This window comes from Enterobacter chinensis (assembly GCF_034008295.1).
Taxonomy (GTDB): domain Bacteria; phylum Pseudomonadota; class Gammaproteobacteria; order Enterobacterales; family Enterobacteriaceae; genus Enterobacter; species Enterobacter chinensis.
The window spans coordinates 228,788-344,130 of the sequence record NZ_JARDVI010000004.1 but is presented as its reverse complement, the minus strand read 5'-3'; the positions used below and the strand labels follow the sequence as shown (position 1 = coordinate 344,130).

At 55.8% G+C, this 115,343-nt stretch carries 102 protein-coding genes and 1 tRNA gene (2 of these 103 running past the window's edge); 33 read left to right on the top strand and 70 right to left on the bottom strand.

The features are described from left to right. The 4 genes in view from PYW49_RS14320 to yejF are tightly spaced (at most 9 nt apart) and all read left to right on the top strand, a layout consistent with a single transcriptional unit that may run on beyond the window. Positions 1-874 carry the end of an extracellular solute-binding protein gene (locus tag PYW49_RS14320; protein WP_320386777.1) on the top strand. The gene continues 935 nt to the left of window position 1, outside the view, so 874 of the gene's 1,809 nt are visible here — the last part of the coding sequence; its start codon lies beyond the left edge, outside the window; it ends in the stop codon at positions 872-874. Between the two features lie 9 nt (positions 875-883). Then, on the top strand, positions 884-1,978 hold the full coding sequence (locus PYW49_RS14315; protein WP_134347839.1) for a microcin C ABC transporter permease YejB: 1,095 nt from the start codon (positions 884-886) through the stop codon (positions 1,976-1,978). Then, positions 1,978-3,003: an ABC transporter permease gene (locus tag PYW49_RS14310; protein ID WP_320386776.1), complete on the top strand. Its 1,026-nt coding sequence runs from the start codon at positions 1,978-1,980 to the stop codon at positions 3,001-3,003. The genes PYW49_RS14315 and PYW49_RS14310 overlap by 1 nt, the downstream gene beginning before the upstream one ends. A 1-nt stretch (position 3,004) precedes the next feature. Further along, complete coding sequence (gene yejF, locus PYW49_RS14305) at positions 3,005-4,594, top strand: microcin C ABC transporter ATP-binding protein YejF (protein WP_134347837.1); 1,590 nt, start codon at positions 3,005-3,007, stop codon at positions 4,592-4,594. A gap of 3 nt (positions 4,595-4,597) precedes the next feature. Here yejF and PYW49_RS14300 read toward each other — a convergent pair whose 3' ends face one another. From PYW49_RS14300 to rsuA, 3 genes are all read right to left on the bottom strand, one after another. Then, the gene (locus tag PYW49_RS14300; protein WP_320386775.1) at positions 4,598-4,942 is read right to left on the bottom strand and encodes a YejG family protein; all 345 of its coding nucleotides are present in this window, start codon (positions 4,940-4,942) and stop codon (positions 4,598-4,600) included. A 278-nt stretch (positions 4,943-5,220) separates the two neighbouring features. Further along, a complete protein-coding gene (locus PYW49_RS14295) occupies positions 5,221-6,417 on the bottom strand; it encodes a Bcr/CflA family multidrug efflux MFS transporter (protein ID WP_320386774.1) in 1,197 nt (398 codons plus the stop codon). Between the two features lie 15 nt (positions 6,418-6,432). Continuing rightward, positions 6,433-7,140 (bottom strand): 16S rRNA pseudouridine(516) synthase RsuA, encoded by a 708-nt coding sequence (rsuA, locus tag PYW49_RS14290; protein WP_320386773.1) that lies wholly within the window; start codon positions 7,138-7,140, stop codon positions 6,433-6,435. 280 nt (positions 7,141-7,420) lie between these two features. On the opposite strand from rsuA, the gene PYW49_RS14285 reads away from it, so the two are divergent. Both PYW49_RS14285 and rplY read left to right on the top strand, forming a co-directional pair. Next, on the top strand, positions 7,421-9,181 hold the full coding sequence (locus PYW49_RS14285) for a DEAD/DEAH box helicase (RefSeq protein ID WP_320386772.1): 1,761 nt from the start codon (positions 7,421-7,423) through the stop codon (positions 9,179-9,181). A gap of 125 nt (positions 9,182-9,306) precedes the next feature. Continuing rightward, a complete protein-coding gene (gene rplY / locus PYW49_RS14280) occupies positions 9,307-9,591 on the top strand; it encodes a 50S ribosomal protein L25 (protein ID WP_134347832.1) in 285 nt (94 codons plus the stop codon). Between the two features lie 52 nt (positions 9,592-9,643). On the opposite strand, the gene yejK is transcribed toward rplY, so the two are convergent. Further along, positions 9,644-10,651, bottom strand: a complete 1,008-nt coding sequence (yejK, locus tag PYW49_RS14275) for a nucleoid-associated protein YejK (protein WP_047346586.1) — start codon at positions 10,649-10,651, stop codon at positions 9,644-9,646. Between the two features lie 134 nt (positions 10,652-10,785). Here yejK and PYW49_RS14270 point away from each other — a divergent pair, with 134 nt between their 5' ends. From PYW49_RS14270 to PYW49_RS14260, 3 genes are all read left to right on the top strand, one after another. Next, positions 10,786-11,013: a YejL family protein gene (locus tag PYW49_RS14270; RefSeq protein ID WP_014884596.1), complete on the top strand. Its 228-nt coding sequence runs from the start codon at positions 10,786-10,788 to the stop codon at positions 11,011-11,013. Positions 11,014-11,032: 19 nt separating this feature from the next. Beyond that, positions 11,033-12,793 (top strand): LPS biosynthesis-modulating metalloenzyme YejM, encoded by a 1,761-nt coding sequence (yejM, locus tag PYW49_RS14265; protein ID WP_320386771.1) that lies wholly within the window; start codon positions 11,033-11,035, stop codon positions 12,791-12,793. A gap of 72 nt (positions 12,794-12,865) precedes the next feature. Then, positions 12,866-12,942: transfer RNA gene (locus tag PYW49_RS14260), tRNA-Pro, on the top strand. A 38-nt stretch (positions 12,943-12,980) separates the two neighbouring features. Here the strand turns inward: PYW49_RS14260 and PYW49_RS14255 are convergent. Together PYW49_RS14255 and PYW49_RS14250 are read right to left on the bottom strand one after the other, a co-directional pair. Further along, entirely contained in the window at positions 12,981-14,168 is a 1,188-nt protein-coding gene (locus PYW49_RS14255; protein WP_320386770.1) for an MFS transporter, read from the bottom strand. Positions 14,169-14,293: 125 nt separating this feature from the next. Further along, positions 14,294-14,554, bottom strand: a complete 261-nt coding sequence (locus tag PYW49_RS14250) for a DUF2534 family protein (RefSeq protein WP_008500962.1) — start codon at positions 14,552-14,554, stop codon at positions 14,294-14,296. A 209-nt stretch (positions 14,555-14,763) separates the two neighbouring features. Between PYW49_RS14250 and eco the strand changes: the two genes are divergently transcribed. Beyond that, positions 14,764-15,267 (top strand): serine protease inhibitor ecotin, encoded by a 504-nt coding sequence (gene eco, locus PYW49_RS14245; RefSeq protein WP_320386769.1) that lies wholly within the window; start codon positions 14,764-14,766, stop codon positions 15,265-15,267. A 93-nt stretch (positions 15,268-15,360) separates the two neighbouring features. Here the strand turns inward: eco and mqo are convergent, their stop codons facing one another. After that, entirely contained in the window at positions 15,361-17,010 is a 1,650-nt protein-coding gene (gene mqo, locus PYW49_RS14240) for a malate dehydrogenase (quinone) (RefSeq protein WP_063957870.1), read from the bottom strand. Positions 17,011-17,197: 187 nt separating this feature from the next. On the opposite strand from mqo, the gene PYW49_RS14235 reads away from it, so the two are divergent. Further along, complete coding sequence (locus PYW49_RS14235; RefSeq protein WP_320386868.1) at positions 17,198-18,487, top strand: SulP family inorganic anion transporter; 1,290 nt, start codon at positions 17,198-17,200, stop codon at positions 18,485-18,487. Here the strand turns inward: PYW49_RS14235 and mgtE are convergent. The 6 genes from mgtE to PYW49_RS14205 all read right to left on the bottom strand — a co-directional run bounded on the left by mgtE (position 18,450) and on the right by PYW49_RS14205 (position 25,866). Beyond that, on the bottom strand, positions 18,450-19,886 hold the full coding sequence (gene mgtE, locus PYW49_RS14230) for a magnesium transporter (protein ID WP_320386766.1): 1,437 nt from the start codon (positions 19,884-19,886) through the stop codon (positions 18,450-18,452). The two genes, PYW49_RS14235 and mgtE, sit on opposite strands and share 38 nt — an antisense overlap. A 193-nt stretch (positions 19,887-20,079) precedes the next feature. After that, on the bottom strand, positions 20,080-21,723 hold the full coding sequence (locus tag PYW49_RS14225) for a multidrug ABC transporter permease/ATP-binding protein (protein WP_320386764.1): 1,644 nt from the start codon (positions 21,721-21,723) through the stop codon (positions 20,080-20,082). Between the two features lie 69 nt (positions 21,724-21,792). Beyond that, positions 21,793-22,449: a DNA oxidative demethylase AlkB gene (alkB, locus tag PYW49_RS14220; RefSeq protein WP_320386763.1), complete on the bottom strand. Its 657-nt coding sequence runs from the start codon at positions 22,447-22,449 to the stop codon at positions 21,793-21,795. Next, entirely contained in the window at positions 22,449-23,507 is a 1,059-nt protein-coding gene (gene ada, locus PYW49_RS14215) for a bifunctional DNA-binding transcriptional regulator/O6-methylguanine-DNA methyltransferase Ada (RefSeq protein ID WP_320386761.1), read from the bottom strand. Before ada ends, alkB begins: the two co-directional genes overlap by 1 nt. Before the next feature lie 72 nt (positions 23,508-23,579). Then, positions 23,580-24,635 (bottom strand): FAD:protein FMN transferase ApbE, encoded by a 1,056-nt coding sequence (apbE, locus tag PYW49_RS14210; protein WP_320386760.1) that lies wholly within the window; start codon positions 24,633-24,635, stop codon positions 23,580-23,582. A 115-nt stretch (positions 24,636-24,750) separates the two neighbouring features. Further along, the gene (locus tag PYW49_RS14205; protein ID WP_047346595.1) at positions 24,751-25,866 is read right to left on the bottom strand and encodes a porin OmpC; all 1,116 of its coding nucleotides are present in this window, start codon (positions 25,864-25,866) and stop codon (positions 24,751-24,753) included. 743 nt (positions 25,867-26,609) lie between these two features. Between PYW49_RS14205 and rcsD the strand changes: the two genes are divergently transcribed. Beyond that, entirely contained in the window at positions 26,610-29,282 is a 2,673-nt protein-coding gene (gene rcsD / locus PYW49_RS14200; RefSeq protein WP_134347801.1) for a phosphotransferase RcsD, read from the top strand. Positions 29,283-29,298: 16 nt separating this feature from the next. Next, positions 29,299-29,949, top strand: a complete 651-nt coding sequence (gene rcsB, locus PYW49_RS14195; RefSeq protein ID WP_003859405.1) for a response regulator transcription factor RcsB — start codon at positions 29,299-29,301, stop codon at positions 29,947-29,949. A 112-nt stretch (positions 29,950-30,061) separates the two neighbouring features. Here the strand turns inward: rcsB and rcsC are convergent, their stop codons facing one another. Then, a complete protein-coding gene (gene rcsC / locus PYW49_RS14190) occupies positions 30,062-32,908 on the bottom strand; it encodes a two-component system sensor histidine kinase RcsC (protein ID WP_320386758.1) in 2,847 nt (948 codons plus the stop codon). Between the two features lie 135 nt (positions 32,909-33,043). Beyond that, the gene (gyrA, locus tag PYW49_RS14185) at positions 33,044-35,680 is read right to left on the bottom strand and encodes a DNA topoisomerase (ATP-hydrolyzing) subunit A (RefSeq protein WP_134347799.1); all 2,637 of its coding nucleotides are present in this window, start codon (positions 35,678-35,680) and stop codon (positions 33,044-33,046) included. A 146-nt stretch (positions 35,681-35,826) separates the two neighbouring features. Between gyrA and ubiG the strand changes: the two genes are divergently transcribed. From ubiG to yfaE, 4 genes are all read left to right on the top strand, one after another. Continuing rightward, a complete protein-coding gene (gene ubiG, locus PYW49_RS14180) occupies positions 35,827-36,555 on the top strand; it encodes a bifunctional 2-polyprenyl-6-hydroxyphenol methylase/3-demethylubiquinol 3-O-methyltransferase UbiG (protein WP_320386756.1) in 729 nt (242 codons plus the stop codon). Between the two features lie 348 nt (positions 36,556-36,903). Next, positions 36,904-39,189, top strand: a complete 2,286-nt coding sequence (gene nrdA, locus PYW49_RS14175) for a class 1a ribonucleoside-diphosphate reductase subunit alpha (RefSeq protein ID WP_063143748.1) — start codon at positions 36,904-36,906, stop codon at positions 39,187-39,189. Between the two features lie 100 nt (positions 39,190-39,289). Beyond that, positions 39,290-40,420, top strand: a complete 1,131-nt coding sequence (gene nrdB / locus PYW49_RS14170; protein WP_320386755.1) for a class Ia ribonucleoside-diphosphate reductase subunit beta — start codon at positions 39,290-39,292, stop codon at positions 40,418-40,420. Continuing rightward, positions 40,420-40,674 (top strand): class I ribonucleotide reductase maintenance protein YfaE, encoded by a 255-nt coding sequence (yfaE, locus tag PYW49_RS14165; protein WP_025757202.1) that lies wholly within the window; start codon positions 40,420-40,422, stop codon positions 40,672-40,674. Before nrdB ends, yfaE begins: the two co-directional genes overlap by 1 nt. 83 nt (positions 40,675-40,757) lie before the next feature. Here yfaE and glpQ read toward each other — a convergent pair whose 3' ends face one another. Beyond that, entirely contained in the window at positions 40,758-41,819 is a 1,062-nt protein-coding gene (gene glpQ, locus PYW49_RS14160) for a glycerophosphodiester phosphodiesterase (RefSeq protein WP_320386754.1), read from the bottom strand. An 11-nt stretch (positions 41,820-41,830) separates the two neighbouring features. Continuing rightward, entirely contained in the window at positions 41,831-43,183 is a 1,353-nt protein-coding gene (gene glpT, locus PYW49_RS14155) for a glycerol-3-phosphate transporter (protein ID WP_320386753.1), read from the bottom strand. Between the two features lie 251 nt (positions 43,184-43,434). Between glpT and glpA the strand changes: the two genes are divergently transcribed. Genes glpA through glpC form a run of 3 tightly spaced genes read left to right on the top strand, consistent with a single transcriptional unit; the run spans position 43,435 to position 47,457 of the window. Continuing rightward, the gene (glpA, locus tag PYW49_RS14150) at positions 43,435-45,063 is read left to right on the top strand and encodes an anaerobic glycerol-3-phosphate dehydrogenase subunit A (RefSeq protein ID WP_320386751.1); all 1,629 of its coding nucleotides are present in this window, start codon (positions 43,435-43,437) and stop codon (positions 45,061-45,063) included. Then, the gene (gene glpB / locus PYW49_RS14145; protein WP_320386750.1) at positions 45,053-46,270 is read left to right on the top strand and encodes a glycerol-3-phosphate dehydrogenase subunit GlpB; all 1,218 of its coding nucleotides are present in this window, start codon (positions 45,053-45,055) and stop codon (positions 46,268-46,270) included. Before glpA ends, glpB begins: the two co-directional genes overlap by 11 nt. Further along, positions 46,267-47,457 (top strand): anaerobic glycerol-3-phosphate dehydrogenase subunit GlpC, encoded by a 1,191-nt coding sequence (gene glpC, locus PYW49_RS14140; protein ID WP_320386749.1) that lies wholly within the window; start codon positions 46,267-46,269, stop codon positions 47,455-47,457. The genes glpB and glpC overlap by 4 nt, the downstream gene beginning before the upstream one ends. A 33-nt stretch (positions 47,458-47,490) precedes the next feature. Here glpC and PYW49_RS14135 read toward each other — a convergent pair whose 3' ends face one another. The 10 genes from PYW49_RS14135 to PYW49_RS14090 form a co-directional block, all read right to left on the bottom strand. After that, complete coding sequence (locus tag PYW49_RS14135; RefSeq protein WP_134347791.1) at positions 47,491-48,690, bottom strand: nicotinamide mononucleotide deamidase-related protein YfaY; 1,200 nt, start codon at positions 48,688-48,690, stop codon at positions 47,491-47,493. Positions 48,691-48,783: 93 nt separating this feature from the next. Beyond that, positions 48,784-49,323, bottom strand: a complete 540-nt coding sequence (locus tag PYW49_RS14130; RefSeq protein ID WP_134347790.1) for a YfaZ family outer membrane protein — start codon at positions 49,321-49,323, stop codon at positions 48,784-48,786. Between the two features lie 121 nt (positions 49,324-49,444). Further along, a complete protein-coding gene (gene menE, locus PYW49_RS14125) occupies positions 49,445-50,806 on the bottom strand; it encodes an o-succinylbenzoate--CoA ligase (RefSeq protein ID WP_134347789.1) in 1,362 nt (453 codons plus the stop codon). Beyond that, the gene (gene menC / locus PYW49_RS14120; RefSeq protein WP_320386747.1) at positions 50,803-51,768 is read right to left on the bottom strand and encodes an o-succinylbenzoate synthase; all 966 of its coding nucleotides are present in this window, start codon (positions 51,766-51,768) and stop codon (positions 50,803-50,805) included. Before menC ends, menE begins: the two co-directional genes overlap by 4 nt. Continuing rightward, positions 51,768-52,625 (bottom strand): 1,4-dihydroxy-2-naphthoyl-CoA synthase, encoded by an 858-nt coding sequence (menB, locus tag PYW49_RS14115; RefSeq protein ID WP_023312524.1) that lies wholly within the window; start codon positions 52,623-52,625, stop codon positions 51,768-51,770. Before menB ends, menC begins: the two co-directional genes overlap by 1 nt. Continuing rightward, positions 52,622-53,398 (bottom strand): 2-succinyl-6-hydroxy-2,4-cyclohexadiene-1-carboxylate synthase, encoded by a 777-nt coding sequence (menH, locus tag PYW49_RS14110; protein ID WP_134347787.1) that lies wholly within the window; start codon positions 53,396-53,398, stop codon positions 52,622-52,624. Before menH ends, menB begins: the two co-directional genes overlap by 4 nt. After that, a complete protein-coding gene (gene menD, locus PYW49_RS14105) occupies positions 53,395-55,065 on the bottom strand; it encodes a 2-succinyl-5-enolpyruvyl-6-hydroxy-3-cyclohexene-1-carboxylic-acid synthase (RefSeq protein ID WP_134347786.1) in 1,671 nt (556 codons plus the stop codon). Before menD ends, menH begins: the two co-directional genes overlap by 4 nt. An 88-nt stretch (positions 55,066-55,153) precedes the next feature. Further along, positions 55,154-56,449 (bottom strand): isochorismate synthase MenF, encoded by a 1,296-nt coding sequence (gene menF / locus PYW49_RS14100; protein WP_320386745.1) that lies wholly within the window; start codon positions 56,447-56,449, stop codon positions 55,154-55,156. 95 nt (positions 56,450-56,544) lie between these two features. Further along, positions 56,545-56,850, bottom strand: a complete 306-nt coding sequence (gene elaB / locus PYW49_RS14095) for a stress response protein ElaB (RefSeq protein ID WP_008500219.1) — start codon at positions 56,848-56,850, stop codon at positions 56,545-56,547. A 53-nt stretch (positions 56,851-56,903) separates the two neighbouring features. Beyond that, positions 56,904-57,365, bottom strand: coding sequence for a GNAT family N-acetyltransferase (locus PYW49_RS14090; protein WP_134347784.1), 462 nt, complete (start codon positions 57,363-57,365; stop codon positions 56,904-56,906). A 71-nt stretch (positions 57,366-57,436) separates the two neighbouring features. Between PYW49_RS14090 and rbn the strand changes: the two genes are divergently transcribed. Both rbn and PYW49_RS14080 read left to right on the top strand, forming a co-directional pair. After that, complete coding sequence (rbn, locus tag PYW49_RS14085) at positions 57,437-58,354, top strand: ribonuclease BN (RefSeq protein WP_320386744.1); 918 nt, start codon at positions 57,437-57,439, stop codon at positions 58,352-58,354. 64 nt (positions 58,355-58,418) lie between these two features. Continuing rightward, positions 58,419-59,423 carry a chemotaxis protein gene (locus PYW49_RS14080; protein ID WP_032643418.1) on the top strand — a complete coding sequence of 335 codons (1,005 nt, stop codon included), beginning with the start codon at positions 58,419-58,421 and terminating at the stop codon, positions 59,421-59,423. A gap of 100 nt (positions 59,424-59,523) precedes the next feature. On the opposite strand, the gene nuoN is transcribed toward PYW49_RS14080, so the two are convergent. The 14 genes from nuoN to lrhA all read right to left on the bottom strand — a co-directional run bounded on the left by nuoN (position 59,524) and on the right by lrhA (position 76,033). Beyond that, positions 59,524-60,981, bottom strand: coding sequence for an NADH-quinone oxidoreductase subunit NuoN (gene nuoN / locus PYW49_RS14075; protein WP_029740937.1), 1,458 nt, complete (start codon positions 60,979-60,981; stop codon positions 59,524-59,526). Positions 60,982-60,987: 6 nt separating this feature from the next. Continuing rightward, positions 60,988-62,517, bottom strand: a complete 1,530-nt coding sequence (nuoM, locus tag PYW49_RS14070; RefSeq protein WP_134347782.1) for an NADH-quinone oxidoreductase subunit M — start codon at positions 62,515-62,517, stop codon at positions 60,988-60,990. A 76-nt stretch (positions 62,518-62,593) separates the two neighbouring features. Continuing rightward, on the bottom strand, positions 62,594-64,435 hold the full coding sequence (gene nuoL, locus PYW49_RS14065) for an NADH-quinone oxidoreductase subunit L (RefSeq protein WP_063143734.1): 1,842 nt from the start codon (positions 64,433-64,435) through the stop codon (positions 62,594-62,596). Beyond that, positions 64,432-64,734, bottom strand: coding sequence for an NADH-quinone oxidoreductase subunit NuoK (gene nuoK, locus PYW49_RS14060; protein ID WP_003861496.1), 303 nt, complete (start codon positions 64,732-64,734; stop codon positions 64,432-64,434). The genes nuoL and nuoK overlap by 4 nt, the downstream gene beginning before the upstream one ends. Beyond that, positions 64,731-65,285, bottom strand: a complete 555-nt coding sequence (nuoJ, locus tag PYW49_RS14055) for an NADH-quinone oxidoreductase subunit J (protein WP_047346614.1) — start codon at positions 65,283-65,285, stop codon at positions 64,731-64,733. The genes nuoK and nuoJ overlap by 4 nt, the downstream gene beginning before the upstream one ends. Before the next feature lie 10 nt (positions 65,286-65,295). Continuing rightward, positions 65,296-65,838: an NADH-quinone oxidoreductase subunit NuoI gene (gene nuoI, locus PYW49_RS14050; RefSeq protein ID WP_003861491.1), complete on the bottom strand. Its 543-nt coding sequence runs from the start codon at positions 65,836-65,838 to the stop codon at positions 65,296-65,298. Between the two features lie 13 nt (positions 65,839-65,851). Further along, positions 65,852-66,829 (bottom strand): NADH-quinone oxidoreductase subunit NuoH, encoded by a 978-nt coding sequence (gene nuoH / locus PYW49_RS14045; protein ID WP_047346615.1) that lies wholly within the window; start codon positions 66,827-66,829, stop codon positions 65,852-65,854. After that, entirely contained in the window at positions 66,826-69,549 is a 2,724-nt protein-coding gene (nuoG, locus tag PYW49_RS14040) for an NADH-quinone oxidoreductase subunit NuoG (protein ID WP_320386742.1), read from the bottom strand. Before nuoG ends, nuoH begins: the two co-directional genes overlap by 4 nt. A gap of 55 nt (positions 69,550-69,604) precedes the next feature. Beyond that, a complete protein-coding gene (gene nuoF, locus PYW49_RS14035) occupies positions 69,605-70,942 on the bottom strand; it encodes an NADH-quinone oxidoreductase subunit NuoF (RefSeq protein WP_134347779.1) in 1,338 nt (445 codons plus the stop codon). Continuing rightward, the gene (nuoE, locus tag PYW49_RS14030) at positions 70,939-71,439 is read right to left on the bottom strand and encodes an NADH-quinone oxidoreductase subunit NuoE (RefSeq protein ID WP_006176513.1); all 501 of its coding nucleotides are present in this window, start codon (positions 71,437-71,439) and stop codon (positions 70,939-70,941) included. The genes nuoF and nuoE overlap by 4 nt, the downstream gene beginning before the upstream one ends. 2 nt (positions 71,440-71,441) lie before the next feature. Then, positions 71,442-73,244, bottom strand: a complete 1,803-nt coding sequence (nuoC, locus tag PYW49_RS14025; protein WP_134347778.1) for an NADH-quinone oxidoreductase subunit C/D — start codon at positions 73,242-73,244, stop codon at positions 71,442-71,444. 89 nt (positions 73,245-73,333) lie between these two features. Continuing rightward, positions 73,334-74,008, bottom strand: a complete 675-nt coding sequence (gene nuoB, locus PYW49_RS14020) for an NADH-quinone oxidoreductase subunit NuoB (protein WP_003861482.1) — start codon at positions 74,006-74,008, stop codon at positions 73,334-73,336. 15 nt (positions 74,009-74,023) lie between these two features. After that, on the bottom strand, positions 74,024-74,464 hold the full coding sequence (gene nuoA, locus PYW49_RS14015; protein ID WP_006176516.1) for an NADH-quinone oxidoreductase subunit NuoA: 441 nt from the start codon (positions 74,462-74,464) through the stop codon (positions 74,024-74,026). 630 nt (positions 74,465-75,094) lie between these two features. After that, positions 75,095-76,033 carry a transcriptional regulator LrhA gene (lrhA, locus tag PYW49_RS14010; protein WP_134347777.1) on the bottom strand — a complete coding sequence of 313 codons (939 nt, stop codon included), beginning with the start codon at positions 76,031-76,033 and terminating at the stop codon, positions 75,095-75,097. 938 nt (positions 76,034-76,971) lie between these two features. Here lrhA and alaA point away from each other — a divergent pair. Both alaA and yfbR read left to right on the top strand, forming a co-directional pair. Then, positions 76,972-78,186: an alanine transaminase AlaA gene (gene alaA, locus PYW49_RS14005; protein WP_008500204.1), complete on the top strand. Its 1,215-nt coding sequence runs from the start codon at positions 76,972-76,974 to the stop codon at positions 78,184-78,186. A gap of 118 nt (positions 78,187-78,304) precedes the next feature. Next, the gene (yfbR, locus tag PYW49_RS14000; protein ID WP_320386741.1) at positions 78,305-78,904 is read left to right on the top strand and encodes a 5'-deoxynucleotidase; all 600 of its coding nucleotides are present in this window, start codon (positions 78,305-78,307) and stop codon (positions 78,902-78,904) included. A gap of 53 nt (positions 78,905-78,957) precedes the next feature. On the opposite strand, the gene PYW49_RS13995 is transcribed toward yfbR, so the two are convergent. From PYW49_RS13995 to yfbV, 4 genes are all read right to left on the bottom strand, one after another. Further along, entirely contained in the window at positions 78,958-80,790 is a 1,833-nt protein-coding gene (locus PYW49_RS13995) for an SLC13 family permease (RefSeq protein WP_320386740.1), read from the bottom strand. A 75-nt stretch (positions 80,791-80,865) separates the two neighbouring features. Then, positions 80,866-81,525 carry a sugar phosphatase gene (locus PYW49_RS13990; protein ID WP_320386739.1) on the bottom strand — a complete coding sequence of 220 codons (660 nt, stop codon included), beginning with the start codon at positions 81,523-81,525 and terminating at the stop codon, positions 80,866-80,868. Positions 81,526-81,536: 11 nt separating this feature from the next. Further along, positions 81,537-82,031, bottom strand: coding sequence for a YfbU family protein (locus PYW49_RS13985; protein ID WP_008502874.1), 495 nt, complete (start codon positions 82,029-82,031; stop codon positions 81,537-81,539). A 91-nt stretch (positions 82,032-82,122) separates the two neighbouring features. Then, entirely contained in the window at positions 82,123-82,578 is a 456-nt protein-coding gene (yfbV, locus tag PYW49_RS13980; protein ID WP_032641969.1) for a terminus macrodomain insulation protein YfbV, read from the bottom strand. Positions 82,579-82,915: 337 nt separating this feature from the next. Here yfbV and ackA point away from each other — a divergent pair, with 337 nt between their 5' ends. Continuing rightward, on the top strand, positions 82,916-84,118 hold the full coding sequence (gene ackA, locus PYW49_RS13975) for an acetate kinase (RefSeq protein WP_134347773.1): 1,203 nt from the start codon (positions 82,916-82,918) through the stop codon (positions 84,116-84,118). A gap of 76 nt (positions 84,119-84,194) precedes the next feature. Continuing rightward, positions 84,195-86,339 carry a phosphate acetyltransferase gene (gene pta / locus PYW49_RS13970; RefSeq protein WP_134347772.1) on the top strand — a complete coding sequence of 715 codons (2,145 nt, stop codon included), beginning with the start codon at positions 84,195-84,197 and terminating at the stop codon, positions 86,337-86,339. Between the two features lie 106 nt (positions 86,340-86,445). Here pta and PYW49_RS13965 read toward each other — a convergent pair whose 3' ends face one another. The 5 genes from PYW49_RS13965 to PYW49_RS13945 form a co-directional block, all read right to left on the bottom strand. Continuing rightward, the gene (locus PYW49_RS13965; RefSeq protein ID WP_320386738.1) at positions 86,446-87,399 is read right to left on the bottom strand and encodes a transketolase family protein; all 954 of its coding nucleotides are present in this window, start codon (positions 87,397-87,399) and stop codon (positions 86,446-86,448) included. Next, positions 87,392-88,222: a transketolase gene (locus PYW49_RS13960; RefSeq protein WP_045354309.1), complete on the bottom strand. Its 831-nt coding sequence runs from the start codon at positions 88,220-88,222 to the stop codon at positions 87,392-87,394. The genes PYW49_RS13965 and PYW49_RS13960 overlap by 8 nt, the downstream gene beginning before the upstream one ends. Next, the gene (locus PYW49_RS13955) at positions 88,219-89,610 is read right to left on the bottom strand and encodes a PTS ascorbate transporter subunit IIC (RefSeq protein ID WP_063429128.1); all 1,392 of its coding nucleotides are present in this window, start codon (positions 89,608-89,610) and stop codon (positions 88,219-88,221) included. Before PYW49_RS13955 ends, PYW49_RS13960 begins: the two co-directional genes overlap by 4 nt. A gap of 21 nt (positions 89,611-89,631) precedes the next feature. Then, a complete protein-coding gene (locus tag PYW49_RS13950) occupies positions 89,632-89,904 on the bottom strand; it encodes a PTS sugar transporter subunit IIB (RefSeq protein ID WP_134347769.1) in 273 nt (90 codons plus the stop codon). An 80-nt stretch (positions 89,905-89,984) separates the two neighbouring features. After that, on the bottom strand, positions 89,985-90,428 hold the full coding sequence (locus PYW49_RS13945; protein ID WP_320386737.1) for a PTS sugar transporter subunit IIA: 444 nt from the start codon (positions 90,426-90,428) through the stop codon (positions 89,985-89,987). 234 nt (positions 90,429-90,662) lie between these two features. Between PYW49_RS13945 and PYW49_RS13940 the strand changes: the two genes are divergently transcribed. Further along, a complete protein-coding gene (locus PYW49_RS13940) occupies positions 90,663-91,682 on the top strand; it encodes a LacI family DNA-binding transcriptional regulator (RefSeq protein ID WP_134347767.1) in 1,020 nt (339 codons plus the stop codon). Positions 91,683-91,685: 3 nt separating this feature from the next. Here the strand turns inward: PYW49_RS13940 and yfcD are convergent, their stop codons facing one another. The 3 genes from yfcD to yfcF are packed head-to-tail and all read right to left on the bottom strand — an operon-like array spanning position 91,686 to position 93,560. Next, positions 91,686-92,252: an NUDIX hydrolase YfcD gene (yfcD, locus tag PYW49_RS13935; protein WP_134347766.1), complete on the bottom strand. Its 567-nt coding sequence runs from the start codon at positions 92,250-92,252 to the stop codon at positions 91,686-91,688. Positions 92,253-92,307: 55 nt separating this feature from the next. Further along, complete coding sequence (gene yfcE, locus PYW49_RS13930) at positions 92,308-92,859, bottom strand: phosphodiesterase (protein WP_320386735.1); 552 nt, start codon at positions 92,857-92,859, stop codon at positions 92,308-92,310. Between the two features lie 56 nt (positions 92,860-92,915). Continuing rightward, the gene (gene yfcF / locus PYW49_RS13925; RefSeq protein WP_134347764.1) at positions 92,916-93,560 is read right to left on the bottom strand and encodes a glutathione transferase; all 645 of its coding nucleotides are present in this window, start codon (positions 93,558-93,560) and stop codon (positions 92,916-92,918) included. 140 nt (positions 93,561-93,700) lie between these two features. On the opposite strand from yfcF, the gene yfcG reads away from it, so the two are divergent. From yfcG to PYW49_RS13905, 4 genes are all read left to right on the top strand, one after another. Further along, a complete protein-coding gene (gene yfcG, locus PYW49_RS13920; protein ID WP_320386734.1) occupies positions 93,701-94,330 on the top strand; it encodes a GSH-dependent disulfide bond oxidoreductase in 630 nt (209 codons plus the stop codon). Between the two features lie 75 nt (positions 94,331-94,405). Then, entirely contained in the window at positions 94,406-94,774 is a 369-nt protein-coding gene (gene folX / locus PYW49_RS13915; protein ID WP_134347762.1) for a dihydroneopterin triphosphate 2'-epimerase, read from the top strand. A 13-nt stretch (positions 94,775-94,787) separates the two neighbouring features. Next, positions 94,788-95,681, top strand: coding sequence for a TIGR01777 family oxidoreductase (locus PYW49_RS13910; protein WP_320386733.1), 894 nt, complete (start codon positions 94,788-94,790; stop codon positions 95,679-95,681). Positions 95,682-95,725: 44 nt separating this feature from the next. Continuing rightward, positions 95,726-96,244, top strand: a complete 519-nt coding sequence (locus tag PYW49_RS13905; RefSeq protein ID WP_320386732.1) for a GNAT family N-acetyltransferase — start codon at positions 95,726-95,728, stop codon at positions 96,242-96,244. Positions 96,245-96,344: 100 nt separating this feature from the next. Here PYW49_RS13905 and hisP read toward each other — a convergent pair whose 3' ends face one another. The 15 genes from hisP to pdxB all read right to left on the bottom strand — a co-directional run bounded on the left by hisP (position 96,345) and on the right by pdxB (position 110,366). Then, on the bottom strand, positions 96,345-97,118 hold the full coding sequence (gene hisP / locus PYW49_RS13900; RefSeq protein WP_134348071.1) for a histidine ABC transporter ATP-binding protein HisP: 774 nt from the start codon (positions 97,116-97,118) through the stop codon (positions 96,345-96,347). An 8-nt stretch (positions 97,119-97,126) separates the two neighbouring features. After that, on the bottom strand, positions 97,127-97,843 hold the full coding sequence (locus PYW49_RS13895; RefSeq protein WP_320386731.1) for an ABC transporter permease: 717 nt from the start codon (positions 97,841-97,843) through the stop codon (positions 97,127-97,129). Continuing rightward, positions 97,840-98,526: a histidine ABC transporter permease HisQ gene (locus PYW49_RS13890; RefSeq protein ID WP_023336422.1), complete on the bottom strand. Its 687-nt coding sequence runs from the start codon at positions 98,524-98,526 to the stop codon at positions 97,840-97,842. Before PYW49_RS13890 ends, PYW49_RS13895 begins: the two co-directional genes overlap by 4 nt. A gap of 88 nt (positions 98,527-98,614) precedes the next feature. After that, positions 98,615-99,397 (bottom strand): histidine ABC transporter substrate-binding protein HisJ, encoded by a 783-nt coding sequence (gene hisJ / locus PYW49_RS13885; protein WP_023336423.1) that lies wholly within the window; start codon positions 99,395-99,397, stop codon positions 98,615-98,617. A 226-nt stretch (positions 99,398-99,623) separates the two neighbouring features. Beyond that, positions 99,624-100,406, bottom strand: coding sequence for a lysine/arginine/ornithine ABC transporter substrate-binding protein ArgT (argT, locus tag PYW49_RS13880; RefSeq protein ID WP_134347758.1), 783 nt, complete (start codon positions 100,404-100,406; stop codon positions 99,624-99,626). A gap of 291 nt (positions 100,407-100,697) precedes the next feature. Beyond that, positions 100,698-101,267 (bottom strand): UbiX family flavin prenyltransferase, encoded by a 570-nt coding sequence (locus PYW49_RS13875; protein ID WP_134347757.1) that lies wholly within the window; start codon positions 101,265-101,267, stop codon positions 100,698-100,700. Between the two features lie 89 nt (positions 101,268-101,356). Further along, positions 101,357-102,874 carry an amidophosphoribosyltransferase gene (purF, locus tag PYW49_RS13870; protein WP_047346639.1) on the bottom strand — a complete coding sequence of 506 codons (1,518 nt, stop codon included), beginning with the start codon at positions 102,872-102,874 and terminating at the stop codon, positions 101,357-101,359. Between the two features lie 33 nt (positions 102,875-102,907). Beyond that, the gene (gene cvpA / locus PYW49_RS13865) at positions 102,908-103,396 is read right to left on the bottom strand and encodes a colicin V production protein (RefSeq protein WP_000262116.1); all 489 of its coding nucleotides are present in this window, start codon (positions 103,394-103,396) and stop codon (positions 102,908-102,910) included. Positions 103,397-103,561: 165 nt separating this feature from the next. Further along, positions 103,562-104,260, bottom strand: a complete 699-nt coding sequence (gene dedD, locus PYW49_RS13860) for a cell division protein DedD (protein ID WP_320386729.1) — start codon at positions 104,258-104,260, stop codon at positions 103,562-103,564. Continuing rightward, positions 104,250-105,518 (bottom strand): bifunctional tetrahydrofolate synthase/dihydrofolate synthase, encoded by a 1,269-nt coding sequence (gene folC, locus PYW49_RS13855; RefSeq protein WP_320386728.1) that lies wholly within the window; start codon positions 105,516-105,518, stop codon positions 104,250-104,252. Before folC ends, dedD begins: the two co-directional genes overlap by 11 nt. Positions 105,519-105,588: 70 nt before the next feature. Further along, positions 105,589-106,494 (bottom strand): acetyl-CoA carboxylase, carboxyltransferase subunit beta, encoded by a 906-nt coding sequence (gene accD / locus PYW49_RS13850; RefSeq protein ID WP_063145400.1) that lies wholly within the window; start codon positions 106,492-106,494, stop codon positions 105,589-105,591. Positions 106,495-106,648: 154 nt separating this feature from the next. After that, complete coding sequence (locus tag PYW49_RS13845; protein ID WP_134347754.1) at positions 106,649-107,308, bottom strand: DedA family protein; 660 nt, start codon at positions 107,306-107,308, stop codon at positions 106,649-106,651. A 28-nt stretch (positions 107,309-107,336) separates the two neighbouring features. Then, positions 107,337-108,149, bottom strand: coding sequence for a tRNA pseudouridine(38-40) synthase TruA (gene truA, locus PYW49_RS13840; protein WP_047346643.1), 813 nt, complete (start codon positions 108,147-108,149; stop codon positions 107,337-107,339). Beyond that, on the bottom strand, positions 108,149-109,162 hold the full coding sequence (locus tag PYW49_RS13835) for an aspartate-semialdehyde dehydrogenase (protein WP_320386727.1): 1,014 nt from the start codon (positions 109,160-109,162) through the stop codon (positions 108,149-108,151). The genes truA and PYW49_RS13835 overlap by 1 nt, the downstream gene beginning before the upstream one ends. A gap of 67 nt (positions 109,163-109,229) precedes the next feature. Beyond that, a complete protein-coding gene (gene pdxB, locus PYW49_RS13830) occupies positions 109,230-110,366 on the bottom strand; it encodes a 4-phosphoerythronate dehydrogenase PdxB (RefSeq protein WP_320386726.1) in 1,137 nt (378 codons plus the stop codon). Positions 110,367-110,479: 113 nt separating this feature from the next. On the opposite strand from pdxB, the gene flk reads away from it, so the two are divergent. Next, on the top strand, positions 110,480-111,484 hold the full coding sequence (gene flk / locus PYW49_RS13825; RefSeq protein WP_320386725.1) for a flagella biosynthesis regulator Flk: 1,005 nt from the start codon (positions 110,480-110,482) through the stop codon (positions 111,482-111,484). An 85-nt stretch (positions 111,485-111,569) separates the two neighbouring features. On the opposite strand, the gene PYW49_RS13820 is transcribed toward flk, so the two are convergent. Further along, entirely contained in the window at positions 111,570-112,748 is a 1,179-nt protein-coding gene (locus PYW49_RS13820; protein ID WP_320386724.1) for an MFS transporter, read from the bottom strand. A 208-nt stretch (positions 112,749-112,956) separates the two neighbouring features. Next, positions 112,957-114,174: a beta-ketoacyl-ACP synthase I gene (gene fabB, locus PYW49_RS13815; RefSeq protein WP_134347748.1), complete on the bottom strand. Its 1,218-nt coding sequence runs from the start codon at positions 114,172-114,174 to the stop codon at positions 112,957-112,959. A 158-nt stretch (positions 114,175-114,332) separates the two neighbouring features. Here fabB and mnmC point away from each other — a divergent pair, with 158 nt between their 5' ends. Continuing rightward, positions 114,333-115,343: the 5' portion of a bifunctional tRNA (5-methylaminomethyl-2-thiouridine)(34)-methyltransferase MnmD/FAD-dependent 5-carboxymethylaminomethyl-2-thiouridine(34) oxidoreductase MnmC gene (gene mnmC, locus PYW49_RS13810; RefSeq protein WP_320386723.1), read on the top strand. Its footprint extends 987 nt past the window's final position; the window shows 1,011 of its 1,998 coding nt (coding positions 1-1,011); its start codon is at positions 114,333-114,335; its stop codon lies beyond the right edge, outside the window.

Below are 115,343 nucleotides of genomic sequence, written 5' to 3'. Positions count from 1 at the left end.
TAATATTCAGCGTCCGGTATTTAATGACCGCCGGGTACGGGAAGCCATTTCCCTGGCCTTTGATTTTGAATGGATGAACAAAGCCCTGTTTTACGGCGCGTACAGCCGCGCCAACAGCTATTTTCAAAATACCGAGTACGCCGCCCGTGATTATCCGAAAGCCGACGAGCTGGTTCTGCTGGCGCCGCTGAAAGCGGAAATTCCGCCGCAGGTTTTCACCAGCGTGTTTCAGCCACCCGCATCGAACGGTGACGGTTACGATCGCGGCAACCTGCTCAAAGCCAGCAAGCTGCTGGATGACGCGGGCTGGCCCCTGAAGAATCAAAAGCGTGTTGATGCCAAAACGGGTAAGCCTCTCAGCTTTGAGCTGCTGCTCTCGTCCGGGGGCAACGATCAGTGGGTACTGCCGTTTAAGCACAATCTTGAGCGGCTGGGCGTGACCATGAACATTCGCCAGGTCGATAACGCGCAGATCACCAGCCGCATGCGCAGCCGTGATTACGATATGATGCAGCGCCTGTGGCCCGCGCAGCCGTGGCCCAGCTCAGACCTGCAAATATCCTGGGCCTCCAGCTACATTGACTCCTCATACAATGCACCAGGGGTCAAAAGCCCGGCGATTGATGCGCTGATTGCGAAAATTGTGGCGGCCCAGGGGGGGGATAAAGAAAAGCTCGTGCCGCTTGGGCGCGCCCTCGACAGAGTCTTAACCTGGAACTACTACATGCTGCCGATGTGGTATATGGGAGAAGATCGCCTTGCGCGCTGGGACAAGTTCTCCGTGCCTGCCGTGCGCCCTGTCTATTCCCTGGGATTTGATACCTGGTGGTATGACGTTAACAAAGCCGCCAGACTTCCCGCTGAGCGGCGATAAGGAATTATCATGGGTGCGTATCTTATCCGCCGTCTTCTGCTGGTCATCCCCACCCTGTGGGCGATCATCACAATTAACTTTTTTATCGTGCAAATCGCCCCCGGGGGCCCGGTCGATCAGGCGATTGCCGCCATTGAATTTGGCAACAGCGGCGGGATGCCCGGCGGAGGCGGTGAAGGCATGGGCGCGAGCCATGCGCGAACCGGCGTAGGGAATATCAGCGAAAGCCATTATCGCGGCGGACGCGGGCTGGATCCGGAGGTGATCGCTGAGATCACCCACCGCTACGGCTTTGACAAACCGATTCACGAGCGCTATTTCAAAATGCTCTGGGATTACATCCGCTTTGATTTTGGCGATAGCCTGTTTCGCAGCGCATCAGTATTAACGTTGATTAAGCAAAGCCTGCCGGTTTCGATAACGCTGGGGCTGTGGGGAACGCTGATCATCTATCTGGTCTCTATTCCGCTCGGGATCCGCAAAGCGGTTTACAACGGCAGCCGCTTTGACATCTGGAGCAGCACGTTCATCATCATTGGCTATGCCATCCCGGCGTTTCTGTTTGCCGTCCTGCTGATTGTCTTTTTTGCCGGGGGAAGTTATTTCGATCTCTTCCCGCTGCGAGGGTTAGTCTCCGCCGATTTCAGCACCTTACCGTGGTACCAGAAAATCACCGACTATCTCTGGCATATCACGCTGCCGGTTCTGGCCACGGTCATTGGCGGGTTTGCAGCCCTGACCATGCTGACCAAAAATGCCTTTCTCGATGAAATTCGTAAACAGTACGTCGTGACTGCCCGCGCCAAGGGCGTGAGCGAGAAGCAGATCATGTGGAAGCACGTGTTTCGCAACGCCATGCTGCTGGTGATTGCCGGATTTCCTGCCACGTTCATCAGTATGTTTTTTACCGGCTCGCTGCTGATAGAGGTGATGTTCTCGCTCAACGGTCTGGGCCTGCTGGGCTATGAGGCCACCGTGTCGCGTGATTATCCGGTGATGTTTGGCACGCTCTATATTTTCACCCTGATTGGCCTGCTGCTGAATATCATCAGTGATATCAGCTATACGCTGGTCGATCCCCGAATCGATTTTGAGGGCCGCTGATGCCGCGTTTAAGCCCCGTCAACCAGGCCCGCTGGGCCCGTTTTCGCCACAATCGTCGCGGCTACTGGTCGCTGTGGATTTTTGCCGTACTGTTTGTCCTGAGCATGTTTTCGGAGCTGATTGCCAACGACAAGCCGTTGCTGGTGCATTTTAATGACCGCTGGTACGTGCCGGTTATCGCCAACTACAGCGAAAGCAACTTTGGCGGCCCGTTTGCAACGCCGGCAGAGTATCAGGATCCGTGGCTTCGTCGGCAGATCGAGCAGCACGGCTGGGCGCTCTGGGCGCCGGTGCGTTTTGGCGCAAACAGCATTAACTTCTCCACCACGACCCCCTTCCCTTCACCGCCCTCCGCGCAAAACTGGCTGGGAACGGATGCCAACGGTGGCGACGTGCTGGCGCGCATCCTGTATGGCACCCGAATTTCAATCCTCTTTGGGCTGATGCTGACGATCTTCTCCAGCGTGATGGGCGTCGTGGCAGGCGCCGTTCAGGGTTACTACGGCGGGAAAATTGACCTGTGGGGTCAGCGGGTTATTGAAGTCTGGTCAGGCATGCCAACGCTGTTTCTGATTATCCTGCTTTCCAGCGTGGTGCAGCCGGGCTTCTGGTGGCTGTTAGGCATCACCGTCCTGTTCGGCTGGATGGCGCTGGTGGGTGTGGTGCGGGCAGAGTTCCTGCGCACCCGCAATTTTGACTATATTCGCGCCGCGCAGGCGCTTGGCGTGAGCGACCGCGGGATCATCTTCCGCCATATGCTGCCAAACGCCGTGGTGGCAACGCTCACCTTCCTGCCGTTTATTCTGTGTAGCTCCATCACCACTCTCACATCACTGGATTTTCTTGGCTTTGGGTTACCGCTGGGCTCCCCGTCGCTCGGCGAACTGCTGCTGCAGGGCAAGAACAACCTTCAGGCGCCGTGGTTAGGTATCGCCGCCTTTCTCTCTGTGGCCGTGCTGCTTTCGCTGCTGATTTTTATTGGCGAAGCCGTGCGCGATGCCTTCGATCCGAACAAGGCGGTATAAGATGACCCAGCCCCTTCTCAGCATTGATAACCTGTCGATTGCTTTTTCAACGCAGGGCGAGACGCGCACCGTGGTCACCGACTTGTCGCTGCAGATCCAGCGCGGTGAAACGCTGGCCCTGGTGGGAGAGTCGGGCTCAGGCAAGAGCGTTTCGGCACTTTCTATCCTGCGCCTGCTGCCGTCTCCGCCAGTGAGCTACCCGCAAGGGGATATTCTGTTTCACGGCAGTTCGCTGCTGCATGCCGACGAGCATACCCTGCGCGGCATTCGCGGCAACAAGATCGCCATGATCTTCCAGGAGCCGATGGTTTCCCTCAACCCTCTGCACAGCCTGGAAAAACAGCTCTATGAAGTACTCTCCCTGCATCGGGGGATGCGCAAAGAGGCGGCGCGGGGAGAAATTCTGGATTGTCTTGAACGGACAGGCATACGCAATGCGGCCAAACGGCTGAATGATTTTCCGCACCAGCTCTCCGGCGGCGAACGCCAGCGCGTGATGATTGCCATGGCCCTGCTCACGCGCCCCGAACTGTTGATTGCCGACGAACCCACAACGGCGCTGGACGTGACGGTACAGGCGCAAATATTGACGTTGCTGCGGGAGCTGCGCGACGAACTGAATATGAGCCTGCTGTTTATCACGCACAACCTGAGCATTGTGAGAAAGCTGGCCGACAGCGTCGCGGTGATGCAAAACGGGCGATGTGTTGAACAGAATAATGCGTCCACGCTGCTGAACGCGCCGCAACATCCGTATACGCAACGCCTGCTCGACAGCGAACCCTCCGGCGATCCGGTTCCTCTCGATGCGAACAGCGCGCCGCTGCTGCGCGTTGAGGATCTGTCCGTCTCGTTCCCGATCCGCAAAGGTATTCTGCGGCGTATTGTCGATCGGAACCCGGTGCTGAAAAACATCCGCTTCTCGCTGCGCCCTGGCGAATCCCTGGGGCTGGTGGGCGAATCCGGTTCGGGCAAAAGCACCACCGGTCTGGCGCTGCTGCGCTTAATTGCCTCACAGGGTGAAATCCTCTTTGACGGCATGCCGCTGCACCGCTGGAACCGGCGTCAGATGCTGCCCGTGCGTCCCCGCATGCAGGTGGTCTTTCAGGATCCCAACTCCTCGCTTAACCCGCGGCTCAGCGTGTTACAGATTGTCGAAGAGGGCCTGCGAGTGCATCAGCCCGCCCTGAGCGCTCAGCAACGCGAGCAGGAGGTCATACGGGTAATGGCCGAAGTGGGCTTAGATCCCGAGACGCGTCACCGCTATCCGGCTGAATTCTCCGGCGGGCAGCGCCAGCGTATCGCGATTGCCCGCGCGCTGATCCTGAAACCGGAGCTGATTATTCTGGATGAACCGACGTCGTCTCTGGACAGAACCGTTCAGGCGCAGATCCTGGCGCTGCTCAAAGGGTTACAGGAAAAACATCGGCTGGCCTATATCTTTATCAGCCATGATTTACAGGTGGTGCGGGCGCTATGCCATCAGGTGATTGTATTGAGACAGGGAGAGGTGGTCGAGCAGGGTGAGTGCCAGCGCGTATTTAGCGCACCAACGCAGCGCTACACGCGCCAGCTGTTATCGGCAGACTAGCGCTCAGAACGGGTACTGGCCAGAGAAAGGCTCAGCGATAGCAACGCCAAAATTCTTCAGGCGACAGGTAGCAGCAAACTCGTCCTGGCTTTTCACAAACAGGCACGGCTCACCTTCACACTCCAGCACGGAGCTGTCTACTTCAATATCCGTCAGGGCCTGGCTGAGACGCTCCATCACCGGCCATGCTTCTCCTTCGCTCGGGCTCAGCAGCTTGAGCGCAACCAGACAATTCTCGCACTCTGCAGCGCTTTGCGGAATCGGTTCAACTTTCGAACCTGCAAAACCCGCCGACCAGCGATAGCTCTGGGGCAAGCGATGGACAATCGAGAGCTGTAATGTATTCACGTTCGTTCCCCGGAAGCAAAATTTACTTCACAATTTATTTACATTTATAGTAACACATCATCGCCAGCCTGCACTATTCAGCGCTTTTTATTCGTGTCCAGGCTCGCGTTGGCGCTATATGTACCCGTTTCTGCGATCTAACTCAACCTTTTTGAATACAATGATGTGACTTTTTACACAAATAGATTTTACATAAAATAAACAAACACGGCATAAACGAACGGGGGTTTGGTTGATATGTATCAACAAAAAAGGCCCTCTCGGGCCTTCTCTGTATTTTAGTGAGCCGCTTTTCGCGGTCGACTGGCGTAAAGATAGAAGAGTATGGAACTGGTTGCGCAAAAAGCCATCGCCCACAGCATTGGCCATGCCGTTGTAAAGGTGGCCATAGACAGCAGCGCTCCGACAATAGCGCCTATACCGAAGCGGAACGTCCCCGCCAGCGACGATGCGGTACCCGCCATATGCGGAAACTCATCCAGGATCACCGCCATCCCGTTGGATGACACCATCGACACGCAGCCGACAAAGGCCGCCACACCAACGACCAGCGCCCAGAAGCCCACGCTAAGAAACGCGCTCACCACCAGCCAGATAGCCATCACAAACTGGATCCACAGCCCGGCGCGGAACATATTCAGCGCCCCCACCCGCCGGACAAAACGGCTGTTGATGATGGTCATGATAAACAGGAAGACGATGTTGAGCGCAAAGTAATAGCCGAAATGCTGAGGCGAAACGTGGTTCAGTTCGATGTAGACAAACGGCCCGGCGCTCAGGAAGGAGAACATCCCGGCGAAGCTGAACCCGCTCGCCAGCATATAGCTCAGCACGCGTTTGTGGCGGAACAGCGAGGCAAAGTTGCCGATTGTGGTACGGATGTGGAATTTCTGGCGGCGCTCGACGGGAAGCGTTTCATCAATAAAGAAGAAAATCATCGCCGAGGCCAGCAGCGCGGCCAGTGCCAGGATCCAGAAAATTACATGCCAGCTAAACCACACCAGCACCGCACCACCCGCCATCGGAGCCACCAGCGGCGCAATCGTCGTCACCAGCATCACAAACGACATCATGCGCGAGAACTCTTCTTTCGGGTAGATATCGCGCATCAGGGCGTTAATCACCACGCTTGCCGCAGCTGCCGCCAGACCATGCAAGAAGCGCATGATAATCAGCTGATCGATGGTCTGCGACAGCGCACAGGCAACCGCAGCGGCCGCGAAGACCAGCGTCCCGCCCAGAATGACGGGCTTGCGTCCAAGGCTGTCCGCCATCGGGCCATAAAACAGCTGGCCGAGGGCAAAGCCGAGAATATAGGTGCTGAGCGTCATTTGCGCGCTGCCCGCCGGAACGCCAAACTGCGCAGAAATGACCGGCAGCGCGGGCAAGTACATATCAATAGACAGCGGCATCAGCATGGCCAGCAGGCCAAGAATGAAGACGATTTTGAACGACGAGTGTGGCCTGGTGGTCACAGAGCTCTCCTGAAATTAGTGCGAAGGCAGACCGACGCTGGCGATCTCTTCTTCCGTTAACGGGCGATATTCGCCAGGCGCCAGGTCGGGATCGAGTTCAATCGCACCAATCCGCTCACGATGCAGGCCCACAACGTGGTTTCCCACTGCAGCAAACATACGTTTCACCTGATGATAACGCCCTTCACTGATGGTCAGACGGACTTCGGTCGGAGCGATCACCTCAAGCACAGCGGGTTTGGTGAGATCTTTTTCATTATGCAACTGAACGCCTTTCGCGAATTGCTCTGCCGTGTCATCCGCAACCGGAGATTCCAGCGTGACCAGATACGTTTTCTCGCAGTGGTGGCGCGGAGAGGTGATGCGGTGAGACCACTGCCCGTCGTCGGTCATCAGCACCAGACCGGTGGTGTCGATATCGAGTCGGCCTGCGGCATGCAGCTTGTGTGCAACCGGTTCGTCGAGGAAATAGAGCACCGTCGGGTGATCCGGATCGTCCGTTGAGCAGACATAGCCTTCCGGCTTATTGAGCATGAAATAGCGCGGACCATGCTGCTGGGTCAGCGGATTGCCATCATATTCAACCTGATGATCGGGCTGGAGTTTGAAAGCGGTGTCTCTCACAATGTCGCCATCCACGGTAACGCGGCTGGCGCGAATTTCGCGCCCGGCAATAGCGCGGCTTACGCCGAGTTGCTGAGCGATAAACTTATCAAGTCGCATGAAATCTTTTTAGCCTTAATGGTGCTGGAAGTCGGACAACAGGTCCGAAAAAGAAGCAGTCTGGAACGGTTCAGTATAATGGTCTGGTTGCGCCACTCAAGGGAAAAAGTTTCGTGGCATACTATCTATACCCTAAATAATTCGAGTTGCATGAAGGCGGCAAAGGAGTGAATCCCCGGGAGCTTACATAAGTAAGTGACCGGGGTGAACGAGTGCAGCCAACGCACAGGCAACTTGAAGTATGACGGGTATATGTGCGGAATAACGAAACCGAGACCCTATGACTTTTACACTTCGTCCCTACCAGCAGGAAGCCGTTGACGCTACCCTCGCCTGGTTCCGTAAACATCGCGAACCGGCGGCGATTGTGCTCCCGACTGGTGCAGGCAAAAGCCTGGTCATCGCCGAACTGGCGCGCCTGGCCCGTGGTCGCGTGCTGGTGCTGGCGCACGTCAAAGAACTCGTCGCGCAAAACCACGCCAAGTATTGTGCCCTTGGACTGGAAGCCGACATTTTCGCCGCCGGGCTCAAGCGCAAAGAGAGCCACGGCAAAGTGGTCTTTGGCAGCGTGCAGTCGGTGGCCCGCAATCTGGACCTGTTTCGCAGCGAATTTTCGCTGCTGATTGTCGACGAGTGTCACCGTATCAGCGATGACGACGACAGCCAGTATCAGCAAATCCTGACGCACCTGAAAGAGGTAAACCCTCACTTACGCCTGTTGGGCCTGACGGCAACCCCGTTTCGTCTGGGTAAAGGCTGGATCTATCGCTACCATTATCACGGCATGGTGCGCGGCGATGACAAAGCCCTGTTTAGCGACTGCATTTATGAACTTCCGCTGCGCTACATGATTAAGCATGGCTATCTGACACCGCCTGAACGGCTGGATATGCCGGTGGTGCAGTACGATTTCAGCCGTTTGCAGGCGCAGAGTAACGGTTTATTCAGCGAAGCGGATCTTAACCAGGAGCTGAAAAAACAAAAGCGTATTACGCCGCATATCATCAGCCAGATTGAGGAGTTCGCCGCGACGCGCAAAGGGGTGATGATCTTTGCCGCCACCGTTGAGCACGCGCGAGAAATCACCGGGTTACTGCCCTCTAGCGACGCGGCGTTAATCACCGGCGAGACGCCCGGCCCGGCGCGCGACAGCCTGATTGACGCCTTTAAAGCCCAGCAGTTCCGCTATCTGGTTAACGTGTCGGTATTGACCACCGGCTTTGACGCGCCGCACGTCGACCTGATCGCCATTTTACGCCCAACCGAATCGGTCAGTCTGTATCAGCAAATTGTTGGCCGCGGCCTGCGTCTGGCTCCGGGAAAAACCGACTGCCTGATTCTGGATTATGCCGGTAACCCGCACGATCTCTATACGCCTGAAGTCGGCGCGCCAAAAGGAAAAAGCGACAACGTGCCCGTGCAGGTCTTTTGCCCGGCCTGCGGGTTTGCCAACACCTTCTGGGGAAAAACCACCGCTGACGGCACGCTGATCGAACACTTTGGCCGCCGCTGTCAGGGCTGGTTTGAAGATGACGAGGGGCATCGCGAGCAGTGCGATTTCCGTTTCCGTTTTAAAAACTGCCCGCAGTGCAACGCCGAAAACGACATTGCCGCCCGCCGCTGCCGGGAATGCGACACGGTGCTGGTTGACCCGGACGATATGCTGAAAGCGGCGCTGAAGCTGAAAGATGCGCTGGTGCTGCGCTGTTCCGGCATGGCGCTGCAGCCTGGTGCGGACGACAAAGGTGAGTGGCTGAAGATCACCTATTACGATGAAGACGGAGCCGACGTTAGCGAGCGGTTTCGCCTGCAGACTCCAGCCCAGCGCACGGCCTTCGAACAGCTCTTCATCCGCCCTCATACGCGTACGCCCGGGGTGCCTCTGCGCTGGATAACCGTTGCCGACATCGTCCATCAACAGGTGTTGCTGCGTCATCCTGATTTTGTGGTTGCCCGTAAAAAAGGCCAGTTCTGGCAGGTGCGTGAGAAGGTCTTTGACTATGAAGGCCGCTTCCGCCGGGCGAACGAAATGCGCGGTTAACGGCACTTTTCATTGAAGTGAGGGGCATATGAGTATAAAATGCCGCCCGCTCCACATCCGTGGGGCAGAACACTCGCCTGCTGCTGGGTCGCCTGTAGCAGGGTTATAAATACAGAGAGAAATCAATGTTTACTATCGAAGTAGAAGTACGTAGCGTTCAGGGTAAGGGTGCGAGCCGCCGCCTGCGTAACGCCAACAAGTTCCCAGCTATCATTTATGGTGGCGAAGCTGCTCCAGTTGCAATCGAACTGGACCACGACAAACTGTGGAACCTGCAGACCAAAGAAGGTTTTTACAGCGAAGTTCTGACTCTCGTTGTTGGCGGGAAAGAAGAAAAAGTGAAGGTTCAGGCTGTTCAGCGTCACCCGTTCAAGCCAAAACTGTCTCACATCGACTTCGTTCGCGCGTAATCGCAAACACGTCGAAAAAAAACCCCGCTTCTGCGGGGTTTTTTTATGGCTGTTATTTCCCGCCCGAGGTGCGGCGCTGAAGCTGATCGCGCAGGTTCGGCGGCGTACCTTTGATGGTTAGCGTATCGGTGGCCGGATCCCAGAAAATGCGTTCACCCAGCAACATCGCGTCAAAATTGATGGTTAACCCACCACCGCTGCCGGCAAACTTGGTTAACTGACGCAGCGTACTGCGATCCGCCGGGAAGCTCTCTTCAAGCTCATAGCCTTTATCCGCGGTGAATTCCTGGAAGCTGACTTCGCTCACGCCCGCCAGCTCTTTTGACAGCGACTCCAGCTCAATCTCTTCCCCTGCCTGCAGCTGTTCGTTGCAGTAGCTGTAAACCTGCTGGCGTACGTTCTGACGCTCAGATTTATCGAGCTGAGCTTCAGCCGTGAAGTCGTCAACCGCCTGCAGCAGACCTTTGTTCTGCGCTTTGGCGTTAAGACCTTCGCTGGCACCGAGGAAGTCCATGAAGAAATCCGCCACTTTTCGGCCCACGCGTCCCTTCAGGAAAGTCAGGTAGCGGGTCGACTCCGGGTTGGTTTCCCACTCGGTCAAATCAATACGCGCCACAATATCCGCATGATTGATATCCAGGTAGTGCGTCGAGCTGATATCCAGCTGCTCGTTCACGCGCATGCTGCTTAAGTTATTCAGCACGGTCACCAACAGATACTCCACCGCCAGATAGCGGTAATGGCAGAACAGCACGATCCCGCCGTCGGCGAAGGGATATTTCGCCAGCTCGTCGCGCAGACGCCCGGTAGCGGCGCGGCTAAACGCCAGGAAATCCTCTTCGCCCTGACGCTGCAGGCGCAGGCTATCTGCCAGTTCACTCTCTTCGCTGAACAGACCATAGGCTTTATTTTTGGCGCTGTAGACGCGATGCAGCTCTGCCATCATCTCCACAACGGTCGCCGTGGGTTCCAGTAACGAATCGCGCAGCACCACTTCAAGGGTTTGCTCATCGCGCTTGATAAGCTGGTGCAAGGCAATCTGGTTGATTTCCAGACTCATGATAAACTCTCCTTTTAGACCGGGCGGTATTCAACCACCACCAGGACATGTGTGCAACAACAGATAAAAAAGGGGAAAAAAAGCTGTTGCTACGGTAATATGTTGCCCTTTCATCAACAAACTGATTTTGATTTATGCCACAACATTCCCGCTACAGTGATGAACACGTTGAACAACTGCTCAGTGAGCTGGTCAACGTACTGGAAAAACATAAAACGCCGACCGATCTCTCCCTGATGGTTTTGGGAAATATGGTCACCAACCTTATTAACACCAGCGTTGCTCCGGCTCAGCGTCAGGCGATCGCAAAATCTTTCGCCCAGGCTTTACAGTCATCCGTCAGCAACGACCAGGCCCATTAAGGGATACGAACAACAGTTTATGGTGACGAATCGTCAGCGCTACCGTGAAAAAGTCTCCCAGATGGTCAGCTGGGGGCACTGGTTTGCCCTGTTCAACATTCTGTTGGCGACGGTCATTGGCTGTCGTTATCTGTTTGTCGCAGACTGGCCAACAACGCTAACCGGGCGTATCTACTCCTGGATGAGCGTTGTGGGTCACTTTAGCTTTTTGGTTTTCGCCACCTATCTGCTGATCCTGTTCCCTTTGACGTTTATCGTCATGTCGCAGCGTCTGATGCGGTTCTTGTCCGCCATCCTTGCGACGGTGGGGATGACGCTGCTGCTTATCGACAGCGAAGTGTTCACCCGCTTCCACCTGCATCTCAACCCCATCGTCTGGGAACTGGTGATTAACCCCGACCAAAATGAAACGGCCCGTGACTGGCAGTTGATGTTTATCAGCGTCCCGGTGATCCTGTTGATTGAGATGCTGTTTGCCACCTGGAGCTGGCAAAAACTTCGCAGCCTGACCCGGCGACGCCATTACGCGAAGCCTGTCGCCACGCTCTTTTTTGTCTCCTTTATCAGTTCGCACATCATGTATATCTGGGCGGATGCGAACTTCTATCGCCCTATTACCATGCAGCGCGCTAACCTGCCGCTCTCGTATCCTATGACAGCCCGTCGCTTCCTCGAGAAACACGGCCTGCTTGATGCGCAGGAGTACCAGCGCCGCCTGGTCGAACAGGGTAATCCGGAAGCCGTCAGCGTTCAGTATCCCCTAAGCGACTTGCGCTATCGCGATATGGGGCGCGGGCAAAACGTCCTGCTGATCACCGTCGACGGCCTGAACTATTCCCGTTACGAGAAGCAGATGCCTGCGCTGGCCGATTTCGCGAGTAAAAACGTCACGTTTACTCAGCATATGAGCTCAGGGAACTCAACCGATGCAGGCATCTTTGGCCTCTTCTATGGCATTTCAGCCGGCTACATGGACGGCGTACTCTCTACCCGCACACCTGCGGCGCTGATTACCGGATTGAATCAGCAAGGTTACCAGCTAGGGTTGTTCTCATCAGATGGCTTTAACAGCCCGCTCTACCGTCAGGCGCTGCTGTCAGATTTCTCGCTGCCGCCAGCGCAAAATCAGTCCGATGCGCAGACCGCCAGCCAATGGATAAACTGGCTGCAGCGTTACGCCCAGGAAGATAACCGCTGGTTCTCATGGGTTGCTTTTAACGGCACAACGCTTGCCAACAGTAATAAGAATGACTTTGTGCGACGCTACGGCCGCGCGGCTGGCGATGTCGATGCGCAGATAGGCCGCGTACTCGACGCGCTACGCGAGTCAGGCAAGCTGGACAACACCGTGGTGATCGTTACCGCAGGCCATGGCGTACCGTTGGGCAACGAGACGAAGAGTATGAGCTGGTCACGCCCGAACCTGCAGGTTCCACTGGTGATCCACTGGCCTGGCACCCCTGCCCAGCGCATCAATATGCTTACCGAGCATAAAGATGTCATGACCACCCTGATGCAACGCCTGCTGCACGTCAGCACGCCAGCAAACGAGTATTCGCAGGGACAGGATCTCTTCAGCGCCGCGCGCCGCCATAACTGGGTCACGGCTGCCGGGAGTAACACGCTGGTGGTGACCACGCCGAAGCTGACGCTGGTGCTGAACAGCAACGGGAATTACCAGACATATAATCTGCAGGGTGAACGGTTGAAAGACCAGAAACCGCAGCTAAGCCTGCTGCTGCAGGTCCTGACGGATGAGAAGCGCTTCATCGCTAACTGATTAATTATAAACCAGTTAGCGACAGATTCCCTTGCATTCAAAACGGAATCGAGTAGTATTCTTTCTATGCGTCGGCACGTAGCGCAGCCTGGTAGCGCACCGTCATGGGGTGTCGGGGGTCGGAGGTTCAAATCCTCTCGTGCCGACCAAAAACACTTTGAAAACCAGCCTTTTATGGCTGGTTTTTTTATTGCGCCTCATCAGGCATTTTGTGCAGATAAACCAGCGTAACCAGACAAATCACCGCGCCAGTATAAAACGTATATTCCGCGCCAAACGCTTCCCATATCGCTCCTGCTCCCACGCTGGCTATTAATAATCCTACGCCGCTGACCAGGCTAAAAATACCGAAAGCCGTGCCGCGCAAATCCGCTGGCGCGGTTTTAGCGATCATTGCCGCCAGCAATCCCTGCGTCATCCCCATATGCACGCCCCACAGAGCAACGCCTAAAATAATACCCGCCCAGTGGGTGCTCAGCGCCAGCACAATGTCCGCACCTATCAGCACCACCAGCCCCCACTGCAACAGACGAGTGTGGCTCATAACGTCAGATAACTTGCCAAACGGATAGGCAGAGAGGAAGTAGAGCAGATTCATCGCCACCATCACCAGCGGGATCAACGCCAGCGGTACGCCCGACTGCTGGGCGCGGAGGACAAGAAATGCCTCACTGAAGCGCGCAAGAGTAAAAACGGCCCCCAGGCCAATCACCCACCAGCAGCCTTTACCCAGACGCCTAAGGTTCTCTTTTTTTATGGGATTTGTGCGCTTATGTTCAACAGGGTTTTTCGGCTCATGCAGACCGAAGAAAAGCAATGCAACGGCGAGCACGCCCGGGATGACCGCAATCCAGAAAATAGTACGAAAATCATCGTTCCACAGCAGCATCAGGCCAACGGCCAGTAGCGGGCCGAGAAATGCGCCGACGGTGTCCATAGACTGACGTAGACCGAACGCTGCACCGCGCAACTCGGGGGGCGTAACGTCAGCGACCAGCGCATCGCGCGGTGCACCACGGATCCCCTTCCCTACCCGGTCGATTAAGCGTGCCCCCAGAATCATGCCCGAGGAAGAGGCAATAGCAAACAACGGTTTACTCAACGCGCCAAGACCGTAGCCCAGAACCGCCAGCCCTTTACGTTTGCCCAGATAGTCACTGATTGCGCCGGAAAACACTTTGATAAACAGCGCAGTGGCCTCAGCCAGACCTTCAATCAAACCAATGAAGAGCACGCTGGCTCCGAGCGTCGTCACCATAAATAGTGGCAGCAGGCTGTGAATGATCTCCGAGGAGATATCCATCAACATACTGACGCCACCCACAACCCAGACTCCTTTCGGGATCCGGCTGAGCGTTGCAAACCGGGATAACATTGCGCATCTCCTGCTTTATGTCGAACAATCTTGTTCGAAACAGAATATCCTGGAAATGCGAATAAAAATCATCTGATATAAAAAAAGCCAGCCCGCAGGCTGGCTTCATTTTCGGAGGTGAATGCTTAGTGCTTCTCGCGACCGCCCAGGAAGAAAATGCCCAGCGGGATGGCCAGCAGAACGGTGAACACCAGGCTGTAGACAAAGATCATTGCCGACTGCAGGACATACATGCTGGTTGTCCAGGCAGAGAGGGGAATATTGTACTGTTCGATCACGCCAACAATGGTTGCCCGCCCCACGCACGCGGCAGCAATCATAAACACGACCAGCAGCGCCAGGAGGAATTTGCGGCCTTCAGGTGTTTTCAGTTTTGCACGAACCATCTCTCTTCCCTTTTACAGATGAATAACATTATATACAGTCTAAAATAACACGAACTGGCACCTGACTCCACACCAGCATAAACAACCACTAAACAAGAGATTTAAAAGTGCATAACGCTATACATAGTGAAAATGTAAGTAAATAACACCAATCATTCATGGTTGTTATGTTAACCTGCGCAGGATCGTTTTGACATAAAGGAATGACAATGAAAAACGCACCTAAATTTGCCATCGCCCTCATCGCCGCCGCGTGCGTCAGCACCAGCGCTTTCGCCAGCGAAACCCAAAAAGAGCAGCCGCTGGAAAAAGTTGCCCCGTATCCGAAAGCGGACAAGGGTATGAAGCGTCAGGTGATTCAGCTGCCGGTTCAGCAGGATGAAGCGAACTTCAAAGTGGAACTGTTAATTGGCAAGACGCTGGAAGTGGACTGCAACCAGCATCGTCTGGGCGGTCAACTTGAAAGCAAAACGCTGGAAGGCTGGGGTTACGACTATTACGTCTTTGATAAAGTCACCTCTCCTGTCTCCACCATGATGGCCTGCCCGGACGGCAAGAAAGAGAAGAAATTTGTGACAGCGTATCTGGGCGACAACAGTCTGCTGCGCTACAACAGCAAGTTGCCGATCGTGGTATATACGCCTGAAAACGTGGAAGTGAAGTATCGCGTGTGGAAGGCAGATGAGAATGTCGGACAAGCGGTAATACGTTAAGAATAAGTCGGGTGACGGCTTTGCCTTACCCGACCTACAAAACAACACCGAACGTAGGCCGGGTAAGCGTCAGCGCCACCCGGCTTTTTTACCTTACAGCGCGATATCCGCAACTGGTTTGTTTTCCGGCTGAGGCTTCAGCTCCGCTTTTGGCGCAGCATCCGCAGCCTGCGGCTTAACATATTGCAGCTGCAGTACGCGGCTGGTGTATTCCAGCTCCTGCTCCGTCGCATCCACGTTACCGTTCAGCTTCGTGCCGTAGGATGGAATAATGGTTTTCAGCTTCGCCTGCCATTCCGGGCTGGAGACTTTATCTTTAAACACTTTTTCCATCAGGTGCAGCATGATTGGCGCAGCAGTAGACGCACCCGGTGATGCCCCCAGCAGCGCGGCGATGGTGCCATCCTTATCGCTTACCACTTCGGTACCCAGACGCAGCACGCCGCCTTCTTTCGGATCGCGCTTGATGATCTGTACGCGCTGACCCGCCTGCCACAAACGCCAGTCTTCTTTCTTCGCCTGCGGATAGTACTCTTTCAGCGCCTCGAAACGGTCGTCGTCAGAGAGCATCACCTGGCTAATCAGGTATTTCACCAGGTCGAAGTTATCCAGACCCACGTCCATCATCGGCTTGACGTTAGAGGTGGTCGTGGCGCTCAGCAGATCCCACAAGGAGCCATTTTTCAGGAACTTGGTGGAGAAGGTCGCGAACGGTCCAAACAGCACCACGCGTTTGCCGTCAAGCATACGGGTATCGATATGCGGAACGGACATTGGTGGCGCACCAACAGAAGCCTGACCGTACACTTTTGCCAGATGACGATTAACCACCTCCGGGTTATCGGACACCAGGAACTGACCGCCAACCGGGAAGCCCGCATAGTCGTCAGCTTCCGGAATACCGGACTCCTGCAGCAGCTTCAGCGCCGCGCCACCTGCCCCAATAAACACAAACTTCGCCTTAATGACGTGTTCGGCTTCATTGTTTTTCAGATCGGCAACGGTCACGCTCCAGCTGTTATCCGCGTTGCGCTTGAAACCGCGCACTTCGGTGCTGAGCTGCAGGTTGAAGTTCTCTTTCTTCTTCAGAGACGTTACCAGCTGGCGGGTAATTTCACCGTAGTTGACGTCGGTACCAATTTCGGTGCGGGTCGCCGCGACTTTCTGATTCGGGTCACGACCTTCCATGACCAGCGGAGCCCACTCTTTAATCTGCGCGTGGTCTTCTGAATATTTCATACCGCGGAACAGCGTGCTCTGCTGCAGAGCCGCGTAGCGCGCGCGCAGGAAGTTAACGTTCTGTTCGCCCCACACAAAGCTCATGTGCGGTACGGTATTGATGAAGGAGTGCGGATCGTGCAGCACGCCGCTGTTGACCTGGTGAGACCAGAACTGGCGAGAAATCTGGAAGGCTTCGTTGATCTCTACCGCCTTCTCGATACTAATGGAACCGTCCTTTTTCTGCGGCGTATAGTTCAGTTCCATGAGTGCCGAATGTCCGGTACCGGCGTTATTCCAGCCGTTCGAACTCTCCTGCGCCACGCCATCGAGGCGCTCGACCATGGTCATTGACCAGTCCGGCTGCAGTTCTTGCAGATAGGTTCCCAGCGTGGCGCTCATGATACCGCCACCAATTAAAAGGACGTCCGTTTCCTGCTCTTTTGGTGCGTCAGCTTTCGCCGCCATAGAGACGGTGTTAAGCCCCACGGCCAGAGAAAAGAGCATGGCAGTCATTTTTTTCATAATTTATGCCTTAGTGTAAAAGTGCTTGATGCGTGGAAATTGCAGGTGAAAAAAGCTGCGGGGGCACGGTAACAACTTTTAAATATTGTTTAAAGGTTACGAAATTATTGTAATTGTGAAATTTAATGATGGATTGTTTGTAGGGGATTATGCTGGCGGCTGGCAATAGGGGCATTTTCTGGCTACTATCCTGCACTTTGTGATCGCGCGCACGGAAGCCTGCCCTAACCAGCGAATTGTTATGTCCTTACCCCAACCTGCTTTGCCCAACGAAGGCCGCGTCACCACGGTCCTCAGCTCACCCAAACTTCTGATGCGTGAAACGCTGGCGGGCGTGATTACCGCTCTGGCGCTGATCCCCGAAGTTATTTCATTTTCCGTGGTCGCGGGGGTTGACCCGAAGGTCAGCCTGTTTGCCTCCGTGGTGCTGTGTCTCGCCCTGTCCGTGCTGGGCGGTCGTCCGGCGATGGTCACGGCAGCGGCCGGTTCCGTCGCGCTGGTCATTGGCCCGATGGTGCATCAGCACGGTGTGCAGTACATTCTGCCGGCGGTGCTGATGGCTGGCGTGATTCAGATCCTGTTTGGGGTATCGGGCATGGCGCGTCTGATGCGCTTTATCCCTCAGGCCGTAATGACCGGGTTTGTTAACGCGCTCGGTATATTGATTTTCTTCGCCCAGGTTCCCCACTTCTGGAGCCGAAGCCCGCTGATTGTAGGTCTGTTCGTGCTGACGGTGCTGATTGTGCTCTGGGTACCGCGCTACATCAAAAGTGTCCCCTCGCCGCTGATTGCCATTGTCTTGTTGACGCTGTATACCGTGACCACCGGTCAAATCCTGCCGACCGTGGGTGATGAAGGCGCGATAAGCGGCGGTTTGCCGGGGCTTACTGAACTGTTGGTTCCGCTTAATTTACAGACGCTGAGCATCATCTGGCCGTGCGCGCTGAGTATCGCGTTTGTCGGCCTGCTGGAATCCCTGCTCACGGCAAAGCTGGTGGATGAGCTGACCGCAACGCCGTCGAGCAAGCGGCGTGAGAGCATCGGGCTGGGCGTGGGTAATATTCTGTCTGGTTTTTATGGCGGTATTGCGGGCTGCGCGATGATCGGACAAACCATCGTTAACGTCGAGATGGGGAAAGGACGAAGCCGCATTTCAACCATTGCGGCGGGCATTGTGCTGCTGATCCTGGTGACGGCGCTCAGTGAAGTGATGGCTAAAATACCGATGGCCGTGCTGGCCGGGATCATGGCGATTGTCGCCATTAAAACGTTCAGCTGGCATAGCCTTCAGCCAGCCACGGTAAAAAATGCCCCGATTGCGGAAACGGTGGTGTTGCTGGTCACCGTTGCCGCAACGGTATCAACCGGCAACCTGGCGATTGGCGTGCTGGGCGGGATCATCGTCATGGCGCTGCTTCCCGCCCGCGCTAAGCGTCGGGTTAAAGAAGAAAAATCGTCGCCAGCCCAAGAAAAATAAAGAAGCCGCCGGTATCGGTGATGGCGGTAATCATCACGCTCGACCCCACCGCGGGGTCGCGCCCCAGTTTGGTCATCACTAACGGGATAATAACCCCCATCATTGATGCCACCAGCAAATTCAGCACCATCGCCAGCATCATTACCCCGCCTAATGCCATATCGTCATACAGCCACCAGGTGATGCCGCCCATAATGCCGCCCCACACCAGGCCGTTAATCAACGCCACGCCCATCTCTCTGAAGATCAGAAAGGCGAAGTTGCCGGGCTGAATATTTTCCAGCGCCAGCGCGCGAACGATCATGGTGATGGTCTGGTTTCCGGTGTTACCGCCAATTCCGGCCACAATCGGCATCAGCGAGGCTAAAGCCACCAGCTGCGAAATGGTATGTTCAAAGCCGTCAATCACCCGGGAGGCGATAAACGCGGTACACAAATTAATGGCAAGCCAGGCCCAGCGCGTTTTAACGGCCTTGCCGACGGAGGCATGGACGTCATCTTCGGCGCTGATCCCCCCAAGCGCACGCAGGTCGTTATCGGTTTCTTCATAGACGACATCAACGATCTCATCGATGGTCAGACGCCCCATCAGTTTGCCGACGGAATCCACGACCGCCGCACTTACGAGGTCGTCACGTTCGAAGGTACGCGCCGCTTTTTCCGCATCGTCTTCCGGTGAGAAGACCATCGGCTCGTTTTCCATCACCTCGCTCACCTTCCGCTGGGTGCTGTTCAGCAGGATGGTTTTCAGCTCCAGCTCGCCGAGCAGGGTTTTATCCCGCGAGGTGACAAACAGTTTATCGGTGTTGTCCGGCATCCTGCCCAGGCGACGCAGGTAGCGCTGCACGGTACCGAGCGTGACGTCCGGGCGCACCGTGATAACGCCGAACTCCATAATCGCGCCGACGCTGTTTTTCTCATAGTGCATCACCTGGCGCACGCGCGCGCGTTCATCGGCAGGCAGGGATGCCAGCAGGCGACCGGTCAGGTTTCGCGGCAGGTGTTGAACCAGGTAAATCTGCTCGTCGATATCCAGGGTTTGCAGAGCGTCGAGAATATCCCGGTCGCTCATCTCGTCGATAAGGTCATCCCAGACGTTTTCGGAGGCCTCAAGCAGCACCTGCCCGCGCTCGTGATCCTGCACCAGCCGCCACAGGGCGTGGCGTTCTTCCGAGGGGAGCGCTTCAAGGGTATCCGCCAGGTCAGGTGGCGGTAAGTGAGCAACCAGCGCACCTACCTCAGCAATATCGTCGGCTAAGGTGCCGACATCATATTGCTCAGCCAGGGTGAGTTTGCCTAATAATGAAGAGGTAACCGCTTTATCGGTCGTAAGAAGCCAGATAAGTCGCGCACGTTCCTGGTCACGCTGCCTGGCGCTGTTTTTCTTTAATACCGACATTAATCATAAATCCATGAAATAAGTTGGTATTAAGCATAGCGCGGGGATATGTAAATAAGAATAAACAACGGGGTGGGATGGAGAAAAAAGCGGCATATTGTGCAATATCATTGCGCCCGGCGGCGCTACGCTTGCACGGGCCTACAAATTCGTAGGCCGGGTAAGGCGAAGCCGCCACCCGGCACACTAATTCTCAGGCCGTGCGCGCTACCGCATCGCGAGACGCCGCATCGCGCTCTTCGCCGGTCAGCTCGCTCAGCTTGCCGTCGCGCATCTCCAGCAGACGGTCGGCATGAATAAAGTAATGATCGTCATGGCTGATGGCGAAAATGGTTTTGCCCATCTCCTGCATCAGCGGCAGCAGCACCTGATAAAACTCGCGGCGGAAATGCGGATCCTGATCGGCCGCCCACTCGTCCAGCAGAATGATGTCGCGCTCTTCCGCCAGCGCCAACAGCAGCGCCACGCGTTTTTTCTGCCCTTTGGAGAGCTTCAGGTTGAGGATCTTTCCGTCCTGCAGCTCCAGCTTGTGCGACATCTGCAGCTGCGCCAGCCATTTCTCCACCAGCGCAGGATTAGCCTGTTGCCCTTCCGGCCCCAGCAGCCGATCGAACAGCCAGACGTCGGTGAAGACCGCCGAGAAAAGCTTGCGGTAATCCTCGGGTTTCTCCGCGCTCAGCGCCTTGCCATCCAGCAAAATTTCGCCAGACTGCGGCTGATAAAGCCCAGTGAGCAACATCGCCAGGGTCGATTTTCCACTGCCGTTGCCGCCAATCAGGAACAACAGCTCGCCACGGTGAATCGTCAGATTGATCGGCCCCACGGCGAAAGCGTTGTCCTGATAGCGGAACGTGACGTTACGCAGCTCCAGCGTCTGCCAGTTCGGGAAAGTCTCAGGGCGCGGGAACTCGGCTTTAAACGGCGCGAGATCGAATTTTTTGAGCTTATTAAACGCCACCTGCGCACTCAGCAGGGTGGGCAAAGCTCCGACGGCCGAGAGCAGCGGCGTGCGCAAAAACAGCAGCGTCAGCGAGTAGGTTGCCGCTACGTTCGTATCCGCCCAGCCCAGGCTGTTCGCCATCCAGAATACCAGGCCTATAGCACCCAGCATCATGATATTTGACCAGTTCACCGCGCTCAGGTGGAACGTATCGGCACGGATAATATGGTGCCGGTATTCGCGTGCGTCCGGGATATAGAGATTGTTGAAGATATACTCGGCCCGCTCGCGGTTCAGGGTCAGCTCTTTGCGCCCTTCCAGTACCGTCTGGTAATCGTTATAGAGCTTATCTTCGGTTTCGCGCAGTACCGCCATGTGTTTATAGACGCGGGACACCAGCACAAAACCGCCCCAGATGGTGATGGCAATCCACAGCGCGGTCACCGCCAGCATTTTGCTGGAGAGCCAGGCGAGATAAGCCGCAGAGCCAAAGGTCAGAATGATCCCCTGAACCAGCTCCGGCAGACGAACGAACGCGATGGTAATGGCGCGCACATCGCTGGTCAGCCCCGCCAGCAGGGAAGCACTGCCGAGTTGTTCAACGCGTTCTACCTGGGTGTCCAGAATCCGCTTGATAAACTCACTGCGCAAACGGAAAACGAAATGGTGGCCGAGCGCGGTCAGCGCCAGCTGAGAGCCGAGCGTTACCGCCATCAACAGCAGGAGAAGGCCAAGAAACTCCGGCAATACGGAGAGTGAGGTGTCGACCATTTCAATCAAACGCACGTTAATAAACGCGATCAGGCCAATACCCAGCGCGGCGCTGGCGAGACTTAACGCCATTACGGCGATGAATGGCCAGCGATACTGACGCCAGACAAGGAGAAGTAGTTGCATGCAGGCAATCCGGACAATAAAAATCAGCCAGCAGTGTAAACTGCCCTGCGTGGACATCAAGAATAATTCTTATTTTAGTTTAGTGTACCCCGCCTGACGGAAGGTCAGGTTATAACGGTACTCGCCCGTGAGTGGATGGACCCCGGGTTTCAGCGGCTGAATACCATGATAATAAAGCCGCGACTCCCTGCCCCACACCACCACATCGCCATGTTCCAGCATGATGCGCTTGAGCGGATCGTTGCGACGTAATCCCCCAAACTGGAACACAGCGGGCAGACCTAACGATACCGAGACGATAGGCGCACGTAAATCGGGTTCATCCTTGTCCTGATGCAGCGAGAGCTTCGCGCCAACGGCGTAGCGGTTAATCAGGCAGGCATCCGGACGGAAGTCGGCATAATCCGCTGCAACCGCGGCGTCGTGACAAAGAGCCTGAAAAACTGCAGGCATTGGGGGCCACGGCTGGCTGGTGGTGGGATCGTTCGGCGCATACAGATAGCCCCGTTCGTTTGTCGCCCAACCTAATTCGCCGCAGTTGGCCATGGCCACCGACATGGTGTAGCCGCCCGGCGTCACCATATGGCGAAACGGTGAAACAGCCGTCACCTCTTCAATACCGGCAAGCAGCGCCGCCGCACGAGAGAGTGCAAAGCGGCGCAGGATCACCGCCCCCGGAGCAAGCGGCTCTTGCCAGGGTTCAGCATCCGCAAAAAGATCGAGCATTATCCCTCCTGGCGTTTTGCCTCACGTTTCAGTAATAGCGCTTTCCGCTCCGTCCCCCAGCGATAACCTGACAGCGCCCCGTCATTACGAACAACGCGATGACAGGGGATCACAATCGCCAGCGTGTTTGCGGCACAGGCACCGGCAACGGCGCGCACCGCATTGGGTTGACCAATCGCCTGCGCCACCTGCTGGTAACTTGCCGTTTCGCCGCAGGGAATATTACGCAGGGCCTGCCATACCCGCTGCTGGAATGCGGTTCCGCGAATATCCAGCGGCAGCGCAAGCGGTACAGCGCGGTTATCAATACTGGCAATCACCTGATGGATCCGCTGCGCGAAGGCATCGTCCAGCGGCGCGTGCTCTGCTTTTGGAAATACCGTCGCCAGCTCTTCGGCTAATTCTGCATCGTTGTCACCCAGCAGGATCGCGCAGATCCCCCGCTCGCTCTCTGCAACCAGACAGCGTCCTAACGAACAGTCATCAATAGCATAACGCACAGCCGCGTCCCCTTTACGGTACTGCTTCGCCGTCATGCCCAACGCATCGTTAGCTTTACGATAATAGCTGCTGCTGTCAGGAAACCCGGCCGCCAGAACGGCATCGGTAACTTTGTCTCCCTGCGCAAGCGCGGTGCGCAGTCGCTGACTTCGCGCCGCCTGCTGCCAGGCTTTTGGCGTCATACCGGTTATGGACTTAAACAGACGGTGGAAATGGAAAGGACTCATGGCAACCTGCTGCGCCAGCTTCTCCAGAGTTAACGAGGCATCCTGCTCCAGAAGACGGCAGGCGTGTTCCACTTTTGCCAGTTTTTGTTCCTGCGGATCGCGTTTGTCCGGCATGCAACGCTTGCACGGACGAAACCCTGCCTGAATGGCATGGTGGGCATCAGGATAAAAGCGGACATTTTTACGCAGCGCGTGACGGGCACGGCATGACGGGCGGCAGAAAATTCCCGTCGTCTGCACGGCAAAGACAAACTGAGCGTCAGCGCGCGGATCGCGGGCCAGCACGGCCAGCCAGCGATCTTCATCGGTCATTAAGGTCGGGTTTCTCATTGTCGGCTCCTCTTATAAGCATATATACAGCGTGCCTGAGTGCCACTGATTAAAAACCCGCAACCTTGCTTTTTAATTTTTGTCGCTCACCAGGAAGCTGTTGAACTGCGGCGAATGCCAGGTTTTGAACCCGTCACCCTCTTTAACGATCATATAAACCGCCAACCCTTCCTGACGAACCACCTCTTTGGCTTTCTCCGGACCGAGTACCATTAGCCCGGTATCCCAGGCATCCGCTTCCAGCGCAGTGGGGGCAATCACCGTCACCGACACCAGGTTATGCGTAATTGGACGTCCGGTCTGCGGGTCAATAACGTGCGAAATACGCTTCCCGTCAAGCTCGTAATAGTTACGGTAGCTCCCGGAGGTGCTAATGCCATGTCCGTTGATATCCACCATCGCCTGCACGGCATTTTGCCGATCGGTCGGCTGTTGAATCGCTACGCGCCACGGTTTACCGCTGGCATTCATGCCCCGGCTGACTAACGCGCCGCCCACGGAGACCAGATAGCGAGAAATCCCTTCCTGGGCCATCAGTGCAGCCAGATGATCCGCCGCATAGCCTTCCCCGACCGTCGACAGATCGACAAACAGATCGGGGATGTCTTTTTGCAGGTACTGTTGCCCGTACTGATTGATCACCGTCAGATGCTGTAGCCCTGTCCGGGCGCGGGCGTCATCAATGGCCGCCTGATCGGGCGCGGTTTCAGGCTGCTTGTTGGGGCCAAATCCCCAGAGGTTCACAAGGGGGCCGACGGTCACATCCATCGCCCCGTTGGTTTTGTAGCCCACACGCATTGCCTCGGTCACGATATCGGCCATCGCCTCGCTCACCGGCCACAGGGAGGTACTGCTTGAAAGATTAAAGCGCATCAGCGCTGAGTCATTTTTATATGTCGACAGCAGCTGATCGTCAGCGTCCAGCTGCGACTGAATTTTTCCACGAAGTTCATCTGCGCGTGTCTTATCAAGATTCATCACGCTGACGCGCCAGAAGGTGCCCATCGTTTTGCCTTCAAGCACCGTCGCAGCGGGTGCGTCGGTGGTTGCCACTGGCGTGGAAGAGTCACAAGCGGTCAGGAAAAAAAGGGTTGCCAGAAAGCTGGCGCGTAAAAAAGTCATGTCCATTCGTTATTATCCTCATGCCAGGGCGGCAAGAGTACACCAAAACGGGTGAATTGTGAGATCCTAAAAAAAGCACAAAAAAGGGGCCATCAGGCCCCTGTGTCATACGGTGAAGCGATTAGAACTGGTAAACCAGGCCCAGCGCGACGATATCGTCGGTACCGATACCCGCCTGACGGGTGAATTCATTTTCATCAACCAGGTTGATTTTGTAATCCACGTAGGTAGACATGTTTTTGTTGAAGTAGTAAGTCGCACCCACATCAACATATTTCAGCAGATCCTGGTCGCCGTAACCTTCGATGTCCTTACCTTTAGACTGCAGGTAAGCCACGGATGGACGCAGGCCAAAGTCGAACTGGTACTGAGCAACCACTTCGAAGTTCTGCGCTTTGTTAGCAAAACCGTAAATGTCGCTGCTGCTCTGAGAGTTGCCGAAACGCGTTGCGTTGTAGGTCTGGGAGTATTGCGCCGCCAGGTAAATGTTGTTGGCGTCATATTTCAGGCCACCGGTATACACTTCAGCGTGGTCGCCTTCACCTTTCAGCGCCGGGTTAGCGGTGTTGTTCTGGTCAGCAGTACGCTTAGAAGAAGACATTGCACCACCGATGCTGAAGCCTTCGCCCAGGTTATAGGTCAGGGACGCACCGTAGCCGTCGCCGTTCTGTTTCAGAGTGCTGCGACCGGTCTCGTTTTCACCGCTTACGCTGCCGTTTTTGCCCTGATACTGCAGAGCAAAGTTCAGGCCATCCACCAGACCAAAGAAGTCCTGGTTACGGTAGGTCGCCACGCCGTTAGCACGGGACTGCAGGAAGTTGTCCGCGCCGTAGGTATCGCCGCCAAATTCTGGCAGAACGTCGGTCCAGGAGGTTACGTCGTAGATCACACCGTAGTTACGACCGTAATCGAAGGAGCCCGCTTCAGCGAATTTCAGACCCGCGAACGCCACACGCGTCCAGGCCTGGTTGTCGCTTTCAGAGGTGTTGCCCTGGATCTGGTATTCCCACTGGCCGTAACCGGTCAGCTGATCGTTAACCTGAGTTTCGCCTTTGAAGCCAAGACGCATGTAGGTCTGGTCGCCGTCGGCACTCTTGTCGTCAGAGAAATAGTGCAGACCATCAACTTTACCGTACAGATCTAATTTGTTGCCATCTTTGTTATAAATTTCGGCCGCATTTGCTGCGCCTGCTACCAGGAGTGCTGGTACCAGGAGGGACAGTACTTTAACTTTCATTTTATTAACCCTCTGTTATATGCCTTATAATTGCCACTGCTTACTGGTTAACCCTCATTAACCAGTCGGCAATTTCATTCTCCGCAAAATTACAGAATAATCCAATGCGAATATGATACGAAAACTTTGAAGATGTTTCATTCGTCCATGAACATGTTTCAAAATGTAAATATCAAGGAACTTTTACAAAGCACAAATAGCTTAGAAATTTAGCACTTATAATCAAACAGATAAATCACCACAAAAATATCAATGAGTTACAATAAAATACGTTACAGCACTGAATGACAAAACAAGATCGCCCCTAATCTCTAAAATAACTCTCGCTATCATCATTAACTTTATTTATTACCGTCATTCAGCTTTGAATGTCTGTTTATCCCTAATTCAACCGAATGCATCGCATTCGGTTTTTTTTTACCTTTCTTTACGTAATCTTTCTTTTTTTGTGCTACCGCACCGTAATTGTAACGACTATTAACTAAATTCGAATCGGGTTTCCGCCGAAATCACGAAATTGATGCAAAACTTAATTTCTTGTTAATTCGTGCTATTTATCAGCTGATAACGCGTTATATCTGTACGCACAAGGCAAGTTTGTACACGTTTACCGCACTCCTCGCCGCCGATATTGTCGGTTGAAAAAGTCGCCTGTTCCAGGACCGTGGCGCTGGAAATTCAGTTATTACCCTTTATACTGCCCTATCGCCACAGAGCACGACCATAACGGGTTAAAGATATCAATGAGTCAGACTGAAACTACCGCCCCGAGCAAATTTTCCCTCCTCCCCGGGAGCATTACCCGTTTCTTTCTTCTTTTGATCGTTGTGCTGTTAGTCACAATGGGCGTTATGGTGCAGAGCGCGGTTAACGCCTGGCTGAAGGATAAGAGCTACCAGGTCGTTGATATCACCCACGCCGTGCACAAGCGCATAGATACCTGGCGCTACGCCACCTGGCAGATATACGACAACATCGCGGCAGCCCCGGCATCATCATCCGGGGATGGTCTTCAGGAGACGCGGCTTAAGCAGGATGTCTATTATCTCGAAAAACCGCAACGCAAGACTGAGGCGCTCATCTTTGGCTCTCATGACAGCGCGACGCTTGAGATGACGCAGCGTATTTCGACTTATCTGGATACCCTCTGGGGTGCAGAAACGGTACCGTGGTCGATGTACTATCTGAACGGTCAGGACAACAGCATGATCCTGATCTCTACGTTGCCGTTAAAAGATCTCTCTTCAGGTTTTAAAGAGACGACCGTGGGCAGTATTGTCGATTCCCGCCGGGCAGAGATGCTGCAGCAGGCGAACGCCCTTGATGAGCGTGAGAGCTTCTCATCACTGCGCCGACTGGCCTGGCAAAATGGTCATTATTTTACCCTGCGCACCACCTTTAACCAGCCGGGTCATCTGGCAACGGTCGTGGCCTTTGATTTACCGATTAATGATCTCATCCCGCCGGACATGCCGCTCGACAGTTTCCGTCTGGAACCAGACAGCAGCACCCAGAATATGCGTTCGGCACCTGACAAAGAGGCCGCAGAGAGCGTATCGATCTCCTTTAACGGCTCGAAAATCGAAATTGCCTCGTCGCTCAACTCGACCGGTATGCGTCTGGTGTGGCAGGTTCCGTTTGGCACGCTGTTACTCGACACCCTGCAAAATATCCTGCTGCCTCTGTTGTTGAATATCGGCCTGCTGGCGCTGGCTCTGTTTGGCTACAGCACGTTCCGTTTCCAGACGGGGCGTCCGAGCGACGCCTCTGCGGTTCCGGCCGGAACCAGCAATGAGCTGCGCGTATTACGTGCGCTGAATGAAGAGATTGTTTCCGTGCTGCCGCTTGGGGTGTTAGTTCACGACCAGGAAGCGAATCGTACGGTGATGAGCAACAAAATTGCTGACCATCTGCTGCCGCATCTTAACCTGCAGAACATCACTACTATGGCGGATCAACACCAGGGGGTCATTCAGGCCACCATTAACAATGAGCTGTACGAGATCCGTCAGTTCCGCAGCCAGGTCGCCTCACGCACGCAAATTTTCATTATCCGCGATCAGGATCGCGAAGTGCTGGTGAATAAAAAGCTCAAACAGGCGCAAAGGCTGTATGAGAAAAACCAGCAGGGGCGCGCCGCATTTATGCAAAATATTGGCGATGCCTTCAAGCAGCCGTTAAAAACGCTGGCGACCCAGGCGGCGGCGTTAAACACGTCGGAAAGCCACCAGCTTGCCTGCCAGGCTGACTCGCTGGTGCGTATGGTTGATGAGATCCAGCTGGCGAACATGCTGGAGAATGACTTCTGGAAGGGGACGCCAACCCTCTTCTCCATTCAGGATCTGATCGATGAAGTGGTTCCGGAAGTCCTGCCCGTGATTAAGCGTAAAGGGCTGCAGCTGTTGATCAATAACCGTTTGTCCGCGAATGACGAGCGCCACGGCGATCGTGAAGCGCTGCGTCGCATTCTGTTGATGATTATTCAGTATGCCGTGACCACCACGCAGATCGGTAAGATCACCCTCGAAGTCAGTACGGACGAATCAGCAGAAGATCGCCTGACGTTCCGCATTCTGGACACCGGGGAAGGGGTAACGACAAGTGAAATTGATAATCTGCACTTCCCGTTCCTGAATGACACGCAAAGCGATCGCTACGGTAAGGCCAATGCCCTGACGTTCTGGCTGTGCGATCAGCTGGCGCGTAAGCTCGGCGGCCATCTGAATATCAAAGCCCGTGAATCCCTCGGCACCCGTTATTCCCTGCACGTCAAAATGCCCGCCAATCCGCAGGAAGAAGATGAAGAACGTCTGCTGGATGATGTCGTGGTGATGGTTGATGTGACCTCGAATGAGATCCGCAATATTGTCGTTCGTCAGTTAGAAAACTGGGGTGCGGCCTGCATCACGCCGGATGAAAGACTTGCAAGTCAAGAATATGATCTGTTTTTAACTGATAATCCGTCTAATCTTACTGCCTCCGGCTTGCTTTTAAGCGATGATGAGTCAGGCGTGCGGAAAATCGGCCCTGGCCAGCTGCGCGTCAACTTTAATATAAGCAATGCGATGCAGGAAGCTGTACTACAACTAATAGAAGAGCAACTGGCGCAGGAAGAGATAGCGGAATCACCGTTAGGCGGCAATGAAAACGCCGAGCTTCACGCCAGCGGATACTATTCACTCTTTGTTGATACAGTACCAGATGATGTTAAGCGGTTGTATACTGAGTCCGCTGCGAATGATTTTGCAGCGCTGGCACAGACAGCACACCGGCTTAAAGGGGTGTTTGCCATGCTTAATCTGGTTCCCGGCAAGCAGTTATGTGAAACGCTGGAACATCTAATTCGTGAGAAAGATGCCTCTGGCATTGAAAAATACATCAGCGACATTGACGCCTACGTCAAAAGCTTGCTGTAGCAAGGTAGCCTTATACATGAACAATATGAACGTAATTATTGCCGATGACCATCCGATTGTACTGTTCGGTATTCGCAAATCACTTGAACAGATCGAGTGGGTGAATGTAGTCGGTGAATTTGAAGACTCTACAGCACTGATCAATAACCTCCCAAAACTTGATGCACATGTGCTCATTACCGATCTCTCCATGCCTGGGGACAAGTACGGTGATGGGATCACGCTCATCAAGTACATTAAACGTCACTTCCCGGACATCTCGATCATTGTTCTGACCATGAACAACAACCCGGCGATCCTGAGCGCCGTACTGGATCTGGATATCGAAGGGATTGTGCTGAAACAAGGCGCACCGACCGATCTGCCAAAAGCGCTTGCTGCGCTGCAGAAAGGCAAGAAGTTCACGCCTGAGAGCGTCTCTCGTCTGCTGGAGAAAATCAGCGCGGGTGGCTACGGTGACAAACGCCTGTCGCCGAAAGAGAGCGAAGTTCTGCGCCTGTTCGCAGAAGGTTTCCTGGTCACCGAAATTGCCAAGAAGCTGAACCGCAGTATTAAAACCATCAGCAGCCAGAAGAAGTCAGCGATGATGAAACTGGGCGTGGACAACGATATTGCTCTGCTGAACTATCTCTCCTCCGTTACGCTGAGCGCAACGGATAAGGATTGATCCCCACTGTAAATGCCGGGTGGCGTTCGCGCTTACCCGGCCTACAGAACCCGCAGGCCCGCGCAAGCGCAGCGCCGCCGGGCAAATAAAAAAGGCCCTTGCGGGCCTTTTTTTATATTCTGGTTTTTCTCACGCGGTCTGCGTAAATCGACAATGTCTGCTTCAGCACGTCCAGCGTCACCGGTTTCGACAGACAGCTGTCCATTCCTGACTCCAGACAACGCTGTTTCTCTTCCGCCAGCGCGTTCGCCGTTACGCCCACAACCGGTAGCGTCAGGCCAAGCTGCCGGATGCGCTGCGTCAGACGGTAACCATCCATGTTAGGCATGTTGACGTCACTAAGCACAATATCAATATGATTTTTACTCAGCACATTCAGCGCATCCACGCCGTCATTAGCGGTTTTGCACTGGTAGCCAAGCGATCCAAGCTGGTCAGCCAGCAGGCGGCGGTTAATCGGATGGTCATCCACCACCAGAATCATCATATCGTCATTCACCGACGCCAGAGAATCCGGTGATGGCAATCCGCCCGCGCTGTCGCTCTCTTCCAGTTCCACTTTGTAGATGCGCGCCAGCAGGCTCAACAGCTCATGCGGCGTTGCAACGCTGTGTACCCATTCCCCCGGCTCACGCTCAACCGGAATGCCAATGTGGCGACGACAGAAGCGCACCGTTCCTCTCCCCTGCCACGGCTGTTCCAGCATCTCGTCGGCAATCAGCACATCGTCCACGTCCGGCGTTTGGCCCTCATAGCGACACACCCTCACACCGCTGTGGGTGAGCAGAGCCGTCAGGTAGTCATTCAGTGAAGCATTATGCACCGCCAGCCAGCAGCGCTTATTACTCAGCCCGTCAACCGTCGCTTTAGCCGGATACTGCGCTGAATAGAGCGGAATGCGGATGGTGAACTGGCTGCCCATGCCGGGCTCGGTATCAACCGAGATGTCACCGTCCATCATGCTGATGAGCTTCTCACAAATCGCCAGCCCCAGACCGGTACCCTGGAAATTACGCTGCACGCCGGTCCCGACCTGGAAGAACGGGTCGAACAGACGAACCACCTCCTTCGCCGGGATACCTACCCCGGTGTCGCGCACGCGAATGCTCAGGTAATCCCCCACCCGGCAAACGTGCAACACAATACAGCCGATATCAGTGAATTTAATGGCGTTGCTGAGCAGGTTAGAGATGACCTGCTGCAGGCGCATCGGATCGCCGTGCAGCGTCAGCGGCACATCCGGCTCAATAAAGCAGTACAGCCCCAGCTGTTTACGCACAACCAGCGGCAGATAGTTGGCGCTGATATGGTTCATCACCTCGCGCGGTGAGAACTCCCGCGGTTCGATTTTCAACTGCTCAGACTCAATTTTGGAGAAGTCGAGAATATCGCTAATGATTTTCAGCAGCAGACTGGAGGAGTTGTTCATCGCCGTCACCAGCCTGTCGACCCCTTTCGGCAATTCTTTCGTCTGTAGCAGATCGAGGTTACCGATAATCCCATACAGCGGCGTACGCAGCTCGTGGCTGACGGTCGCGAGGAACATGGATTTCGACTGACTGGCCTGCTCCGCGGCCTGCGCCATCTCCTGCAACGACTCTTCCATCTTCACGCGTGCGGAGACATCCACCAGCACGCAAATCGCCACGTTTTCATTGCGATAGCGGGAATGGACAAAGCTAATCTGCAGGTTGGTGTGGGTGCTGGTGAGCACGTCGACAAAGTTAACCTGCTGACCACAGATAATTTGCGTCAGCCTTTGCCGGTCCTCATGCGTCAGCATGTTCAGGTAGTTATGCGCCAGTTCGTTACTCAGGATATTTGTCCCGTCCTGGGTACGCAGAATACAGATCCCCACCGGTGCCGACGCGACAATCTTGCGGTTAAACTGCTCGTGTTCCTCCAGCCGCTGGGCGTCGCTTTCGGCAGGAATAAAGATTTTCCGCTCATACATGCGCGCCAGGGTGAATAGCGCCCCACCCGCGATCAGGTTCAGCAGAATGGCATTCATGATAAGAATGCGAATCCGCTCAAGCACCATATCCACCGGCAGCGAATAGACAATACTCAGCGACGAAGGCGGCAGGCTCTTCTTCAGCACCAGTTCGCGGAACCCCGAGGTATAACCAAACCACGACCGCTCCTGCATCCAGTGCGGTTCGACGTTTAAACGGTTATCGGGCCCGGCAAGCGAGATCAGCTGATGGCCATTTTCATCAAGAATGGTCACCCCCATTGGCAGGCTGCCTGGGGTGAAGAAGTTTTCCATGCGGATGGTCTGCTCAATCCCCAGCAGTGCCTGCAGGCGATTGCCCAGATAGACCGGCGTCAGGGCGTAGAAATAGCCCACGCCCGTGCGCGGACCCTGGCTTACCCAGAAGATGTTATTCCCACGCTCGTCCTGCGGTGCATTGCGATATTTCACAATACGTTCATGCAGGCTTTTCAGCGCGTCATCACGCTCAACGGGCACATCGCGCAGCCCAAAGTCAGCCATGCAGAGATTTTCACTGCCAATCAGGAATACGCGGTTCAGGTCATAGGCGGCGGAGAAATTGTCGCGCCAGTAGCGCATAAACCAGGCAAGAGATTCCAGCGATCCGCGCCAGGTATTGCTCATGGTGGAGCAGTCGGAGTCCGGGAACAGCGGCTGGAAATCCGGGACTTCGGTTTTGTCATTACGGCCGCGAAGCGCAAGGATACCGTTTTCCGCCGTCAGGCGATTTTCAGCAATATACTTCAGCTCCTTCATCACGTCTGACGTTCGCTGAATGTAGCGCTGGGCCTGGTCGGAGCTTAAATTAAACTCCTGGCGGATCTCCGCTTCTTTCTGGTGCAGCGCGTTAACGATGTAAAACACGGAGAACAATGCCACCAGCAGCCAAAGCAAGAGCGCCAGCGCCCGAAACAGATAGCGAGAAACTTTCAGCGTAGTACGAAAGGAGACGAGGTATTTCAAAGGGGCGAGGCTCCGCCGTAGGGGTCAAAAGAATGTGGTTAAGGTAGCGGTAAACGCGCCAGGTCGCAACGTTGACTTATCTGCTTCTGCAAAAGAAAAGGGCCGGAATCCGGCCCTTTTTTGTATCAGGAGACATTACTCGTCAGCGTCATCCGCTGCGTCATCGTCGGTGTCGGCTTCCGGTGCGATTTCATCATCACCTTCCGCGACGCTACCGTCGATGGAGTCGAGCTCTTCGTCATCCACTGGCTCAGCAACACGCTGCAGGCCCACCACGTTTTCATCTTCCGCAGTACGGATGAGAATAACGCCCTGGGTGTTACGACCCACCACGCTTATCTCAGAAACGCGGGTACGCACCAGCGTACCGGCATCTGTGATCATCATGATCTGGTCGGCATCGTCCACCTGTACCGCACCAACAACGGAACCGTTGCGCTCGGTAACCTTGATAGAGATAACGCCCTGCGTGCCGCGAGACTTGGTTGGGTACTCCCCTTCCGCCGTACGTTTACCGTAACCATTCTGCGTCACGGTCAGGATTGCCCCTTCACCGCGCGGAATAATCAGAGAAACGACGCTGTCTTCGCCTGCCAGTTTGATACCACGAACGCCCGTAGCGGTACGGCCCATTGCACGGACGGCGTTCTCTTTAAAGCGCACCACTTTACCGGCAGCGGAGAAGAGCATGACTTCATCAGAACCGGAAGTCAGGTCAACGCCAATCAGCTCATCGCCTTCATTCAGGTTCACCGCGATGATCCCCGCAGAACGTGGACGGCTGAATTCAGTCAGTGCAGTTTTCTTCACGGTACCGCTGGCGGTCGCCATAAAGACGTTCACGCCTTCTTCGTATTCGCGTACCGGCAGAATGGCGGTGATACGTTCGTTCGCTTCCAGCGGCAGCAGGTTAACGATTGGACGACCACGCGCACCACGGCTCGCTTCCGGCAGCTGATAGACTTTCATCCAGTACAGACGACCCCGGCTGGAGAAGCAGAGGATCGTGTCATGGGTGTTTGCCACCAGCAGGCGGTCAATAAAGTCTTCTTCTTTAATACGTGCTGCCGATTTACCTTTACCGCCACGACGCTGTGCTTCGTAGTCGGTCAGCGGCTGATACTTCACATAGCCCTGGTGAGACAGGGTAACCACCACGTCTTCGCGGTTGATCAGGTCTTCAATGTTGATATCAGAGCTGTTTGCGGTGATTTCGGTGCGACGCTCATCGCCGAACTGATCGCGGACCAGTTCCAGCTCTTCACGGATCACTTCCATCAGGCGATCTGCGCTACCCAGGATATGCAGCAGCTCGGCAATCTGTTCCAGCAGTTCTTTGTATTCGTCGAGCAGTTTTTCGTGCTCAAGGCCGGTCAGTTTCTGCAGACGCAGATCCAGAATCGCCTGTGCCTGCTGTTCAGTCAGGTAGTACTGACCGTCACGCACGCCAAATTCAGGTTCCAGCCACTCAGGACGCGCAGCATCATCGCCCGCACGTTCGAGCATCGCAGAGACGTTACCCAGCGCCCATGGCCGAGCCACTAACGCTGCTTTCGCTTCCGCAGGGGTTGGTGCACGGCGAATCAGTTCGATAATCGGATCGATGTTAGCCAGTGCGACGGCCAGTGCTTCGAGAATGTGTGCACGGTCACGCGCTTTGCGCAGTTCGAAGATAGTACGACGGGTCACCACTTCACGGCGGTGACGCACGAACGCGCTCAGGATCTCTTTCAGGTTCATGATCTTCGGCTGACCATGGTGCAGCGCAACCATGTTGATACCGAAGGAAACCTGAAGCTGAGTCTGGGAATACAGGTTGTTCAGCACAACCTCACCCACCGCGTCGCGTTTAATCTCAATCACGATGCGCATACCGTCTTTATCAGACTCGTCACGCAGCGCGCTGATACCTTCAACACGTTTTTCTTTTACCAGCTCGGCGATTTTTTCAATCAGACGCGCTTTGTTCACCTGATACGGGATCTCGTGAACAATAATGGTCTCGCGGCCAGTTTTGGCGTCCGCTTCCACTTCGGCGCGGGCACGGATGTAAATCTTGCCGCGACCGGTGCGGTAAGCTTCTTCAATACCACGACGACCGTTGATGATCGCCGCCGTCGGGAAATCCGGACCCGGGATGTGTTCCATCAGCCCTTCAATGCTGATGTCTTCATCGTCGATATAGGCCAGGCAGCCGTTGATCACTTCGGTAATGTTGTGCGGCGGAATGTTGGTTGCCATACCGACCGCGATACCGGACGAACCGTTCACTAACAGGTTCGGGATCTTGGTTGGCATCACATCTGGGATGCGCTCGGTGCCGTCGTAGTTATCGACGAAATCAACGGTCTCTTTTTCCAGGTCGGCCATCAGCTCGTGGGCGATTTTCGACATACGGATTTCCGTATAACGCATCGCCGCTGCGGAGTCGCCGTCAACAGAACCAAAGTTACCCTGACCATCTACCAGCATGTAACGCAAGGAGAATGGCTGCGCCATACGGACGATGGTGTCGTACACGGCGGTATCACCATGCGGGTGATATTTACCGATGACGTCACCCACGACACGGGCAGATTTTTTATAGGCTTTATTCCAGTCATTGCCCAATACGTTCATGGCGTATAGTACGCGACGGTGTACCGGCTTCAGGCCATCGCGGACATCCGGCAGCGCACGGCCAACAATGACCGACATCGCATAGTCCAGATAGGAGCTCTTCAGCTCTTCCTCGATGTTAACCGGTGTAATTTCTCTCGCAAGGTCGCTCATCTAACCGCTATCCCTCTACTGTATCCCGGATTCAAAGGTCGCAAATTATAACACAGCCGAGGTGATTGAGGTAAACCTATACGCTTTATTCACAGGGATTGCCTGATATACTCCTTTGTCTTGCTAAATAAGGAGTAAAAGCGCCCATGAATGCCGAAAAATCCCCGGTGGCTCACAACGTTGACCACGAAGAGATTGCCAAATTTGAAGCGGTGGCGTCCCGCTGGTGGGATCTCGAAGGTGAGTTCAAACCTCTGCACCGCATTAACCCGCTGCGTCTGGGCTATATCGCGGAGCGTTCCGGCGGTCTGTTCGGTAAGAAAGTGCTCGATGTCGGCTGCGGCGGCGGTATCCTGGCTGAGAGCATGGCGCGCGAAGGGGCAAATGTTACTGGCCTGGATATGGGCTTTGAACCGCTGCAGGTTGCCCGCCTTCATGCGCTGGAGTCTGGCATCCAGGTGGAATACGTGCAGGAAACTGTCGAAGAACACGCGGTAAAACATGCCCATCAGTACGATGTGGTAACCTGCATGGAGATGCTGGAGCACGTTCCCGATCCGCAGTCCGTGGTGCACGCCTGTGCAAAACTGGTGAAACCGGGCGGACAGGTCTTCTTCTCGACCATCAACCGCAACGGTAAAGCCTGGCTGATGGCCGTTGTCGGCGCGGAGTATGTACTGCGCATGGTGCCGAAAGGGACGCATGACGTGAAGAAATTCATCAAGCCTGCGGAGCTGTTAAGCTGGGTTGACCAGACGTGGCTCAAAGAGCAACACATCACCGGCCTGCACTACAATCCGCTGACCGATAAATTCAAACTCGCACCGGGCGTAGATGTTAACTATATGTTGCATACCACCGCCAAAAACGACTAACGTCATTCGTTATTCTTATAAAGATTGCGCGACATCATGTTGCGCAATTCTGACCTCCCGTTGAAGAAATCAGCACTCGATCAAATTTTGAATTTTTTTTCTTAATTATTGACATGTCTTCCAGGCCTTACGGTACGAGGACTTAGCCTTTTTTACCCTTTCACAACCTCAATTTAACGTCAAAATCAACCCTTGTGCTGAAAAGATTCGATACTAGAATACTCACCATATAGCGTTTTTCTTATCGCAAACCCCCTATATGTAGTATTTATCCACAGAGTTAGTCACAAGACGGATCTGTGGATAAGCGGGGGATATTTTTTTATTTCACGGACAGGTAAACCCCACATGAATCAGAGTCTGCTGGTGACAAAGCGCGACGGTACCACCGAGCGTATCAATCTGGACAAAATCCATCGAGTTCTCGACTGGGCAGCAGAAGGACTGAACAACGTATCTATCTCCCAGGTTGAACTGCGTTCCCACATCCAGTTCTACGACGGCATCAAAACGTCTGATATTCACGAAACGATCATTAAAGCGGCGGCGGACCTCATCTCCCGCGAAGCACCGGATTATCAGTACCTCGCTGCACGTCTGGCGATTTTCCACCTGCGTAAAAAAGCCTACGGCCAGTTTGAGCCGCCTAAGCTGTACGATCACGTGGTGAAAATGGTCGAGCTGGGCAAATACGACACGCATCTGCTGGAAGACTATACGGAAGAAGAGTTCGAGCAGATGAACGGGTTTATCGATCACTGGCGCGACATGAACTTCTCCTATGCGGCGGTGAAGCAGCTCGAAGGCAAATACCTGGTTCAGAACCGCGTAACCGGTGAGATCTACGAAAGCGCCCAGTTCCTCTATATTCTGGTGGCTGCCTGCCTGTTCTCTAACTATCCGCGCGACACCCGTCTGGAATACGTGAAGCGTTTCTACGATGCGGTATCGACGTTCAAGATTTCTCTGCCTACGCCAATCATGTCTGGCGTGCGCACCCCAACACGTCAGTTCAGCTCCTGCGTACTGATCGAGTGTGGTGACAGCCTGGATTCCATCAACGCCACCTCCAGCGCCATTGTGAAATACGTTTCCCAGCGTGCCGGTATCGGTATCAACGCCGGTCGTATCCGTGCGCTGGGCAGCCCGATTCGCGGCGGTGAAGCGTTCCACACCGGCTGTATCCCGTTCTATAAGCATTTCCAGACGGCAGTAAAATCCTGCTCTCAGGGCGGCGTGCGCGGTGGTGCAGCAACCCTGTTCTACCCAATGTGGCACCTGGAAGTGGAAAGCCTGCTGGTCCTGAAAAACAACCGCGGCGTCGAAGGTAACCGCGTGCGTCACATGGACTACGGCGTGCAGATCAACAAACTGATGTACACCCGTCTGCTAAAAGGTGAAGACATCACCCTGTTCAGCCCGTCCGACGTCCCGGGCCTGTATGACGCGTTCTTCGCCGATCAGGACGAGTTCGAACGTCTGTACACCAAATACGAAAAAGACGACAGCATCCGCAAACAGCGCGTGAAAGCGGTAGACCTGTTCTCCCTGATGATGCAGGAACGTGCCTCTACCGGTCGTATCTACATCCAGAACGTTGACCACTGCAACACCCACAGCCCGTTTGACCCGGTTGTTGCGCCAGTGCGCCAGTCTAACCTGTGCCTGGAGATCGCCCTGCCGACCAAACCGCTGGAAGACGTGAACGACGAAAACGGTGAAATCGCGCTGTGTACGCTGTCCGCGTTCAACCTGGGTGCGATTAAGAGCCTGGACGAGCTGGAAGAGCTGGCCGTGCTGGCCGTACGTGCCCTCGACGCCCTGCTGGATTACCAGGATTACCCAATCCCGGCAGCCAAACGCGGTGCGATGGGCCGCCGTACCCTGGGTATCGGCGTGATCAACTTCGCTTACTGGCTGGCGAAAAACGGCAAGCGTTACTCTGACGGCAGCGCCAACAACCTGACTCACCAGACGTTCGAAGCCATTCAGTACTACCTGATGAAAGCCTCCAACGAGCTGGCGAAAGAGCAAGGCGCGTGCCCGTGGTTCAACGAAACCACCTACGCGAAAGGTATTCTGCCAATCGACACCTACAAGAAAGACCTGGATGCGATTGTCAACGAGCCGCTGCACCTCGACTGGGAAGGGCTGCGCGAGTCCATTAAGACTCACGGCCTGCGTAACTCCACGCTCTCTGCCCTGATGCCGTCCGAGACCTCTTCGCAGATCTCTAACGCCACCAACGGTATTGAGCCACCGCGCGGTCACGTCAGCATTAAAGCATCGAAAGACGGCGTGCTGCGTCAGGTGGTGCCAGATTACGAAACGCTGGGCAACAACTACGAGCTGCTGTGGGAAATGCCTAACAACGACGGTTACCTGCAGCTGGTGGGTATCATGCAGAAGTTTATCGACCAGTCGATCTCTGCCAATACCAACTACGACCCGACGCGCTTCCCGTCCGGCAAGGTTCCAATGCAGCAGTTGCTGAAAGACCTGCTGACCGCGTATAAATTTGGCGTGAAAACCCTGTACTATCACAACACCCGTGATGGTGCGGAAGACGCCCAGGACGACATGGTACCGTCAATTCAGGACGATGGCTGCGAAAGCGGCGCATGTAAGATCTAAGCACTTCGCCGGGTGGCGCTACGCTTACCCGGCCTACGGTTTTGTAGGCCCGGCAAACACAGTGCCGCCGGGCAATAAAATCTCAACAGGACTCACCTCAATGGCATATACCACCTTTTCACAGACGAAAAACGACCAGCTCAAAGAGCCGATGTTCTTCGGCCAGCCGGTCAACGTGGCACGCTACGATCAGCAAAAATATGACATCTTCGAAAAGCTGATTGAAAAGCAACTCTCCTTCTTCTGGCGCCCGGAAGAAGTGGACGTATCCCGCGATCGCATCGATTTTCAGGCGCTGCCGGATCACGAAAAGCATATCTTCCTCAGCAACCTGAAGTACCAGACGCTGCTGGACTCCATTCAGGGCCGTAGCCCGAACGTGGCGCTGTTGCCGCTGATTTCGATTCCTGAGCTGGAAACCTGGGTGGAAACATGGGCGTTCTCGGAGACGATCCACTCCCGTTCTTACACCCATATCATCCGCAATATCGTGAACGATCCGGCGGTGGTGTTTGACGATATCGTCACCAACGAGCAGATCCAGAAGCGTGCTGAAGGTATTGCGCACTATTACGACGAGCTGATCGAGATGACCAGCTACTGGCATCTGCTGGGTGAAGGTACGCACAACGTGAGCGGCAAAACCATCACCGTGAACCTGCGCGCGCTGAAAAAGCAGCTGTACCTGTGCCTGATGAGCGTCAACGCGCTGGAAGCGATCCGCTTCTACGTCAGCTTTGCCTGCTCCTTCGCCTTCGCCGAGCGCAAGCTGATGGAAGGCAATGCTAAAATCATCCGTCTGATTGCCCGCGATGAAGCCCTGCACCTGACCGGCACCCAGCACATGCTGAACCTGCTGCGCAGCGGCGCGGACGACCCGGAAATGGCGGAAATCGCCGAAGAATGCAAACAGGAGTGCTATGACCTGTTCGTGCTGGCCGCTCAGCAGGAGAAAGAGTGGGCAGATTATCTGTTCCGCGACGGCTCCATGATTGGCCTGAACAAAGACATTCTGTGCCAGTACGTTGAGTACATCACCAACATCCGCATGCAGGCTGTTGGCCTCGAGCTGCCGTTCCAGACGCGCTCTAACCCTATCCCGTGGATCAACACCTGGCTGGTGTCCGATAACGTGCAGGTGGCGCCACAGGAAGTGGAAGTGAGTTCGTACCTGGTCGGTCAGATTGATTCTGAAGTCAACACTGACGACCTGAGCGACTTCCAGCTCTGATGACCCGCGTAACGCTGAGCCTTTCGGGTACCGAAGTATTGTGCCAGGAAGAGCACCCTTCCCTGCTGGTGGCGCTTGAAGCGCATCAGGTGGAGGTAGAGTACCAGTGTCGTGAAGGCTATTGCGGCTCCTGCCGCTGCCGCCTGGTCGCAGGCCAGGTGGACTGGTTGACCGAACCGCTGGCCTTTATCAACGAAGGGGAAATTTTGCCCTGCTGCTGCAGGGCAAAAGGCGATATCGAGATCGAGATGTGATTGCGTCGGGTGGCGCTTCGCTTACCCGACCTACAAAACCGCAGTTCGTAGGCCGGGTAAGGCGCAGCCGCCACCCGGCAATTTCAGCGTTTATCCTTCAAAAAGCTCACCGCTTTATCCGGGAAATCCGTAAACAGTCCGTCCACGTCCGCCTGGTTGTACAACACCTCATAAAGCTGATTCACGTCCGCGGCATACGGCGGCAGCTGGTCTGCACGCACCGTGTACGGATGGACCTGCATCTTGCATGCATGTGCCTCTTGCACCATCGCCGTCAGCTTCACGTGGCCCGGCGTGGAACCCTCCGCCACCAGCATGTGGTAATCCGGCCCGATGCCGTCGGCGTACTGCGCAATCTGCTTCATCGCACCCGGCTTAAACATCCAGTCGTAGCTGTAGTTCACCCACTTGCCGTCCGGCTGCTTCTCCTGGGTTTCATTCCAGTCGGTATAGGCAATCAGCTGCACCAGATTGAGGTTCATCCCCCTCTTCGGCTCCAGCTCGGTTTTGATGCGCTTCAGCTCAGCGGCGTCAAAACACTGCAGATAAACCTTGTCCTTCTTGCTGGTGTAGCCGTACTGCTTCAGCACGTCCAGCGTTTTCGCCGCAATGTCTTTCCCTTCCTGATGGTGGAACCACGGCGCTTTGATTTCCGGGTAGATACCAATGTTTTTACCGGTTGAGTGGTTCAGCCCCTGAACAAACTCAATCTCTTCCTGGAAGGTATGGATCCTGAAGTCAGATTTGCCCATCGGGAAACGTCCCGGATAGACCTGCACCTTCTTGCCGTTTTCAATCTCGAAGCCTTCGGTAAACTTCAGGGAGCGGATCTCCGCCAGGGTAAAATCAATGGCGTAGAAACGACCATCTTTGCGGGCGCGGTTTGGGAAACGGTCCGCCACGTCCGTCACGCGGTCAAGATAGTGATCGTGCAGAACGACCAACTGGTCGTCCTTCGTCATCACCAGATCCTGCTCGAGGTAATCCGCGCCCTGCGCATAGGCCATCGCTTTTGCCGGCAGCGTATGCTCGGGCAGATAGCCGCTCGCACCACGGTGGGCAATAACGATTTTATCTGCCGCCAGTGCAGAACCTGTCATCAGGCCCGCCAGCAGCAGGCCGGTTGTTAAGTAAGATAATTTCATGGTAATGCTCCTTATTGACGACGCGCCAGCACTTCCGCATGGTGACGTTTTTCGCCGAACATCACGACAATCAACAGCAGTACCGCCAGCACGCTACCGCCGATCATCACCATAAAGCCACCGTCCCAGCCGAAGAAGTCAACGGTATAGCCCACGATGGCGCTCGCCGCGACCGACCCACCCAGGTAGCCAAACAGACCGGTAAAGCCTGCCGCCGTGCCTGCTGCTTTCTTCGGTGCCAGTTCCAGCGCGTGCAGACCGATCAGCATAACCGGACCATAAATCAGGAAGCCGATGACGATCATACAGGCCATGTCTACTGATGGGTTGCCCGGCGGGTTGAGCCAGTAAACGACGGTCGCGATGGTGACCAGGGTCATAAAGAACACTCCCGTCGCACCGCGGTTACCCCTGAACACTTTGTCCGACATCCAGCCGCAAAGCAGCGTGCCCGGGATCCCCGCATATTCATACAGGAAGTAGGCCCAGGACGATTTATCCAGCGCGAAGTGCTTCACCTCTTTCAGGTAAGTCGGTGACCAGTCCAGAATGCCGTAGCGCAGCAGGTAAACGAACACGTTCGCCACCGCGATGTACCACAGCAGCTTGTTCGGCAGGACGTACTTCATGAAGATCTGTTTTGCGGTCAGCTCTTCTTCATGCTCCTTGCTGTAATCATCCGGATAGTCGTTTTTGTACTCTTCGATCGGCGGCAGACCGCAGGACTGTGGCGTGTCGCGCATCAGCGCAAAAGCAATAATCGCCACCACGATTGCGCCAAAGGCAGGCATATACAGCGCCGCGTGCCAGTCGTTGAACCAGGCCATCCCCAGCAGGAACAGCAGAGGCGGAATACCGCCGCCCACGTTATGCGCGCAGTTCCACACCGACACGATACCGCCACGCTCTTTTTGCGACCACCAGTGCACCATGGTGCGTCCGCACGGTGGCCACCCCATTCCCTGGAACCAGCCGCAAAGGAACAGCAGCACGAACATGACGGCAATGCTGGAGGTTGCCCACGGCACAAAGCCCATAAACAGCATAACCGCTGCCGCCAGGATCAGACCGGCCGGCAGGAACACGCGTGGATTCGAGCGATCGGACACTGAACCCATAATGAATTTTGAAAAACCGTAGGCGATGGAAATACCCGACAGCGCGAACCCCAGATCGCCACGCGAAAAGCCCTGCTCCACCAGATACGGCATAGCGAGCGCAAAGTTTTTACGAACAAGGTAGTACGCCGCGTACCCGAAGAAGATCCCCAGGAAAATTTGCCAACGCAGGCGGCGGTATAGCGGATCAATTTCTGCCTCTGGCAGACGCGCCCGATGCGGCGCAGGTTTGAAGATACTGAGCATGACAGCCTCCGTGGCCTTGAATTGAATGAGCAGGTGGCTCGCACCTGAATTCCAGAGGCGGGGATGTTAAGAAATCACGGTGATTGTTACTGTGAATCAACGCACAGATTGTTACAGAAATATGACAGAATGCGCAAAAAAGCGCATGAAATCACGTTTCACTTTCGAATTTCGCTCGTTTGTGTTCGAAATCAAACAAACCATAGTTTTCATGTGGCTAAATGATAAAAAACGAACACAGAGGGATGACAATGACAATTCACGATCCACGCTATAGCGATGTGATTATCATTGGCGGTGGCGCAACCGGCGCCGGGATCGCACGCGATTGCGCCCTGCGGGGATTAAGCGTCACGCTTCTGGAGCGCCATGACATCGCGACAGGCGCTACCGGCCGCAATCATGGACTGCTTCACAGCGGTGCCCGCTACGCCGTGACGGATGGCGAATCCGCGCGCGAATGTATCGCCGAAAATCAGATCCTTCGGCGTATTGCCCGCCACTGCATTGAACCGACCGACGGTCTGTTTATTACGCTTCCCGAAGACGATCTTGCCTTTCAGTCAACCTTTATTAGCGCCTGCCGTGCGGCGGGGATTCCGGCCGAGGCCATCGACCCGGCCCTCGCGCGTCGCATTGAGCCCTCTGTCAACCCGGCCCTGACGGGCGCGGTAAAAGTGCCTGACGGCACCGTTGACCCTTTCCGCCTGACCGCCGCAAATATGCTGGACGCCCGCGAGCATGGCGCGCGCATTCTGACCGGGCACGAAGTGACCGGGCTTATCCGCGAAGGCCATCGCATTTGCGGCGTACGGGTATTTGACACGCAATACCACGAGCACAGCGAGCTGTTCGCCTCCGTCGTCGTCAATGCCGCGGGGATCTGGGGGCAGCGCATTGCGGAATACGCCGACCTGTCGGTTCGCATGTTCCCGGCGAAAGGCTCCCTGCTGATCCTAGACCACCGCATTAATAACCATGTGATCAACCGCTGCCGAAAACCGTCTGATGCCGATATCCTCGTCCCCGGCGATACCATTTCGTTAATCGGTACGACCTCAACGCACGTGGACTACAGCGAGATTGATTACAACCGCGTGACCGCCGAAGAGGTGGATATCCTGCTGCGCGAAGGGGAAAAACTGGCTCCGGTGATGTCGCAGACCCGGATCCTTCGCGCCTATGCGGGCGTGCGTCCGCTGGTCGCCAGCGATAACGACCCGAGCGGGCGTAACGTCAGCCGCGGCATTGTGCTGCTCGACCATGCTGCGCGTGACGGCCTGGACGGGTTTATCACCATCACCGGCGGCAAGCTGATGACCTATCGCCTGATGGCGGAGTGGGCAACGGATGCCGTCTGCCGCAAGCTGGGCAATACCGAACCGTGCGTAACGGCGGAGCAACCCCTGCCCGGATCGCGGCAGTCCACCGAGAAGACGCTACAAAAAATTATCTCTCTGCCCGCCCCTCTGCGCGGGTCGGCCATCTATCGCCATGGCGACAGGACGCCGGTCTGGCTGGGTGAAGGCCGGCTGAGCCGCAGCCTGGTATGCGAATGCGAAGCCGTGACCGCCGGTGAAGTGCAATACGCGGTGGAGAATCTGACGGTCAATAGCCTGCTCGATCTCCGCCGCCGCACCCGCGTCGGAATGGGGACCTGCCAGGGCGAGCTGTGCGCCTGTCGTGCCGCCGGGCTGCTGCAACGTTTTCATACTACCACCGCCACCCAGTCGCTCGATCAGCTCAGCGCGTTTTTAAACGAGCGCTGGAAAGGCATTCAGCCTGTTGCCTGGGGTGATGCCCTGCGTGAAAGCGAGTTTACCCGCTGGGTCTACCAGGGACTTTGCGGTCTTGAGAAGGAGCAACACGATGAAATTTGATACCGTGATTGTCGGCGGCGGGCTGGCAGGCCTGCTTTGTGGAATCAAACTCACAAAGCAGGGGCTGCGCTGCGCCATTATCACCCGGGGTCAGAGCGCCCTGCACTTCTCGTCGGGCTCGCTGGATCTGGTGGACGATACATACCGCGATAAACTGCCGCCGGAGCACCCGTATCACCTGATCGGCGCGCAGCATATTGACCGCTTTGCCCTCGAAACCGAAGCGCTACTGGCGGACTGCGGCGCACGTCTGAAGGGGAGCGCCCGGCAGAATCATCAGCGCGTCACGCCGCTCGGTACCCTGCGTTCCGCCTGGCTCAGCCCGGAGGAGGTGCCCGTTGCCCCGTTCAGTGCCGCGCGCGTGCGGGTAGTGGGTATTAGCGGTTTTCTTGATTTTCAGCCCCATCTCGCGGCGGCGTCACTTTGTCGCCAGGGCGTTAATGCCGAAACGGCAGAGATAGAGCTGCCCGAGCTTGATGTCCTGCGCGACAACCCGAGCGAGTTTCGCGCGGTGAATATCGCCCGCTTCCTTGATAACGAGGACAAATGGCCGCTGCTGTATGACGCGCTCAGGCCGCTCGGCGAAACCTGCGACGCGCTGTTGATGCCCGCCTGCTTTGGCTTACGCGACAACCGGCTCTGGCGCTGGCTCTCGGATCGTCTGCCCTGCTCGCTCGGCCTGCTGCCAACGCTGCCGCCTTCCGTACCGGGTATTCGACTGCATACCCAGCTGCAGCGCCAGTTTGTTGCGCAGGGCGGCGTGTGGATGGCGGGTGACGAGGTGAAAAAAATCACCCTGACGGACGGAGCGGTAAGCGAAGTATGGACGCGCAACCACGATGATATTCCACTTCGCGCACGCTATACGGTGCTGGCAAGCGGCAGTTTCTTCAGTAATGGACTGCTGAGCAGCCGGGAGGGCATTCGGGAAGCCATTATGGGGCTGGATGTCCGGCAAAGCGCCTCCCGCGCGGACTGGTATCAGAGCGATTTCTTCTCGCCGCAGCCCTGGCAACAGTTCGGCGTGATTGTCGATAACCAGCTACACCCGCAGCTTTCCGGTAAGCCCGTCAGCAATCTCTTTGCCATCGGCTCGCTGCTGGGCGGATACGACCCGATCTCCCAGGGATGCGGGGGCGGCGTCTGCGCCGTCACGGCGCTGTATGTGGCAGAACAGATTAGCCAGCGCACGGAGGCTGAACAATGAACGATACCCGTTTTGAAAGCTGCATTAAATGCACGGTGTGTACCACCGTCTGCCCGGTCAGCGGCGTCAATCCACGCTATCCAGGCCCGAAACAGGCCGGGCCGGACGGCGAGCGTCTGCGCCTGAAGGACGGCAAGCTGTACGACGAGGCGCTGAAATACTGCATCAACTGTAAACGCTGCGAGGTGGCCTGTCCGTCTGATGTCAACATTGGCGATATCATCCAGCGCGCCCGGGCACGCTACAGCACGCAAAAGCCGACGCTGCGCGACGCGATACTGAGCCACACCGATCTGATGGGCAGCCTGTCGACGCCGTTTGCCCCGCTGGTGAATGCCGCGACCTCTCTCAAACCGGTGCGCCAGCTGCTGGATGCCACGCTGAAAATAGACCATCACCGCAGCCTGCCCAAATATTCTCACGGCACCTTCCGCCGCTGGTACAAGTCCGTCGCGGCAGAGCAGGCACAGTTTGCCGATCAGGTAGCCTTTTTCCACGGCTGCTATGTGAACTACAACCACCCGCAGCTGGGCAAAGATCTGCTGAAGGTGCTCAACGCCATGGGAACAGGCGTTCAGCTACTGAATAAAGAGAAGTGCTGCGGCGTACCGCTGATTGCCAACGGGTTTACCGATAAAGCGCGCAGGCAGGCAAAAAGCAACGTCACGTCGCTGCGGGAAGCCATTGTCGACAAGGGTATTCCGGTGCTGGCGACCTCGTCCACCTGCACCTTTACCCTGCGCGACGAGTACCCGCATCTGCTGGACGTGGATAATACCGGCCTGCGCGAGCACATCGAGCTGGCGACGCGTTTCCTGTGGCGCAAACTGGATAGCGGGCAAACGTTGCCGCTGGGGAAACTTCCCCTGAAAGTGGTGTACCACACGCCGTGTCATATGGAAAAAATGGGCTGGTCGATCTATACGCTTGAACTGCTGCGGTTGATTCCTGGCCTTGAGCTGACGGTGCTGGATTCGCGCTGCTGCGGGATTGCAGGAACCTACGGCTTCAAGCGTGAGAACTACGAAACGTCACAGGCGATTGGCGCCCCGCTGTTCCGCCAGATTGAAGAGAGCGGCGCAGATATCGTGGTGACCGACTGCGAAACCTGCAAGTGGCAGATTGAGATGTCCACCAGCAAGCGCTGTGAACATCCAATTACCCTGCTGGCGAAGGCGCTGGGCTAAACGGTGCCGGGGTGAAAGACCCCGGCACGGGTTTTACTCAATAAACAGCGACTCGACAACCTGGATCCAGCCGTGCTCGCTGGCAACCTCTTTGCCATTCAGCCAGCGGCGCAGCATGTTCAACGCCATCATGGCGCAAACCTCCTGACGCACCGCCAGGCTGTGGCGGGTGATGCTCATTTTTACCCGCAGCGCCCAGGTGCCTTCCGGCGTGGCCAGCGCAAAGTTAAGGTATTCCTCGTCCAGCCCCCCGACAAACAGCGCCAGACCGGCAAAATGCTTCACCCTTCTTTCAGAGGCCCAGCGGGCAGTCTGCGCCAGCGTCTCCTGCTGGAACGGTACCACTTCGCTGGCCAGCAGCGGCGCGTTGACGCGCGACAGCTGCAGCGCCAGCAGGCCACCCGTGAACTGCTCGCTTAAGGTCACGCTCAGCTGACGCGACTGCAAATGCTTCGCAATCTGTGCCGGTAGCCCTTCCGTGCCTTCAAAGATCAGGCTTTCGCCCGCCACGCGCTGCACCTCAGGCCAGAGGGCCAGCATCGCCTCTTTCTGCTCGGCCGGGCCTGTAAGCTTGAGTTCAATGATCGGCATGGAGGAGCGATAGCCCATGGACACACCCGGCGGCAGTGAGAGGTGATCGAGGCTCTGGGCCAGATCGCTTTCAGAGCGGCCAAAGGTGGTCAGACGCAGGCAAAGCGGGGGTTCAGGCAGGGTAAAACGATCGCGAAGGCGCGGCAGGATCTGCTGCTCGACCATCACTTTAAATTCTGAGGGCACGCCCGGCGTGAAGAACATCAGGCAGCGGTTCAGCTGCATGGCAAACCCGCACGCGGTACCGACCGGATTATCGACCAGCTCCGCGCTGGCGGGGATTTCAGCCTGCTTGCGGTTGCTGGGGGCCATGATGCGGCCACGTTCGGAGAAAAAGCGCTCCATCTGCGAAAGCCACGCCTCGTGCAGCACCAGCCCTTCGCCTTTGGCAGTCGCAGCGGCCAGGGCGCTGAGATCGTCACTGGTGGGGCCGAGCCCACCGTTCACAATCAGCACGTCACAGTGTTCGCTGCGCTCGCGCAGAACGCTGACCAGTGACTCAAGATTGTCGCCCACCGTATTGCGGCGCGTTAACGGTAATCCTTGCTCAAAGAAAAGATCGGCAAGCCAGGCAGCATTGGTATCAATAATTTGTCCATGCAGCACTTCGTCGCCGGTGGATAACATCTCCACGTTAATCATTATGTTCTCCCGCTTATTTGGTCAAAACACTATAGCGCAAACGCGGGGTGGAGAAGAGAGAAACTGGCGCGACAGAATGCCGCGCCGGAGTGATTAGAAGCCTGCGCTAACGCCCACGTACGGGCCGTCGGCCAGCGCGTTGTCGCGGTTGCCGTCTTTGCCGGCCAGGTTGAGATAACGATAGCCAGCTTCGATGGTAATCGGACGCATGATGGTCCAGCGCGCGCCGGCGTTGGCCTCTTCATAGCTTTCGATACCGCTTGAGAGGGAGTCCGGCGAATAGTAGTACTCACCGAACAGGCCAAAGCTGTCGCCAATTTTCCACTGCAGGCCGCCGCCCACTGCCGCTGCGTACCCTTCGTCACCGTCATTTGGGTTGGTATAGATACCTTTACCGCCGACGGTCGCCAGGAACGGGCCAAGAGGAATGTTAAGACCCAGGCCGAGGCTTGCCGCGTCGCCGTCGTCATCGTTGTGCGTCCAGCCACCGGTCATCGCCAGACCGGAGGTCTCTGTACCCATGCCAAAGCCCAGGTGGGTGTAATCCTGACCCGCCGAACCATTAATGCTAATAGCGTTAGCCGCCGCAGAAACAACCATCAGGCCGAAGCCCATTAATGCCACTTTTTTCATTGTTGCGATCCCGCACATTTTATAAGAAGTCCCAAAACCGCGAGATTTTAACCTGACTCTTCCGGGGATCAAGCACTCTGCGTGCGGCAGGTCGGTAGATTGTAACTATTTGAAACGGCTATTATCCCTTCAGCGATGCGTTCACCCACTGCTGCAGCGCGCGACGCGAGACTTTAATGCCGCCATTTTTGAGTTCAGTCGGCAGCAGCAGCCAGCGGACGGGTTGCTCAAAACGCGCCAGCTTATCCCTGACCCAGTCAGGTAAACGGCTGATATCCGTTCCCGGCTCACACTCCACCACCGCCACCGGACGTTGCCCAAACTCGGCGTCGTCCAGCGGAACGATAAACACCTGGTTGATCTGCGGATGGCGGGCGATAACCCGCTCAAGGCTCTCCGGCTGGATCCCTTCTCCGCCGCTAAAAAAGAGATTATCCATGCGGCCCAAAATCGTCAGGCGGCCGTCATGCCATTCACCGCGATCGCGCGTGGCGAACCATCCCTGCGCATTGGTCAGCGGAATCAGCGCGCCGTCGCGCCAGTAGCCTGAGGCCATGCTTTGCGCCCTGATCCAGACTTCACCGTTAACGACCTGCACCTCTCTGCCCGGCAGCGCACTGCCCACGTCCGGCTCGCCGTCCGCCGCTTTCGCGCAGACGGTAGAGGCAAACTCGGTCAGGCCGTAACCGCAGAAGGTGCAAATCCCCTGCTCTCGCGCTTTTTGTGTCAGCTCCACCGGAATGGCCGCCCCGCCAAGCAAAACGGCTTTCAGGGCAATATTGCTTTCGGTATTCAAAAGACGCCAGAGCTGGGTCGGTACCAGCGAGGCGTGCGTGCAGCCATGCAAAGCCTGCATCAGCGGCTGTTTCTCGCGTACGGTTAGCCGCGCGCCAGCCTGCAGCCAGCGCCATAAAATGCCCTGACCGGAAACGTGAAACAGCGGCAGCGAAAGCAGCCAGTCGTCGTCTTCACCATAGGGCATCAGCGCCAGCACGCCGCGCGCGCTGGCAAGATGGGCCTCGCAGGTATGCACCGCGGCTTTTGGCAGCCCGGTAGAGCCGGAGGTCAGCGTCATGGAGGCCAGTCGCGCAGGTTGCCACGCGACGCGATATGCATCCGCGCTCGCGCGCATACTCAAAGCAGGAAGACCGTTGTAGAGACCGTCCAGCACCAGCGCAAAGCGCAGCGTCATCTGGGGAAGTAACACGTCCAGCAGCGGACGCGGCAGTTGCGGATTAACGGGAAGGATACGCGCCCCGCACTGGAGCAGCGCCAACCACGCCAGCAAAGTTTGCGGGTGGTTATGGGCGAGAAGCAGCACGCCGTCGCCCTCCTCCACGCCCTGCTGGTGAAACCCCGCCGCAAGGCTGTCGACGCGCGCGCACAGCTGTTGCCAGCTGAGCGCCTCGTCGTTGAGCCTCAGGGCCGGTTTATCGGCAAACTGCGCACACCAGTGCCGCCAGGGCCAGTCGGTAAAACTCATCGCAACGGCTCCAGAGCCTCGTTACCCAGGCACGGCAGCGTGCTGTCCGGCCACGTGCGGATAAGCTGAGCCTGCATCAGGTTCAGCGTATCGAGGCCAGGAACCGTGTCCGGCGTTAACCAGGCGGCAATACGCGCCAGCTGGGTTAGCCCCAGGCTGGATTCAATCGACGAGCTGATCACCGCCGTCAGCCCTGCGGCGTGCGCCGCCGCGACCTGTTCGCGCACTTTCGCCAGACTGCCGGTCAGCGTCGGTTTAATCACTACCGCACTGACGCCGGGCTCGGCAACGAAGGCAAAATCCGCTTCACGCAGGCTTTCATCCCAGGCGATGGCAATCCCCGTTTCGCGGGCAAACGCGCGCGAGTCATCGCGGGTTTTACACGGCTCTTCCAGGAAGGCAATGCGGCTGCGGTACGCCGGATTGACGTATTTCGCAAACTGCTGCGCCTTCAGCGGCGTCCAGGCGCGGTTAGCATCCAGACGCAGATGAAGATCGGGGATCGCTTCCAGCAGCAGGTTAGCAACCATGCCGTCACGTACCGCTTCGTAGAGGCCGACTTTGATTTTCGCGACCTTCTCTCCCGACATGGCAGAGAGCTGCGCGAAGAGTTCGTCCGGATCCCCCGTGCAGAGCGGTGCCGCGCGGTAGTTAGCCTCTTCAGGCAGGCTGCCGTCCAGCTCCGCCAGCGCGCAGCTGATACCAAAGGCGGCGGAAGGAATGTCCGGCAACGCCGGATTCTCGCCCTCACGCCACGCTTCTGCCCACGCCAGCAATGCAGCCTGCGCGTCCTCCAGCGACTCGAGGCTAAAGCCCGGCAGAGGCGAAATCTCGCCCCAGCCTTCCCGCTCGCCCTGCTGCAGATGCACAAAGAAGCCGTCACGGGTTTTTAACCGCCGTTCACGCAGCACCACGCCCGCGTCCATCGGTATCTGCCAGCGGTAAACCTGCGCGCGACGCATTACGGATTCCGTTTGTATTTGCTGAAATCTGGCTGGCGTTTTTCGTTAAACGCGTTGCGCCCTTCCTGGCCCTCTTCGGTCATGTAGAACAGCATGGTGGCGTTACCCGCCAGCTCCTGCAGACCCGCCTGACCGTCACAGTCGGCGTTGAGTGCCGCTTTCAGACAGCGCAGCGCCATTGGGCTGTTCTGCAGCATTTCGCGACACCAGCGTACGGTCTCTTTTTCGAGATCGGCAATCGGTACCACGGTATTCACCAGACCCATATCCAGCGCTTCCTGAGCGTTGTACTGACGGCACAGGAACCAGATTTCACGGGCTTTTTTCTGCCCGACGATGCGTGCCATGTAGGAGGCACCCCAGCCGCCGTCGAAGGATCCTACTTTCGGGCCCGTCTGGCCGAAGATGGCGTTCTCTGCGGCAATGGTCAGGTCGCACATCATATGCAGCACGTGACCGCCACCGATGGAGTAGCCTGCCACCATCGCCACTACCGGTTTTGGACAGGTACGGATCTGACGCTGGAAATCGAGCACATTCAGGTGGTGCGTACCCGCATCGTCCTGGTATCCACCGTAGTCACCACGCACTTTCTGATCGCCACCCGAGCAGAACGCTTTATCGCCTTCGCCGGTCAGGACAATCACGCCGATATTGTCGTCGTAGCGCGCATCAGCCAGGGCCTGAATCATCTCTTTTACAGTCAGCGGACGGAAGGCATTACGCACCTGCGGACGGTTAATGGTGATTTTGGCAATGCCGTCGGTGGATTTGTGGTAGCGAATGTCGGTGTAGCCTTCGGAGCAGTCTTGCCATTCAACCGGTGCATAGAGCATGTTTTCATCAGGGTAGATCATAGAATGTCCTTTATTCGAAGACGCAGTATCTGAGCCAGACTCGCGGTAACCGCATCGGGATTTTCCCGGTGGGCGTTGTGTCCGGCGTTGGGAATTGCATGGCGAACGGCGTTCAGCTCAGCGGCAAGGGCCGCAAACTTCTCATCGCGTTCGCCATAGAGATAATCAAAAGAGAAATGGCGTGCCCTAAGCGCGGCCCGCAAATCGGGCTGTACGGCCAGCGATGTTGCCTCTAGCATCATCGCCAGCGCCGCGCCGTTATTTTGGCTGCGCAGGGTAATCAGCGCGTCTCGCTGAGCATCCGTAAGGGAGGCAAAAACGGGCTGTTGATACCAGTCAGCGAAAACCTTACCCAGCGGTTCAGTGCGAAAACGTCTCGCCCAGCTGCGGTCAGAGGCCAGCCGCGTAAGACGCGCTTCGGCATCCTGCAGGCCAGGATGTCCGCCCTCCACCATCACGCCTAACAGCCCCTCAGGCTGCTGGCAGGCATGGAACATCGCAATGCGGCCGCCGAGGGAGTACCCGATGAGCCAGAAGTTCAGTATGTTGTAACTAAGTAAGGTTCGGGTGAGTAATGTGCTCATCTCCTCAAACCCCGCTACGCCAAAACGACGGGAGCCGCCGTGACCCGGCAGATCCAGATACAGCCGGGGGTAGTCGCTGAGTTTATCACCGACTCTCTGCCACTCGCGGCAGTCGCCGGAAAAGCCGTGCAAAAAGACCAGCCAGGGATAGCCTGGCTTGCCGGCCCGCTGCACGCCCGCGAGGATCACAGCTGGCTCACCTGCGCCAGCAGGTTTTGCAGCATCTGCGCGCCGTCAGCATCGTTCACCACCAGCTCAATCAGCGTCGCACCCGGCTGCTTCCAGGCGGTACGTAGCGCGGCATCCAGCTGTTCCCAGCTTTCCGGGCGATGGTATTTCAGGCTAAACATCGCCGCAGCATGTTCGAACTGCACGTTCTGCGGCATCAGATAGAAGCGCTCGCGCTCGCTCTGCGGTGTGGGCAAGAGAGAGAAAATCTGTCCGCCGTTGTTGTTAACCACAATCAGCACGAACGGGGCTGACGCCTGACGCAGCAGCGCCAGCGCGTTGAGATCGTAGAGCGCGGAGAGATCGCCCACGATCGCCAGCGTCGATTTCGCGCTGGCACGCTGCACGCCCGCCGCCGTTGAGATCAGTCCGTCAATGCCGCTGGCACCACGGTTGCTGTAAACCGGGTAGCCGGCAGGCAGCTTCGAAAAGGCGTCAATCAGGCGCACGACCAGACTATTGCCAACAAACAGCTGCCCCTGCTCAGGCAGGAGCTGGCGAATACGGTGCGCCAGCCCGGCCTCGCTAAACGTGTCACAGTGCGCTTTAGTCAGTTCCCACGCCTGGCGCGAAAGGTCCGGGAGGGTAACCGCCCAGGGTTTGCGCTTTTCTGCCGGATGGAGCGTCAGCCAGGCGTCAATATTGCTGACCAGCCGACGACCGCGATGGTGCGCCGGGTCGAGCCGCCCCTCCAGCACGTCCACCAGCCAGTACTCTTCCGGCGTGCAGGTAGCCTGCCACTGCAGTAACCGTTTGCCGGTCAAACTCGACCCGAGCTGAACCACAATTTGCGCCTGCGACAGCTCGGTGACCGCTTTCGCATTACCCAGCCAGAGGTCGGCGCACGGCAGCGGCTGACCTGTCTGGGAAAGCACGTCGCCAATCAGCGGCCAGCCGAGCGTTTGCGCCCATTCCGCGACCAGCTTGCCTTCAGCGGCGCTCATGCGCCCGGCGATGACCACGCCACGCTTCTGCCGCCAGAAGAACCAGTCGCGCTGTTTCGCGCTCTCAAGATGCGTCTGCTCGCGCAGCCACGGTTTTTCGCTCTCCCACCAGCCACCCAGAGACTGCTGCCATTCAAGACCCGTGTCGTCCAGCTCACCGTACAGCGGCTCGGCAAACGGGCAGTTGATGTGCAACGCCCCGCCGCGCAACGTCTCCATGGCGTGATCGAGAGTGGAGACCAGCCAGCTTGCCGGAATATCCTGGGTGGGACGAGGGAGCGACACCGTCTGCGAAGGATGCGAAGAAAAGAGTCCCGGCTGGCGAATAGCCTGATTGGCGCCGCAGTCAATAAGCTCAGGGGGGCGATCGGCGGTGAGCAGGATCAGCTTTTCACCGGTTAACCCGGCTTCAATCAGCGCCGGATAGAGGTTTGCCACCGCGGTACCGGAGGTGACAATCACCGCCACAGGTTCTTTGCTGACTTTCGCCAGACCCAGCGCCAGGTGGCCCAGGCCGCGTTCATCAAAATGGGTGTGGTGAATCAACGCCCGGTTTTCGGCGGCCGCCAGCGTTAGCGGCGTTGAGCGAGAACCGGGTGCAATACACACGTGCCTGACGCCATGGCGCGTCAGGGCTTCAAGGATCACCGCCGCCCAGCGTCGGTTAAAAGAACTTACTGACATGAGATTGTCCGGTATCAAGAATGCGACACAGTATAAATAATAGAAAAAATTGGAATTTTGATGTGAATCGGGATTGCGCGAATATGTATTAATCCCTTAGGAGCAAAGAGCGCAACCCGGCGGCTTTATTTTCAATCTCCTGCCACTCCTGCTCCGGGTCAGACCCGCTGACAATGCCGGCGCCGGCGTAGAGCCGCAGGGAATCCTCCAGCACGCGAGCGGAGCGCAACGCCACGCAGAACTCACTTTGATCGGGCGATAAATACCCGGCCGATCCGGCGTACCACTCGCGGTTAAAGGGCTCAACCTTCTGGATAAACTCGCGCGCAGGCTGTCGCGGTAATCCGGCAACGGCCGCAGTCGGCTGCAGCATGTGCAGACACTGCTCATCATCGGCCTGTTTAAGTTCGGTCCAGATACAGCGGCGCAAATGCTGCACTTTACGCAGGCGCACCACCTGGGCTGGCAGTACTTCAAGCGTCTGCGTGTGGTGCTGAAGACGCTGGCAGATATCTTCCACGACCAGCATATTTTCGCGCTGGTTTTTATCGTCATTCAGCAGCCACTCGCCCAGACGCTGCGCCTGTTTATCATCGGTATGGCTGGCGACCGTGCCCGCCAGCGCTTCCGTGCGCAGCAGCTTGCCACGCCGCCGCCAGAGACGCTCGGGCGTTGAGCCGAGAAAGGCGTTGCCGGCGTCGAATACCATGCAGAAATGGTAGCAATGTAAATTCAGAGCGCGGCTGGCCGCCATCAGCGCGACAGGGCTAACGCGCTGTGTAAACTGAAGATCGGTAGCCCTCGCGAGGACGACCTTTTCAAAATCACCGCGCGCGATGGTCTCTGTCGCGCTGCGGACAAGTCTCAGCCATTCGGCCTGTTGTGGCTGATGGGTTTCGTGCTCAACCTGAACGGACAGCGGACGGATAGGCTTGGCTGGCTGAAGCTGCTGTAAAAAATCCCGCGCGGCAAAGGCATCATCCTGAAGCGAGCGGTCGCTCCACAGCTGCAGGCGCAGCGTGGCGTTTCCGGCGGTACGCCGCCAGAGCAGGCGCGGTAAAAAGAGGCAGCCCTGCTCCGGATTAAAGGCGTTCAGGCCGCAGATACGGGTATCACTCGCCGCATTTTGCTCGTGCAAAAACTGTGAAGCTAACGCCAGAGAAGAAAAGTGGGTAACCGCCCCCAGCGCCGCCAGCTCTTCATCGCCGTTACGTTGCTGCCAGTAAAATTGAGGATAACACTGCTGCTCGCCCAGCCAGGCGAGGGGATCGAAGGCGTCGTTTAACGGGAAAGTGACGTCGAAATGACGTATGCCGGGTGCTGCGGGTAACGCTTGCGTAAGCTGGCTACGCAGATGCTCCAGCGCGAGGAAAATCGAATTCACGCGAACCTCTCCCTGTTAAAACCTCGTATTATACGGGGTACCATAAGAAATATCAGTACCCACGTATAGGGAGTGGTTAACCGTTTAAAACGCTGTTAACGACGGGCTAAAAGCAGCCCCAGTACCAGCCCCACGGCTGCACCCACCCCAATACCCTGCCACGGTTTTTCATGCACGTAATCATCGGCACGATACACCGCTTTTTTGGCGCGGTAGTAGTAAGTATCAGACGCATGACTGACGCGGTTTTTCACTTCATGCAGCGCCTGCTCGGCACGGGCTTTCAGCTCAATATATTTCTGATCGGCAGGGTCGCCCGAGGAACGTAACACCTCTTCCAGCGTTTCGCTCAGTAAGGCCAGGTCGTCGTCGATACGGGTATCCCAGGATTGAAATGACATATTTTTCTCCATGTTAGTACACCAGTCCGCTAACTATAGCCAACGAGATGCCATTACGCCTGTTTCACTTCCCGCGCCATGCCGATGTGTGGGATGCCATCTTCGTCGTAGACCTCCGTCACCGGGGCAAAACCAAAATGGCCATAGAAGGACTGCAGGTGTGCCTGCGCGCCCAGGTATAACGCCTTATCCGGCCACTGTTTCTGGCACGCCTCCAGCGTTTTTTCCATCAGCTGATAGCCCAGTTTTTCACCCCGTGCGTTACCGCTGATGATGACGCGGCCAATCACGACAGGCTCAAAATCGTCGTCGCTTTTCAGAATCCTCGCATACGCTACCAGCTCGTCATCGCGCCAGCCGAGAATATGACGGTTCTCGCCGACAAGGTCATCGCCATCGATGTCCTGATACGGGCAGGTCTGCTCAACCACAAATACTTCACAGCGCAGTTTAAGCAGCGCGTAGAGCGAATGAACGGTGAGGTCGCTATGGTGTAAATCTTGCCACTGGATCATGTCAGTCTCCTTCCTGGGGTTCATCACGTTATACTAAACCCCTCCCCGTTCGGCAAAGGGCTGATTGCGTTATGGAACTGTTTTTTCTGGGTACGTCCGCTGGCGTGCCAACCCGCTCACGAAATGTGACGGCGATTCTGCTGGATCTCAAACACCCAACCCGCGGCGGGCTGTGGCTGTTTGACTGTGGTGAAGGGACGCAGCATCAGCTGCTACATACCTCATATCACCCGGGCAAGCTGGATAAAATCTTTATCACTCACCTGCATGGCGACCATCTTTTTGGCCTGCCCGGCCTGCTGTGCAGCCGCTCAATGGCCGGTAATGCCAACCCGCTGACGATTTACGGGCCTGCGGGTGTGCGTGAGTTTGTTGACACTACGCTGCGTCTGAGCGGGTCGTGGACCGATTATCCGCTGGAGATCGTTGAGATTAGCGACGGTCTGGTTTTCGATGACGGGGATTATAACGTCACCACCTACCCGCTTAATCATCCCGTGGAGTGCTATGGCTACCGCATTGAGGCGCATGACAAACCCGGCGCGCTGGATGCCGCCGCGCTAATGGCGGATGGCGTAAAACCCGGACCGCTGTTCCAGCGCCTGAAGCACGGAGAGACCGTCACGCTGGAGGACGGGCGCGTCATCAACGGCCAGGATTATCTCGCCGCACCGCAGCCCGGCAAGAAGCTGGCGATTTTTGGCGACACGGCCCCGTGCCCGGCGGCATTGAGACTGGCTCAGGGCGTGGACGTGATGGTGCATGAAGCCACGCTTGAAACGGCAATGGAAGAGAAAGCCAACAGCCGTGGCCATAGCTCCACGCGTCAGGCGGCGCAGCTTGCCCGTGACGCGGGCGTCGGGAGGCTCATCATCACCCATGTCAGCTCGCGCTACGATGCGCGGGGATGTGCAAGCCTGCTGGCAGAGTGCCGCGCGCTGTTCCCGGAATGTGAGCTGGCCGAAGATTTCGCTCAGGTCAGCGTTTAGTCCTTCATTTTTCCCTCAGAATGCCGATAACGATTAAAAGGTCAGCATTTCTCTCGAGGGTAGAATGGATAATTTCCAGAAAGATATTGATGACAGGGCGAATCTCACCCTGTCGAACCGTTTTGAACTGTTGCTGTTTCGTCTCGGCACCTCTCTGAACGAAAATAAATCCGAGCTGTTTGGCATTAACGTCTTTAAGCTGCGTGAAATCGTGCCGATGCCGGAGTTCACAAAACCCGCAGGAATGAAATCACCGCTGATGGGGATGGTGAACATTCGCGATCAGGTGATCCCGGTGATTGACCTCGCCGCCGTGGCGGGCTGTAAGCCAACAACCGGCCTGAACATCCTGCTGATCACCGAGTATGCGCGTAGCGTGCAGGCGTTTGCCGTGGAATCGGTTGAGAACATTATGCGTCTGGACTGGAAGCAGGTTCACGCGGCGGAAACCGCCGTCAGCGGACGCTACATCACCAGTATTGCCTGCCTGGACGAGAAGACCGATACCAACGATCTGGCGATGGTGCTGGACGTTGAGCAGATCCTGTATGACATTACCCCGGCCAACCACGACCTTCACGCCACAAATCTGAAGACCACCAAATTCCATATCAAGCCAGGCGCTGTCGCCATCGTCGCAGAAGATTCCAAAGTGGCGCGTTCGATGCTGGAGAAAGGCCTGCAGGCGATGGAGATCCCTGCACAGCTGCATATCACCGGTAAAGAGGCGTGGGAAAAAATTGGCGTGCTGGCAGCGCAGGCGCAGGCAGAAGGGGTTCCCATCACCGATAAGATCGCTCTGGTGCTGACCGACCTGGAAATGCCAGAGATGGACGGCTTTACGTTAACGCGCAAAATCAAAACCGATCCGTTCCTGAAAGATATTCCGGTGGTGATCCACTCTTCCCTTTCCGGCAACGCCAACGAAGATCATATTCGTAAGGTGAAGGCGGACGGTTACGTGGCGAAGTTTGAGCTGAACGAGCTGTCGTCGGTGATTGAGGAAGTGCTGGACCGCTCGATGAAGAAGATTGACGGGCCACTGATTAGTCGCAAGCAGTTGGCTTAGTCGGGTGGCGCTTCGCTTACCCGACCTACAAAATCCGTAGGCCCTGCAAGCGTAGCGCCGCTGGACAATAAAAAAACCCGCCGAGGCGGGTTTTTTGCTTTTACATCAGCGGCATCGCGCGCTGCACGATATCAATCAGCGGCTGCGGATAGATACCGAAGATCAGCACCAGCAGCGCGGAGATGAGTACCACAATACCGCCGGCGCTGTACTGCCAGTTGGTTGGGGCATCACGGTTGAGCTGCTGAGGCGCACTCAGGTACAGACTCACTGCCACACGCAGGTAGTAGTACAGACCAATCGCGGAGCCGATAACCACGCCCGCGGTCAGCCACCACAGGTGCGCCTGCACACCGACGGCCAGCACGTAGAATTTACCGATGAAGCCCAGCGTCATCGGGATACCCGCCAGAGAGAGCATCATCACGGTCATCACCGCGGACAGAATTGGACGGTGCCAGAACAGACCACGGTAGGAGAACAGTGAATCGGCATCCGGACCACGGTACGGGCTGGACATCAGGCTCACCACGCCGAACGCGCCGAGGCTGCTGAACAGGTAACCTGCCAGATACACGCCTACGGCTTCCATCGACATCTCACCGCTCTGCAGCGCAATCAACGCCACCATCAGGTAGCCCAGATGAGAGATAGACGAGTAGCCCAGCAGACGTTTGATGTTGGTCTGGCTCAGCGCCATCAGGTTACCGAAGATGATGGAGACGAACGCGATGATGCCCAGCACCACGCGAACCGCTTCGCTGTCACCCACCGGTGCGTACAGGAACAGACGCATCACCACCCCGAAGATAGCGATTTTACTCGCCGTCGCCAGGAAGGTAGAAACCGGAGCCGGAGCGCCCTGGTATACGTCTGGCGTCCACAGGTGGAACGGAACCAGAGAGAGTTTGAAGCCAAGGCCAACAATCATCATGCCCAGACCCGCCAGCAGCAGCGGCTCATGCAGCATGCCGTCACCGAGGCTCTTGCCGAGCGCCATGAAGGAGAGATTACCGGACTGTGCGTACAGCAGCGCAATACCAAACAGCAGGAACGAGGACGCCGCCGCAGACAGGATGGTGTACTTGATGCTTGCTTCCAGAGAGCGCTTCTGACGGAAGGCGTAACCAATCAGACCGAACAGCGGCAGAGAGATCAGCTCAATGCCGAGGAACAGCGCAGCCAGGTGGTTCGCGTTCGCCAGCAGAATACCGCCCAGCGCGGCAATCAGAACCAGCAGGTAAAACTCTTCTTTATTGTCGTTGTAGCCTTCGAGCCAAGGATACGCAAAGGTACAGGTTGCCAGGCTCGCCAGCAGAACCAGACCGGTATACAGCATGGCGTAACCGTCAACGCGCATCAGCGGGGTGACGTCCATCGCCCCACCCTGGCCAACAAACCAGAGAGAGACTAACGCGGCGTTCAGGCCGATGACCGACAGCGTGGCATTCAGGAAGTGATTGCGTCGCCACGCAATGGAGAGCATCACAACCACCACCGTCAATCCGACGATCAGCAGCGGTAGCAGCGCGATCAGTTGTTGTGGAGTTATTGTCATGGCGAATTACGGCCTTGTAGTAGAAGCAGAATTAACAAACCACTGCTGGATGTTACCCATCGCGCTATGCGAGGTATCCAGAATCGGCTGCGGGAAGAAGCCCAGCAGCACCAGCAGTACGACCAGCAGCAGGATGATGAACAGCTCACGCAGCGACATCCCCGGCAGTTCTTGTGCAGCAATTTCGCTCTTCGCTTTACCGAAGTAAGCGCGGTGCAGCATCGCCAGCGAGTACACGGAAGCGAACACCAGACCAAAGGTGGAGATCACGGTAATCACCGGTACCACTTTGAAGCTGCCGAACAGAATCATAAATTCGCCGACGAAGTTACCGGTACCTGGCATCCCCAGGGTGGCAACCGCGAAGAACATGGACAGCGCTGGCAACCATTTCATTTTGCCCCACAGGCCGCCCATCATACGCATGTCGCGGGTATGCAGACGTTCGTATAGCTGGCCGCACAGGATGAAGAGGCCGGCTGCGGACAGACCGTGCGCAATCATCTGGATCACTGCGCCCTGGTACGCCAGCTGGCTGCCGGTGTAGATAGCAATCAGCACGAAGCCCATGTGGGAAACGGAGGTGTACGCAATCAGACGTTTGATGTCGTACTGCGTGAAGGCCATCCAGGCACCGTAGAAGATACCGATGACACCCAGCCACATGGCAATCGGTGCGAACTCAGCGGAGGCATTCGGGAACAGCGGCAGTGCGAAACGCAGCAGACCATAGGCCGCCGTTTTCAGCAAGATGCCCGCCAGGTCAACGGAACCCGCCGTTGGCGCCTGAGAGTGCGCGTCAGGCAGCCAGCCGTGCAGCGGAACCACCGGCATTTTCACCGCGAACGCGATGAAGAAGCCCAGCATCAGCAGGTATTCAACGCCGTGCGACATCGGGGTCTTCAGCAGGTCTTCGTAGTTGAAGGTCCAGGTGCCGGTCGCACTGTGGTGAACAAACACCAGCGCCAGAATGGCAATCAGCATCACCAGACCACTCGCCTGGGTATAGATGAAGAACTTGGTTGCCGCCGTGATACGCGTTTTACCGTCGGACGCCTTGTGGCCCCACAGCGCGATCAGGAAGTACATCGGCACCAGCATCATCTCCCAGAAGAAGAAGAACAGGAACATGTCGATGGCAAGGAACACGCCGATAACGCCGCCCAGGATCCACATCAGGTTCAGGTGGAAGAAGCCCTGGTATTTTTCGATTTCTCGCCAGGAGCAAAGTACCGCCAGAACGCCGAGCAGACCGGTCAGCACCACCATCAGCAGCGACAGACCGTCAATCGCCAGGTGGATCGTAATGCCGAAACGCGGGATCCACGGCAGGATAAACTCAGACTGCCACTGCGGAATGCCCGCAGACTGGGTCAGAGAGTAGCCACCCTGCAACCAGAGTTGCAGACCAAGCGCGAGCGTCAATCCCATGGTGATCAGCGCGATCCAGCGCGGCATCTTCACGCCAAAGCGTTCAGTCTGCCAGCACAGGAAGCCGCCGATGAAGGGAATTAATATTAGCCAGGGTAGTAACATGGCGATTTACATTCCTTTTTAAGGCCCCCAGCAGGGGCCTGATTTTCAACGAATTCGAATAAAATTCACTTAACGATCAACGCAACACCATCAGCAGCGCCAGCACGACAACCGCACCGATGCTCATGGACGCCACATACCAGCGCAGATAACCGTTCTCGCTGTACAGCAGGCCTTTACCTGCAAAGCGGGAAAGGATCGCCGGGATATTCATCAGGCTGTTCAGTGGGTCGCGCTTCACCAGCCACGCAATGCCCAGGAACGGCTTAACGAAGATCATGTCGTACAGCCAGTCGAAGCCCCACGCGTTGTACCACCAGGTACCCAGCAGACGGCCTGGCGCACTGTTGGCAACGGCAGTCACCAGCGTACGTTTACCCAGCCACAGCCATGCAGCAATCAGGATGCCCGCGATAGCGACCACACCGGAGGTGATTTCAAGCGTCAGAACGCGACCATGCTCAAGCTCGGTGGTGTCTGGCAGTACGCCCTGCAGCGGTGGCACAATCATCGCGCCAACGAAGGTGGACAGTACCAGCAGCACAATCAGCGGCAGGTGGTGGGTAATCCCCTTCCCTGCGTGAGCGTGAATTTGTTCTTTACCGTGGAATACGATGAAAATCATACGGAAGGTATACAGGGAGGTCATGAACGCACCGACCAGACCCGCAACCATCAGATTGATATGACCATTCGCCATGGCACCCGCAAGGATTTCGTCCTTACTGAAGAAGCCCGCGGTAATCAGCGGCAGTGCCGCCAGCGCCGCGCCGCCCACCAGGAAGCAGATATAAACCAGCGGGATGGACTTACGCAGTCCGCCCATCTTGAAGATGTTCTGCTCGTGATGGCAGGCCAGGATCACGGAACCGGATGAGAGGAACAGCAGCGCTTTAAAGAACGCGTGCGTCATCAGGTGGAAAATGGCCGCGTCCCACGCCTGAACGCCCAGCGCGAGGAACATGTAACCAATCTGGCTCATGGTGGAATACGCGAGAACGCGTTTGATGTCGGTCTGCACCAGCGCGGCAAAGCCTGCCAGCACCAGCGTAACCGCACCAACGATACCCACCAGATGCAGAATTTCCGGCGTCATCAGGAACAGGCCATGGGTACGCGCAATCAGGTAGACACCTGCGGTTACCATGGTCGCGGCGTGGATCAGCGCGGAGACAGGGGTTGGACCCGCCATCGCGTCGGCCAGCCATGTCTGCAACGGCAGCTGCGCGGATTTACCCACGGCTCCACCCAGCAGCATCAGCGTTGCCCACCACAGCATGTTGTTACCTGCTGCGAAGTGCGCCGGCGCCAGTTCCACCATTTCGCGGAAGTTCAGCGTGCCCAGTTCGTTGTAAAGAATGAACAGTGCGAAAGCGAGGAACACGTCACCCACGCGGGTGACGACGAACGCTTTCATGGCCGCTGCGCCATTCTTCGGATCGGTATAGTAGAAGCCGATCAGCAGGTAAGAACACAGACCCACGCCTTCCCAGCCCAGATACATCAGCAGCAGGTTATCGGCCAGCACCAGAACCACCATGCTGGCGATAAACAGGTTGGTGTAGGCGAAGAAGCGGGAGTAACCCTCTTCACCGCGCATGTACCAGGAAGCGAACATGTGGATCAGGAAACCCACGCCGGTAACCACGGAGAGCATGGTCAGCGAGAGACCATCCAGCACCAGGTTGAAACCGATGTTGAAATCACCGACCGACATCCAGGTCCACAGCGGCACGCTGAATGGCTGACGTCCGTTGTTAAAGAAGTCGATGCCCGCATACGCTGTCACCAGCGCAGCCAGACCGATTGAGCCAATGCCCACGGTTGCAGACAGGTTCTCAGACCAGCGGCCGCGAGAAAACGCCAGCAGCACGAAGCCAATCAGCGGAAAAATAATGGTTAAGGCAAGCATGTTCATCCACGCAACTCACTTACTGAATCGATGTTCAGGTTCTGGCGGCGACGATGGAGCTGCAGTAACAGCGCCAGGCCAATACTCGCTTCGGCAGCCGCGAGGCTGATGGCTAGAATGTACATCACCTGACCATCAGTCTGGCCCCAGTAGCTTCCGGCGACCACGAAGGCCAGCGCGGAGGCGTTAATCATGATTTCCAGGCCGATCAGCATAAACAGCAGATTGCGGCGGATAACCAGACCGGTCAAACCCAGAACGAATAAAATCGCAGCGAGGATCAGTCCATGTGTTAAGGGGATCATGCGCGCTCCTCCGTTTTTCTTTTCGCGCGGTCGTCAGTGCGGTTGCTCAGCACCTCGCCAGCACGCTCTTCGCGGCCAACGTGGAAAGCAACAACCAGACCTGCCAGCAGCAGCATTGAGGCCAGTTCAACCGCCAGAACGTATGGGCCAAAGAGCGTGATACCGACCTCTTTAGCGCTGATTGGCGTTCCGTCGATGCCCTGATCGTTGACACCAAGAATGGCGTAAACAATCACCACCAGCATGATGGCCGACAAAATGGCCGGACCAATCCACACCTGCGGTTTTAACCACTGACGTTCCTGCTCAATTTCAGAGCCGCCCAGGTTCAGCATCATCACCACGAACACGAACAGCACCATAATGGCCCCGGCGTAGACGATGATTTCCAGCGCACCGGCGAAATGCGCGCCCAGCGCAAAGAACACCCCGGAAATAGCCAGCAGCGAGATGATTAAGTACAGCAGCGCATGCACCGGATTGGTGTGCGTAATCACTCGCAGCGTGGCCAGGATGGCGATAAGGCCACAGATATAAAAAGCGAATTCCATTGCCCTCTCCTTACGGTAACAGGCTCTTGACGTCGATAGGCTTAGCTTCGTTCTCTGCTTCGCCCTTATCTTTGCCGTCGATTGCCATACCCGCCATCCGGTAGAAGTTATATTCCGGGTATTTGCCCGGACCGGAAATCAGCAGATCCTCTTTCTCGTACACCAGGTCCTGACGCTTGTACTCACCCAGCTCGAAGTCTGGAGTCAGCTGAATCGCCGTGGTTGGGCACGCTTCTTCACACAGACCGCAGAAGATGCAGCGTGAGAAATTGATGCGGAAGAACTCAGGATACCAGCGGCCATCTACCGTCTCTGCTTTCTGCAGAGAGATACAGCCTACCGGACACGCTACCGCACACAGGTTACAGGCAACGCAGCGCTCGGAACCGTCCGGGTCGCGCGTCAGCACGATACGGCCACGGTAGCGCGGCGGCAGATATACCGGCTCTTCCGGGTACATCCGGGTTTCGCGTTTGGCAAACGCGTGCAGGCCGATCATCCAGATACTGCGTACCTGGGTACCGAAGCCTACCAGTAATTCTTTTAAGGTCATGGTCTATAGCCCCTTATGGCTGCTGCCAGAGAATGACAGCCGCCGTTACCAACAAGTTGACGAGCGTCAGCGGCAGGCACACTTTCCAGCCGAAGGACATTACCTGGTCATAACGCGGACGCGGTAACGCTGCGCGAATCAAAATGAACATCATCATGAAGAACGCGGTTTTCAGCGCGAACCAGATGAACGGCGGTAAGAACGGGCCATGCCAGCCACCAAAGAACAGCGTTACCATCAACGCGGAAATGGTGACGATACCGATGTACTCGCCCACGAAGAACAGACCGAATTTCATACCGGAATATTCGATGTGGTAACCGTCGGCCAGTTCCTGTTCGGCTTCTGGCTGGTCAAACGGGTGACGGTGACACACGGCCACGCCCGCGATAGCAAAGGTAATAAAGCCAAAGAACTGCGGGATAACGTTCCAGATGTCGGCCTGGTTGTTGACGATGTCGGTCATGTTGAATGAACCGGCCTGCGCCACCACGCCCATCAGGGAGAGACCCAGGAACACTTCGTAGCTCAGCGTCTGCGCGGAAGCACGCATCGCACCCAGCAGGGAGTATTTGTTGTTACTGGACCAGCCCGCGAACAGCACCGCGTAAACCGCGAGGCCTGCCATCATCAGGAAGAACAGAATGCCGATGTTCAGGTCAGCGACCACCCAGGTCGGGCTGACAGGAACGATAGCAAACGCCAGCAGCAGCGAGGTGAAGGCGATCATCGGAGCCAGAGTAAAGATCACGCGATCCGAGAAGCGCGGGATCCAGTCCTCTTTAAAGAACATCTTGATCATGTCCGCGACCAGCTGGAGTGAACCACCCCAGCCCACGCGGTTCGGTCCGTAACGGTTCTGGAACAGACCGAGCAGACGACGTTCACCAAAGCTCATGAACGCGCCACAGGTGACCACCACCAGCAAGATAACGACTGCTTTCAGAATACTCAGCAGGATGTCGATAAGATCCGGCGTTAACCAACTCATGCTTTTGCCTCCTGCAGGTTATCAAGACGAGCACCCGCCAGTACCGGCGCGATGCCAGGCATACCCATCGGCAGACCCACCTGCCCTGCTGTCAGACCTTCGGAGATAATCAGCGGCAGGCTGATTGTCTGGCCGTCATAGCTAAAGGCAATGTTCGCACCCGCATTTACGCCAAGCTTCGCGGCATCCGCCGGGTTGAGCTTGATGTACGGCTGCGGCATGCGGGTCTGGAAGACCGGTGAACGCTGGGACAGCTCGTCGCTACCGAACAGATGGTAATACGGCGCAATACGCCAGTTACCTTCCTGCGCCTGGAAGCTCGCCGGAACGGTCGTGAAGAAGTCCAGACCGGTTTCGGAGGCTTCAATCAGACGTACGCCCGGATCGCCGTGGCGCAGTGAACCACCCACTTCAGCCTGGAACTTGTTCCATGCCTGCGGGGAGTTCCAGCCTGGAGCCCATGCAAATGGGATCTGTGAACGCGGGGCAGACGGCTGGTTGTTCCCTTCCATTGAGAAGGCGAACATGGTGTCTTTGTCCTGCGGCTGGCGCGGTTCGTGCACGCTGATATTGGCACGCATTGCGGTACGGCCGCTGTAGCGGTGCGGTTCACGCGCCAGTTTCTGGCCGCGAATACGGAAGCTTGCTTCAGGCGCGGCATCTTTAATGCCTGCCAGCTGAGGCAGTTTTTCCACAACCGCGTCGATAACGTGGTCGAGTTGCGTCCAGTCCACTTCACGGCTCTGCACGGTGCTGTGCAGGGAGTGCAGCCAGCGCCAGCTTTCCAGCATCACGGTGTTGCTGTCGTAGTACGCCGGGTCGTAAACCTGGAAGAAACGCTGCGCGCGGCCTTCGTTGTTGATAACGGTACCGTCGCTTTCTGCGAAGCTTGCCGCAGAGAGCACCAGGTGCGCTTTATCCATAATCGCAGTGCGCTGATGATCGATAACCATCACCAGCGGCGCTTTGGAGAGTGCAGCGTCTACGCGTGCGGCAGAAGCATGGCGATGCAGGTCGTTTTCCAGCACCACAACGGCGTCAGCAGCACCGGATTCCAGTTCGCTTAACGCAGCTTCCAGCGAGCCGCCGCCAATCATCCCCAGACCGATGCTATTTACCGCACGGGCAATCATGGTCACGCCAACGTCGGCACCGCGGCCTTTCAGGGCTTTGGCAACGTTTGCTGCGGCCTGAATGATCTCCGCGCTTCCGGCGTTAGTACCCGAAATAATCAGGGGTTTCTTCGCACCCGCCAGGGCCTGAACAATCACGTCGACCTTGTTTTGCAGGTCACGATCCAGTTCAACGGCCGGAGAGTTGCTGTCCAGCGCGTGGGCAATCGCAAAGCCGAGACGCGCCTGATCTTCAACCGGTGCGCAGTAGGTCCACGCCGCGATATCGTCCAGACGGGTGTTGTCGACGTTAGTCACGAACAGAGGATGCTTAGCGCGCTGGCCGATGTTCAGGATTGCCGCAATCTGCCAGTCAGCCACTTTCTGCGCGGCTGCCATTTCACGTGCTTTACCCTTCACCGCCTGACGAACCGCCAGTGCCGCGCGAGCGCCGGTCTGAGTCAGATCTTCACCCAGCACCAGAACCGCATCATAGGATTCGATTTCGCGCAGCGCAGGGGTATGAATACCGCCTTCGCGCAGCACTTTCAGTACCAGCTGCAGACGTTCCTGCTCGCCCTGGGCGATACCGGTATAGAAGTTTTCCGCGCCAACCAGCTCGCGCAGCGCGAAGTTGCTTTCGATGCTGGCACGCGGGGAGCCGATACCGATCACTTTCTTCGACTGGCGCAGAATGTCTGCCGCGCCCTGCATCGCCTGTTCAGCGTTCAGGGTAATGAAGTCATCGCCACGGCGCTGAACCGGCTGACGCGGACGGTCTTTCAGGTTCACATAGCCATAGCCGAAACGACCGCGGTCGCAGAGGAAGTAGTGGTTAACGGTACCGTTGTAACGGTTTTCAATACGACGCAGTTCGCCGTAGCGCTCGCCCGGGCTGGTGTTACAGCCGAGGGAGCACTGCTGGCAGATGCTTGGTGCAAACTGCATGTCCCACTTACGGTTGTAGCGCTCGGAGTGAGTCTTATCCGTGAATACGCCGGTCGGGCAAATTTCTACCAGGTTACCGGAGAATTCGCTTTCCAGCGTACCGTCTTCCGGACGACCGAAGTAGACGTTGTCATGCGCGCCATACACGCCCAGATCCTGACCGTCTGCGTAATCTTTGTAGTAACGCACGCAGCGGTAGCAGGCGATGCAGCGGTTCATTTCGTGAGAGATGAACGGCCCCAGATCCTGGTTACGGTGGGTACGCTTGGTAAAGCGATAGCGACGGAAGCTGTGACCGGTCATTACGGTCATATCCTGAAGGTGGCAGTTACCGCCCTCTTCGCAGACCGGACAATCATGCGGGTGGTTGGTCATCAACCATTCCACAACGCTTTCGCGGAACTGTTTGGCTTCTTCGTCATCAATCGAAATAAAGGTGCCTTCGGTGGCTGGCGTCATACAGGACATCACCAGGCGACCACGCGTGTCTTCCGCGTTCTGATATTGCTTCACCGCACACTGGCGGCAAGCACCGACGCTGCCCAGCGCCGGATGCCAGCAAAAATACGGAATATCAAGGCCGAGCGACAGACAAGCTTCCAGCAGGTTGTCCGCCCCGTTGACCTCATATTCTTTGCCGTCTACATGAATCGTAGCCATTAGCATGCTTCCAGTTGGCTCAGTCGAAACCGAGCGTTAATCAAAATTCTTGTCGTTACCAGCGCGCTTTAAGCAGGTTCGGCTGAATCCCATTGATCGCATGGGTATTGCTGAACGGCTGCTTGATGCCTGCTTCGAACTCGTCGCGGAAATATTTAATCGCGCTCTGCAGAGGTTCGACGGCACCCGGTGCGTGGGCACAGAAGGTTTTACCCGGGCCTAAGAATCGACACAGTTGCTCAAGTGTCTCGATATCGCCTGGCTGACCTTCACCACGTTCGATAGCACGCAGGATCTTCACGCTCCACGGCAGACCATCACGGCACGGTGTACACCAGCCGCAGGACTCGCGAGCGAAGAACTCTTCCAGGTTACGCACCAGCGATACCATGCCGATCTCGTGGTCGACGGCCATCGCCAGCGCCGTACCCAGACGGCTGCCTGCTTTACCAATGCTTTCGAATTCCATTGGCAGGTCAAGGTGGGCTTCGGTCAGGAAGTCTGTTCCTGCCCCACCCGGCTGCCAGGCTTTGAATTTCAGGCCATCGCGCATGCCGCCGGCGTAGTCTTCAAGAATCTCGCGTGCGGTGGTACCGAACGGCAGTTCCCAGACGCCAGGATTTTTAACGCGACCGGAGAAGCCCATCAGCTTGGTACCGGCATCTTTACTTGAGGAGATGCCCTGATACCACTCCACGCCGTTGGCGAGGATAGCCGGAACGTTACACAGGGTTTCGACGTTATTTACACAGGTCGGTTTACCCCATACGCCGGAGCTTGCCGGGAACGGTGGCTTGGAACGCGGGTTCGCACGGCGACCTTCCAGGGAGTTAATCAGCGCAGTTTCTTCACCGCAGATATAACGCCCGGCACCGGTATGCACGAACAGCTCGAAGTCAAAGCCGGTGCCCAGGATGTTTTTGCCAAGCAGGCCGGCTTCGGTGGCTTCGGCAATCGCGCGACGCAGGTTTTCTGCCGCTTCGATGTACTCACCGCGCAGGAAGATGTAGCCACGGTACGCTTTCAGCGCGAACGCGGAAATCAGCATGCCTTCCACCAGCAGGTGTGGCAGCTGTTCCATCAGCAGGCGGTCTTTATAGGTGCCCGGCTCCATTTCATCAGCGTTACACAGCAGGTAACGGATGTTCATGGACTCGTCTTTTGGCATCAGGCTCCACTTCAGACCGGTGGAGAAGCCCGCACCGCCGCGCCCTTTCAGGCCAGAGTCTTTCACCGCATTAACGATGTCGTCCGGTGCCATGCCGCCGAGGGCTTTACGCGCACCGGCATAGCCGTTTTTGCTTTCGTATTCTTCAAGCCATACCGGCTGTTTGTCATCACGCAGACGCCAGGTCAGTGGATGAGTTTCAGCAGTACGAATTACAGTTTTCATTTGTACTGCTCCAGCAGGTCAGGAATCGCTTCCGGCGTCAGATGGCTGTGAGTGTCCTCATCAATCATCATGGTCGGCCCCTTGTCGCAGTTACCCAGGCAGCAGGTTGGTAGCAGAGTAAAGCGACCATCGAACGTGGTCTGGCCCGGCTTGATATTGAGTTTTTTCTCAATCGCAGCCTGAATGCCCTGATAACCGGTGATGTGACACACAACGCTGTCACAGTAGCGGATCACATGGCGGCCTACCGGCTGACGGAAGATCTGGCTGTAGAACGTGGCTACGCCTTCTACGTCACTGGCCGGGATACCCAGCACTTTTGCGATCTCATAGATCGCCCCATCCGGCACCCAACCACGCTGTTTCTGTACGATTTTCAGCGCTTCAATGGACGCCGCACGCGGGTCTTCGTAGTGGTGCATCTCGTGCTCAATGGCGGCACGTTCTGCTTCACTCAGCTCAAAAGCCTCGGTCTGTGGTTGTTGATTCTCGTGCATAATTAGCGGTCCACATCTGACATAACAAAATCGATACTACCCAGATACACAATCAGGTCAGAGACCAGACTGCCGCGGATGGCGGACGGGATCTGCTGCAGGTGCGCAAAGCTCGGCGTACGCACGCGGGTGCGGTAGCTCATGGTGCTGCCGTCGCTGGTCAGGTAGTAACTGTTAATACCCTTGGTCGCTTCAATCATCTGGAAGGATTCTTGCGCCGGCATGACCGGACCCCAGGAAACCTGCAGGAAGTGAGTGATCAGGGTTTCGATATGTTGCAGCGTGCGCTCTTTTGGCGGCGGCGTCGTCAGCGGGTGATCCGCCTTGAACGGGCCTTCCGGCATGTTGTTGAGGCACTGCTCAAGGATGCGCAGACTCTGGCGCAGCTCTTCCACTTTCAGCATCACGCGGGTGTAGCAGTCGGAAACACCGCCGCCCACCGGGACTTCAAAGTCGAAGTTCTCGTAGCCAGAGTAAGGACGGGCTTTACGCACGTCGAAATCAATACCGGTCGCACGCAGACCTGCACCGGTGGTACCCCACTCCAGCGCTTCTTTCGCGCCGTAGGCGGCAACGCCCTGGGAACGGCCTTTCAGGATGGTGTTACGCAGCGCGGCTTTCTCGTAAGACGCCAGACGTTTTGGCATCCAGTCGAGGAATTCACGCAGCAGACGGTCCCAGCCGCGCGGCAGATCGTGTGCGACACCGCCGATACGGAACCAGGCCGGGTGCATACGGAAACCGGTAATCGCTTCCACCAGATCGTAGATTTTCTGACGGTCGGTAAAGGCGAAGAAGACCGGCGTCATCGCGCCGACGTCCTGAATGAACGTAGAGATGTACAGCAGGTGGCTGTTGATACGGAACAGTTCTGACAGCATAACGCGAATCACGTTAACGCGATCCGGCGTAACGATACCCGCCAGTTTCTCAACGGCCAGCACGTATGGCATTTCGTTTACGCAGCCGCCGAGGTACTCGATACGGTCGGTATACGGAATGTAGCTGTGCCAGGACTGACGCTCGCCCATCTTCTCAGCACCACGGTGGTGGTAGCCGATGTCAGGTACGCAGTCGACAATCTCTTCGCCATCAAGCTGAAGAATAATGCGGAATGCACCGTGCGCAGACGGGTGGTTCGGACCGAGGTTGAGGAACATGAAGTCCTCGTTATCGGTACCGCGCTTCATACCCCAGTCTTCCGGTTTGAAGGTCAGCGCTTCCATCTCCAGATCCTGCTTGGCTTTGGTCAGCTCAAACGGATCGAATTCGGTCGCACGTGCCGGGTAGTCTTTACGCAGCGGGTGGCCGGTCCAGGTCTGCGGCATCATGATGCGCGTCAGATGCGGGTGGCCGTCGAAGGTCATGCCGAACATTTCCCAGGTTTCACGCTCATACCAGTTGGCGTTCGGGAAAAGTTTGACGATCGTCGGCAGATGCATGTCGTTTTCAGACAATGCCACCTTGAGCATGATATCCGTATTACGGTCTATTGAGATCAGGTGGTAGAAAACGGAAAAATCCGCAGCAGGGAGACCCTGGCGGTGGGTACGCAGACGTTCATCCATGCCGTGTAAGTCAAACAGCATGACGTAAGGTTTTGGCAATTTCTTGAGGAAATCGACCACTTCCAGTAATTGCTCACGCTTCACCCAAACAACGGGTACCCCGGTGCGGGTAGCCTGAACAGTAAAGGCATCCGGCCCAAAACGGTTGCGCAGTTCGCCAATGACTGGGTCATCGAGATGATCCCGGGTCTGCCAGGCGGCTTCTTGCGCGGTTAAGTCGGTCATATTGTTCACCATTGCAAATGGTCCGTGGTGACTGTTGAGCCTGGCTTCGCGCTATTTGAGTAGTGATATGCGAAGGTGTTCTCCAGGCCTACAGGCGCAAATTAAATTTCGTCAGGCGTACGCAGATTGGTGACGGCAATACGTTCACCACGTTTACGCTCGCGCTCAGACTGCATGTTCGCGCGATACACACCCTGATCGCCAACAACCCACGACAGTGGGCGACGTTCTTTACCGATAGACTCCTGCAGCAGCATGAGCGCCTGCATGTAAGCTTCCGGACGTGGCGGACAACCCGGGATGTACACATCCACTGGAATAAACTTATCTACGCCCTGCACGACGGAATAGATGTCGTACATACCGCCAGAGTTTGCACATGCGCCCATGGAGATAACCCATTTTGGCTCCAGCATCTGGTCATAAAGACGCTGAATAACAGGTGCCATTTTGGTAAAGCAGGTACCCGCCACCACCATCAGGTCAGCCTGACGTGGGGAAGCACGCAATACCTCTGCCCCAAAACGCGCAACGTCATGCACCGCAGTGAATGACGTCACCATTTCAACGTAGCAGCAAGAAAGGCCAAAGTTGTATGGCCAGATGGAGTTCTTACGACCCCAGTTGACCATATCGTGCATGGCATGCTCGAGCTTGCCCATGTACACGCTTTTATTGACTTCTTGCTCCAGGGGGTCGGTTACGATCTCCTGTTTTTGCAGGGGGTAACGGTCATTCTCACCGTTAGGATCTATGCGGGTGAGCGTATAATCCATCTTATTGCCTCGCTGTTACTGCTGACGATTAGAGATACTGTTTTCCGGGTTGATGTGTTCACGACGTGAACGCGCAGGCGTCCAGTCAAGCGCGCCAATACGCACCAGATAAACCAGACCGGCCAGTAGCACTAAAATGAAAATTGCGGCCTCGACAAAGCCCACCCAACCACTTTCGCGGATGGAAGTCGACCATGCGAAAAGGTAAAGCGCTTCCACGTCGAAGATGACGAAGAACATGGCTACCAGATAGAACTTGGCAGACAGGCGTAAGCGAGCGGTACCTACTGAATCAATACCTGATTCGAAAGGTGTGTTTTTGTGCCTTGCGCGGGCGCGACCGCCCAGGAACCAGCCGCCGACTAACATCAGGCAGCACAGGCCAATGGCTACAATAAGAAAGATTGCGAATGCCCAGTGATGAGCGATGACTTCTGTGGATGTTGACATACTCATTGCTTACTCATCAAAAGTGATACCAACGACACTGCTCTTGCTGGCAGATGGGCATCACATCGATTCATGGGGAGGAACAAATAACCTTACACTAACTGTCTGAAATGAGACGTAGACAGCAAAATGATGGGGTTTTTTACTCCTTTCTATAACCTATTGTCAACTTTAACAAAGGTTTCTTCACATTAAATTACATCGAGCGATTCTCATTAACATTTGGTGCCCTTTAACCCTGGTGGGTACATGACTTTCCGTCAAATGTATGTTGTTGAATCGTGTCCGTTTCGGAAGTAAAAAAAATAACCCTCCTATTTTGACAGGATTTGCCAACGATTCCTCCCCCCAAATAGGAGTATTTTCTTGATCTGAGACACGCTTTTGTTAATTCAACCTGGAATACGGCAACATCTTTCCTGTTTTTTTAACAAAGAGTGGATACGGATGATGTGAGAACGGAAAATGGACAAGTTTTAAGCAAAATAACTTAACTTCTTGATTAACATATGCAAACCAGAAAACCCACTCGACATAAACGGGTATTATTGCTAAAAAAAAGCCACTGCATGCGAAAATCACACGAGTGGCTTTTTTTTACACTTACATTTTGTTACTACAATTTTGAGCTATTGATCACTCAAAGTCACCTTCAACGATCAGGGAATCATCCCCCCCTTCGGAGGTAACGCGCTCGAACTGCCATGGGTTATGGTAGTTTTCCATCGCCTCGAATACGACTTTTGCCAACTCGTTATGACTGGTCGAGTTATGGCAGAGCAGATATTGCGTATCAGGCAACGCAGGAAGACCATCAGATTTACCCAGGACGCGCAGATCCGGGCTCATCATCTCTACCGGACGGGCCGTTACGCCAAGCCCGGCTTTCACCGCGGCACGAACCGCTGGCAATGTGGAAGCCACATACGCCAGACGCCACGGAATATTGGCCTCATTGAGCGCCGTCAGCACCATATCGCGGAAAGGGCTCGGGTCATCCAGTAACACCAGAGGAACAGGCTCCCCTTTTTGCAGCACATATTCGGCTGCGCAATACCAGTGCGTAGGCGATGTACGCAGCGTCAGGCAATCAAACTGCCCGGGACGATGCGTGGTGACCACCAGGTCGACTTTATTCTCATTTAACATCTCAACCATAAAGGCATTACGCTTTACACTCACATCCAGCGCAAGCTTCGGATAAACCGAACTAATACGATTGAGAAGAAACGGCAATATAGTATCCGCTGACTCATCAGATGCACCTAACGTTAACACCCCTTGAAGGTTGCTAAACATTAATGACATACATGCTTCATCATTAAAGCGAAGAATTTTCCTGGCATAACCCAGAAGCTGAATACCGTGTTCCGTTAAAAGCTTATTACGCCCGTGACGGGCAAAAAGCTCTTTACCAACCAGTTGCTCCAGCCGCTGCATTTGCTGGCTAACGGCGGACTGGGTTCGGCAAACGGCGGCAGCAGCAGCTGCAAAAGTGTTGAGATCGGCGACCGCAACAAACGTTCTCAGCAGATCGAGGTCGAGATTCATTATCGGACGATTTGCATTTATCATATCTATTCACTTTCAGGTTGCTCGTGCGGAGCTGCCCGGGTTGAAGCTGTGTGTGTAACAGTTAAGCAATTCCCTCTGAAGGTTCTCCCTCGCATCCCGGCCCGGCAGACTGCCTGACAGATAGTTATTGTGCTGCTTTATATCAACAGTCAGAAAGCACGTTTCATGACGTTATTTTTATTCTCTTAAACGTTCAGGATATTTAGATGTTCGCAGGTTTATGTAAATTACATTAAAGGTGTAACACCTTTTCTGCCATCTTTATCGCAGCGCTGTCAACGTAGCAGGAGATGTTCGACACATTCCAGCCAGAGATAACTCCAACAATAACAATCAATTAATTCGGAAAACCAGTCCCAGATATACAAAAAACATGCATCTGTCATCTGCTTTCCTGAAAGACATCTTAACCCAAATCCACTTTATTTATAAGTCTTATTGCAATATTGAGGATTAAAGAAGAATGTTAAGCTTATAAACTAATTTTATTAAAATTAACTAAAGTTGCATTTTATAGGTTAATAATAAATAAATTTTAATTTAGATTAAGTCCATTCATTAATGACCCTTAACATTAATTTCACATGAGTAACTTTTAACCACATCATGCTATTACAGAAAGATGTATCAAGCATTCAGGTTTTACGAAAAGTCACTCAGAGTGATTGCCACCTCTGTTCTACTCGCCACTTATTTTTTCCAGCACAATATACATAATTTCTGCAAATGAACAGCATAACTCACCTAACTCTGTTCTATGCACACAACTTTAAGGCAGTAAAAAGTTTACCCGCAGCGAAAAAGATTTATCAAAATTCCGCTACCGCCACAAAATCTTCTACTGCACACCCTTCAAAACGAAGCGAGGGGGGAGTACATTATTCCGTGCAGACTTCCACGGCAGGGAGTGGCAATAATAGCGAAAAGGTTAAAGGTTCATGTCCCCTATCGAAAAATCCAGCAAGCTAGATAACGTCTGTTATGACATCCGCGGCCCGGTTCTGAAAGAGGCTAAACGCCTTGAAGAAGAAGGCAATAAGGTTCTGAAACTCAACATTGGTAACCCTGCGCCATTTGGTTTTGAAGCGCCGGATGAAATTCTGGTTGATGTGATCCGCAACCTTCCTACCGCGCAAGGCTATTGCGATTCAAAAGGACTTTACTCCGCACGTAAAGCCATCATGCAGCATTACCAGGCTCGCGGTATGCGTGATGTTACCGTTGAAGATATTTATATCGGCAACGGTGTCTCCGAACTGATTGTGCAGGCGATGCAGGCACTGCTGAACAGCGGGGACGAAATGCTGGTTCCCGCGCCGGACTATCCGCTGTGGACGGCGGCCGTGTCACTCTCAAGCGGTAAAGCCGTGCACTATCTGTGCGACGAGTCCTCTGACTGGTTCCCGGATCTCGATGACATTCGCGCAAAAATTACGCCCCGCACGCGCGGCATCGTAATCATTAACCCGAACAACCCGACAGGCGCGGTCTATTCGAAAGAGCTGCTGATGGAGATCGTCGAGCTCGCCCGCCAGCATAACCTGATCATTTTCGCTGACGAGATTTACGACAAGATCCTGTACGACGCGGCACAGCACCACTCCATCGCCGCGCTGGCCCCGGATCTGCTGACCGTCACCTTTAACGGCCTGTCTAAAACCTACCGTGTGGCCGGTTTCCGTCAGGGCTGGATGGTCTTAAACGGTCCGAAAAAACACGCCAAAGGCTATATTGAAGGGCTGGAGATGCTGGCCTCCATGCGTTTGTGTGCCAACGTTCCGGCGCAGCACGCGATCCAGACAGCGCTCGGCGGTTATCAGAGCATTAGCGAGTTCATCGTTCCCGGTGGTCGCCTGTACGAGCAGCGTAACCGCGCGTGGGAGCTGATCAACGATATCCCGGGCGTTTCCTGCGTGAAGCCGAATGGGGCGCTGTATATGTTCCCGAAAATCGACGCGAAGCGCTTCAATATTCACGACGATCAGAAAATGGTGCTCGATTTCCTGTTGCAGGAAAAAGTGCTGCTGGTTCAGGGCACGGCGTTTAACTGGCCATGGCCGGATCACGTACGTATCGTGACGCTGCCGCGCGAAGATGACCTCGAAATGGCCATCAGCCGCTTCGGGCGATTCCTGTCCGGTTATCATCAATAACGTTGCCTTTCTGCCGGGTGGCGCTGCGCTTACCCGGCCTACAACAGCCGCAGATTTGCATCTTCCCTCCCCTCCCCGCACAATGAAGTCCTGTCGCAGTAAAGACAAAAGGTAACCTATGAGTCAGAGTCATTTCTTTGCCCACCTCTCACGCCTGAAACTCATCAACCGCTGGCCGCTGATGCGTAATGTCCGCACTGAGAATGTTTCAGAGCATAGCCTGCAGGTTGCGATGGTCGCTCACGCGCTGGCCGCCATTAAAAACCGAAAATTCAACGGACAGGTCAATGCAGAACGCATTGCTCTGCTCGCGATGTACCACGATGCGTCAGAAGTGCTGACCGGCGATCTGCCTACGCCGGTGAAATATTTCAACTCGCAGATTGCGCAGGAATATAAGGCCATTGAGAAGATTGCCCAGCAGAAGCTGATTGATATGGTGCCGGAAGAGTTGCGCGATATTTTTGAGCCGCTTATCGATGAACATCAATACACGGAAGATGAAAGGTTGCTGGTAAAACAGGCCGACGCGCTGTGTGCCTATCTGAAGTGTCTGGAAGAGCTGTCTGCGGGGAATAACGAGTTTTTACTGGCAAAAACGCGTCTGGAAAAAACGCTGGAATCTCGCCGCAGCGAAGAGATGGATTACTTTATGCAGGTGTTTGTGCCGAGCTTCCATTTATCGCTGGATGAGATTAGCCAGGATTCTCCGTTGTAATTTTTCGCCGGGTGGCGGCTTCGCCTTACCCGGCCTACGTTTCTGCACTCACGCTAAAACGGGAACAACGCCGGTATCAACACCACGCATACCAGCATCACCAGCACGGTGAACGGTACGCCCAGCTTCACAAAATCGCTGAACCGGTAGTTCCCGGGTCCCAGCACCAGGGTATTGACCGGTGAAGAGACCGGCGTCATAAACGCCGCGGAGGCCGCCATCGCCACCATCATCGCAAAGGGATACGGCGACACGCCCATAGATTTGGCCATCGCCAGCGCAATTGGTGCCATCAGTACCGCCGTCGCGGTGTTGGAGATAAACAGACCGATGGTGGCGCACATGATAAACAGACAGACCATCATCATGTACGGCCCAAACCCGCCGCCAACGTCCATTAAGCCTTTAACGATCAGATCCACCCCGCCGGTTTTTTGCAGCGCCAGGGCGAAGGGCATCATCCCGACGATGAGAATAATGCTTGGCCAGTGAATCGCTTTATAAGCACTTTCGGCGTCAATGCAGCGGAATTTACCCATTAACAGGCAGGCAATAATGGCCGCGACCGGATTGGGGATCTCGTCGGTCAGCATCAGCGCCACCATCAATACCAGGCAAAAAATCGCGTGGGGCGCCTGGCTGTGCGCCGGAGAGGCGTCGCTCTCTTCAACAGGCATATTGAGCACCACAAAATCGCGGCCCTTTTGCCCGAGCTGGCTTATCAGTTTCCAGTTGCCAACGACGAGGAAGATATCACCCAGCAGGATCGGCTCGTCCACCACAGCCCCTTCCATCGCCACGCCATCGCGCTTCAGTCCCACGACATTCAGGCCATAACGCGTCCGGAACCCCATTTCCCGCACGGTTTTACCCAACAATTCCGATTCCGGGATCAGCGACACTTCGGCCATGCCGACATCCAGCGCCTGGTCTGAGAAATACTCCCCGCGCAGTACCATCGGTTCCAGCAGCTGTTCACTGCAAAACTCTCGCAGATCCACCTCCGCGGTGGACATATCAATCAGCAGGACATCTCGCGCACGGAATTCCGACACCCCGTTGACGTTGACGATGACCCGGCGAAAACGACGCCAGCGCTCGACACCGATCACATTCGCGCCATAGCGCTCACGCAGTTTCAGGTCGTCAAGGCGCTGCCCCACCATCGGCGAGCCGGGGCGAATGGCCAGACGGCGCGCCCGCCCGGTGAGGCGGTACTCTTTAATCAGATCGCGGAAAGTGCGTCGTTTCCAGCCTTCTTTGCTTTTGTCCTGTTTTTCGCCTTTGAGGGCAAAACGGGTCAGCAGCATGTAGAACACGCCCAACACCAGAATAACCAGCCCAAGCGGGGTGACGCTGAAAAAGCTGAAGCCCTGGAATCCTTCCCGGAGAAGCTCGCTGTTGACGACCAGGTTCGGCGGCGTTGCCACCAGCGTCATCATGCCGCTGATCAAACCGGCAAAACTCAGGGGCATCATCAGGCGCGACGGCGAGCTCTGCATCCGCATGGAAACGCTCAGCACCACCGGGATAAAGATGGCGACCACGCCCGTTGAGCTCATAAACGCCCCCAGCCCGGCGACCGTCAGCATCAAATAGATCAACATTTTGGTTTCGCTGTTGCCAGCCACCTTCACCAGCCACGCCCCCATAATGGTCGCCACACCGGTGCGCACGAGGCCATCGCCGATGATAAACAAGGCGGCAATCAGGATAACGTTGGGATCGCTAAACCCGGAAAAGGCTTCCGGCAGCGTGAGCGTTCCGCTCAGCACAAACGCGACAATGACGAACAAGGCGACGGCGTCCATGCGTACCTTGCCCGTGGCAAAAAGAATGATGGCGATTAAAAGCAGGCTCAGGACCCAAATCAGTTCACCGTTCACAACATGTCCTTGTCAGTGGGAGATGAGAAATTTTGCCATAAAAAAGCCCCAGCAATGTGGGGCAATATCATGGGTTTACATTTTTAGCGAGACGGTTACAACTCCGTCAGAGGCTTTTGAAACAGCCAGTGCCGTCAGAGAACTCAGCACAAAGTCAGCCTCCTCCAGGCGGGGGGACCCAGCCGGAACGTTCACGGCGATAACGTGGCTTCCGGCGTTCAGCCCGGCCAGTACGCCAGCAGCCGCATCTTCTACTACCACACACTCTGCAGGGGCGAGGCCCAGCAGTTCAGCACCCAGTAAAAATGCATCGGGTTCGGGTTTACCACGCTTGACGCGCTCCGCAGTGATAAACACTTCCGGCTTCGGTAAACCAGCCGCCTTATGACGGGCGTGGGCGACGGGAATAGAGCCTGAGGTGACGATAGCCCACGGGATCTGCGCTTCGTTCAGATGCTCAAGCAGTTCGCGCGCCCCTGGCAATGCGGTGATGCCGTCCGTGTCAGTGGCTTCAATGTGTTCCAGGTATTTGAACTCCGCCTGAATTTCGTCCTCAGAGCGTCCGGCCAGAAAGTGCCGTAGCGAGGTAATGGCCTGTTTGCCATGGATAAAATTCAGCACCTCCTGATGGTCGATGCCATGTCTGTCAGCCCAATGACACCATGAACGCTCCACAACCGGCAGCGAATCCACCAGCGTACCGTCCAGATCAAACAGAAAACCTCTACACTGCACACGCACCTCCGTCAGGCATTAATGATTTGTTGAATTTCGTTGCTGCTTAAATGGTACTGACGCGGGCAGGCGTGCCACGCGCTCAGCATACGCTGATATTTATCCCACATTGGGGTCTGCGCGTTGAAACCGTGGGTGCCCGCGTCAAAGTGGGTATAACGCCCTTCAGTATTCACCATAAAGCGAACATAGCTCAGATAACGCGCTTCCGTTGCCGCATCAAAGCCTAAGAAGGTCACGCGGCGCTCGTCAATGGACTGCTGATCTTTGAGATTCGTCCAGGACACGTGCAGCGCGTGATACATCTCCATGATGTCGATCACGATGCGGCAGGTTTCTTCTTTCAGTTCGCCAAACTCGCGGTCCAGTTCGCGCATTTGCAAACCAAAGCCGCGTTCGACGATGGTCTGCAGGCGGCTGTAGCGCGCAGCGTTATCGGGATCAAGCATAGTCATCATCTTGTACTGGTTAGACAAAATCAGACGTTGAGCATGGGTCATTTCCATCTTTCGACTCCTGTAGCGCATTGCACTTAAAAAAAAGACACGGTAACTGATTGTTACTGTGCCTTCTTTTCGTCGTCGTTTCGATGATCAATCACAAGTCATCGAGGAATGTTTTATCCAGTTGCTTAAAAGCGCGCTTTAACGTGTCCGCCAGCGCCTGGTAATCCGGCTTACCTTCGACCGGGGCGAGCGCCTGCCCGGCCTCCTCCAGTTTTCCGCGAACTTCATAAAACCAGTGTAAAATAGAAGGTGGAAGTGGCGTGACAGAGCGTTTACCTAACCACCACAGCCCCTGCATCGGCAGGCTTAACGCGAAGAGTGCCGTTGCGACGGCAGGTCCAAGCTGCCCACCCAGCGCTATCTGCCAGCACAAAGTAAAGACAGCAACTGGCGGCATAAAGCGAATCGCATAGCGCGTGGCGCGGATGGTGCGATTCTCAATGAACATGGGCGCAAGGCGCTTTTCCATCGGCCACGTCTTTGCGTAATGCTGTCCCCGACGAAACAGACTGAAGAAATTTACGGACGGGTTCTCTGGTGTCGACATGGCTGTACCTCAACTTCACATATAAAAATTAAAATTTTCGTGCAAAACCACAACAAGCTATGACAACGTTCAAAATATTTTGTCATCTCTACCCCGTATCGGGTATCCTGTGCCAGCCTGATAGGGCCTTAGACGAGAATCATTAACTCGTCAAATTATTGCATATTATGCCATTGGCTGAAAATTGTGCAAAATGGCATAAAATCATAGTTATTTCTTCCATCATGCCACAATGTTCGTTTGGCATGATGTTAATCATAAATGTCTGAGTCATCATGCGTTACGCTGTTAGACTCACTGACGTTTTTTTAGCCACGTATCAATAATAGGTACTTCCATGTCGAGTAAGTTAGTACTGGTTCTGAACTGCGGTAGCTCCTCACTGAAATTCGCCATCATCGATGCGCTCAACGGTGACGAATACCTCTCTGGTTTGGCCGAATGTTTCCATCTGCCTGAAGCACGTATCAAGTGGAAGATGGACGGCAGCAAACAAGAAGCGGCTTTAGGTGCAGGCGCCGCTCACAGTGAAGCGCTGAACTTTATCGTTAACACTATTCTGGCACAAAAACCAGAACTGTCTGCTCAGCTGACTGCGATTGGTCACCGTATCGTCCACGGCGGCGAAAAATACACCAGCTCCGTTGTGATCGACGAATCTGTAATCCAGGGCATCAAGGACTCTGCGTCCTTCGCACCGCTGCACAACCCGGCGCACCTGATCGGTATCGCTGAAGCGCTGAAATCCTTCCCGAATCTGAAAAACAAAAACGTGGCCGTATTCGACACCGCGTTCCATCAGACCATGCCGGAAGAATCTTACCTCTATGCCCTGCCATACAGCCTGTACAAAGAACACGGCGTACGTCGTTACGGCGCGCACGGCACCAGCCACTTCTATGTGACGCAGGAAGCCGCAAAAGTTCTGAACAAGCCGGTTGAAGAACTGAACATCATCACCTGCCACCTGGGCAACGGTGGTTCTGTTTCTGCTATCCGCAACGGTAAATGTGTTGATACCTCCATGGGTCTGACCCCGCTGGAAGGTCTGGTGATGGGTACTCGTTCCGGTGACATCGACCCGGCGATCATCTTCCACCTGCACGACACCCTGGGCATGAGCGTTGACCAGATCAACAAAATGCTGACCAAAGAGTCTGGCCTGCTGGGTCTGACCGAAGTCACCAGCGACTGCCGTTACGTTGAAGACAACTACGCAGACAAAGAAGACGCTAAACGTGCAATGGACGTTTACTGCCACCGTCTGGCGAAGTACATCGGCTCTTACACTGCGCTGATGGACGGTCGTCTGGACGCGGTTATCTTCACCGGCGGTATCGGTGAGAACGCGGCAATGGTTCGTGAACTGTCCCTGGGCAAACTGGGCGTTCTGGGCTTCGACGTTGATCACGAACGTAACCTGGCTGCCCGCTTCGGCAAGTCTGGCTTCATCAACAAAGAAGGCACCCGCCCTGCTCTCGTTATCCCAACGAACGAAGAACTGGTCATCGCGCAAGACGCGCACCGCCTGACTGCCTGATTCCACACCGCCAGCAATGCTGGCGGTGCTGTTTTGTAACCCGCCACATTTGGGCGGTAACGAAAGAGGATAAACCGTGTCCCGTACTATTATGCTGATCCCTACCGGAACCAGCGTCGGCCTGACCAGCGTCAGCCTTGGCGTTATCCGTGCTATGGAACGCAAAGGCGTTCGTCTGAGCGTCTTTAAGCCAATCGCCCAGCCACGTGCCGGTGGCGATGCGCCAGACCAGACCACCTCCATCGTTCGTAAGAACTCCAATCTGCCAGCGGCTGAACCGCTGAAGATGAGCCACGTTGAATCTCTGCTGTCCAGCAACCAGAAAGACGTGCTGATGGAAGAGATCATCGCCAACTACCATGCTAACGCGCAAGACGCTGAAGTGGTGCTGGTTGAAGGCCTGGTCCCGACGCGCAAACACCAGTTTGCCCAGTCTCTGAACTTCGAAATTGCGAAAACCCTGAACGCAGAGATCGTTTTCGTGATGTCTCAGGGCACCGATACCCCAGAGCAACTGAACGAGCGTATCGAACTGACGCGCAGCAGCTTCGGCGGCGCGAAAAATACCAACATCACCGGCGTGATCGTGAACAAGCTGAACGCGCCAGTTGATGAACAGGGCCGCACTCGCCCTGACCTGTCCGAAATCTTCGACGACTCTTCCAAAGCGAAAGTTGTCAAAATTGACCCGGCTAAACTGCAGGAATCCAGCCCGCTGCCAGTACTGGGCGCGGTGCCATGGAGCTTCGATCTGATCGCCACCCGTGCAATCGACATGGCGCGTCACCTGAACGCGACCGTGGTTAACGAAGGCGACATCAACACCCGCCGCGTGAAGTCCGTGACCTTCTGTGCGCGTAGCATTCCGCACATGCTGGAACACTTCCGCGCAGGTTCCCTGTTGGTGACTTCCGCAGACCGTCCTGACGTGCTGGTTGCTGCGTGTCTGGCCGCGATGAACGGCGTGGAAATCGGTGCCATCCTGCTGACCGGTGCTTACGAAATGGACCCACGCGTCGGCAAACTGTGCGAGCGCGCATTTGCGACCGGCCTGCCGGTCTTCATGGTGAACACCAATACCTGGCAGACCTCCCTGAGCCTGCAGAGCTTCAACCTGGAAGTGCCGGTTGATGACCACGAGCGTATCGAGAAAGTTCAGGAATACGTTGCGGGTTACATCAACGCAGACTGGATCGAATCCCTGACTGCGACCTCCGAGCGCAGCCGCCGTCTGTCTCCTCCAGCATTCCGTTACCAGCTGACCGAGCTGGCGCGTAAAGCAGGCAAGCGCGTTGTTCTGCCAGAAGGCGACGAACCACGTACCGTTAAAGCAGCGGCTATCTGTGCAGAGCGCGGCATCGCGACCTGTGTGCTGCTGGGTAACCCGGATGAGATCAACCGCGTTGCGGCGTCTCAGGGCGTTGAGCTGGGCACTGGCATCGAAATCGTTGACCCTGAAGTGGTCCGCGAAAGCTACGTTGCCCGTCTGGTTGAGCTGCGTAAGAGCAAGGGCATGACCGAAGCCGTTGCGCGCGAACAGCTGGAAGACAACGTGGTGCTGGGTACGCTGATGCTGGAACAGGACGAAGTTGACGGTCTGGTTTCCGGTGCAGTTCACACCACCGCGAACACCATTCGTCCACCGCTGCAGCTGATCAAAACGGCACCGGGCAGTTCTCTGGTCTCTTCCGTCTTCTTCATGCTGCTGCCTGAACAGGTTTACGTTTACGGCGACTGTGCGATTAACCCGGATCCAACTGCAGAGCAGCTGGCTGAAATCGCTATCCAGTCTGCGGACTCCGCGATTGCCTTCGGTATCGAACCTCGCGTGGCGATGCTCTCCTACTCCACCGGTACCTCTGGTGCAGGTAGCGACGTAGAGAAAGTGCGTGAAGCGACCCGTCTGGCACAGGAAAAACGTCCTGACCTGATGATCGACGGCCCGCTGCAGTACGATGCCGCCGTTATGGCTGACGTTGCGAAATCCAAAGCGCCGAACTCTCCGGTTGCAGGTCGCGCTACCGTGTTCATCTTCCCGGATCTGAACACCGGTAACACCACCTACAAAGCGGTACAGCGTTCTGCAGACCTGATCTCCATCGGGCCAATGCTGCAGGGTATGCGCAAACCTGTGAACGATCTGTCCCGTGGTGCGCTGGTTGACGATATCGTCTACACCATCGCGCTGACCGCGATCCAGTCTTCGCAGCAGCAGCAGTAAGATAAAAAGCCCGGTGGCGCTAGCGCTTACCGGGCCTACGGTTTTGTAGGCCGGATAAGCGAAGCGCCATCCGGCAAGAAAGGCGACTACAGAGTCGCCTTTTTTATTACAACAACTCTCTCGCCGCCGACACAATGTCATGTGCCGTCAGGCCATACTCCTTCTGCAGGAACTCCTGCGTCCCCACCTGGCCGTAACGCTCTTTTACCCCCACCCGACGCATCGGTACCGGGCAGGTTTCCACCAGCACTTCCGCCACCGCCGACCCCAGCCCGTTGTGAATGCTGTGGTTTTCACAGGTCACAATCCGTCCGGTTTTCTCGGCGTAGTTCTTCACCAGCATCCGGTCGATGGGCTTCAGGGTAAACATGTCGATGACCGCCGCGCTGACGCCCTCCTGCTCCAGCTGATGCGCCGCCTCCAGCGCTTCCGCTACCATAATGCCGTTGGCAATAAGCGTAATATCACTCCCCTCGCGCAGCACGTTGCCTTTGCCGATGGTGAAGGTTGAGCCCGGCGCATACACGCTCGGCGCCTGCTTGCGGATGGTGCGCACCCAGTAGAAACCTTCCAGATCGATAAGCTGACGCAGCACGTCCTCAAACATCACCGCGTCGGTCACCTCCAGCACCACCGAGTGTGCCAGACCACGCACGATGCCCATATCCTCAAACGACATATGGGTTCCGCCGTTATGACAGGCCGTCACGCCTGCATCCGAGGCAATCACCTTTACGTTGTTGCGCTGGTAGTCCAGGGACATAAACAGCTGGTCGAAGCAGCGGCGGCTGGCAAACGCGGTGAAGGTGTGCACGAACGGCTTGCGTCCGGTAAGCGACAGCCCCGCCGCCGTGCCGATGACGTTGGCTTCCATAATGCCGCAGTTAATCACGTGCTGCGGATAATCGCGCGCGACACCATCCATCGCCATCGAGCTCATCAGGTCGGCTTCCAGAGCGATAATCTCACTGCCAGCCTCAATCTGTTTTGCCACAAAACCCGCGTAGACTTTACGCATCTCAACGGCATCTTTCTGTCGTGGCAGTGCAACCTTAATCATGTGAAGCCTCCAGTTGGCGAATCGTCTCGTTGAGGGCAGCTTTGCTCTCCGCGGTCAATCGCAGGTGGTGCGAGTTGCTGAGCTGCTCCAGGTACGGCACCCCCTGCCCTTTGATACTGTCGAGGATGACGACTAACGGACGCGCATCGGCCGCCGGGACCCGCGACGTCACTGCCAGCAGACCCGGAATGTCGTCGCCCTTCACCGTCGCCACGTCAAAGCCAAAGGCGCGGAATTTCCCCTCCAGGTCGAATGCGCTGATGATCTCATCCAGTTCGCCATCCAGCTGCTGTTTGTTCCAGTCCACGAACACCGTCAGGTTGTTCAGGCGATGGTGGGCGATAAACTGGAACGCCTCCCAGCACTGGCCTTCGTTCAGCTCGCCATCGCCAACGATGCAAAATACCCGGTTTGGCCTTCCTGCCAGCCTGTGTGACAACGCCATTCCGCCTGCGATGGAAATCCCCTGTCCCAGCGAACCGGTGGTGGCATCCACGCCGCGCGTTTTCAGGCGGTCCGGGTGGCTTGGCAGGCGCGTACCGTTCTGGTTCAGAGTGCTCAACTCTTCCACCGGGAAGTAGCCCTTGATCGCCAGCGTGCTGTAGAGCGCCGGGCCCGCATGACCTTTCGACAGGACAAAATAGTCTCGCTCTGGCCAGTCCGGGTCCGCCGGGTCGATTTTCATCACCGCGCCGTAAAGCACGGCCAGCGTTTCAACCACCGACATGCTGCCGCCGTAGTGGCCAAACCCAAGCTGCGTCAGCGATTTCAGGGTCTCAAGACGAATTTGACGCGCGAGTTCGGTTATCTCTTTCTCATTCATGATTTGGCTCCGGTGTTTTCCTGCGCGTTACCGCCCGCAGGTTTGTTTTTCGCGAAGACGTTGTACGCCACCAGCAGCGCGAACAACGCCACAACCAGCCCGGTAATGGCAAGCGGCGACAGGAAGCGCGCCAGGTTGCCGAGCACAATCCCGACGGCGCCGAAATCAGCGTCCGAGAAGGTGGTGTTGGCAAAGCCAATTGCGCCCAGTACCGGCAGCAGCAGAACCGGCAGGAAGGTGATCAGCAGGCCGTTGGCGAAGGCACCAATCATTGCCCCGCGTCGTCCGCCGGTGGCGTTACCAAACACGCCCGCCGTTGCGCCGGTGAAGAAATGCGGCACCACGCCCGGCAGGATCAGCACCCAGCTGAACTGACCGCAGATGAACAACCCTACAATTCCCCCGAGGAAGCTGAACAGGAAGCCAATCAGCACCGCGTTTGGCGCATACGGATAGACCACCGGACAGTCCAGGGCTGGACGCGCATTGGGCACCAGTTTTTCCGAAAAGCCTGTAAAGGCCGGGACGATTTCCGCCAGAATCAGGCGTACGCCCTGCAGGATGATGAACACGCCCGCCGCGAAGGTAATTGCCATGATGATGGCGTAGACAAGGTAGTTCTGACCGCCGCTGAAGGTCGCCTCAACGTACTCACGTCCGGCGCTCACCGCCATGATCAGGTAGATAATCATCATGGTCAGGGAGATAGAGATCGAGCTGTCGCGCAGGAAGCTCAGGTTCTTCGGCAGGTTCATCTCTTCGGTTGAGCGTGAGCCTTTGCCGACCTTGCTGCCAATCCAGCCGGACAGCACGTAGCCCAGCGTGCCGAAGTGGCCAAAGGCGATCTCATCGTTGCCGGTAATGCGCTTCATGTAGCGCTGCGCAATCGCCGGGAAGAAAGCCATGATAAGACCCAGGATCAGCGATCCGGTAAAGACCAACCCTACGCCCTCAAAGCCCGCTACCGTCAGGATCACGCCAATCATGCACGCCATGTAGAAGGTGTGATGTCCGGTCAGGAAGATATACTTCAGGCGGGTAAAGCGCGCGACGATAATATTCGCCACCATTCCGAAAGCCATAATCAGTGCGGTTGAAGCACCGTATTTTTCCAGTGCAATGGAAACAATCGCCTCGTTATTTGGAATAATGCCCTGAATATTAAAGGCGTGTTCAAACATACCGCCTAAAGGATTTAATGACCCGACCAGCACCGTGGCGCCGCCGCCCAGAACAATAAAGCCTAGTATGGTTTTAATGGTCCCTTTCACCACGTCGGAAAACGCTTTTTTCTGCGCAACCAGACCGATTAACGCAATTAACCCCACCAGCACCGAAGGGACTTTTAAAATATCAACAACGAAATTCAGCGTTTCAAGGATAAACATATCCACCTCGCCTTATCAGGGTTATTGTCTTTCGAACCAGGCGCGCAATTGCGCTTCAAGTTCGTTGATATCTATGATGTTGTTGATCACCACCAGCTGGGATTCCGGCACGCTGGCGCTGGCCGCAATGTCTTTTGCCATCACGAAAAGATCGGCCGCGCCCGGCGTGGCCGAGGAGAGATCGGAGTGTTCAACGTCAGCCTCAATCTCCAGCTTTTTAAGCACCTTTTTAATATTCATTTCGACCATAAAACTACTGCCCAGGCCGGAACCGCAAATAGCCATGATTTTCATTATTGTCCCCTTATTTTGAGTAGAGTACGCCCCACCACGCTGGCGCGTAATGTTGTGAATAATCGGATTAAAGAGTTAAATCAGAAGCGGTCAATAATCGTTTTTATCTCCTCCAGGGTATTCGCCTGATGCAGTTCGGCCATATCTGCATCGCTGGAAAATAATTCAGCCAGCGATGAGATTATCTCGATATGACTATTTTTGTCGGGTGCCGCGAGCATAATAATGACGTCGACAGGGTCAAACTCACCGGCACCAAACGAGACGCCCTGTTTTAGTTTTAATAATGACAACCCCAGTCCTTTGGCTCCTTCCTCCGGCCGCGCATGCGGCATGGCTAGCCCTGGTGCCAGCACATAATAGGGTCCTAACGTGTGGTGCTGCTGAATGATGGCCGTGACGTATTCAGGCTCAATCACCTGCAAATCCAGTAGCGGCTTCGCGCACAGCTCCAGCGCCTGCGGCCAGTTTTCCACGCTATCCTGCAGCGTGATGGTTGTATCATATATCCATTTTTTGAGCACTTTTCACTCCCGCTACACGCTAAAGATGAGCAAACTTTATTCAACACATCGCTGAATGACTGCGATCGCGATCACAAAGATAGCGCTACCAATCGTTAACATGCAGAAATGTGATAGCGCTATCAAATTGCAATCACGGCGCTAAATCACAGCAAAAAAAGGGATTTAAGGCGTATACTGCCTGTCACGTGAAGCGAAGGAAAAGAAGAACGCGTCTGGTCAGCAGGAAGGTGTATGTCTTTAACCCGAAAACGGCGTAGTACTGGTAAAGTGACACTCGCCGATGTCGCACAGCTTGCCGGTGTAGGCACGATGACCGTGTCCCGTGCACTCCGCACGCCTGAACAGGTTTCCGATAAACTACGAGAAAAAATTGAAGCTGCGGTGCAGGAGCTGGGCTACATGCCTAATCTTGCCGCCAGCGCCCTGGCCTCGGCGTCGTCATGGACAATCGCCATGGTGGTGCCTAATCTCTCCGAAGCTGGCTGCTCGGAGATGTTTGCCGGGCTGCAGCAGGTGCTGCAGCCTGCCGGGTATCAGATCATGCTGGCTGAATCCCAGCACCGCCTTGAGCAGGAAGAAAAGTTGCTGGAGACGCTGCTGGCGTCGAATATTGCTGCCGCTATCCTGCTCAGCGTTGAACATACCGACACCGTTCGTCACTGGCTAAAAAATGCCTCCATTCCGGTAATGGAAATGGGTGCCATGCGTGCCGACCCGATTGATATGAATATCGGGATTGATAACGTGGCGGCCATGTATGAGCTTACGGAAATGGTGATTAAGCGCGGCTACCAAAATATTGGCCTGCTGTGCGCCAACCAGGAGCAGTGGATTTTCCAGCAGCATCTGCAGGGCTGGTACAAAGCTATGCTTCGCCACCATATGTCACCGAATCGGGTCATTAACGCGGCGATGTCGCCGAGTTTCTCGACCGGCGCAGCGCAACTGCCTGAATTTCTGCTGGCCTGGCCCGAGCTGGATGCGCTGGTATGCGTCTCTGACGAGCTGGCCTGCGGTGCGCTGTACGAGTGCCAGCGCAGACGAATCAAGGTGCCGGACGATCTGGCGGTAGTGGGTTTTGGCGATAGCGACGTCAGCCGCGTCTGTCAGCCGCCGCTGACGACGATGGCGGTACCGCATCGTAAGATTGGGATTGAAGCCGGGAAAGCGTTACTGGAACGTCTGAATGACGGAGACTGGCGCGACCATAAACCCATCGCGTCCAGCCTGTGCCTGCGGGAAAGCTGTTAAGGCTTACTCAGCCTCTTCCTCTTTTTCCGCTTTGCTTTCTGGCTTAGCGGATTCGTTTTTGGCGTTGCGGGTCATCCACAGTGCCAGCGCTTTTAACGAATCCGGCGTGAACTCGTCGCAGCGCGCGGTAATCTCTTCCGGCGTCATCCAGTTCACTTCGCTGACTTCTTCTTCCTGCAGGGCGAAAGGCCCGTGAGAGACGCAGCTAAACAGCCCGCCCCAGACGCGGCAATGTTCATCCTCGAAATAGAACTGGCCGTGCTCGGCAAACGGCACACCGGCAATGCCTAACTCTTCTTCCGCTTCACGACGCGCAGAATCCAGCAGCACTTCATCCGCCTGGACAACGCCGCCTGCAGTGGCATCCAGCATACCAGGGAGAAAATCTTTGGTGTCCGTACGGCGCTGGACCAAAATTTTGCCCATACCGTCGTGCACAACAATATACGTTGCGCGGTGACGCAGACGCTCCGCACGCATTTGTTCGCGGCTGGCCTGCGCGATCACTTCATTCTCTTCGTTGACAATGTCAACCCACTCTGTACTTGCCAAATGACTCTGCTCCACCATCGGGAAACCTTCTCGTCTAAGCGCTCTTTCGGCGCGTTTGCAGTTGAGGTGTAACTTACGGATTAATCGCTACCTGCGCAATAACTTGCTGATCATTAAGTGCGATAACGCTTAGCGTATTTCCATCCAGCATGCCATAGCTCGCAGGATATCCGCCTTTCGGTATGCTGACCGAACCCGGGTTAAAGTGATAAATATCACCGTGTTTTTCAGCAACCGGAATATGAGTATGACCGTAAACCAGGACATCGCCAGCCGCGAGCGCCGGGAGATTATCCGGGCTAAAAAGATGCCCATGGGTCAGGAACAGGCGGCTGTCTTCCAGCAGCACCTGTTGCCACGGCGCGGTAATGGGAAAATGCAGCAGCATCTGGTCCACTTCGCTGTCGCAGTTGCCGCGCACGGCGATGATACGCGAGGCATGCGCATTCAGTTTTTCAGCCACCTGCGCAGGGGCATAGCCGTCCGGCAGCGCATTACGCGGGCCGTGATTGAGCACATCACCCAGAATGATCAGCCACTGCGCGCCGCTTTGTGTAAACAGAGAGAGCACACGCTCGGTAGCGGGCAGCGATCCATGGATATCCGACGCAAACATCAGTTTCATCAGTCACTCCTCGGGAAAACAGACTGCCCTCATCATACCTGAAGCGTCTGGGCTTATCAGCCCGCGCGCTTAGCGGAGAGTGCCACATAGCGCTGCACGGAGGCTCGCTGCCACTGAAACGCTGCATAATCGACCAGCAGCTGAGGCACCTCATCACCGTTGAGTATCAAACGGTTTAGCATCAACGCCAGATCGATGTCGGCAATGCACCACTCGCCGAACAGGTTCGGGTTACCATGGGATAGCAGCGCGGTGGCGGTTTCAATTAGTTTCTGTGCGCTTTCGGTGCCTTCTGCGCTGAGCGCTGGCTTTTTCACCCCGGCAAATACGACATCCGTCGAGCGTTCCACGCGAATCGGTACCAGATCGCTACGCAGCCACGCCTGGATCTGCCGCGCCCGGGCGCGCTTTTGCAGGTCGTGAGGATAGATACGCTCCCACTCGGGCGGCGCGAACCGATCTTCCAGATATTCATCAATCGCCGATGATTCGCTCAGGGCAAAGCCATCAATTTCCAGCACCGGCACGCGTCGGGTCAGGTCGTAACCCTGCCACTGCGGTTTGAGATGTTCACCGCCGTCGAGATCAACGGTCTTCAGCGTAAAAGTGAGCCCTTTTTCGGCCAGCGCAACGTATACGCTCATAACATAGGGAGAAAAGAAATTCGCATCGGACCACAACGTGATTACGGGCTGGTTCATAACATCCTCATCGGCTGATCGGTTTTCACTCAACATATAATCTCTTTGCCTCGCTGTCACTTGATGAAAACTCACGATTTACAACAACCACCTATACTCATTTGTCATGGCACCACTCTTCGCATGGACAGGAGTTGAGAATGATCGACCTTTATTATGCCCCTACCCCAAACGGCCATAAGATCACCCTCTTTCTTGAGGAAGCCGAACTGGATTACAGGATCATTCGCGTGGATATCAGCAAAGGCGATCAGTTCAGTCCTCTCTTTCTGGCTATCTCGCCGAACAATAAAATCCCGGCAATTATCGATAACCAGCCGGTGGACGGGGGCAGACCGCTGAGCCTGTTTGAATCCGGTGAAATATTGCTCTACCTGGCGGAAAAAACCGGCAAACTGCTGAGCGGAGAGTTGCGCGAGCGTCACCATACCCTGCAATGGCTCTTCTGGCAGGCAAGCGGACTTGGGCCGATGCTGGGGCAAAATCACCATTTTACCGCTTACGCCCCGCAGCCCATTCCTTATGCGATAGAACGCTATCAGGTAGAGACTCAACGGCTCTATGACGTTCTGAACCGTCGGCTGGAGAAAACACCGTGGCTCGGGGGCGATCATTACAGCATTGCCGATATCGCCTGCTGGCCGTGGGTGAATACGCATGAAAAACACCGAATTGACTTATCCGCTTACCCGGCCGTGAACAACTGGTTTGAACGCATTCGGACCCGCCCGGCCACCGAACGCGCGATGCAAAAAATCCAGCAGATTTAACGCGGTATGAGGCTGGGTGCCCGCGAGCCTCTCATGTATGATGAGCGGGAAATACTGACACGGAGAAGACCTGCAATGTCACAGCCAGACGCTGTTATTCGTATAAAAAATTTACGCTTGCGTACCTTTATCGGCATCAAAGAGGAAGAGATCGCCAACCGTCAGGATATTGTCATTAACGTGGTGATTCACTACCCCGCAGAAAAAGCGCGGGCCAGCGAAGACATTAATGACGCGCTGAACTACCGCACAATAACCAAAAACATCATCCAGTACGTGGAAAATAACCGCTTCTCTCTGCTGGAAAAATTAACTCAGGATGTGCTCGATATCGCACGCGAACATCACTGGGTCACTTATGCTGAAGTTGAGATCGATAAACTTCACGCCCTGCGTTACGCCGACTCCGTCTCTATGGCGTTAAGCTGGAAACGCCAGGCGTAACCCTGGAGGTTGTATGAAGATTTTGCTGACCGGCGGTACTGGCCTCATTGGTCGTCATCTTATTGCGCGTCTGCAGGCCTTGCATCACGATATTACCGTGGTCACGCGCAGCCCTGAGAAAGCGCGCCAGGTGCTAGGGGCAGGTATTGATATCTGGAAAAATCTGACCGAGCAGCAAAATCTGGACGGCTTCGACGCCGTCATTAACCTCGCGGGTGAACCCATTGCCGATAAGCGCTGGACGGAAGAGCAAAAACAGCTGTTATGCAGCAGCCGGTGGAACATCACCGAAAAGCTGGTCGAGCTGATCCGCAACAGCCACACGCCGCCTTCAGTGCTGATTTCAGGTTCAGCAGTGGGCTATTACGGCGATCTCGGCGAGGTGGTGGTGACCGAGGAAGAGCCGCCGCATAACGAGTTTACCCATAAGCTCTGCGCCCAGTGGGAGCGTCTCGCCTGCGCGGCGCAGAGCGATCGTACCCGCGTTTGCCTGCTGCGGACCGGTGTCGTCCTCTCGCCGAAAGGCGGCATTCTGGCGAAGATGCTTCCCCCTTTCAGGCTCGGACTCGGCGGCCCCATCGGCAATGGCCGTCAGTATCTGGCCTGGATCCATATCGACGATATGGTCAACGGTATTCTCTGGCTGCTGGATAACGATCTGCGCGGGCCGTTTAACATGGTTGCGCCGTATCCGGTGCGTAACGAACAGTTTGCCCACGCGCTGGGACATGCCCTGCATCGCCCGGCGATTTTGCGCGTGCCTGCCACAGTGATTCGCCTGATGATGGGTGAAGCGTCTGTGCTGGTACTGGGCGGGCAGCGCGCGCTGCCAAAACGGCTGGAAGCGGCCGGCTTTGCGTTCCGCTGGTATGAATTAGAAGAGGCGCTGGGGGATGTGGTGCGGTGAATATGCTACAGTCATACGCCATGTTTTGATCAAATGGCGTAACAATGGCAACCATCACCACACCCCGTCTGCACCTCACCCCTTTCGAACCCACTGACTGGGCCTTCTTTCGCTCGCTGCGGGAAGACCGCAATATCATGCGCTATATGGGCGCCATCACCCCGGAAAAAGAGACCCGACGCGTGTTTGCCGCGCGACTCACGGCTGCACATGTCTTTGTGATCCGCTTTCAGGATGATGACACGCCGCTTGGCGATATCGGCCTGCAAATCAGCCCAGAGAATCGTGAAGAGGCCGATATCGGCTATACAGTTGTGCCTGCCGCGCAGGGAAAAGGTATCGCCAGCGAGGCGCTGCGCGCGGTGTGTGATTATGCGTTTAACCAGACCGGCGTGAAAGCGATCAACGCGTACGTGCTGGCGGACAACGGCGGGTCGGTTCGGGTGCTTGAGAAAGCCGGGTTTGTGCGCACGCAGGTGCTGGAAAAGGCGTATGAGATTGACGGCGTGCGCTATGACGACTGGGTGTATCGGCTGGAGTATGCCGGCCGGCAACGGAATTAGTAGGCCCGGTAAGCGAAGCGCCACCGGGCGATTGGGCGGCACTGCGGTATGATGCCCTCACCCCGACCCTCTCCCACAGGGAGAGGGAGAAAGGCAAAACCTACTTCAGAGAGCCTTTAAGGAACTGCTGCAAACGTGGGCTTTGCGGGTTCGCCAGCACCTCATCGGGGTGCCCCTGCTCTTCAATTTTACCCTGATGCAGGAAGATAACGTGGTTCGAGACGTTACGGGCGAAGCCCATCTCGTGCGTCACCACTACCATCGTTTTACCCTCTTCTGCCAGCTTCTGCATGATGCGCAGCACTTCACCGACGAGTTCCGGGTCCAGTGCTGAAGTCGGCTCGTCGAACAGCAGCACCTCGGGTTCCATCGCCAGCGCGCGGGCGATGGAGACACGCTGCTGCTGTCCGCCGGAGAGATGCACCGGGTATTTCATCTGCTGCCGCTCGTCGATACCCACTTTCGCCAAGTATTTCACCGCGCGCTCGCGCGCTTCCTGCTTGCTCAGGCCCAGCACCTGAATCGGTGCTTCCATTACGTTCTCCAGCACCGTCATATGGCTCCAGAGGTTGAAGTGCTGGAACACCATCGTCAGACGCGTACGCAGCAGACGCAGCTGATGCTTATCTGCCACCTTCAGCTGGCCGTCTTTGTCACGCACCAGCGTAATATTCTGCCCGCTCACAACAATCGAGCCTTCACTCGGCTTTTCAAGGAAGTTAATGCAGCGCAGGAAGGTACTTTTACCCGAGCCGGATGAGCCGATGATACTGATCACGTCGCCCGCATTCGCCTGCAGCGACACCCCTTTCAGCACTTCATGTTCGCCGTAGCGTTTGTGCAAATCAATAACGTTTAATTTGTTCTCAGCCATCATCTTTCTCAGTGCGTCGAAGAAGGTTTTATATGCTGCAACCAGCGTTTTTCAGCCTTACGGAACAGGCTAATCAAAACATAAGAGATAATTAAATAGAGTACTGCCGCAATGCCAAACGCGGTAAACGGCTGATAGGTCGCGGAGTTAATATCGCGCGCAATTTTGAGCAGGTCCGGCACCGTCGCGGTGAAGGCCAGCGCGGTGGAGTGCAGCATCAAAATCACTTCGTTGCTGTACGCCGGTAACGCGATACGCAGCGCCGACGGCAGAATGATGCAGCGGTAAAGCTTCACTGAGGAAAAGCCGTACGCACGCGCCGCTTCAATTTCGCCGTAAGGCACAGAGCGAATTGCTCCCGCGAAAATCTCGGTGGTATAGGCGCAGGTATTGAGCGTCAACGCCAGCACCGTACAGTTCAGACCGCTTCGGAAGAACGCATTCAGCATCTCAGTGCCTTTTACGATCTCAAGCGTATACATCCCCGAATAGAACACCAGCAGCTGCACGTACAGCGGCGTACCGCGAAAGACATAGGTAAACAGCCAGATCGGGAACTGAATAAATTTATTGTTCGACACGCGGCCAATGGCAAGAAACACCGCCAGAATGCCGCCCATCAACACGGAGGAGATCAGCAGCCAGAGCGTAATCGCCACGCCGGTAAAGCGGTAGCCATCTGTCCACAGCAGCGATTTCCAGTATTCCTGAATAATCTCAATCACAGGTCAGCCCTCTTCACACCCACGGAGTAGCGACGCTCGAGCAGAAGCAGCACACCATTGGAGGCGGTCGTAAAGACCAGATAGATAACGCCACAGACCACCGCAAAGTAGAACGGCTCCCAGGTGCTTTTACCTGCCAGCTGAGTGGCTTTCACCACATCTTCCAGGCCCAGCAGCGAGACCAGCGCTGTGGCTTTGAGGATAACCTGCCAGTTGTTGCCGATGCCGGGCAGCGCATAGCGCATCATGGCCGGGAACATAATCCGACGAAACGTTTGTGAAGAGGTAAAACCAAATGCGGTTGCCGCCTCAATGTGACCTTTCGGCACGGCCATGTAAGCACCGCGGAAGGTTTCGGTGAAGTAGGCACCGTAGATAAAGCCGAGGGTAATAATACCGGCCACCATCGGGTCGATATCAATTTGTCCCATGCCCATCGCATCCGTCACGCTGTTCAGCGCAATCTGCAGACCGTAAAAGATAAGCAGCATCAGCACCAGATCGGGAACGCCGCGAATGAGCGTGGTATAGCCTTCAAAGATTAGCGCCAGCGGTTTGTTAGCTGAAAGCTTCGCCCCTGCGCCCGCCAGACCTATCAGCACCGCCAGCACCACGGAGCTGATAGCCAGCTCAAGGGTGACAAGCGCGCCCTGTAAAATAACGCCAGAAAATCCGTACAGCATACCGCGAGCCCTGTCGTATCGTGAGTGGTGGAACCGTGTCTTTTCCCCTCCCGCAGCGGGAGGGGCCGCACGTTATTTGACGGGGCGATTAGCCGCCGTAAACATTAAAATCAAAGTACTTTTTCGCCAGTTTGTCGTAAGTGCCGTCAGCGCGCATCTCAGCAAACGCTTTATTCAGCGCCTCACGCAGTTCGTTGTCTTCTTTGCGCAGGCCCATACCGGTGCCCACGCCAAACAACTTCACATCCTTAATGGACGGACCGCCAAACTTGTAATCTTTACCTACCGGCGTTTTCAGGAAGCCTTCGCTCGCCGCGACTTCATCCTGGAATGCTGCATCGATACGGCCTGCCGTCAGGTCTGCATAGATATTTTCCTGGCCCTGATAAGAGACAATTTCAATCCCCTTCGGTGCCCAGTGTTCGTTACCGTAGGTTTCCTGCGTGGTGCCCTGCAGCACCCCCACGCGTTTGCCTTTCAGCGACTCCAGCGTTGGCTGAATATCAGAAGCTTTAGCCACCACCAGTCGAGAATCGGCTGCGTAGAGTTTGTCGGTGAAGGCAATCTCCTGCTGGCGTTTTTCGGTGATGGAAAGCGAGGACATGATTACGTCGATTTTTTTCGCTTTCAGAGAAGGGATCAGTGCATCCAGCGGGTTCTCAACGTAGGTACACTGTGCTTTGATGCGTTTGCACAGCTCATTGGCCAGATCGATGTCAAAACCCACCAGTTCACCCTTTGAATTCTTCGATTCGAACGGCGCATAGGTTGGATCGGTACCAATCCGAATTTTCTGCGGAATGGCTGCGAATGCCGCGGTGGCGCTGGAAAAGGCCAGCACCAGAGATAATGACAACACGAGTTTTTTCATATTTATCCTCAACAAACTGTCTTCATACGGGATTTTTACGACGACGGGGTGGTGCTAATGTGCCATCAATCCCCTCTGTCAGGCAAAGATTAATGCCTTTCAGGCGGGATTTTTTGCATTATAAATGCGTAAGTATGCACACAGCGACCCAACACAGTGCATTAAATGCACTGCATTGGGTCAACCGCTCCCGCAACGCACCTTTGCAGTGCGTTAGCGCCAGGTCTTAGTCACCGTATACGTTGAAGTCGAAGTATTTCTTCGCCAGTTTGTCGTAGGTACCGTCTTTACGCAGCTCTGCAAAGGCTTTGTCGAAGGCGGCTTTCAGCTCGGTATCATCCTTACGCAGGCCAATACCGGTACCATCGCCAAAGTACTTTTTGTCTTTCACAGACGGGCCCGCAAATGCGTAGTCTTTACCCGCTGGCTGCTTCAGGAAGCCTTCGCTCGCGGCGACTTCATCCTGGAATGCCGCATCCAGACGGCCTGCCGCCAGGTCCGAGTAAATCAGATCCTGGTTCTGGTAAGCCACCACGTCTACGCCCTTCTCACGCCAGGTCGCATTGGCATAACCTTCCTGAGTCGATCCCTGAAGCACGCCGACATGCTTGCCTTTCAGCGAGTCGATGGTTGGCTTAATCGGGGAACCTTTAGAGGCAATCAGGCGAGAATCCGCGGCGTAGAGCTTGTCAGAGAAGGCAATCTCCTGCTGACGTTTTTCGGTGATAGAGAGAGAAGAGATAATGGCGTCGATTTTCTTGGCTTTCAGCGACGGGATTAACGCGTCAAAGTCGCTGCCCACCCATGTGCATTTCACCGCAATGCGTTTGCACATTTCATTACCCAGATCGATATCAAACCCCACGAAATCGCCTTTCGCATCCTTGGAAGAGAATGGCGCGTAGGTTGCGTCTGTACCGATACGAACCGTCTGTGGAAGCGCTGCGTAGCTACCTGCTGCCGCACTTAACCCCACGAGCAAAGACAGAGCCAGAACCGTCTTCTTCATACATTTACCCTCAAATACCGTGATTTTATTATGTATTGTGTTGTGTGTTGTGTTGCAGGCTTCATCTTGCAGGTCTTATGCCACATTGCCGTCTGGTCAAAACTTCGACGTTAAATATGTTAATAAAACGTTGCGATATTGCCTTAATGGTGAAAGATAGCAGGTCTGCCGAACGAACCGGAAAGAGAAAAAGGGAAAAAACGAATTAAATGTCGAGGATATGATCGCCGTTGCATAATTGCCCTGAAACAGGGCAACGTCTCTTTTCATGCACTCTGTTTGTGCACAGAATCAGGCCCCCTGCCAGCGGGTGAAGAGATCTTCAGGCAGGTCAATGTCAAACTGATCCAGCACGCGGTTAACGGTCTGATTAATCACGTCATCCAGCGTGACTGGGCGATGATAAAACGCCGGTACCGGCGGCATGATGACCGCGCCGAGCTCGGCGGCCTGGGTCATTAAGCGCAGGTGGCCCAGGTGCAACGGCGTTTCCCGCACGCAGAGCACCAGAGGACGACGCTCCTTCAGCACCACATCCGCCGCGCGGGTTACCAGGGTATCGGTATAGCTGTTCACAATGCCGGAGAGCGTTTTAATTGAACAGGGCAGGATAACCATGCCGGCCGTTTTAAACGAGCCTGAGGAGATGCTGGCGGCGATATCACGGGCGTCGTGAACGACATCCGCCAGGGCCTGAACATCGCGCAGGGAGAGATCGGTTTCCAGAGAGAGGGTCTGTCGCGCCGCCTGGCTCATCACCAGATGGGTCTCGACTTCCGCCACGTTACGCAGAACCTGTAACAGACGTACGCCGTAAATCGCGCCACTGGCGCCGCTGAGCCCAACAATGAGTCGTTTCATGATTTTCGCCCTTACTGATTTCAGGGCAGACTGTGCAGGATTTTGCGGGGAGTTGCAAGTGAGGGCGAGCGCCCTCACTTGCAGAGAGATCAACCTTCGTTGTGCATCTCTAAGCTTTCGAGATCGTTCTGCAGCTGGACGGCTTTCGCATCGTCGTTGCGCAGCGAATCCAGATAGTCGAGGTACTGCTGGTCAACGTCTTTGGTCACGTAAATACCGTTAAACACGGAGCATTCAAACTGCTGAATATCCGGGTTCTCGGCGCGCACCGCGTCGATGAGATCGTTCAGATCCTGGAAAATCAGGCCGTCGGCACCGATGATCTGGCGAATTTCATCCACTTCGCGACCGTGAGCGATCAGCTCGTTAGCGGTTGGCATATCAATACCGTACACGTTCGGGAAGCGAATCTCTGGTGCCGCAGAAGCCAGGTAGACTTTCTTCGCACCCGCTTCGCGCGCCATCTCGATAATCTGCTCAGAGGTGGTACCGCGAACGATGGAGTCATCCACCAGCAGAACGTTCTTGTCGCGGAACTCGGCGCGGTTGGCGTTCAGTTTACGGCGCACGGACTTACGACGCAGCTGCTGTCCAGGCATGATAAAGGTACGGCCAACGTAGCGGTTCTTCACGAAGCCCTGGCGGTATGGCTTATCCAGAATACGGGCGATTTCCAGCGCGATATCGCAAGAGGTTTCCGGGATAGGAATGACGACGTCGATGTCGAGATCGTCCCACTCGCGGGCAATCTTCTCGCCCAGCTTGGTGCCCATGTTCACGCGCGCGCTGTAGACGGAAATCTTGTCGATGAAGGAGTCCGGGCGGGCAAAGTAAACGTATTCAAACAGGCACGGGTTGCTGACCGGGTTATCAGCACACTGGCGGGTAAACAGCTGGCCTTTCTCGGTAATGTAGACCGCTTCGCCCGGCGCAACGTCACGCAGGAACTCAAAGCCCAGGGTATCCAGCGCCACGCTTTCAGATGCAACCATATATTCGGTACGACCATCACCGAGGTCGCGCTTGCCGAGCACCAGCGGACGAATGCCGTTTGGATCGCGGAAGGCCACCATGCCGTGACCGATGATCATCGCCACGCAGGCGTACGCACCGCGGATCTGGCGGTTTGTTGCAGCGACAGCAGCAAAGACGTTGTCTGCTTCCAGCGGGTAGTGACGGAAGTTATCCAGCTCGCTGGCGAACACATTGAGCAGGATTTCAGAATCAGAGGTGGTGTTAATGTGGCGACGTTTCTCTTCGAACAGCTTTTTACGCAGCTCATGCGCGTTGGTCAGGTTGCCGTTATGAGCAAGAGTGATACCGTACGGTGAGTTGACGTAGAAAGGCTGTGCCTCAGAAGCGCTGGAACTGCCAGCAGTAGGATAACGAACGTGACCGATACCCATATTACCTTGCAGACGCTGCATATGGCGGGCTTCAAACACATCGTTTACCAGGCCATTCGCCTTGCGTAAACGGAAGCAGTTGTTTGCATCAATGGTGATGATACCCGCAGCATCCTGCCCACGGTGCTGAAGCACCGATAACGCGTCATAAATCGACTGGTTTACCGGCATGAAACCGGCGATACCGACAATACCGCACATTCGTCTTTTCCTCGTTAAGCCACATCTCAGGGTTTATGCCCTGGGCAAAAAACTCGACGAGCTTTGCAGATAGTCAAAGAACCATCTGATGATGAAGCTGAACTCTGGAATGAGCTGCGATTTCTGCCAGTCTTCGCTTTTGGAGAACCCGGTGAAGGTATCCAGGAAGAACAGGATCGCGGCCACAATCAGCACGCCTCGTAATGCCCCGAAACAGATCCCAAGCACCCTGTCCGTTCCTGACAGACCGGTTTTCTCGACCAGCTGGCCTATCACGTAATTCACGATAGCGCCAACAATCAGCGTCGCGATAAACAGCACCGCGATGGCGATTCCATTTCGGACCAGTTCATCTTCAAAGCCCGTGAACCAGACAGACAGGTAAGTGTAGTAATGACTGGCGACAAAGAAAGCACAACCCCAAGTCACCAGCGATAACGCTTCACGAACAAAGCCACGGATCAGGCTAACCAGACAGGAAAAACCAATCACCGCAATGATGGCGTAATCAATCCAGACCATATGTGTCCCACGATTTAACGCCCTGTCATCCAGTTCGGGGCGAATTCTAACAGAAAAAGAAAACGTTTGCGTAGGGATTTCCTTCCCCCGCGTAAATAAAAAAGGCGCTGAAAAAATGTTCAACGCCGTGGCTTATCGCCTCTCTCTTTAAGGAGCAGGTCGTACTTAGTTCGCGCTGTAGCTCATCACTACACCGCTCAGGCCGGAGATCTGCTTCAGCTCGCCGAGCGAACCTTTCAGCTTTTCTTTAGACGCTTCTGGCCCCACGAGAATACGGGTAATTTTACCCTGCACCGGCGTGCCAGGTGAAGTGTAAACACGATATCCCGCACTGCGCAGTTTGCCCACCACCTCATTGACTTTATCCGCATTTTTCAGCGCGCCCAGTTGCACAACATAGGCTTTACCCGTTGGGGCAGCGGCGTCTTGCTGAGTCGGTTTCGCTGGCGGAGGCGTCTCTGACGCAGCGGCAAGCTGGTCTGCCGTTTTGTCACGCTGCGGTTTCGGCTGCGGTTTGTCGACCGGCTTTGGTTTTTCTACAGGTTTAGGCTGCTCTACCGGCACAGGATCGATGTCGCTGTTGCTCGTTGCCGCCAGGCGAGACGGATCGAGCGACGGTGCTGCGGCATCGCCGGCACGAACCTCTTCCGCCGCCCCTTCCGGTGGCTGAGCAGGAAGCGCCTGCGTCGCCGCTGGCAGCATATCCGGCTCATCGCGGTCACCCGGTTTAGGGACCAGCGGAATAGCGGCAAACTCATCCTGATAATGCTTTTTCTGCCCGTCGAGCAACCCCGGGAGAATAATCACCCCGAGCGCGACCAGCACAATGGTTCCTGTTAAACGGTTCTGAAACTTACTCGCCACCGGTTCTCCCCGCGTCCATCACTTCCATGACATGTGCCACCGTGTGGAATGAACCACACACCAGCACGGTATCTTCTGGTTTAGCATCCGCCATCGCGGCATGCCAGGCCTGAGCCACGCTACTATAGATTGCGCCTTTGCCGAGATGTTCCATCAACTGCTCAGCCGTCGCGCCGCGCGGTCCCTCCAGAGGGGCACAATACCAGCTATCGACCACACTCTCCATGCAGGCCAGCGTCCCGCCGATATCTTTATCATGAAGCATACCGATAACCGCCAGCACGCGCCCGGTTTTTGGTAACGATTTGAGACGTCCCGCGAGATACGCCGCCGCATGGGGGTTGTGCGCCACATCCAGAATCAAACGCGGTGACTCGCTAACAATCTGGAAACGCCCGGGCAGAATTGCGTTCTGAATGCCGTCGCGGATCGCATGCTCGCTGACCACAAGCCCGCTCGCACGAAGTGCCGCCAGGGCGGTTGCCGCGTTAGGCTGTGGAACCTGCGGCAATGGCAGATTATCGAGCACGCCCTGTGCATCGCTAAAACACCAGCCGTTGTCATGCACTTCATACTGCCAGTCAACGCCGCGGCGCAGCAGATGCGCGCCCTTCTCGTTTGCCACGTCAGCAATAGTGTGTGGCATATCTGGCTCGCCGACCACGGCGGGCTTATTGGCCCGGAAAATACCGGCCTTCTCGCGGCCAATGCTTTCACGATCCGGCCCCAGCCAGTCGGTATGGTCCAGCGCGATGCTGGTAACCACCGCCACGTCCGCATCCACCATGTTGGTTGCATCAAGTCGTCCGCCGAGGCCAACTTCCAGAATCACTACATCCAGCTGCGCCTGCCTGAACAGCCACAGTGCCGACAGGGTGCCGTATTCGAAATAGGTTAATGAGATCTCACCGCGCGCGGCTTCAATTTCCGCGAACGACGCCGTATGCGCCGACTCCGGCAGTTCGCTGTTCTGCACGCGCACCCGCTCGGTGTAGCGTACCAGATGTGGAGAGCTGTAAACGCCTACCCTGTAACCCGCAGCCATCAGCACGGATTCCAGCGTACGGCAGGTGGTGCCTTTGCCGTTGGTACCCGCAACGGTGAACACGAAAGGTGCCGGTTTGAGCACATCAAGACGCGCGGCGACCTGGCTTACGCGCTCAAGCCCCATATCGATGGTTTTACTGTGCAGGTTTTCCAGATAAGAAAGCCACGCGGCCAGGGGCGACGTGGCTTGGGGAATGCTTTTATTTTCCATAATGCCCGGTTGTCATTAACAGATTAGAAAGCAAAAGGGCAGCGCCATCCGGCCCTGCCCTTTTCAGTTATCAGGCCTCGGGTTCCTGATCCGGTACCACCACGCCTTCGCGCGGTTCATCCGGGTTCGGCGCTGGCAGATTCATCAGCTTCGCCAGGACACTCGCCAGCTTCAGGCGCATTTCCGGACGGCGGACGATCATGTCGATGGCGCCTTTTTCGATGAGGAACTCACTGCGCTGGAAGCCAGGCGGCAGTTTTTCACGAACGGTCTGCTCGATAACACGAGGACCCGCAAAGCCGATCAGCGCTTTTGGCTCAGCGATGTTCAGATCGCCCAGCATCGCGAAGCTTGCGGAGACGCCGCCCATGGTTGGGTCAGTCAGCACGGAGATATACGGCAGACCGCGCTCCTGCATTTTCGCCAGCGCTGCAGAGGTTTTCGCCATCTGCATCAGAGACATCAACGCTTCCTGCATACGTGCTCCGCCGGAGGCAGAGAAGCAGATCAGCGGGCAGTTGTCTTCCAGCGCCTGCTCAACGGCACGCACAAAGCGCGCACCGACCACGGAGCCCATTGAGCCGCCCATAAAGGCGAACTCAAACGCAGCGGCAACAACCGGCATCTCATGCAGGGTGCCTTTCATGACGATCAGCGCATCTTTCTCGCCGGTCTCTTTCTGTGCAGAGGCCAGACGATCTTTGTATTTTTTGGAGTCGCGGAACTTCAGCACGTCTTTTGGCTCAAGCTCGCTGCCCAGTTCTACCAGAGAACCTTCGTCCAGCAGGCTATGCAGGCGGTTGCGCGCCGACATACGCATATGGTGGTCACACTTCGGACACACCTCAAGGTTGCGCTCCAGCTCTGCGCGATACAGAACCTGGCCGCAGCTATCACACTTCGTCCATACCCCTTCAGGAATGCTCGCTTTGCGCGTTGGGGTAATGTTGCTTTTAATTCGTTCAATCCAGCTCATTGATAACCTTTCTGCCTGAACCTGGTCGTATGCCAGTTTTGCTATAAGAGGCGAATAATGCCATTTTTGCCTCCAACAGACCATGAATGTTGCACATTAAAACATAACAGCCCGAAACTTTGGATAAAAAAGTGGTCGAACCGCCAGCGTGCCTTTACTTCGCTTGTTTTGCCGCCGCACGTTTGTGACGAATAATTTCGATAACGCCTGGCAGTACGGAAAGCACAATAATCGCTACAATCAGTAACTTAAGGTTTTCCTGCACGATCGGAAGATCGCCAAACAGGTAGCCTGCATAGGTAAACAGCAGTACCCAGAGCAGTGCGCCAACCACGTTATATGCCGCAAAATGACGATAGGACATATGCCCCATTCCTGCCACAAACGGTGCAAATGTGCGCACAATAGGCACAAAGCGCGCAAGGATAATGGTTTTTCCGCCATGGCGTTCATAAAACGCATGGGTTTTATCTAAATAGCTACGACGGAAAATTTTCGAATCAGGATTGCGGAAAAGCCGCTCACCGAACACGCGTCCAATCGTATAGTTGACCGCATCACCGACAATGGCGGCAATCACCATCAGCACAACCATAAGGTGCACGTTCAGGTCATTGGTGGGTAACGCAGATAACGCCCCGGCGACGAACAGCAGGGAATCTCCTGGCAGGAACGGGGTCACGACCAGACCGGTTTCACAAAACAGAATGAGGAACAGAATGGCGTAAACCCAGACGCCATACTGCGCGACCAGCTCCGCCAGGTGAACATCAATATGCAGGATGAAATCAATCAAAAAACGAATTACGTCCATATTGTCTAAGCCCTAATTGCACCTTTGTTTAGTCCGCTAAAAACAGCGGGCCCATTGGCGGTTTCGGCAGGTCAAACCGATCCGGATAGTCTACCGAGACCAGATACAACCCTTCCGCTTTCGCCGTGGCTGCCGCAAGCGTTCTGTCCTTCGCTGCCAGCAGGTCTGCAATCCAGCTCTCCGGCTGGTGTCCGGCACCCACTTCCATCAGGCTGCCCACAATATTCCGAACCATATGATGTACAAAGGCATTGGCTTTGATATCCACCACCACATACGCGCCATAACGACTGACGTTTATGTGCATGACGTTACGCCACGGCGTACGGGACTGACACTGGACCGCACGAAACGAGGTAAAGTCATTTTCACCAATCAGACACTGCGCCGCGCGATGCATACGTTCAGCATCAAGCGGTTCATAAAAATGCGTCACGCCCTGGCTCAACACCGCCGGACGCAGACGCTGGTTGTAGATGACATAACGGTAGCGACGCGCCGTCGCGCTGAAGCGCGCGTGAAAATCATCCGGCACAGCTTTTACCCAACGCACCGCAATGTCACCAGGTAAATTCGCATTTACACCCAGCGTCCAGGCGGCATCCTTACGCACGGCGGTGGTTTCAAAGTGAACCACCTGCCCTGTGCCGTGAACACCCGCGTCCGTACGTCCTGCACACAGGACGTTAATCGGCTCGTTTGCCACCTGAGAGAGCGCTTTCTCCAGCTTTTCCTGGACGCTGCGCACCTCATTCTGACGCTGCCAGCCATAATATTTACTGCCGTCGTACTCAATGCCGAGGGCAATTTTATGAACTGGCTTTTGCTCCACTGCTGACATCAGTACAGGTACTCCTGCACCAGTTTTTCAGCGATCTTCACCGCCATCAGCGCGCCGCCAAAGCGAACGTTATCGGCAACGGACCAGAACTGAACCTGCTCCGGCATACCGTAATCGTTGCGCACGCAGCCTACGGAGATATGTGCGCTGCCGGTGGCATCGCCCACCTGTGTCGGGAACTCGCTCTCTTCGGAAAGCACGATGTCTTCACCGCGGCCAAACGCATCGCGCGCCTCTTCTGCGGCCAGCGGACGCAGCGCTTCAAAGCCGACCATCTGCGCGTGGCCGTAGAAGACCGGGGACTGCACAACGTTCGCAGAAATCATCAGGCCATCGTCCTGCAGAATTTTACGGACTTCATCAACGATGCGGCGCTCCTCGCGTACGGAACCCTCGCGATCCGGCAGCAACGGCAGCATGTTGAACGCCAGCTGGCGGCCAAAGAAATCGTCTTCGTCAATCGGGATGCCGTTCAGCAGCTTCGCACTCTGTCCGGCCAGCGCGTCAACGGCCTTTTTGCCGTTCGCGGACGCGGACAGCAGGCTGGTGACGGTAATGCGCGACAGGCCGCCGTCGTCGATCAGCGGTTTCAGGGCGGTCAGCAGCTGGCTGGTCAGGCTGTTCGGTACCGCAATGACGTTACGGTTACGGTAGTCAGCCAGCACAAACGGGTTCACGTCCGGGACCACCAGCGGCACATCCGGCGCCATTGAGAACAGACCGCTCAGGTCGATCACCAGACAGCCTGCGTTGGTCGCCTCTTCAATGTATGCAGCAGTGGCTTCAGCGCCCGCGGCGAAAAATGCCAGTTGCGCCTGCGTCCAGTCGAACGCTGCCGCATCCTGGACCATCACAGATTTACCGTTAAAACGCAGATGCTCACCCGCGCTATCCGTACGCGCCAGCGCATAGATATCGCCCACCGGGAACTGACGCTCAGCAAGGGTTTCGAGCAGGGCTTCGCCCACGGCACCTGTGGCACCTAAAATGGCAATGTTCCAGCCTTCAGACATGGTGGTTTACTCCAGAAATAAAAAAGCGTCCCTGTCGGAGTATCCGACAGGGAGCATTAAGAAGACATTAACGCGCCGGGTGATGAACGGCGTTAAACCCCAGGTTATGCAGCAGCGTCGCCGCCGGGGCGTCGTCGCATATCACATACAGGGAAGACCACTCGCGGCGCTCAACATAGTTCTTGCGCAGCTTATCAAACTCACCCGGGATCCCCGCCACTTTACGCAGCAGCGCATCATCGCGGCGCACATCATACACCAAATGCACCAGCCTTTTCAGCGTTGCCTGATCGAGCGGGCCGTGCAGGGTAATGCGGCCAAATTCAGGTGCGGGGAGTAAGGTATCCAGCGCCACCTGCTGCGGATGGCCAATAAAAGCGCTGTAGGCCTCGAACACCTGCGTCGTGCCGCGCGCTTTCCCCTCGAGGGTATAACCGGCAATATGCGCGGTGCCCACGTCCACCTTGTTAAGCAACTCGACGTTGAGATCCGGCTCCGGCTCCCAGACGTCCAGCACCACGCTGAGGTTTTGTCCTTCATTCAGACACGTCAGCAGCGCGGCATTATCCACCACCGGACCACGGCAGGCATTTATCAGAATAGTGCCAGGCTTCAGACGGCGGATCAGCGCGTCGTCAGCGAGATGCAGCGTCTTATACGGCCCTTCTTTAAACAGCGGCGTGTGGAAAGTCAGTACATCGCACTGTTCAACCAGCTCATCCAGCGAGCGGAAATCCCCGTCATCACCGTTGTCTTTGCGCGGCGGATCGCATAACAGCGTACGGATCCCTAACGCTTCAAGGCGCTTTTGCAGGCGTCCGCCAACATTACCCACGCCGACAATCCCCACGGTGCGGTCTTTCAGCGTAAAACCATCACGCTCGGCCAGCATCAGCAACGAGGAGAAAACGTATTCCACAACGGCAATGGCATTACAGCCCGGCGCGGCGGAAAAACCGATCCCGGCCTGCGTAAGCCATTTATCATCCACATGATCGGTCCCTGCCGTTGCAGTCCCGACGAACTTAATCGCTTTACCAGCGAGCAATGCCTCATTTACTTTGGTCACCGAGCGCACCATCAGCGCGTCTGCGTCATCCAGTTCGTTGACCGGGATCGGGCGACCAGGGACAGCCTTAACGTTACCCAGGCGGCTAAACAGCTCCCGGGCATAAGGCATATTTTCATCAACGAGGATTTTCACGTCTGAGTACCTGTTTGAGAGGAAGAAAACCTGCCAAGTGTGCCATAATCTGGCCGCCAGGCATATACGTATGCCAGGTTTACGCTGAGTTTTGACTTTAAGGATTTTTGACGATGCAGCCCATTTCAGGCACGCCGCCGCGCCCTCCGGGTGAAGGCCCTGTTACGCCAAACGTTGCCGGCGAACAACCGCTATCCACGCAACAGCGCACCGTGCTGGAGCGACTGATCACGCGCCTGATTGCGCTGACTTCGCAGCAAAACGCGGAAGTCTGGGCGGGGGTAAAGCATGATTTGGGTATGAGAAACGACGCACCGCTGCAGTCGCGCCACTTCCCGGCTGCCGAGCAAAACCTGAACCAGCGTATCAATACCGCGCAGCAGAACCACACCACGCGCCAGATTGTCGCGCAGCTGACGGAGCTGCTTGGCCAGGGAAATAACCGCCAGGCGGTGAGTGATTTTATTCGCCAGCAGTATGGTCAGACCGCCCTGGGCCAGTTGACACCAGACCAGCTTAAAACCGTGCTGATGCTGTTGCAGAACAATGAGCTGTCTATTCCGCAGCCTCAGATGCGCCCGTCGACCGAGCGTTCGCTGCTGCCCGCAGAGCACAACACGCTTAAACAGATGGTGACAAAACTGGCCGCAGCCACCGGCGAACCGACGAAGCTTATCTGGCAATCCATGCTGGAACTGTCCGGCGTGAAGGCGGGCGAGCTGATTCCGGCCAAACAGTTTACCCATCTGGTGACCTGGCTCCAGGCGCGCCAGACGCTCAGCACCCAGAATGCCCCTACCCTGCATACCGTTCAGGCCGCACTGAAACAGCCGCTTGAGCCGCGCGAGTTCGAGGTGATTCGGGATTACGCCCAGCAAAACTGGCAGGCCACACCGCAAACGGTACTGACTACCGCACAGGTGCAGGATGTGCTCAATCAGATCTTCGTTCGTCGCGCCGAGCGCGAAAGCGGCATGCCAGAGGTGAGAAACATTCAGCCAATCTACAGCCCGCTGTTTGCGCCAGTTGTGGAAACCTTCAGAACCCTCTCTGCGCGTCCGGGTTTGCTGTTTATTGCGCTACTGATTGCGCTGGCGATTTTCTGGCTGGTTGCTTAAAACTGCCGGGTGGCGGCTACGCCTTACCCGGCCTACGGTTCGCGCGGTTGTAGGCCCGGTAAGCGCAGCGCCGCCGGGCATAAAACTACGACCTGCGAAACGCCACCAGCGTCACCACAATCCCAACCACCGCTGAAACCGCACCAGCCAGGAAGACGGACGGATAGCCAAACGAGGTGGCTAACAGCCCGGCCAGCGGTCCGGTTACTCCGTACGAGATATCCTGAAACGCCGCATAGCCGCCCAGCGCCGTACCGCGCACCTGCGGGGCCACGCGCTTCACCACTTCGACGCCGAGTGCCGGGAAAATCAGTGAACAACCGCAGCCGGTCAGCGCCGCACCAAGCAGCGCAACGGATGCCACGGGTGCATTCCACAACAGCAGCAGACCGATGGTTTCAATCACCAGCGACGCCACCGCCACCTTCACGCCGCCAAAGCGGTCCGGCATCCAGCCGAAGAGCACGCGCATCAGCACAAATGCACCGCCAAAAGCGGTGAGTGTAAAACCGGCCATCGCCCAGCCACGGCTCATAAAATAGAGCGAGACGAACGTACCAATCACCGCAAACCCCACGCCCTGCAGTGCCAGGCCAAGACCCGGCTGCCAGATTTGGCCGACAACACTCCACAGGGAAGGACGCTCGCCTTTGTGCGCGGGCACTTTACGCACCGAGCCGTTAAACGCCCACGCCAGCAGCGGCAGCACCATGGTGGTTGCTGCCAGTGCCGCAAATCCGAACTGGCTATTGATGAGCAGCCCAAGCGGTGCGCCCGCGGCCAACGCGCCATAGATGGCCATGCCGTTCCAGGACATCACTTTGCCGGAACGTGCCGGGCCCACCAGGCCCATTCCCCAGGTCAGGGTGCCGGTCAGCAGCTGGCTTTCACCAAAGCCAAGGATTAAACGGCCCAGAACCAGCAGCGCAAATTTATACGCGGCGTCTACCGGCAGGAGAGCCGCCAGCAGCCATGCGCCGCCCGCCAGCCCGCAGGCAAACATCCCCTGCAGCGCTGAGCGTTTAGCACCGTGCTGATCCGCCAGCCGTCCGGCGTATCCGCGGGTTAAAACCGTGGCTAAAAACTGGATGCCTACGGCGATGCCAACCATAGTATTGCCATAGCCGAGTTCCTGGTGAACGAACAGCGGGATCACAGGCAGCGGCAGGCCAACGGTCATATAGGTCAGGAATACTGCAAAGGCGATACGGAACAGCGAGACGTTCGCTGAAGAAGTTGTTTCTGTTTGAGTTACTGCAGTCATGCTTTACTCCGAAATGAAGAGTAAGGCGGGAAAATGCCACGCCCCCTCCACCTGTTTATCAGGATTAAGGTGCGTTGGTTGACGTTAAACGCTTACGCATTATCGTGAGGATAATGTTGAGTGGTGAAGTTTGCCTGTGAGATCAGCCGGTTGTCAATGCATAAAAAAAGGGAGCCTTATGGCTCCCTTTCTGAATCAAACATAAAACTTATGCTTTCAGCTTACGCATGACCAGAGTGGCGTTGGTGCCACCGAAACCGAAGCTGTTGGACATGACGGTGGTCAGTGTCGCTTCCATTGGTTTGGTCACGATGTTCAGGCCAGCAGCCTGCTCATCCATCTCATCAATGTTGATACTTGGGGCGATAAAGCCGTTTTCCAGCATCAGCAGAGAGTAGATCGCTTCCTGCACGCCAGCCGCACCCAGAGAGTGACCGGTCATGGCTTTGGTCGCGGAAATCGCCGGGCTGTTGTCGCCGAAAACTTCACGGATCGCACCCAGCTCTTTCACGTCGCCTACTGGTGTAGATGTCCCGTGAGAGTTCAGGTAGTCGATTGGGGTGTCAACACCGTGCATCGCCATCTTCATGCAGCGCACTGCGCCTTCGCCGGATGGAGCCACCATATCGGCACCGTCAGACGTTGCACCGTAGCCCACGATTTCAGCGTAGATGTGCGCGCCACGAGCCAGCGCGTGCTCCAGTTCTTCAACCACAACCATACCGCCGCCGCCAGCGATAACGAAACCGTCACGGTGCGCATCATAAGTACGGGATGCTTTATCCGGGGTCTCATTGTACTTGGTGGACAGTGCACCCATTGCGTCGAATTCACAGGCCATTTCCCAGCCCAGCTCTTCGCCGCCGCCAGCAAATACGATGTCCTGTTTACCCAGTTGGATCTGCTCAACAGCATTACCGATGCAGTGTGCGGAAGTTGCACACGCAGAGCTGATGGAGTAGTTCACACCGTGGATTTTGAATGGGGTCGCCAGGCATGCGGAAACCGCAGAACCCATGGCTTTGGTTACCACGTACGGACCTACCGCTTTCAGACCACGCGGGCTACGCATCGCGTCAGCACCGAATACCTGCGCTTTTGATGAGCCGCCGGAACCGGCGATCAGACCCACGCGCGGGTTGTTCTGATAAACCTCTTCGCTCAGGCCGGAATCTTTGATCGCTTCCTGCATGGAGAGATAAGCATAAATAGAGGCATCGTTCATGAAACGAACCACTTTGCGGTCAATCAAACCGGTGGTGTCCAGTTTGACGTTACCCCATACGTGGCTACGCATACCTGAATCTTTAAACTCTTCAGAGAAAGTGATCCCGGAGCGTCCTTCACGCAGAGATGCCAGGACTTCCTGCTGGTTATTACCGATGCTGGAAACAATGCCCAGGCCAGTAATCACTGCACGTTTCATTCAATACCTCTGTAAGTCGCACTATAGTAAGTTTCGAGTCGCACAATAGCGTACACTTGTACGCCGAACAAGTCCGATCAGACATTTTCTGCGGAAATTTGCACCAATGGACTCACATCGTTAAGATCGTGCCACTGCCTGTCAGACGAGTAACTTACGTGAAACAAAACGCTATACAACCCGCCAACCTCGAATTCAACGCTGAGGGTACACCTGTTTCCCGAGATTTTGATGACGTCTATTTTTCTAATGATAACGGACTTGAAGAAACCCGCTATGTTTTCCTCGACGGAAACCAGCTCAGCGCCCGCTTCCCGGTGCACCCGCGTAGCCTGTTTGTGGTCGCGGAGAGCGGATTCGGCACCGGGCTGAATTTTTTAACCCTCTGGCAAGCGTTCGATCGGTTTCACGCTGTACACCCTGAGGCTACGCTACAAAGATTACATTTCATCAGTTTCGAAAAATTCCCGCTCACCGCGCACGACCTGCGGCTTGCTCATCAGCGCTGGCCGGAGCTTGCAGCCTGGGCAGAGCAGCTTCAGGCACAATGGCCGCCCCACATCGGCGGCTGTCATCGCCTGATTCTGGACGGCGGACGCGTCACGCTGGACCTCTGGCTTGGCGACATTAACGACCTGACCGATACGCTTGATGATTCGATGAATCAGAAGGTGGACGCGTGGTTCCTGGACGGCTTTGCGCCCGCCAAAAACCCGGACATGTGGAGCCAGCATCTGTTCGAAGCAATGGCACGCCTGGCGCGTCCTGGCGCAACGCTCGCCACCTTTACCTCGGCAGGCTTTGTCCGCCGCGGGTTGCAGGAGGCGGGCTTTACCATGCAGAAAACCAAAGGGTTTGGCCGCAAGCGCGACATGCTTGTCGGCAGGATGGATCAGACGCTGGACATTCCTGCTCAGGCCCCCTGGTTTGCACGCAATGCCAGCGCATCACGTGAGGTGGCGATAGTCGGCGGGGGGATTGCCAGCGCCCTGCTCTCTCTCGCGCTTGTTCACCGTGGCTGGCAGGTTACGCTCTACTGTGCTGACGACGCACCAGCAAACGGCGCGTCCGGTAATCGCCAGGGCGCGCTCTATCCGCTTTTAAGCGCGCATGACCCGGCGCTGTTCCAGTTTTTCCCGGCGGCGTTTACCTTCGCCCGTCGCCTGTAC

What these genes read in the sequence shown, in the direction of transcription:
- menE (WP_134347789.1), bottom strand. Translation starts at nt 50,806, where the DNA reads ATGAGTTTTACCGACTGGCCCTGGCGGCACTGGTGTGCGCAGTTTGCC.
- rcsD (WP_134347801.1), top strand. Translation starts at nt 26,610, where the DNA reads ATGAGTCAGACTGAAACTACCGCCCCGAGCAAATTTTCCCTCCTCCCC.
- PYW49_RS13910 (WP_320386733.1), top strand. Translation starts at nt 94,788, where the DNA reads ATGAAGATTTTGCTGACCGGCGGTACTGGCCTCATTGGTCGTCATCTT.
- menB (WP_023312524.1), bottom strand. Translation starts at nt 52,625, where the DNA reads ATGATCTACCCTGATGAAAACATGCTCTATGCACCGGTTGAATGGCAA.
- PYW49_RS13875 (WP_134347757.1), bottom strand. Translation starts at nt 101,267, where the DNA reads ATGAAACGACTCATTGTTGGGCTCAGCGGCGCCAGTGGCGCGATTTAC.
- PYW49_RS14315 (WP_134347839.1), top strand. Translation starts at nt 884, where the DNA reads ATGGGTGCGTATCTTATCCGCCGTCTTCTGCTGGTCATCCCCACCCTG.
- yfcE (WP_320386735.1), bottom strand. Translation starts at nt 92,859, where the DNA reads ATGAAACTGATGTTTGCGTCGGATATCCATGGATCGCTGCCCGCTACC.
- nuoH (WP_047346615.1), bottom strand. Translation starts at nt 66,829, where the DNA reads ATGAGTTGGTTAACGCCGGATCTTATCGACATCCTGCTGAGTATTCTG.
- PYW49_RS14225 (WP_320386764.1), bottom strand. Translation starts at nt 21,723, where the DNA reads ATGCAACTACTTCTCCTTGTCTGGCGTCAGTATCGCTGGCCATTCATC.
- purF (WP_047346639.1), bottom strand. Translation starts at nt 102,874, where the DNA reads ATGTGCGGTATTGTCGGTATCGCCGGTTTCATGCCGGTAAACCAGTCG.
- PYW49_RS13985 (WP_008502874.1), bottom strand. Translation starts at nt 82,031, where the DNA reads ATGGAAATGACCCATGCTCAACGTCTGATTTTGTCTAACCAGTACAAG.
- nuoC (WP_134347778.1), bottom strand. Translation starts at nt 73,244, where the DNA reads ATGGTGAACAATATGACCGACTTAACCGCGCAAGAAGCCGCCTGGCAG.
- PYW49_RS14285 (WP_320386772.1), top strand. Translation starts at nt 7,421, where the DNA reads ATGACTTTTACACTTCGTCCCTACCAGCAGGAAGCCGTTGACGCTACC.
- PYW49_RS14205 (WP_047346595.1), bottom strand. Translation starts at nt 25,866, where the DNA reads ATGAAAGTTAAAGTACTGTCCCTCCTGGTACCAGCACTCCTGGTAGCA.
- folC (WP_320386728.1), bottom strand. Translation starts at nt 105,518, where the DNA reads ATGGAAAATAAAAGCATTCCCCAAGCCACGTCGCCCCTGGCCGCGTGG.
- hisJ (WP_023336423.1), bottom strand. Translation starts at nt 99,397, where the DNA reads ATGAAAAAACTCGTGTTGTCATTATCTCTGGTGCTGGCCTTTTCCAGC.
- nrdA (WP_063143748.1), top strand. Translation starts at nt 36,904, where the DNA reads ATGAATCAGAGTCTGCTGGTGACAAAGCGCGACGGTACCACCGAGCGT.
- fabB (WP_134347748.1), bottom strand. Translation starts at nt 114,174, where the DNA reads ATGAAACGTGCAGTGATTACTGGCCTGGGCATTGTTTCCAGCATCGGT.
- PYW49_RS13835 (WP_320386727.1), bottom strand. Translation starts at nt 109,162, where the DNA reads ATGTCTGAAGGCTGGAACATTGCCATTTTAGGTGCCACAGGTGCCGTG.
- yejK (WP_047346586.1), bottom strand. Translation starts at nt 10,651, where the DNA reads ATGAGTCTGGAAATCAACCAGATTGCCTTGCACCAGCTTATCAAGCGC.
- ada (WP_320386761.1), bottom strand. Translation starts at nt 23,507, where the DNA reads ATGAGAAACCCGACCTTAATGACCGATGAAGATCGCTGGCTGGCCGTG.
- yfcD (WP_134347766.1), bottom strand. Translation starts at nt 92,252, where the DNA reads ATGGTGGAGCAGAGTCATTTGGCAAGTACAGAGTGGGTTGACATTGTC.
- PYW49_RS13845 (WP_134347754.1), bottom strand. Translation starts at nt 107,308, where the DNA reads ATGGACGTAATTCGTTTTTTGATTGATTTCATCCTGCATATTGATGTT.
- PYW49_RS13890 (WP_023336422.1), bottom strand. Translation starts at nt 98,526, where the DNA reads ATGCTGTACGGATTTTCTGGCGTTATTTTACAGGGCGCGCTTGTCACC.
- glpQ (WP_320386754.1), bottom strand. Translation starts at nt 41,819, where the DNA reads ATGAAATTATCTTACTTAACAACCGGCCTGCTGCTGGCGGGCCTGATG.
- glpT (WP_320386753.1), bottom strand. Translation starts at nt 43,183, where the DNA reads ATGCTCAGTATCTTCAAACCTGCGCCGCATCGGGCGCGTCTGCCAGAG.
- mgtE (WP_320386766.1), bottom strand. Translation starts at nt 19,886, where the DNA reads ATGTCGGTATTAAAGAAAAACAGCGCCAGGCAGCGTGACCAGGAACGT.
- yejF (WP_134347837.1), top strand. Translation starts at nt 3,005, where the DNA reads ATGACCCAGCCCCTTCTCAGCATTGATAACCTGTCGATTGCTTTTTCA.
- PYW49_RS14135 (WP_134347791.1), bottom strand. Translation starts at nt 48,690, where the DNA reads ATGATTAACGTGGAGATGTTATCCACCGGCGACGAAGTGCTGCATGGA.
- apbE (WP_320386760.1), bottom strand. Translation starts at nt 24,635, where the DNA reads ATGGACATGACTTTTTTACGCGCCAGCTTTCTGGCAACCCTTTTTTTC.
- rcsB (WP_003859405.1), top strand. Translation starts at nt 29,299, where the DNA reads ATGAACAATATGAACGTAATTATTGCCGATGACCATCCGATTGTACTG.
- PYW49_RS14090 (WP_134347784.1), bottom strand. Translation starts at nt 57,365, where the DNA reads ATGATCCAGTGGCAAGATTTACACCATAGCGACCTCACCGTTCATTCG.
- PYW49_RS13960 (WP_045354309.1), bottom strand. Translation starts at nt 88,222, where the DNA reads ATGAATGAGAAAGAGATAACCGAACTCGCGCGTCAAATTCGTCTTGAG.
- nuoJ (WP_047346614.1), bottom strand. Translation starts at nt 65,285, where the DNA reads ATGGAATTCGCTTTTTATATCTGTGGCCTTATCGCCATCCTGGCCACG.
- yejM (WP_320386771.1), top strand. Translation starts at nt 11,033, where the DNA reads ATGGTGACGAATCGTCAGCGCTACCGTGAAAAAGTCTCCCAGATGGTC.
- truA (WP_047346643.1), bottom strand. Translation starts at nt 108,149, where the DNA reads ATGTCAGCAGTGGAGCAAAAGCCAGTTCATAAAATTGCCCTCGGCATT.
- PYW49_RS13950 (WP_134347769.1), bottom strand. Translation starts at nt 89,904, where the DNA reads ATGAAAATCATGGCTATTTGCGGTTCCGGCCTGGGCAGTAGTTTTATG.
- PYW49_RS13905 (WP_320386732.1), top strand. Translation starts at nt 95,726, where the DNA reads ATGGCAACCATCACCACACCCCGTCTGCACCTCACCCCTTTCGAACCC.
- yfaE (WP_025757202.1), top strand. Translation starts at nt 40,420, where the DNA reads ATGACCCGCGTAACGCTGAGCCTTTCGGGTACCGAAGTATTGTGCCAG.
- PYW49_RS13940 (WP_134347767.1), top strand. Translation starts at nt 90,663, where the DNA reads ATGTCTTTAACCCGAAAACGGCGTAGTACTGGTAAAGTGACACTCGCC.
- argT (WP_134347758.1), bottom strand. Translation starts at nt 100,406, where the DNA reads ATGAAGAAGACGGTTCTGGCTCTGTCTTTGCTCGTGGGGTTAAGTGCG.
- flk (WP_320386725.1), top strand. Translation starts at nt 110,480, where the DNA reads ATGCAGCCCATTTCAGGCACGCCGCCGCGCCCTCCGGGTGAAGGCCCT.
- alkB (WP_320386763.1), bottom strand. Translation starts at nt 22,449, where the DNA reads ATGCTCGATCTTTTTGCGGATGCTGAACCCTGGCAAGAGCCGCTTGCT.
- alaA (WP_008500204.1), top strand. Translation starts at nt 76,972, where the DNA reads ATGTCCCCTATCGAAAAATCCAGCAAGCTAGATAACGTCTGTTATGAC.
- PYW49_RS14130 (WP_134347790.1), bottom strand. Translation starts at nt 49,323, where the DNA reads ATGAAAAAAGTGGCATTAATGGGCTTCGGCCTGATGGTTGTTTCTGCG.
- nuoA (WP_006176516.1), bottom strand. Translation starts at nt 74,464, where the DNA reads ATGAGTATGTCAACATCCACAGAAGTCATCGCTCATCACTGGGCATTC.
- yfcF (WP_134347764.1), bottom strand. Translation starts at nt 93,560, where the DNA reads ATGAACCAGCCCGTAATCACGTTGTGGTCCGATGCGAATTTCTTTTCT.
- nuoN (WP_029740937.1), bottom strand. Translation starts at nt 60,981, where the DNA reads ATGACAATAACTCCACAACAACTGATCGCGCTGCTACCGCTGCTGATC.
- nuoB (WP_003861482.1), bottom strand. Translation starts at nt 74,008, where the DNA reads ATGGATTATACGCTCACCCGCATAGATCCTAACGGTGAGAATGACCGT.
- hisP (WP_134348071.1), bottom strand. Translation starts at nt 97,118, where the DNA reads ATGGCTGAGAACAAATTAAACGTTATTGATTTGCACAAACGCTACGGC.
- glpB (WP_320386750.1), top strand. Translation starts at nt 45,053, where the DNA reads ATGAAATTTGATACCGTGATTGTCGGCGGCGGGCTGGCAGGCCTGCTT.
- menD (WP_134347786.1), bottom strand. Translation starts at nt 55,065, where the DNA reads ATGTCAGTAAGTTCTTTTAACCGACGCTGGGCGGCGGTGATCCTTGAA.
- glpA (WP_320386751.1), top strand. Translation starts at nt 43,435, where the DNA reads ATGACAATTCACGATCCACGCTATAGCGATGTGATTATCATTGGCGGT.
- lrhA (WP_134347777.1), bottom strand. Translation starts at nt 76,033, where the DNA reads ATGATAAATGCAAATCGTCCGATAATGAATCTCGACCTCGATCTGCTG.
- nuoM (WP_134347782.1), bottom strand. Translation starts at nt 62,517, where the DNA reads ATGTTACTACCCTGGCTAATATTAATTCCCTTCATCGGCGGCTTCCTG.
- accD (WP_063145400.1), bottom strand. Translation starts at nt 106,494, where the DNA reads ATGAGCTGGATTGAACGAATTAAAAGCAACATTACCCCAACGCGCAAA.
- PYW49_RS14080 (WP_032643418.1), top strand. Translation starts at nt 58,419, where the DNA reads ATGGATAATTTCCAGAAAGATATTGATGACAGGGCGAATCTCACCCTG.
- menC (WP_320386747.1), bottom strand. Translation starts at nt 51,768, where the DNA reads ATGCGTCGCGCGCAGGTTTACCGCTGGCAGATACCGATGGACGCGGGC.
- yfbV (WP_032641969.1), bottom strand. Translation starts at nt 82,578, where the DNA reads ATGTCGACACCAGAGAACCCGTCCGTAAATTTCTTCAGTCTGTTTCGT.
- nuoI (WP_003861491.1), bottom strand. Translation starts at nt 65,838, where the DNA reads ATGACCTTAAAAGAATTACTGGTAGGCTTCGGTACCCAGGTACGCAGT.
- ubiG (WP_320386756.1), top strand. Translation starts at nt 35,827, where the DNA reads ATGAATGCCGAAAAATCCCCGGTGGCTCACAACGTTGACCACGAAGAG.
- yfbR (WP_320386741.1), top strand. Translation starts at nt 78,305, where the DNA reads ATGAGTCAGAGTCATTTCTTTGCCCACCTCTCACGCCTGAAACTCATC.
- yfcG (WP_320386734.1), top strand. Translation starts at nt 93,701, where the DNA reads ATGATCGACCTTTATTATGCCCCTACCCCAAACGGCCATAAGATCACC.
- PYW49_RS14310 (WP_320386776.1), top strand. Translation starts at nt 1,978, where the DNA reads ATGCCGCGTTTAAGCCCCGTCAACCAGGCCCGCTGGGCCCGTTTTCGC.
- rplY (WP_134347832.1), top strand. Translation starts at nt 9,307, where the DNA reads ATGTTTACTATCGAAGTAGAAGTACGTAGCGTTCAGGGTAAGGGTGCG.
- rbn (WP_320386744.1), top strand. Translation starts at nt 57,437, where the DNA reads ATGGAACTGTTTTTTCTGGGTACGTCCGCTGGCGTGCCAACCCGCTCA.
- nuoK (WP_003861496.1), bottom strand. Translation starts at nt 64,734, where the DNA reads ATGATCCCCTTAACACATGGACTGATCCTCGCTGCGATTTTATTCGTT.
- eco (WP_320386769.1), top strand. Translation starts at nt 14,764, where the DNA reads ATGAAAAACGCACCTAAATTTGCCATCGCCCTCATCGCCGCCGCGTGC.
- PYW49_RS14250 (WP_008500962.1), bottom strand. Translation starts at nt 14,554, where the DNA reads ATGGTTCGTGCAAAACTGAAAACACCTGAAGGCCGCAAATTCCTCCTG.
- nuoE (WP_006176513.1), bottom strand. Translation starts at nt 71,439, where the DNA reads ATGCACGAGAATCAACAACCACAGACCGAGGCTTTTGAGCTGAGTGAA.
- rsuA (WP_320386773.1), bottom strand. Translation starts at nt 7,140, where the DNA reads ATGCGACTTGATAAGTTTATCGCTCAGCAACTCGGCGTAAGCCGCGCT.
- PYW49_RS13820 (WP_320386724.1), bottom strand. Translation starts at nt 112,748, where the DNA reads ATGACTGCAGTAACTCAAACAGAAACAACTTCTTCAGCGAACGTCTCG.
- nuoG (WP_320386742.1), bottom strand. Translation starts at nt 69,549, where the DNA reads ATGGCTACGATTCATGTAGACGGCAAAGAATATGAGGTCAACGGGGCG.
- PYW49_RS14270 (WP_014884596.1), top strand. Translation starts at nt 10,786, where the DNA reads ATGCCACAACATTCCCGCTACAGTGATGAACACGTTGAACAACTGCTC.
- gyrA (WP_134347799.1), bottom strand. Translation starts at nt 35,680, where the DNA reads ATGAGCGACCTTGCGAGAGAAATTACACCGGTTAACATCGAGGAAGAG.
- nuoF (WP_134347779.1), bottom strand. Translation starts at nt 70,942, where the DNA reads ATGAAAACTGTAATTCGTACTGCTGAAACTCATCCACTGACCTGGCGT.
- elaB (WP_008500219.1), bottom strand. Translation starts at nt 56,850, where the DNA reads ATGTCATTTCAATCCTGGGATACCCGTATCGACGACGACCTGGCCTTA.
- glpC (WP_320386749.1), top strand. Translation starts at nt 46,267, where the DNA reads ATGAACGATACCCGTTTTGAAAGCTGCATTAAATGCACGGTGTGTACC.
- folX (WP_134347762.1), top strand. Translation starts at nt 94,406, where the DNA reads ATGTCACAGCCAGACGCTGTTATTCGTATAAAAAATTTACGCTTGCGT.
- nrdB (WP_320386755.1), top strand. Translation starts at nt 39,290, where the DNA reads ATGGCATATACCACCTTTTCACAGACGAAAAACGACCAGCTCAAAGAG.
- nuoL (WP_063143734.1), bottom strand. Translation starts at nt 64,435, where the DNA reads ATGAACATGCTTGCCTTAACCATTATTTTTCCGCTGATTGGCTTCGTG.
- PYW49_RS13965 (WP_320386738.1), bottom strand. Translation starts at nt 87,399, where the DNA reads ATGATTAAGGTTGCACTGCCACGACAGAAAGATGCCGTTGAGATGCGT.
- ackA (WP_134347773.1), top strand. Translation starts at nt 82,916, where the DNA reads ATGTCGAGTAAGTTAGTACTGGTTCTGAACTGCGGTAGCTCCTCACTG.
- cvpA (WP_000262116.1), bottom strand. Translation starts at nt 103,396, where the DNA reads ATGGTCTGGATTGATTACGCCATCATTGCGGTGATTGGTTTTTCCTGT.
- PYW49_RS14255 (WP_320386770.1), bottom strand. Translation starts at nt 14,168, where the DNA reads ATGTTATCCCGGTTTGCAACGCTCAGCCGGATCCCGAAAGGAGTCTGG.
- mqo (WP_063957870.1), bottom strand. Translation starts at nt 17,010, where the DNA reads ATGAAAAAAATGACTGCCATGCTCTTTTCTCTGGCCGTGGGGCTTAAC.
- PYW49_RS13955 (WP_063429128.1), bottom strand. Translation starts at nt 89,610, where the DNA reads ATGTTTATCCTTGAAACGCTGAATTTCGTTGTTGATATTTTAAAAGTC.